88 protein-coding genes, 1 tRNA gene, 2 pseudogenes and 1 CRISPR repeat array (2 of these 92 cut by a window edge) are annotated in these 115343 nt (G+C 63.6%); of the genes and pseudogenes, 32 read left to right on the top strand and 59 right to left on the bottom strand.

The genetic code is table 11. The features are described 5' to 3' along the window. The 6 genes in view from casB to cas2e are tightly spaced (at most 45 nt apart) and all read left to right on the top strand, a layout consistent with a single transcriptional unit that may run on beyond the window. A protein-coding gene (gene casB / locus EL249_RS01230) for a type I-E CRISPR-associated protein Cse2/CasB (RefSeq protein ID WP_005674865.1) crosses the window boundary here: on the top strand, window positions 1–401 show its 3' portion. The gene continues 220 nt to the left of window position 1, outside the view; only the last 401 of its 621 coding nucleotides appear in the window; its start codon lies off the left edge, out of view; its stop codon occupies window positions 399–401. After that, window positions 398–1432 carry a type I-E CRISPR-associated protein Cas7/Cse4/CasC gene (gene cas7e, locus EL249_RS01225; RefSeq protein WP_005674867.1) on the top strand — a complete coding sequence of 345 codons (1035 nt, stop codon included), beginning with the start codon at window positions 398–400 and terminating at the stop codon, window positions 1430–1432. The genes casB and cas7e overlap by 4 nt, the downstream gene beginning before the upstream one ends. Window positions 1433–1438: 6 nt before the next feature. Continuing rightward, window positions 1439–2203 carry a type I-E CRISPR-associated protein Cas5/CasD gene (gene cas5e, locus EL249_RS01220; protein WP_005674869.1) on the top strand — a complete coding sequence of 255 codons (765 nt, stop codon included), beginning with the start codon at window positions 1439–1441 and terminating at the stop codon, window positions 2201–2203. After that, window positions 2200–2889: a type I-E CRISPR-associated protein Cas6/Cse3/CasE gene (cas6e, locus tag EL249_RS01215; protein WP_005674870.1), complete on the top strand. Its 690-nt coding sequence runs from the start codon at window positions 2200–2202 to the stop codon at window positions 2887–2889. Before cas5e ends, cas6e begins: the two co-directional genes overlap by 4 nt. A 45-nt stretch (window positions 2890–2934) precedes the next feature. Next, window positions 2935–3822: a type I-E CRISPR-associated endonuclease Cas1e gene (cas1e, locus tag EL249_RS01210; protein WP_005674871.1), complete on the top strand. Its 888-nt coding sequence runs from the start codon at window positions 2935–2937 to the stop codon at window positions 3820–3822. A 31-nt stretch (window positions 3823–3853) separates the two neighbouring features. Next, entirely contained in the window at window positions 3854–4156 is a 303-nt protein-coding gene (gene cas2e / locus EL249_RS01205; protein ID WP_040530215.1) for a type I-E CRISPR-associated endoribonuclease Cas2e, read from the top strand. 68 nt (window positions 4157–4224) lie between these two features. Next, window positions 4225–6146: a CRISPR direct-repeat array (repeat unit 29 nt; unit sequence GCGTTCCCCGCACATGCGGGGATGAACCG). Window positions 6147–6254: 108 nt separating this feature from the next. Here cas2e and EL249_RS01200 read toward each other — a convergent pair. From EL249_RS01200 to ppk1, 8 genes are all read right to left on the bottom strand, one after another. Then, window positions 6255–7934: a helix-hairpin-helix domain-containing protein gene (locus EL249_RS01200; RefSeq protein ID WP_005674876.1), complete on the bottom strand. Its 1680-nt coding sequence runs from the start codon at window positions 7932–7934 to the stop codon at window positions 6255–6257. Window positions 7935–8056: 122 nt separating this feature from the next. Further along, complete coding sequence (locus EL249_RS01195) at window positions 8057–8905, bottom strand: PP2C family serine/threonine-protein phosphatase (RefSeq protein ID WP_040532107.1); 849 nt, start codon at window positions 8903–8905, stop codon at window positions 8057–8059. A gap of 42 nt (window positions 8906–8947) precedes the next feature. Further along, window positions 8948–9622, bottom strand: coding sequence for a vWA domain-containing protein (locus EL249_RS01190; protein WP_005674879.1), 675 nt, complete (start codon window positions 9620–9622; stop codon window positions 8948–8950). A gap of 121 nt (window positions 9623–9743) precedes the next feature. Further along, complete coding sequence (locus tag EL249_RS01185) at window positions 9744–11384, bottom strand: tannase/feruloyl esterase family alpha/beta hydrolase (RefSeq protein WP_005674882.1); 1641 nt, start codon at window positions 11382–11384, stop codon at window positions 9744–9746. Window positions 11385–11583: 199 nt separating this feature from the next. Then, on the bottom strand, window positions 11584–12528 hold the full coding sequence (lhpI, locus tag EL249_RS01180) for a bifunctional Delta(1)-pyrroline-2-carboxylate/Delta(1)-piperideine-2-carboxylate reductase (protein WP_005674883.1): 945 nt from the start codon (window positions 12526–12528) through the stop codon (window positions 11584–11586). Between the two features lie 104 nt (window positions 12529–12632). Further along, window positions 12633–13910, bottom strand: coding sequence for an FAD-binding oxidoreductase (locus tag EL249_RS01175; RefSeq protein ID WP_005674884.1), 1278 nt, complete (start codon window positions 13908–13910; stop codon window positions 12633–12635). Window positions 13911–14079: 169 nt separating this feature from the next. Next, window positions 14080–15537, bottom strand: a complete 1458-nt coding sequence (locus tag EL249_RS01170) for an NAD-dependent succinate-semialdehyde dehydrogenase (RefSeq protein ID WP_005674886.1) — start codon at window positions 15535–15537, stop codon at window positions 14080–14082. A 245-nt stretch (window positions 15538–15782) separates the two neighbouring features. Next, on the bottom strand, window positions 15783–17846 hold the full coding sequence (ppk1, locus tag EL249_RS01165; protein ID WP_005674887.1) for a polyphosphate kinase 1: 2064 nt from the start codon (window positions 17844–17846) through the stop codon (window positions 15783–15785). 198 nt (window positions 17847–18044) lie between these two features. Between ppk1 and EL249_RS01160 the strand changes: the two genes are divergently transcribed. Further along, window positions 18045–19688 carry a Ppx/GppA phosphatase family protein gene (locus EL249_RS01160; protein ID WP_005674888.1) on the top strand — a complete coding sequence of 548 codons (1644 nt, stop codon included), beginning with the start codon at window positions 18045–18047 and terminating at the stop codon, window positions 19686–19688. 5 nt (window positions 19689–19693) lie between these two features. Further along, window positions 19694–20134, top strand: a complete 441-nt coding sequence (locus EL249_RS01155) for a hypothetical protein (protein ID WP_126348028.1) — start codon at window positions 19694–19696, stop codon at window positions 20132–20134. Window positions 20135–20401: 267 nt separating this feature from the next. Here EL249_RS01155 and EL249_RS01150 read toward each other — a convergent pair whose 3' ends face one another. Both EL249_RS01150 and EL249_RS01145 read right to left on the bottom strand, forming a co-directional pair. Further along, window positions 20402–21802 (bottom strand): SLC13 family permease, encoded by a 1401-nt coding sequence (locus EL249_RS01150; RefSeq protein WP_005674890.1) that lies wholly within the window; start codon window positions 21800–21802, stop codon window positions 20402–20404. A gap of 159 nt (window positions 21803–21961) precedes the next feature. Further along, complete coding sequence (locus tag EL249_RS01145; protein WP_005674891.1) at window positions 21962–22552, bottom strand: hypothetical protein; 591 nt, start codon at window positions 22550–22552, stop codon at window positions 21962–21964. Window positions 22553–22709: 157 nt separating this feature from the next. Between EL249_RS01145 and EL249_RS01140 the strand changes: the two genes are divergently transcribed. The 4 genes from EL249_RS01140 to EL249_RS01125 all read left to right on the top strand — a co-directional run bounded on the left by EL249_RS01140 (window position 22710) and on the right by EL249_RS01125 (window position 27178). Further along, a complete protein-coding gene (locus EL249_RS01140; RefSeq protein WP_005674892.1) occupies window positions 22710–23318 on the top strand; it encodes an IMPACT family protein in 609 nt (202 codons plus the stop codon). Window positions 23319–23424: 106 nt separating this feature from the next. Beyond that, window positions 23425–24642, top strand: coding sequence for an aldose 1-epimerase family protein (locus tag EL249_RS01135; RefSeq protein WP_005674893.1), 1218 nt, complete (start codon window positions 23425–23427; stop codon window positions 24640–24642). Between the two features lie 329 nt (window positions 24643–24971). Continuing rightward, window positions 24972–26288, top strand: a complete 1317-nt coding sequence (locus EL249_RS01130) for an NCS2 family permease (protein WP_005674894.1) — start codon at window positions 24972–24974, stop codon at window positions 26286–26288. 59 nt (window positions 26289–26347) lie between these two features. Continuing rightward, window positions 26348–27178: a dioxygenase family protein gene (locus tag EL249_RS01125; protein WP_232002025.1), complete on the top strand. Its 831-nt coding sequence runs from the start codon at window positions 26348–26350 to the stop codon at window positions 27176–27178. Window positions 27179–27292: 114 nt separating this feature from the next. Here EL249_RS01125 and EL249_RS01120 read toward each other — a convergent pair whose 3' ends face one another. Beyond that, window positions 27293–28231 (bottom strand): LysR family transcriptional regulator, encoded by a 939-nt coding sequence (locus EL249_RS01120; protein WP_005674897.1) that lies wholly within the window; start codon window positions 28229–28231, stop codon window positions 27293–27295. Between the two features lie 150 nt (window positions 28232–28381). Between EL249_RS01120 and EL249_RS01115 the strand changes: the two genes are divergently transcribed. Then, window positions 28382–29176, top strand: coding sequence for a MetQ/NlpA family ABC transporter substrate-binding protein (locus EL249_RS01115; RefSeq protein ID WP_005674898.1), 795 nt, complete (start codon window positions 28382–28384; stop codon window positions 29174–29176). An 80-nt stretch (window positions 29177–29256) separates the two neighbouring features. Here the strand turns inward: EL249_RS01115 and EL249_RS01110 are convergent, their stop codons facing one another. After that, window positions 29257–30228 (bottom strand): magnesium and cobalt transport protein CorA, encoded by a 972-nt coding sequence (locus EL249_RS01110; protein ID WP_005674899.1) that lies wholly within the window; start codon window positions 30226–30228, stop codon window positions 29257–29259. Between the two features lie 350 nt (window positions 30229–30578). Between EL249_RS01110 and EL249_RS01105 the strand changes: the two genes are divergently transcribed. The 8 genes from EL249_RS01105 (at window position 30579) to EL249_RS01070 (ending at window position 39275) form a co-directional block, all read left to right on the top strand. Beyond that, the gene (locus tag EL249_RS01105; protein ID WP_005674901.1) at window positions 30579–31709 is read left to right on the top strand and encodes a ubiquinol oxidase subunit II; all 1131 of its coding nucleotides are present in this window, start codon (window positions 30579–30581) and stop codon (window positions 31707–31709) included. 100 nt (window positions 31710–31809) lie between these two features. Beyond that, window positions 31810–33813, top strand: a complete 2004-nt coding sequence (locus EL249_RS01100) for a cbb3-type cytochrome c oxidase subunit I (RefSeq protein ID WP_005674902.1) — start codon at window positions 31810–31812, stop codon at window positions 33811–33813. A gap of 41 nt (window positions 33814–33854) precedes the next feature. Further along, a complete protein-coding gene (locus EL249_RS01095; protein WP_005674903.1) occupies window positions 33855–34487 on the top strand; it encodes a cytochrome (ubi)quinol oxidase subunit III in 633 nt (210 codons plus the stop codon). Between the two features lie 62 nt (window positions 34488–34549). Then, on the top strand, window positions 34550–34867 hold the full coding sequence (gene cyoD / locus EL249_RS01090) for a cytochrome o ubiquinol oxidase subunit IV (protein WP_005674906.1): 318 nt from the start codon (window positions 34550–34552) through the stop codon (window positions 34865–34867). Window positions 34868–35192: 325 nt separating this feature from the next. After that, complete coding sequence (locus tag EL249_RS01085) at window positions 35193–36542, top strand: alanine/glycine:cation symporter family protein (RefSeq protein ID WP_005674908.1); 1350 nt, start codon at window positions 35193–35195, stop codon at window positions 36540–36542. Window positions 36543–36874: 332 nt separating this feature from the next. Then, window positions 36875–37192: a FeoA family protein gene (locus EL249_RS01080; protein ID WP_005674909.1), complete on the top strand. Its 318-nt coding sequence runs from the start codon at window positions 36875–36877 to the stop codon at window positions 37190–37192. Between the two features lie 2 nt (window positions 37193–37194). Continuing rightward, entirely contained in the window at window positions 37195–39126 is a 1932-nt protein-coding gene (gene feoB, locus EL249_RS01075) for a ferrous iron transporter B (RefSeq protein ID WP_005674910.1), read from the top strand. Further along, complete coding sequence (locus EL249_RS01070) at window positions 39126–39275, top strand: FeoB-associated Cys-rich membrane protein (RefSeq protein WP_005674911.1); 150 nt, start codon at window positions 39126–39128, stop codon at window positions 39273–39275. Before feoB ends, EL249_RS01070 begins: the two co-directional genes overlap by 1 nt. A gap of 258 nt (window positions 39276–39533) precedes the next feature. Here EL249_RS01070 and ubiM read toward each other — a convergent pair whose 3' ends face one another. From ubiM to EL249_RS01050, 5 genes are all read right to left on the bottom strand, one after another. Further along, window positions 39534–40751 carry a 5-demethoxyubiquinol-8 5-hydroxylase UbiM gene (ubiM, locus tag EL249_RS01065; RefSeq protein WP_005674913.1) on the bottom strand — a complete coding sequence of 406 codons (1218 nt, stop codon included), beginning with the start codon at window positions 40749–40751 and terminating at the stop codon, window positions 39534–39536. 316 nt (window positions 40752–41067) lie between these two features. Continuing rightward, complete coding sequence (locus EL249_RS01060) at window positions 41068–42180, bottom strand: helix-turn-helix transcriptional regulator (RefSeq protein ID WP_126348026.1); 1113 nt, start codon at window positions 42178–42180, stop codon at window positions 41068–41070. Window positions 42181–42443: 263 nt separating this feature from the next. Next, window positions 42444–43424, bottom strand: a complete 981-nt coding sequence (locus tag EL249_RS13295; RefSeq protein ID WP_005674916.1) for a molybdopterin dinucleotide binding domain-containing protein — start codon at window positions 43422–43424, stop codon at window positions 42444–42446. Window positions 43425–43436: 12 nt separating this feature from the next. Further along, a complete protein-coding gene (locus EL249_RS13290; protein WP_005674917.1) occupies window positions 43437–45179 on the bottom strand; it encodes a molybdopterin-dependent oxidoreductase in 1743 nt (580 codons plus the stop codon). Window positions 45180–45552: 373 nt separating this feature from the next. Next, entirely contained in the window at window positions 45553–46458 is a 906-nt protein-coding gene (locus EL249_RS01050) for an RpnC/YadD family protein (protein WP_005674918.1), read from the bottom strand. Window positions 46459–46946: 488 nt separating this feature from the next. On the opposite strand from EL249_RS01050, the gene EL249_RS01045 reads away from it, so the two are divergent. Both EL249_RS01045 and EL249_RS01040 read left to right on the top strand, forming a co-directional pair. After that, window positions 46947–47462 carry a pilin gene (locus tag EL249_RS01045; protein WP_005674919.1) on the top strand — a complete coding sequence of 172 codons (516 nt, stop codon included), beginning with the start codon at window positions 46947–46949 and terminating at the stop codon, window positions 47460–47462. A 333-nt stretch (window positions 47463–47795) separates the two neighbouring features. Then, window positions 47796–48491, top strand: a complete 696-nt coding sequence (locus tag EL249_RS01040) for a ComF family protein (protein ID WP_126348025.1) — start codon at window positions 47796–47798, stop codon at window positions 48489–48491. 88 nt (window positions 48492–48579) lie between these two features. Here the strand turns inward: EL249_RS01040 and EL249_RS01035 are convergent, their stop codons facing one another. The 3 genes from EL249_RS01035 to EL249_RS01025 form a co-directional block, all read right to left on the bottom strand. Further along, window positions 48580–49845 (bottom strand): DNA-processing protein DprA, encoded by a 1266-nt coding sequence (locus tag EL249_RS01035; RefSeq protein ID WP_083799583.1) that lies wholly within the window; start codon window positions 49843–49845, stop codon window positions 48580–48582. A 753-nt stretch (window positions 49846–50598) separates the two neighbouring features. Then, a complete protein-coding gene (locus EL249_RS01030; RefSeq protein ID WP_040530219.1) occupies window positions 50599–52302 on the bottom strand; it encodes a DUF262 domain-containing protein in 1704 nt (567 codons plus the stop codon). Between the two features lie 457 nt (window positions 52303–52759). Next, the gene (locus tag EL249_RS01025) at window positions 52760–53494 is read right to left on the bottom strand and encodes a hypothetical protein (RefSeq protein ID WP_005674923.1); all 735 of its coding nucleotides are present in this window, start codon (window positions 53492–53494) and stop codon (window positions 52760–52762) included. A gap of 302 nt (window positions 53495–53796) precedes the next feature. On the opposite strand from EL249_RS01025, the gene EL249_RS01020 reads away from it, so the two are divergent. Then, window positions 53797–54588 (top strand): hypothetical protein, encoded by a 792-nt coding sequence (locus tag EL249_RS01020; protein WP_005674924.1) that lies wholly within the window; start codon window positions 53797–53799, stop codon window positions 54586–54588. 215 nt (window positions 54589–54803) lie between these two features. Beyond that, window positions 54804–55745, top strand: a complete 942-nt coding sequence (locus EL249_RS01015; protein WP_005674926.1) for an RpnC/YadD family protein — start codon at window positions 54804–54806, stop codon at window positions 55743–55745. Window positions 55746–55929: 184 nt separating this feature from the next. Here the strand turns inward: EL249_RS01015 and EL249_RS01010 are convergent, their stop codons facing one another. From EL249_RS01010 to EL249_RS00990, 5 genes are all read right to left on the bottom strand, one after another. Beyond that, a complete protein-coding gene (locus EL249_RS01010) occupies window positions 55930–56265 on the bottom strand; it encodes a BrnA antitoxin family protein (protein ID WP_005674927.1) in 336 nt (111 codons plus the stop codon). Then, complete coding sequence (locus tag EL249_RS01005) at window positions 56249–56518, bottom strand: BrnT family toxin (RefSeq protein ID WP_040530224.1); 270 nt, start codon at window positions 56516–56518, stop codon at window positions 56249–56251. Before EL249_RS01005 ends, EL249_RS01010 begins: the two co-directional genes overlap by 17 nt. A gap of 228 nt (window positions 56519–56746) precedes the next feature. Then, window positions 56747–57436, bottom strand: a complete 690-nt coding sequence (locus EL249_RS01000) for a hypothetical protein (protein ID WP_040530225.1) — start codon at window positions 57434–57436, stop codon at window positions 56747–56749. A 323-nt stretch (window positions 57437–57759) separates the two neighbouring features. After that, window positions 57760–58200 carry a type VII toxin-antitoxin system MntA family adenylyltransferase antitoxin gene (mntA, locus tag EL249_RS00995; RefSeq protein ID WP_005674929.1) on the bottom strand — a complete coding sequence of 147 codons (441 nt, stop codon included), beginning with the start codon at window positions 58198–58200 and terminating at the stop codon, window positions 57760–57762. A gap of 143 nt (window positions 58201–58343) precedes the next feature. Continuing rightward, complete coding sequence (locus tag EL249_RS00990; protein ID WP_005674930.1) at window positions 58344–58886, bottom strand: cupin domain-containing protein; 543 nt, start codon at window positions 58884–58886, stop codon at window positions 58344–58346. 339 nt (window positions 58887–59225) lie between these two features. Here EL249_RS00990 and EL249_RS00985 point away from each other — a divergent pair, with 339 nt between their 5' ends. From EL249_RS00985 to EL249_RS00965, 5 genes are all read left to right on the top strand, one after another. Continuing rightward, entirely contained in the window at window positions 59226–60764 is a 1539-nt protein-coding gene (locus EL249_RS00985) for an ABC transporter substrate-binding protein (protein WP_005674932.1), read from the top strand. 18 nt (window positions 60765–60782) lie between these two features. Further along, window positions 60783–61733, top strand: a complete 951-nt coding sequence (locus EL249_RS00980) for an ABC transporter permease (RefSeq protein WP_005674933.1) — start codon at window positions 60783–60785, stop codon at window positions 61731–61733. A 135-nt stretch (window positions 61734–61868) separates the two neighbouring features. Then, a complete protein-coding gene (locus EL249_RS00975) occupies window positions 61869–62738 on the top strand; it encodes an ABC transporter permease (RefSeq protein WP_040532121.1) in 870 nt (289 codons plus the stop codon). Between the two features lie 10 nt (window positions 62739–62748). Continuing rightward, the gene (locus tag EL249_RS00970) at window positions 62749–63615 is read left to right on the top strand and encodes a sugar phosphate isomerase/epimerase family protein (protein ID WP_005674935.1); all 867 of its coding nucleotides are present in this window, start codon (window positions 62749–62751) and stop codon (window positions 63613–63615) included. Between the two features lie 443 nt (window positions 63616–64058). Beyond that, complete coding sequence (locus EL249_RS00965; RefSeq protein WP_005674936.1) at window positions 64059–64730, top strand: manganese efflux pump MntP; 672 nt, start codon at window positions 64059–64061, stop codon at window positions 64728–64730. 99 nt (window positions 64731–64829) lie between these two features. Here the strand turns inward: EL249_RS00965 and EL249_RS00960 are convergent, their stop codons facing one another. From EL249_RS00960 to EL249_RS00835, 26 genes and pseudogenes are all read right to left on the bottom strand, one after another. Next, window positions 64830–65765, bottom strand: a complete 936-nt coding sequence (locus EL249_RS00960) for a phosphatidate cytidylyltransferase (protein WP_005674937.1) — start codon at window positions 65763–65765, stop codon at window positions 64830–64832. Between the two features lie 149 nt (window positions 65766–65914). Then, window positions 65915–66685, bottom strand: a complete 771-nt coding sequence (locus EL249_RS00955; RefSeq protein WP_005674938.1) for a lysophospholipid acyltransferase family protein — start codon at window positions 66683–66685, stop codon at window positions 65915–65917. Between the two features lie 120 nt (window positions 66686–66805). Further along, on the bottom strand, window positions 66806–67270 hold the full coding sequence (locus tag EL249_RS00950) for a DUF1016 N-terminal domain-containing protein (protein WP_197721594.1): 465 nt from the start codon (window positions 67268–67270) through the stop codon (window positions 66806–66808). Further along, a complete protein-coding gene (locus EL249_RS00945; RefSeq protein ID WP_005674940.1) occupies window positions 67267–68418 on the bottom strand; it encodes a DUF7281 domain-containing protein in 1152 nt (383 codons plus the stop codon). The genes EL249_RS00950 and EL249_RS00945 overlap by 4 nt, the downstream gene beginning before the upstream one ends. Further along, window positions 68415–71162 carry an Mks condensin complex protein MksF gene (locus EL249_RS00940; protein ID WP_005674942.1) on the bottom strand — a complete coding sequence of 916 codons (2748 nt, stop codon included), beginning with the start codon at window positions 71160–71162 and terminating at the stop codon, window positions 68415–68417. Before EL249_RS00940 ends, EL249_RS00945 begins: the two co-directional genes overlap by 4 nt. After that, window positions 71162–72004: a condensin complex protein MksE gene (locus tag EL249_RS13285; RefSeq protein WP_005674943.1), complete on the bottom strand. Its 843-nt coding sequence runs from the start codon at window positions 72002–72004 to the stop codon at window positions 71162–71164. The genes EL249_RS00940 and EL249_RS13285 overlap by 1 nt, the downstream gene beginning before the upstream one ends. Next, window positions 72001–73281: an MksB family condensin complex protein gene (locus EL249_RS00930; RefSeq protein WP_005674944.1), complete on the bottom strand. Its 1281-nt coding sequence runs from the start codon at window positions 73279–73281 to the stop codon at window positions 72001–72003. The genes EL249_RS13285 and EL249_RS00930 overlap by 4 nt, the downstream gene beginning before the upstream one ends. 643 nt (window positions 73282–73924) lie before the next feature. Then, window positions 73925–74197 (bottom strand): annotated as a pseudogene (locus EL249_RS13435) (Rdx family protein); the annotation flags it as partial. 207 nt (window positions 74198–74404) lie between these two features. Beyond that, window positions 74405–74986 (bottom strand): DUF4276 family protein, encoded by a 582-nt coding sequence (locus tag EL249_RS00920; protein WP_005674946.1) that lies wholly within the window; start codon window positions 74984–74986, stop codon window positions 74405–74407. Between the two features lie 18 nt (window positions 74987–75004). Next, window positions 75005–76207 carry an AAA family ATPase gene (locus EL249_RS00915; protein ID WP_005674947.1) on the bottom strand — a complete coding sequence of 401 codons (1203 nt, stop codon included), beginning with the start codon at window positions 76205–76207 and terminating at the stop codon, window positions 75005–75007. Window positions 76208–76339: 132 nt separating this feature from the next. Then, window positions 76340–79771, bottom strand: a complete 3432-nt coding sequence (locus EL249_RS00910) for a DEAD/DEAH box helicase (RefSeq protein WP_005674948.1) — start codon at window positions 79769–79771, stop codon at window positions 76340–76342. A gap of 347 nt (window positions 79772–80118) precedes the next feature. Beyond that, on the bottom strand, window positions 80119–80874 hold the full coding sequence (locus tag EL249_RS00905; RefSeq protein WP_005674951.1) for an ATP-binding protein: 756 nt from the start codon (window positions 80872–80874) through the stop codon (window positions 80119–80121). Window positions 80875–80982: 108 nt separating this feature from the next. Next, window positions 80983–81132 (bottom strand): hypothetical protein, encoded by a 150-nt coding sequence (locus EL249_RS13085; protein WP_005674952.1) that lies wholly within the window; start codon window positions 81130–81132, stop codon window positions 80983–80985. A gap of 213 nt (window positions 81133–81345) precedes the next feature. Beyond that, entirely contained in the window at window positions 81346–82437 is a 1092-nt protein-coding gene (locus EL249_RS00900; RefSeq protein ID WP_005674953.1) for an Abi family protein, read from the bottom strand. 18 nt (window positions 82438–82455) lie between these two features. Beyond that, window positions 82456–83280: an HNH endonuclease gene (locus tag EL249_RS00895; protein ID WP_005674954.1), complete on the bottom strand. Its 825-nt coding sequence runs from the start codon at window positions 83278–83280 to the stop codon at window positions 82456–82458. A 13-nt stretch (window positions 83281–83293) separates the two neighbouring features. Further along, on the bottom strand, window positions 83294–87787 hold the full coding sequence (locus EL249_RS00885) for an Eco57I restriction-modification methylase domain-containing protein (protein ID WP_005674955.1): 4494 nt from the start codon (window positions 87785–87787) through the stop codon (window positions 83294–83296). 102 nt (window positions 87788–87889) lie between these two features. After that, on the bottom strand, window positions 87890–90727 hold the full coding sequence (locus EL249_RS00880; protein ID WP_005674956.1) for a DUF8741 domain-containing protein: 2838 nt from the start codon (window positions 90725–90727) through the stop codon (window positions 87890–87892). Between the two features lie 5 nt (window positions 90728–90732). Beyond that, on the bottom strand, window positions 90733–96129 hold the full coding sequence (locus EL249_RS00875; RefSeq protein WP_005674957.1) for a DEAD/DEAH box helicase: 5397 nt from the start codon (window positions 96127–96129) through the stop codon (window positions 90733–90735). Between the two features lie 400 nt (window positions 96130–96529). Further along, window positions 96530–97621, bottom strand: a complete 1092-nt coding sequence (gene ychF / locus EL249_RS00870) for a redox-regulated ATPase YchF (protein WP_005674958.1) — start codon at window positions 97619–97621, stop codon at window positions 96530–96532. Between the two features lie 117 nt (window positions 97622–97738). After that, on the bottom strand, window positions 97739–98389 hold the full coding sequence (pth, locus tag EL249_RS00865; protein ID WP_005674959.1) for an aminoacyl-tRNA hydrolase: 651 nt from the start codon (window positions 98387–98389) through the stop codon (window positions 97739–97741). A gap of 220 nt (window positions 98390–98609) precedes the next feature. Continuing rightward, a complete protein-coding gene (locus EL249_RS00860; protein WP_005674961.1) occupies window positions 98610–99257 on the bottom strand; it encodes a 50S ribosomal protein L25/general stress protein Ctc in 648 nt (215 codons plus the stop codon). Window positions 99258–99529: 272 nt separating this feature from the next. After that, a complete protein-coding gene (locus EL249_RS00855; protein WP_005674962.1) occupies window positions 99530–100489 on the bottom strand; it encodes a ribose-phosphate pyrophosphokinase in 960 nt (319 codons plus the stop codon). 124 nt (window positions 100490–100613) lie between these two features. Beyond that, a tRNA-Gln gene (locus tag EL249_RS00850) sits at window positions 100614–100690 on the bottom strand. Beyond that, window positions 100668–101627 (bottom strand): 4-(cytidine 5'-diphospho)-2-C-methyl-D-erythritol kinase, encoded by a 960-nt coding sequence (ispE, locus tag EL249_RS00845; RefSeq protein WP_083799585.1) that lies wholly within the window; start codon window positions 101625–101627, stop codon window positions 100668–100670. The genes EL249_RS00850 and ispE overlap by 23 nt, the downstream gene beginning before the upstream one ends. Then, window positions 101624–102283 (bottom strand): outer membrane lipoprotein LolB, encoded by a 660-nt coding sequence (locus tag EL249_RS00840; protein WP_083799586.1) that lies wholly within the window; start codon window positions 102281–102283, stop codon window positions 101624–101626. The genes ispE and EL249_RS00840 overlap by 4 nt, the downstream gene beginning before the upstream one ends. 58 nt (window positions 102284–102341) lie before the next feature. Continuing rightward, window positions 102342–104354, bottom strand: coding sequence for a tetratricopeptide repeat protein (locus EL249_RS00835; RefSeq protein ID WP_126348024.1), 2013 nt, complete (start codon window positions 104352–104354; stop codon window positions 102342–102344). A 499-nt stretch (window positions 104355–104853) separates the two neighbouring features. On the opposite strand from EL249_RS00835, the gene EL249_RS00830 reads away from it, so the two are divergent. Both EL249_RS00830 and mutY read left to right on the top strand, forming a co-directional pair. Then, window positions 104854–106974, top strand: coding sequence for a dynamin family protein (locus EL249_RS00830; RefSeq protein WP_169311705.1), 2121 nt, complete (start codon window positions 104854–104856; stop codon window positions 106972–106974). A gap of 10 nt (window positions 106975–106984) precedes the next feature. Next, complete coding sequence (mutY, locus tag EL249_RS00825) at window positions 106985–108157, top strand: A/G-specific adenine glycosylase (protein WP_040532138.1); 1173 nt, start codon at window positions 106985–106987, stop codon at window positions 108155–108157. Here mutY and rapZ read toward each other — a convergent pair. From rapZ to lptC, 8 genes and pseudogenes are all read right to left on the bottom strand, one after another. Beyond that, complete coding sequence (rapZ, locus tag EL249_RS00820) at window positions 108141–109061, bottom strand: RNase adapter RapZ (RefSeq protein WP_005674971.1); 921 nt, start codon at window positions 109059–109061, stop codon at window positions 108141–108143. The genes mutY and rapZ overlap by 17 nt on opposite strands. 317 nt (window positions 109062–109378) lie before the next feature. Further along, a pseudogene (gene hprK / locus EL249_RS00815) lies at window positions 109379–110302 on the bottom strand (HPr(Ser) kinase/phosphatase); the annotation flags it as partial. Between the two features lie 51 nt (window positions 110303–110353). After that, window positions 110354–110824, bottom strand: a complete 471-nt coding sequence (locus EL249_RS00810) for a PTS sugar transporter subunit IIA (protein ID WP_005674973.1) — start codon at window positions 110822–110824, stop codon at window positions 110354–110356. Between the two features lie 351 nt (window positions 110825–111175). After that, on the bottom strand, window positions 111176–111499 hold the full coding sequence (hpf, locus tag EL249_RS00805) for a ribosome hibernation-promoting factor, HPF/YfiA family (RefSeq protein ID WP_005674974.1): 324 nt from the start codon (window positions 111497–111499) through the stop codon (window positions 111176–111178). 46 nt (window positions 111500–111545) lie between these two features. Then, entirely contained in the window at window positions 111546–113339 is a 1794-nt protein-coding gene (gene rpoN, locus EL249_RS00800) for an RNA polymerase factor sigma-54 (RefSeq protein WP_005674975.1), read from the bottom strand. 203 nt (window positions 113340–113542) lie between these two features. Further along, a complete protein-coding gene (lptB, locus tag EL249_RS00795; protein ID WP_005674976.1) occupies window positions 113543–114316 on the bottom strand; it encodes an LPS export ABC transporter ATP-binding protein in 774 nt (257 codons plus the stop codon). Between the two features lie 15 nt (window positions 114317–114331). Next, the gene (lptA, locus tag EL249_RS00790; RefSeq protein WP_005674977.1) at window positions 114332–114991 is read right to left on the bottom strand and encodes a lipopolysaccharide transport periplasmic protein LptA; all 660 of its coding nucleotides are present in this window, start codon (window positions 114989–114991) and stop codon (window positions 114332–114334) included. Between the two features lie 136 nt (window positions 114992–115127). Next, window positions 115128–115343 carry the 3' portion of an LPS export ABC transporter periplasmic protein LptC gene (gene lptC, locus EL249_RS00785; protein ID WP_005674978.1) on the bottom strand. The gene runs 393 nt beyond the window's last position, so only the last 216 of its 609 coding nucleotides appear in the window; its start codon lies beyond the right edge, outside the window — the gene reads right to left on this strand; the stop codon is at window positions 115128–115130.

Here is a 115343-nt window from a genome sequence, read left to right as displayed (position 1 = left end):
CTGACGAGTCAAGGATTTACGAACAGCTTGCTTGGGTTGCAGGGGCGTTGGCTCATGTCAAAGAAGATCTTGTCGACGGCAAGACATTGGCATCACGTCTCGGGAAAGGCTCTGACGGGGAGCGTCCTGCGATGAGCGAGCTTAGATTCAGGTCCTTGCAAGCCGCTTCCATACCTGAGGACTTTTTTCTGAAGATACGCCGTGCCATTCAATTGGCAGGGAAGAAAACCGACGTTGCACAGCTTGCCGATGATCTGTTTGCTTGGCAGCTGGAACAAGGTAATTTGGCATCACGTGCCGGCAGTGGCGTCAAGTTTCACTGGGCTTATGACTACTACCTGAGCGCTGGCCAACAGGCCGATGCCGATGAACCGGAATCGATAAAGGAGAATCTGAAATGACTCAATTCATCCAACTGCACTTCCTCACCTCCTACCCGCCCGCCAATCTGAACAGGGATGATCTGGGTAACCCCAAGACAGCGCGTCTGGGGGGGGTGGAGCGTCTTCGAGTATCCTCGCAGAGTCTCAAGCGTGCGTGGCGAACCTCAGAGACCTTCCAGCAGGAATTGGCCGGCAGCATCGGAACCCGCACGAAGAGGCTGGGGGTCGAGGTGTTCGAGGCACTGAAGGCAATGGGTGTGTCAGAGGGGGAGTCTAAGGAATGGGCAAGAGCCATTGCGGGTGTTTATGGTGAGTTGAAAGATAAAAAGTCACTTGAGATTCAGCAGTTGGTTCATGTTGCACCTGAAGAGCTCAAGACGCTTGACGAGCTGATCAGTAAGCTGGTCGAGGAGAAGCGTGCCCCCTCCAAGGAAGAGCTTGACTCGCTGCTGCATGATCATACGGCGGTGGACATCGCCATGTTTGGCAGGATGCTGGCATCCAAGACGGAGTTCAACGGGGAGGCTGCCGTCCAGGTAGCGCATGCCATTGGTGTCCATGCCTCGGCTGTGGAAGATGACTACTTCACTGCCGTGGACGATCTGAACCGGAATGAGCCGGGGGCAGCGCACATTGGTGAGGCCGGCTTTGCGGCTGCGGTGTTCTATCAGTACGTCTGTATCGATAGGGATTTGCTCAAGAAGAATCTTGGCAATGATGAAGCGTTGACCGAGAAAGCCATCAAGGCATTGGTCAAGACCGCACTGACGGTCGGACCTACGGGCAAGCAGAACAGCTTTGCCAGCCGTGCCTATGCTCATTACGCCTTGGTCGAGAGAGGCACGCAGCAGCCGCGCTCTCTGTCGCTGGCTTTCGTCAGGCCGGTCAATGGTGAAGACTATGCACAGGAAGCCATTACGGCACTGTCCACGGTACGCAAGAACATGGATACGGTGTATGGCGCGTGCTCGGATGCGCATGAGGAATTCAATGTTCTGACGGGCCAGGGCTCGCTTGAGGTGCTTCTGCAGTTTGCTGCCAAGGAGTAAGCCGTCATGGCTGAATACTTGATGATGAGGCTCTACGGCCCCATGGCCAGCTGGGGGGAGATTGCCGTGGGTAAGACAAGACGATCTTCCGTACAGCCCTCTCGCTCGGCATTGCTTGGTTTACTGGGTGCCGCCTTGGGGGTCGACCGTAATGATGAGAGCAAACAGCAGAGCTTGTCGGGTGCCTATCGTTTTGGTGTGAAGCTTGAGGCGGCGGGAACGCCGCTGCGTGACTTTCACACTACAGAGATTTGTAGACCTTCTCGCAAGATCACGTTTCGGTCCAGGCGTCAGGAGCTGATGTCAGACAAGGATGACCCCATACTTTCATCGCGTGACTATCGGTGCGACAGCTTGGCTATCGTTGCCGTGGAGAGAGTTGATCAGTCAGGCGAAGAGCTGAAGCGTCTGGCTGAAGCGCTGCGTCGACCGGTCTATCCTCTCTACCTGGGAAGGAAGTCCTGCCCGCTGGCCTTGCCCGTCGATCCCAAAGTGGTTCAGGCCAATGGACTTCTGAATGCGTTTCAGAGCGTCCAGTTTCCCTCTTTGGCCGAGATGAGCCGCAGGCATGAGTTCGACAAGCCATGGCCTTCCAAGGGCGACCAATGGATGTTCAGGCTTGGTCAGGTTCGCTACTACTGGGAAGAAGGCATGGAGCCTGGCATGGCGGCCAGCTTTGAAGCAATGCGGACAGACCAGCCGGTGTCCAGGAGCAGGTGGCAGTTCGAGCGTAGAAAGGAGTGGGTGGCACTTGAGGAGAGGCAGGGATGAGCCATTATTTTTCAAAAGTGCGCCTGAGGGCCATGCGAAGCCGGGATCCCTGGCTTATCAGGAATGAGTCGCAGGGGGATGCGTATCGGGATCATCAGATCATCTGGAGATTGTTTGCCTCCGATGGCGGTAAGCGTGATTTCATCTTCAGGCGTCTGGATGACATGCGAACCTACTATGTTGTCTCCGAGCGACCTCCGCATGATGAAGATGGCCGGTTCGACATTCAGAGTAAGGCTTACGATCCGTCCTTCGACGTGGGGAATACCCTACGTTTTGACTTGAGGGCCAATCCCGTGGTCAGCCGCCGTGCTGCTGAAGGAGGAAAGTCCCGGCGACATGACATGCTGATGAATGCCAAGAAAGAGGCGCGTCAGCTGGGGCATGATGCAGCCGTTGCCATGGATGAGGCAGGGCTCAAGTGGATACTGGAGCGCGCTGCTCACTGGGGGCTTCGGGTCGATGAGCGCAGTGTCCTTCAGAAAGGGTACTGCCAACATGCGCTCAGGCCTGGGAGATGGAGAGAGACTGGCGAGAAGCACAAGGCCATTCAGTTCTCCAGTCTTGATTATCAAGGTGTAGCAGAGGTGGTAGACCCAGAAGCCTTGAGGAAAGCACTGTTTGAGGGAGTGGGTCACGCCAAAAGCTTTGGCTGCGGCCTCTTGCTGGTTCGTCCGCTTTGCTGATTCATGGGTACGTCAACGCTGCTTCCGCCCATCAGGCCGCTTCCCATGAAAGATCGTGTATCGATGATCTTTGTCCAGTACGGACAGATCGATGTGCAGGACGGAGCGTTCGTCGTCATTGATCAGAATGGCGTCCGCATGCATATTCCTGTGGGCTCCATCGCGTGCATCATGCTGGAGCCTGGTACCCGGATATCTCATGCGGCCGTACACTTGGCGTCTACTGCGGGAACCCTGCTGGTGTGGGTCGGTGAATCTGGTGTTCGCTTGTACGCCAGTGGTCAACCCGGTGGCGCTCGTGCCGATCGACTGCTCTATCAGGCCAAGCTTGCGTTGGATGATGATCTCCGTCTCAAGGTGGTCCGGAAGATGTACGAGGTCCGCTTTGGAGAGCCTTCCCCAAAGCGGCGTAGCGTCGAGCAGCTGAGAGGCATCGAAGGCGCCAGGGTCAGGGAAACCTACAAGCTTCTGGCACAGCAGTACGGCGTTGACTGGAAATCCAGGAACTACGATCAGAAAACCTGGGATGCGGCCGACATACCCAACAGATGCCTATCAGCGGCCACCTCCTGCCTGTACGGCATCACCGAGGCAGCAGTGCTGGCAGCTGGCTATGCGCCCGCAGTCGGATTCATCCACACAGGAAAACCACTGTCCTTTGTCTATGACATTGCGGACCTGTTCAAGTTCGATACAGTCGTTCCCATAGCTTTCAGAATTGCAGCGCAGTCTCCCGGAAATCCTGAAAGGCAGGTCCGGCTGGCGTGTCGTGACCTTTTTCGTAGCGACAAGCTTCTTGGCAAGATCATTCCCACCATCGAAGAGGTTCTGGCCGCCGGCGAGATCTCTCCACCTGAAGCGCCGCCGGAATCCATCCCGCCCGCAATTCCCAATCCGGTATCCATAGGGGATGCAGGACATCGTTCGTCCTGAAGACTGTAGTGATGAACGCGAGGAATGACCAGTGAGCTTTGTCGTTGTTGTCACCGAAGATGTTCCTCCCAGACTGCGGGGAAGAATGGCCATCTGGCTGCTTGAGGTGCGTGCCGGCGTCTATATCGGAGACGTGTCCAAGAGAACCCGAGAGATGATATGGGAGCATCTTCAGGCGGGGTACGAGCAGGGTAGCGTCGTCATGGCGTGGGCCAGCAGTCATGAATCCGGGTACGAGTTTCAGACCCTTGGCGCCAACCGACGCTTACCCGTAGAGTTTGATGGGCTGCATCTTGTGGCGTTTCATCCCACCGAGCAGTCCCCCGTTCTTTAACAAGCAGAATGTTTGGTAGAATCTGAGGGCTCACTTTTCCTTCGGTAGATCAATAACTTATTGGAAGCGCGTTCCCCGCGCATGCGGGGATGAACCGTATGGGGGGATGGGCGTACGGAGTACCTGGGCGGCGTTCCCCGCGCATGCGGGGATGAACCGCTTCCCTGGCTATCTACGCGATGCAATCGATGGCGTTCCCCGCGCATGCGGGGATGAACCGTTTCATGAAGAGGTTGATAAACTCGATGAGCAGCGTTCCCCGCGCATGCGGGGATGAACCGTGTATCGAGGCATGGTCCATGCGAGATCAACAGCGTTCCCCGCGCATGCGGGGATGAACCGTCTACGTATTCAACGTTTAGGTATGTATTTCCGCGTTCCCCGCGCATGCGGGGATGAACCGACGCTGCGGATCGGAAACGAGCACACGGCCGTGCGTTCCCCGCGCATGCGGGGATGAACCGGCACGAGAGCTGCGGCAGGGGCAAGGGGCGGCGCGTTCCCCGCGCATGCGGGGATGAACCGACGGCCGCGACGCCAGAGAATGCCGCCACCTCGCGTTCCCCGCGCATGCGGGGATGAACCGAATTGATCCGGCTTGTCTATTGGCTGCGAGAGGCGTTCCCCGCACATGCGGGGATGAACCGACTTTGACAGGTTCTGTGTCAGCAAGTTCTACGCGTTCCCCGCACATGCGGGGATGAACCGATGTGCCTGAAGGGGAACACTGCACCCAAGCCGCGTTCCCCGCACATGCGGGGATGAACCGCACCGGATGGGGGCGCGGCTGGCGCTTAAGCAGCGTTCCCCGCACATGCGGGGATGAACCGGATAACATGTCGTGGTTCCCGCCAGGCACCACGCGTTCCCCGCACATGCGGGGATGAACCGCGTGCGATTGCCCCAGAGCCGGTAGCCGTCCTGCGTTCCCCGCACATGCGGGGATGAACCGCATAGGATGGGGGCGCGGCTGGCGCTTAAGCAGCGTTCCCCGCACATGCGGGGATGAACCGAAAAAGAAGGGTAGTGACTTCGATATCCAGAGGCGTTCCCCGCACATGCGGGGATGAACCGCAGAGAATTCGGCGCCGACCACGATGGCCATGGGCGTTCCCCGCACATGCGGGGATGAACCGGTATTAAGGGCGCTCAATTCACGCGCGCAGAAGCGTTCCCCGCACATGCGGGGATGAACCGCCTGTGGCCAAGCCCGCCCACAAGCCCGTCTGGCGTTCCCCGCACATGCGGGGATGAACCGACCCTCATCGGTTTCTTCTGGCAGTCTGCTGAGCGTTCCCCGCACATGCGGGGATGAACCGTTCCGGGCAGCCATCAAGCTCACCCCATACGTGCGTTCCCCGCACATGCGGGGATGAACCGGGGATACGGGCCAGTTTGTTCGGTCCATTGACGCGTTCCCCGCACATGCGGGGATGAACCGACCGGGGACATGATGCCCTCGGCAAACCCTTTGCGTTCCCCGCGCATGCGGGGATGAACCGTTTGTCTGGGTGAACTGCTCCGTCAATAGGCAGCGTTCCCCGCGCATGCGGGGATGAACCGCTGCTGGGGCTGGAATAGGGTAAGAATGGGGTACGTCCCCCGCGCATGCGGGGATGAACCGTAGATGGAGTCCATGGACTGGGGCGTGCCCAGGCGTTCCCCGCATATGCGGGGATGAACCGCCCGACTTTTCTGCGCTGATGCGCCAGTAACCGCGTTCCCCGCGTATGCGAGGATGAACCGAACTTGTCCAGCTTGTTCCGGCCGTTGGCGATGCGTTCCCCGTGCATGCGGGGATGCCCCGATACTCGGCCAGCGAATTGCCCAGGTACAAGAGCGTTCCCCGCGCATGTGGGGATGAACCGTACGGGGCGGATCGGATCATCACCGCCACGGTGCGTTCCCCGCGCATGCGGGGATGAACCGGCGTCGGGCTCACCGTTGGCCGGGTGTTGGCTGCGTTCCCCGCATATGCGGGGATGACCCGTGGTGAAGGTAGGGGAGTCGGTGCGCTGGGGCTCCCACCATGGCTCAAGAGTCCCCAACCTTGCTACGCATCCCTTCCAGAACCCAATAGCGCACGCACGAGAGCGACCTACCTCCCCCCCTCAAACCTCAAATAAAACTCCCGCACGCTCAGGTTCTCCGGCGTGGGCTCGCCGCTGATGCTGGTCAGGTAGTCGGCGGCGTAGCGTCGGGTGGCGGCGTCGAAGCTGCCATTCAGGGGTACGGGGTAGCCCTGGCGGCGCAGTACGCGCTGCATTTCCATGACCTTGTCGGTGATGGTCAGTGCGGGGCCCCGGTTGTGGGCAGGGGCGGTGTCATCGGTTTTGTCTTGCTGCTTGCGTGTTGCGCGTGCTGGGGGCTGGCTGTCGTCCGGGGTCTCTGACTGCCAGAGTCCCTTGATCCACTTGCCGGTTGTGGACAGGTCCGGCAGGGCTTCCTTGGCGCTGTCGACCCAGTGCTGGCCTTGCTGGCGCGCGGCGTCCAGGGTGGGTTGCAGTTTCTGGTGGGTGCCGGTCACCCAGGCGGGGAGGTGCTGTTTGGCCTGGTTGGCCAGTATCTGGGTGGGTGACAGGCTGGCCAGGTAGCTGGCGACAAGGTGGTAGACGCCCAGCGCCACGGCGGCGGTGATCGCCAGTCCCATGATGAGGCGCCGGGGGCGTTTGCTCCGGAAGCGCCGCTGGGCCAGGTTGACCGGTACAGGGGCGGTGTGGGTGGTGGGGCTGGCTTGGCCCGGACGCGGAAACAGTTGGTTGCCCAGTCGTTCTTCCATCTGGCACCAGGGGCAGGAGGTGGATTCGCGGGGGTAGTGATGGCGACGATCTGCGCGGCAGCGACGCAGGTTTTTCTCGAAGTGTTCCAGCGCCGTCACCCATTGCAGGGCGTCGGGGCGTGGGGTGTTGTCCTGGGCGGTGAAGGCGCGGGCAAACAGGTCGGCCAGTGTGCCTGAAAATTCCGTCAGGGCGGGCAGGCCAGGCGGGGGCTGCATGCCGGTGGGGCGTTCCGGAATGTGCGGGTAGAGGCGTCTCTGGATGCGCTCGCCCATGGGCGGGGCTTCGCCGGTGTCGGGGACGCCGTCAAAGGGGTGGCGCCCCATCATCAGCACCTGGAAGAGGATGACGGCCAGGCCAAAGGCGTCGTGCTGCTGGGTGCGCACCACGCCGTGAAAGGAGTGGCCCTGCAGTTCGGGTGGGGTGTAGTCCGGTACACCCACGGCGCACAGGAACTGCTGTCCGCCATGGCTGAACTGGAAGCTGTCGGCATCCACCAGGGCGACGGTGGCGTCGTCTGCCACCAGCATGCCGGAGGGGTTGATGTCACCGATGACGCAGCCGGTGTGGTGGATGGAGGCGACAGCACGCGCAATGTTGGTGGCGGTGCGCGCCAGAAAGCGATAGTCGATGTCCGGAAAATGCTGCTTGCGCGCGCCGGGGGCGTACAGGTCATGCAGGGGGCGACGGTCGCGCACGGCTTTCATCAGAAAGCCGGCAAAAGCGCCGTCTTCGCCGCGCACCACGTCCACGGGAAAGGCTGCAAAGGGCGACTGCCTGGCCAGGCCGGCATCCACCATGGCAGCAATCTTGCTGGCCAGTTGGGGCTTGTCAGGTGCCTTGTAGAGTTTTACCGCATGGTTGCGCCGGTTGGCGGCAGCGTACACGCTGCCTTCGCCGCCGCGGCCCAGCCGTTCACCCAGCTTCAGTCGACGCCCACTGCCCAGACGCAGTTTCAGGCCGTAGGCAGGGTCTTTCTCGCGATCGGCACGGGAGGTCATGGGCGGTGGGGTGTCTCTGGGAGGGGTGGTGTTCTGTGCCGGGAAAGAGCATCTGGCAAGGCTTCAGGACCGGGTGCTGTCGGCAAGGCGGTTTCCTGGTGGCGTCAGTCTGATTCGTTGGCTTATGTTCTGGATGGGGTAGATGGGGGTGAATGCAGTACGGCCATGACTAGCGTCTTGTCATCGTCCGTGCGGCTGTTGACGGCCTCGCTGTCCAGGTAGGCTTTCAGCTGGCCAGACAGGGTGTGCGCCTTGCCGGGTTCTTTGGGCAGCGGGGCGGCCATGGTGGAGAAGAACCGTGCAAACGGGGTCTGCGTGGCCATGTCCAGCACCATGCGTTCTATGCCATCGGAAAAAAGCGCCAGCGCGTCGATGGGCTGTCGGGTGATGTTCGTGCGCAGGGGCGTGGGTGGTTCGTCGGTTATAAAGCGCGTGGTGGACGCGTATTCACCGTGGTCCGGCCAGGAAAGCGCCTGCCAGGTTCCACCGTCGGCCAGGCGTGCCACGATGCCGCCATCACCAATATGGGCCACCAGCGTTTCCTGTCCGTTGGACAGGGCCAGAACCAGCGTGCAGGCAAAGTCGCGTGCAGAAAGCCCGCGTCTTTCTGCGGCCGCACGAATGCGCTGGCGTGCTTCGTCGACCCATGTCCGCACGGTTTCTGCCGAGGGCAGGGCGGATGCGGTCAGCCGGGGTTGTTGCAGGGATGATGCGGTGGGTGTTGATGCCGCCGCCAGGTGGCGGCGCGCGGCCTGGCGAATCGTGCGGCAGGTGATGAGGGCCCCCTGCCGTCCGTGGCTGGCACTGCCGGCGCCATCACATGTAACGGCCACGAACCATTCTGCGTCGCAGGTCTGGCTGTCGCTGTTGACGGGAACAACGGCGCAGGCCTGGGCGTCCTGCAGTGGCAGGTTATGCTTCAGGTGTGAAGTACCTGTGCTGGAGGCCGCTATCCAGGACCAGTGTTTCATGGTCATCGGGCTGGCGTGCGGGAGGCTGGGCAATCGGGTGGGTCAGGCGATGCTGCCCCAGCCTTTTGGGCCGGTGGGGTTTTCCAGCGGCACGGCGTCGCCGGGGTTGGAGCGCGAGACGGAACTCAGCGAGCTGGACAGCCAGGCAAACAGCTCGCGGAAGGCCAGGCCTTTCAGTTTCAGGGGATCACGCACGGCCAGCTGGCGCAGCTGGTCCATGTCGGCGTCGTCTACGCCCACGGCGTAGAAGGCGAATTCCTTGCGTGCTTCGCCGCTGGCAATGGCCTGCGCAGCCTGCCGCCAGCTGTCGGTGGGGGCACCGTCGGTGATGAGGAAGATCCACGGACGGTAGTAGGTGATGCCGCTCTGGCGGTACAGCGCCTTGCGCTGGCGCAGTAGCTCGATGCCTTCCTCGATGGCCTGACCCATGGGAGTGAGGCCCTGTGCCTGCAGCTGGGGGGCCTGGAACTGGCTGGCGCTGGTGAAGTCCTGCGCGACCAGCACGGGTCCGAAGGTGACGATGGCCACTTCCACGCGCTTGGCGCTGAGACTGTCGGACTTCAGCTCTTCCTCGAAGGCCTGCAGGCCGGCGTTGAGTTCCTCGATCTTGCCGCCCGCCATGGAGCCGGAGACATCCAGCAGCAGCAGGCAGGGGCAGCGCGGCTCGGGGTTGTCAGCGAACTCGGCGGCGGCAAAGGGATTGGCGTCGGCGTGCATGGGCGAGGTCCTCGTGGATAAGGATCAATGGATTCTAGCGGCCGTCTCGCCGCAGCAGCAGCCGTGCGACATGGCTGCGAGGGGCGGAGGCGGAACTATTTCCGCCCGGCCGCCATTCTGATCACTGGCAGCTGAAGCTCTCGGCGCTGTTCTCGTCGCCTTCACCGCGATAGGTGGCCACTTGCGGGTACGGGCATAGCGGCTGGGTCTTGCCGGGGAAGGCGCGACCCTGCGCGATGATGCTGGCCGGGGCCTCGCCCTTCTCGGCCCAGTTCTCCAGGGCGGTGAGGGGGTCGAAGTCGTCCAGGGCATTGCCCTCGCCGCAGTGGGTCATGCCGGGCACCATGAAGAGGCGGGCGAAGTCCTGGGTGCCCGGGGTGTCGTGCTGCAGCTGCCGGTACCAGTCACGCAGGTCGTTGGCCGAGAAGACGGGGTCGGAGACACCCTCGAAGATGATCATCTTGCCGCCGCGCGCCTTGAAGGTGGTCAGGTCGGTGGCCACGGCGTCGTTGAGGGCGCCGGTCTGCAGGGTGAGCGGCAGGATGGTGTCGAAGTTCACCTTGAAGGTGTCGAACTCGGCCTGGTAGGGCGTCATGAAGTAGTGCGGCAGCGACATGGCGCCCAGCACGATGTTGCGGGCGTTGGGGGTGGCGGTCTGGGAGTCACCCAGTTTCCAGCCGCGCCAGTTGCCGCTGTTGATGCCGGCATCCCACGGCCAGCTGGCATAGAGGGGCTCACCCTTGCTGGTGCGTGCACCGCCAAAGACGGCTTCCAGCAGGGCCACCTTCTCCTTGCCGATGTCCTTTTCCACCATCCGGGGCTTGAAGTCGCAGCGTTCCCAGGCGTTGACCAGGCCGTCCTTCAGGCCGTCCAGGGCGTCGCAGCGTTCCAGCACGCCGGCCACTACGGCATCCATGTCCTTCTGGGTGAGGGCATTGGCAAAGATCCGCTCGCCCTGTTCGTTGACGGGGGCGGCCTTCAGGAACTGCTGGTTGTCCCATGACTGGGCGATGGCAGCGCGCGAGAGCCGGAAGCCCGGGTTGCCGGCCACCACGCCGTCGAACTGCAGCGGGTAGCGCATGGCGGCCATCATGGCCTCGCGTCCGCCGTTGGAGCAGCCCATGAAGTAGCTGCGCTTCGGGGTGCTGTGGTACATGGCCTGGATGAGCTGGCGGGCGGCCGTGGCTACCTTGCCGGTGGAGGCGTAGGCCAGATCCAGCCGGGCCTGCTGGTCCTTGCCGAAGAGGGTGTCACGGCCCTGGTGGCCGCCGTCCATGCTCACCACGGCATAGCCGCGCAGCAGCGCCGGCTGGGCCGAGCTGCCGCGGGTGGGGATGCGGCCCAGGGCGTCGGCCACGAAGCCATTGGTGCCGCCACCGCCCTGGAACAGGAACTTGTGGTTCCAGCGGGCAGGCAGGCGCAGCTCGAACTGGGTGCCGTAGTGGCGACCATCGGCGCCGGTGCGGGGTTCGATTTCGCCGCGCACCACGCAGTGTTCCTCGGCCTGCAGCGTCTGGCCCGAGGCGCCGGTGAAGGCCGAGTTGGGATCCTGTGCCAGACCGCCGCGCTGCACCCACTTCACGCGCTGGATGACCACATCGGGCAGTTCCACTTCCTTCAGGTCGCTGCAGCGGCTCTGGGCGTCGGCGGCATCGTCGGCGGGCTCGGTGGCAGCCTGGGCGCTGGCGGCCCAGAGCAGGCTGCCGGCAGAAAGACTGCTGGCCAGCAGCGGCAGCAGGGCAGGAAGGCGGTGCAGTTTCATGGCATGGGTTCCGAAAGGGGCCCGAAAGGCAGCATCGGGGAGGCAGCCATCCGGCATGGGCGTTCCGGCCAGACCTTCCCGGGGAATGTCAGAGACAGCAAACCATTTTAACGAATTGGCCCGCAGGGAGGCCGGGCGGGCAAAGGCCACCCGGGAGAGACATCCGACCAGGGACCTCCGGCAGACCCCTGGATCGGATTCAGCCGGCCTTGTAGACCAGCACGGCGGCGGTCAGGTCTTCCAGGGCGCTGCCCACGGCCTTGAAGACGGTGATGGCCTGGTCGCTGCTGCGCCCCGGGTGCTGGCCGCGGCACAGGGCCTGCAGGTCGGCGCGGATGTCGCTGGCGCTGAAGCGGCCGGTGTCGAAGGCCTTGAGCAGGTCGCCGGACTTGGTGGGGGCTTCGTCGGTATCCACGAAGACCTCATTGCCGATGAAGCAGTCGGCAGCGGCCTCGACCATGTTGGGCTTGAAGCTGCCCACCAGGTCCAGGTGGGTGCCGGGGCGCAGCCAGCTGCCCTGGATGAGAGGCTCTTCCGAGAGTGTGGCGCAGCTGATGATGTCGGCCTGGCGGGCGGCCGCTTCCAGCGATGCCGGGGTGCCGTCCAGCGGATGGACGTTGGGCACGCCCTGCTTGCGCAGGGTCTCGGCCAGCACGGCAGCGCGCACCGGACGGGGGTTCCAGATGTCGATGTGCTCGATGTCGCGTACGGCGCGCATGGCCGCAGGCAGCAGTGCCGCGATGCGGCCTGCGCCCACCACGAGCAGTCGCCTGGCATCCTTGCGTGCCAGGAAGTCGGCGCCCAGGGCAGCGGCGCCGGCGGTGCGGCGTGCGGTGATGGCGTCACCGTCGATGAGGGCCAGCGGCACGCCGGTGGTGGCGCTGTACAGCACGTAGGTGGCGTGCAGGCCGGGCAGTCCCTGGGCACCGTTCCCGGGGAAGATGTTGATGGTCTTCACACCGAAGAAGCCCTGTTCGTTCCAGGCGGGCATGATGAGCGTGGTGCCCTGCACGCCCTGGCTTTCGATGGCGTGGGTGTGGCGCAGCGGCACGGTGGCGCCCTGGGCAAAGGCCTCGCGCAGTGCGGGGATCAGCGTGCGAAAAGGCAGGGCAGCCCGGCATTGTTCGGCGTCGAACTGTTTCATGGTGGTGGTAATGGGATGTGGATCGGATCAGCCGGGGCATCGTGCCCGACCCTGGTGCACGGAGGCGGTCGCGGCCCAGGGTCCCCGGCGGGCGCAGGAAGGATTCAGAGGAAGCGCTGCACCGAATAGGGCGACGGATCGGTGAACGGTTGCTGGCCGGTCATCAGCTCGGCCAGCAGGCGGCCGCTGACGGGCCCCAGCGTGAGGCCGTGGTGGGCATGGCCCACATCGAACCACAGGCCGCGGTGGTGCGGTGCCGGGCCGATGATGGGGCGCATGTCGGGCGTGCAGGGGCGCCGTCCCATCCAGGGCTGGCTTTCCACTTCCTCGCCCAGGGGCCAGAACTGGCGGGCGATGCGGGTGGCCTGACGGGCCTGGCTGTCGTTGGGCGGCGCGTCGGGCAGGGCCAGTTCCACACCGGTGGTCAGGCGCACGCCGTCGTTCATCTCGGCCAGCACGAAGCCCGAGTCCCGGTCGCAGACGGGGAAGGACGGGGCCGGGTGCGCGTCGTCGATGCGGAAATGCAGGTGGTAGCCGCGCTTGGGGCGCAGCGGCAGCCGGTAGCCGAAGCGTTCGGCCAGGGTGCCCGTGTCGGCGCCCAGCGCCAGCACGACGTCGCTGGCATGCAGTTCGGTGCTGTCGGGCAGCGGCAGCCGCCAGCCCTGCTCGGTCTGCTGCAGCGCCATGGCATCGGCGTGGATGAACTGGCCGCCGCGCGAGCGGAAGAGCCCCGCGTAGCCTTCCACCAGCCGCACGGGCGACTGCACGGTCCAGGGATCCTGCCAGTGGATGCCGCCGGTGATGCCGCCTTCCGGACGCAGGCCGGGCAGGCAGGCGCGCAGGGCGTTGTCGGGCAGCACTTCGATGTTCAGGCCCCAGCGGTGGGCGTCGTCCTGCGCCTGGCGCGACAGTTCGGCAAAGGCTTTCTGGCCGCGCACCAGCTCGATCCAGCCGCCGTCGCGGACGATGTCGTGCAGGTTGGCGGCGCTGATGAGCGGCTGGTGCTCGGCCACGCACAGTTCGATGAGCGGGCGCATGTCCTCGGTGGCCTGCGCCAGCCGGGCGGGGGAGGATTCCCGCCAGTAGCGCCACAGCCAGCTGGCGTACCAGGGCAGTGCCCCCCATTGCAGGCGCAGCGCGCTGTGACGGTTGCTGGCGTGGCGCAGCAGTTCGCCGGGCTGGCGCGGGAAGGCGTAGGGCACCAGGCTGGCGCGCTCGATGAGCCCGGCGTTGCCGAAGCTAGTGCCATGGCCGGGTTCCTGTCGGTCCACCAGGCAGACCCGCTTGCCCTGTGCCTGAAGGGCCAGAGCCGCGCTGACGCCGACGATGCCGGCACCCAGGACGATGACATCGACGTTGTGGTGGGATGAAGGGGTGATCATGATGGGGTTGGGATGAGTTCGGGGCAGGCGATGCCGCCCGGGCTCATGCAGTCTAGCCCGACTTTCATTCCGCCGCCTCGGTCACGTGCCTGGACCGAGGCGGATAGGGGATATCCCTGATGCTTCAGGCTTCGGCCAGGGGGCCTGCCCTCCGGAAGCGGCCGGGGCGTCAGCCGTCGATGCCGCCCAGCAGCACGTATTTCACTTCCACATAGTCCTCGATGCCGTACTTGGAACCCTCACGGCCCAGGCCGGACTGCTTGACGCCGCCGAAGGGGGCGGCCTCGTTGGACAGGATGCCGGAGTTGACGGCCACCATGCCGTAGTCCAGCGCCTCGGCCACGCGGATGCTGCGGCCCAGGTCGCGGGTGTAGAAGTAGGCGGCCAGACCGAATTCGGTGTCATTGGCCCAGCGCACCACTTCTTCTTCGGTCTCGAAGCGGAAGACGGGCGCCAGCGGACCGAAGGTCTCTTCGCGGGCCACGCGGGCCTGCTGGGTGACGTGGCTGACGATGGTGGGCTCGAAGAACAGACCGCCCAGGGCATGGGGCTTGCCGCCAGTCACCACCTTGCCGCCTTTTTCCACGGCGTCGGCGATGTGTTCCTGCACCTTGGCGATGGCGTTCTCGTCGATCAGTGGCCCGAAGGTGACGCCGGCATCCAGGCCGTTGCCCACCTTCAGTTCGGCCAGGGCGGCGGTGAACTTCTCGACGAAGCGGTCATGGATGCCGGCCTGCACGTACAGCCGGTTGGCGCAGACGCAGGTCTGGCCGGCGTTGCGGAACTTGGAGATGAGGGCGCCGGTGACGGCCGCATCCAGGTCGGCGTCGTCGAAGACGATGAAGGGCGCGTTGCCGCCCAGTTCCATGGACACCTTCTTGACGGTGCCGGCGCACTGGGCCAGCAGCAGGCGGCCCACTTCGGTGGAGCCGGTGAAGGAGAATTTCTTCACCGTGTCGTTGCCGGTGAGTTCGCCGCCGATGGCGCGCGAGCTGCCGGTGAGCACGTTGAAGACGCCGGGCGGAACGCCGGCGCGCTGGGCCAGCTCACCAATGGCCAGTGCCGACAGCGGGGTCTGTGAGGCCGGACGGATGACGAAGGTGCAGCCGGCGGCCAGGGCGGGCGCGGCCTTGCGGGTGATCATCGCGTTCGGGAAGTTCCAGGGCGTGATGGCGGCACACACGCCGATGGGCTGTTTCATCACCAGCACACGCTGGCTGTTGTTGTTGGAGGGAATGATGTCGCCGTAGATGCGCTTGGCCTCTTCGGCATACCACTCGAAATAGCTGGCGCCGTAGGCGATCTCGCCGCGGGCCTCGGCCAGCGGCTTGCCCTGTTCGGTACTGAGGATGACGGCCAGGTCGTCGGTGTGCTCGGTGATCAGCTCGAACCAGCGGCGCAGGATGGCGGCACGCTGCTTGGCGGTCTTCTTCTGCCAGGCGGCGCGGGCGGCCTCGGCGGCGTCGATGGCGCGGTGCGTCTCGGCGGCGCCCATGTCGGGCACGTGGGCGATGGTCTCGCCAGTGGCCGGGTTGGTGACGGCGATGGTCTTGCCGCTGTCGGCATCCAGCCACTGACCATCGATCAGGCAGCGGGTCTGCAGCAGGCTCGGGTCCTTGAGCTTCATGGTGTCTCCTGGGGTGTTCGTCCGTTCAGCGAACGATGGGGCAGCCTTCTATGCTATCCAATATCCGGGACGCCCCCTTCACTGGGGAAGACCCGGAGGAGGGCGCCGGCTGCCGCTGGTCATGGGGCTGGGAGACAGCAGGGCGCCGTCTGCCGCGGGTCGTTGGGGTGGGAGACACCTGCCGGGATGCCCTGCGCCCGTCGGGACTGTGCCCGACGGGATGGGCGCTTTCCGATCGGAGGCCTTCAGCTTCCCTGGGCGGTGAGCTTTCGCAGCAGCCGCTGCTGGGCGTCGTGCTCGGGCGAGAGCAGCTCGCCCCCCACGTGGTAGTCGCCGTTGCTGTCCATCTTCCAGGCGGCCGTGTCGGGCTGCAGGTAGTTCAGCAGTCCTTCCTCGATGACGCGGCGCTTGAGGGTGGCGTCCTTCAGCGGGAAGGCCACTTCGACGCGGCGGAAGAAGTTGCGTTCCATCCAGTCGGCCGAGGCTAGCCAGAGTTTCTCCTTGCCGTCTGCCCAGAAGTAGTAGATGCGGCTGTGCTCCAGGAAGCGCCCCACCACCGAAGTGACGCGGATGTTCTCGGACAGCCCGGGGATGCCGGGGCGCAATGCGCAGACGCCGCGCACGATCAGGTCGATCTGCACGCCGGCGCAGCTGGCTTCATACAGGGCCTCGATGATGCGCTCTTCCAGCAGCGCATTCAGCTTGGCGATGATGCGTGCCTTGCGGCCGGCCTGGGCGGCTTCGGTCTCGCGCTGGATGGCCTGCAGCAGGGTGCCGTGCAGCCGGAAGGGCGCCTGCAGCAGCGCCTTCAGGCCGCCGGCGGTACCCAGGCCGGTCAGGCGGCGAAAGACCTCGTGAACGTCGGCGCAGATCTCCTCGTCGGCGGTGAAGAGTCCGAAGTCCTCATACAGGCGCGCCGTGCGCGGGTGGTAGTTGCCGGTGCCCAGGTGGGCATAGCGTCGCAGCCCTTCGGCCTCGCGTCGCAGCACCAGGGCCAGCTTGGCGTGGGTCTTGTGACCCACCACGCCATAGACCACGTGCACGCCCACTTCTTCCAGCTTGGCGGCCCAGTTGATGTTGGTCTCTTCGTCGAAGCGGGCCATCAGTTCCAGCACGACGGTGACTTCCTTGCCGGCGCGGGCGGCTTCCATCAGCGATTCCATCAGCACCGAATCGGCGCCGGTGCGGTAGATGGTCTGCTTGATGGACACCACCTGCGGATCGCGTGCGGCGCTGCGCAGGAAGTCCTTCACCGGATTGAAGGATTCGTAGGGGTGGTGCAGCAGCACGTCGCCGGCGGCGATGACGCTGAACAGGTCGTCCTTCTGCAGGGCGGCGGGCTGGCTGGGCGTGAACGGCGGGAAGAGCAGGTCAGGGCGCTCGACCAGCTCGATGATCTTGGCATAGCGCCCCAGGTTGACCGAGCCGTGGACCCGGTAGCAGTCCTCTTCGTTCAGGTCGAATTCCTTGCGCAGGCGCTCGGCCACTTCGGGGCTGATGTCGGCGGTCATTTCCAGCCGCACGCCATGGCCCCAGGGGCGCTGACCCAGCTCGTCGCTGAGGGCGCTGCGCAGGTTGGTCATTTCTTCCTCGTCCACGAACAGGTCGCTGTTGCGGGTGAGGCGGAACGAGCACTGCGTGCAGACGGTGAGCCCGGGGAACAGCTCGCTCATGAAGCCCTTGATGATGGACGACAGCAGCACGATGCCGTGCGGCACGCCCGCCACTTCGGGAGGCACCTTGAAGGCGATGGGCAGCACGCGCGGCGCCTGCACGATGGCCAGGCCCGGGCGGCGGCCGAAGGCGTCGCGGCCGTCCAGCTCCACGGCGAAGTTGAGCGTCTTGCTGGAGATGCGCGGGAACGGATGGGCCGGGTCCAGGGCGATGGGGGTGAGCAGCGGCTCGATCTCGCTCATGAAGACCTGGTAGGCCCAGTTGCGCAGGGCGTCGTCCCACTGGGCGGGAAAGAAGACCTTCACGCCTTCGGCTTCCAGCGCAGGCAGGATGTCGCCGCGCAGCACCTGGTACTGGCGCTCGACCAGCTCGCGGGCGCTGACGGCCAGCGTGGCGATGCTGGCGCGTGCCGTGGCCGCCAGCGGGGTGTTGCTTCGGGCGATTTCCTTCAGCTCGGCCACGCGGATCTCGAACAGCTCGTCGAGGTTGCTGGAAACGATGGTGATGTAGCGCAGCCGCTCCAGCAGGGGGGCGTTGGGGGATTCGGCCAGCGCCAGCACGCGGCGGTTGAAGGCGATGATGCCCTGCTCGCGGTCCAGCGGCGGGGGCAGGGGGGGAGTGGCGGTGTCGTTCACGCGGGATCCTCGGGATTGCCGCCAGTTTAGCCCAGCCGCCTGCCGGCTTGGCGGAGGCTGACTTCGGGCTGTGGTCTGGAGGCCGCCTTTTCAGTCTGTTGCGTCGGGCAGGGAAACATCAGGATGATGTCGGGCTTGGGTGTCCTGTGTAGCCGTTTTGTTGCAGAATGCCGATCGATCCAATCAAGAGATGATTCGATGAGCGATTCCCTGCCGCGACGGCCCCTGGCTGCCGTTGACCTGGGTTCCAACAGTTTCCGGCTGCTGCTGGCCGAAATCGACCAGTCCTCGGCCGGTCCCCAGCTGCGCATCCTCGACCAGATCAAGGAAGCGGTCCGGCTGGGCGCCGGCCTGGACCGGCAGTTCGAGCTGTCCGAAGAGGCGCGCCAGCGGGCACTGCAGGCGCTGGGACGCTTTGCCGAGCGGCTGGAGGGCCTGGAGCTGGAAGCCTTCCGGGCGGTGGCCACCAACACCTTCCGGGTGGCGCACAACATCGGCGCCTTCCTGAAGGAAGCCAGCGCGGTGCTGGGGCGCCCCATCGAGGTGGTGGCCGGGCGCGAGGAAGCACGCCTCATCTACCTGGGGGCCGCCCACAGCCTGCCGCTCGACCATCAGCTGCGGCTGGTGGTGGACATCGGCGGCGGTTCCACCGAGTGCATCATCGGGGTGGACGAGCAGCCCCGGCGGCGCGAGTCGCTGCAGATTGGCTGCGTGGCCCTCACGCAGCAGTTCTTCAGCAGTGGCAAGCTCACCCGGGCGGCCATGCGCAAGGCACGGCTGCACTGCGGCGAGCAGCTGGCGGCGCATGTGCACGGCTTCAAGCGGCTGGGCTGGCAGTACGCGGTGGGCACGTCCGGCACGGCCAAGGCGCTGCTGGCGCTGGTCAGCGCCAATTTCGGCCATACGGCCATCACCCGCGAAGGGCTCTCGCTGCTGGAGGACCTGTGCGTGGCAGCCGGCCATGTGGATGCACTGGCCGATCTGCCGGGTCTGCGCGTCGACCGGCAGCCGGTCATCGCCGGCGGCCTGGCCGCCATGCAGTCGGTGTTCGACGAGTTCGGCATTGAGGCGATGGGCTACTGCGACTCGGCCCTGCGTGAGGGCATCCTCTACGACCTGCTGGGCCGCGAGCTGGGCGCCGACCAGCGCGAGATCACCATCAGCCATCTGGTGGAACGCTACCGGATGGACGATCAGCACGGCCGCCAGGTGGCCGACGTGGCCTGCCAGCTGCTGCGCGAGCTGAAGGCTTCGCGGCAGGACGGGGCGGCCCCGGATGCGGGGCAGACCGTCGCGGCGCAGGCCGGGTCGGACGCGGCCTCTTCCGGACAGGAGGCTGGCGTGCCGGGCTACGGACGACCCACCCCGTCGGGATGCAAGCCCGAGAGCCTGATCTGGGCGGCCCGCATCCGCGAGATCGGTTCCTTCATCGCCCACGACAACGCGCATCGGCACGGGGCCTACATCCTGGCCAATGCGGACCTGCCGGGTTTCTCGGCCATGGAGCAGCAGGAGCTGTCGCTGTTCGTGCTGGCCCAGAGCGGCGGGCTCAAGAAGGTGCGTGCGCTGGAGCCCACCATGACGCAATGGCAGCAGATCCTGTGTCTGCGGCTGGCCGTCATCCTGCAGCGCCGGCGCGACGGTCGGGAAACGCCCATCACCATTCGTGCGCTGCCAGGCGGGCCCGAGGCGGGCTGGGTGATCGCGTTGCCGGCCGCCTGGGCCGAGCAGCATCCGCTTACCGACCAGTCGCTGCGTCAGGAGATCGAGGAATGGGGGCGCGTGGGCGTCTTCCGTGATGTGAGCTATGTGCTGCTGGATGGTGAACAACCCGGGGAATGACGAAGATGAGCGACATGAACGACGCAGCACCGGCCGATGACGACGCACACGAAGCCGATCAGGCCACGGGGGCCGAGACCGGCACCGGGAAGGGACGCAGCCGGGCCGCACGGTCGGCCGGTGGCATGGATGCCCGCTACCTGAAGGAGCTTCAGGCCTTTCTGGAGGCCGAGGCCGAGATGGAGCGGCAGGGCGTGGACCTGCTGGCCGACCCCGAATACCGGTCGCTGCGTGAGCTGTACATCGATGGGGACATCGACCAGCAGGAATTCGTGGCGCGGGTGGAGGCGCTGGCCGAGTCGCGTCCGGAAGAGGGCACGGTGAGCTTCACGGCACTGGATGAAGCCGAGGCAGCGCTGGCCGGCATCGACGACGATGAAGAGGCCGATGACGAGGACGACGATGATGAGGTCGTGGACGTGGTGCCGCGGCCGCGTCATCACTGAGCGTTTCAGGCAAGAGGGCTGACGGCCCCCTTGGGCGCGCAGGGCATGCACAACCTGGCGGCGGACATCCGGGGCGGTTCAGACGGATACGGTGAGGGCTCGGCCCTGAGTGTCGGCCCTGAACCGCTGACCCCATGAAAAAGGGCTGTTGCAATTTCGGTTGCAACAGCCCTTTGGCTTTTCTGGACGGTGTCCGTCGTGGCCGGCGGCGTGTGCAGCTGCCGCCGGTTCGGGCGCCGGCCGGACGACCGGGCGCCCTTCAGGACCTCAGACCAGGAAGAAGTACGCCCACAGCGTGACCAGGATGATGCACAGCACGTTGAGCAGCATGCCCACCTGCATCATCTCGCGCTGCTTGATGAGGCCCGTGCCGAACACGATGGCGTTGGGCGGCGTGGCCACCGGCAGCATGAAGGCGCAGGAGGCGCCGATGCCGATCACCATGACCAGCGCTTCCTTGGGCAGGTTGAGCTGGGTGGCAATGCTGGCGAACACGGGCACCAGCAGGGCGGCCGAGGCCGTGTTGCTGGTGAACTCGGTCAGCATGATGATGAACGCGGCCACCGCCAGGATGACGATGAACGGGTGCGTGGTGACGAACTGCGAGGCCAGCGCCTGACCCAGGGCCAGCGAGGCGCCGGACTTGTCGAGCAGGCTGCTGAGCGCGATGCCGCCGCCGAACAGCAGCAGCACACCCCAGTCGGTGTTGGCGGCCACATCACGCCAGGTGACCAGACCCAGCACCACCACGGTGACGGCAGCGGCCAGTGCCACCACGGTGTCGGGGCTGTCGATGCCGAAGGTGGTCTTGATCTGGGCGCCCAGGATCCAGGCAATGGCCGTGACGATGAACACCAGCAGCGTGAGCAGACGCGGCAGGTTCCAGGGAATCGGTTCGCTGTCACCGATATCCACCTTGCGGCTGAAGTCGGGGCGCAGCACCACGTACATCGAGAAGAGCACGAGCGGCATCAGGGCCAGCATCATGGGCAGGCCGTAGTTCATCCAGCCGCGGAAATCCAGGCCGAGAGCCTTGGCGGCGATGGCGTTGGGAGGCGAGCCCACCAGCGAACCCAGGCCGCCCACGCTGGACGCGTAGGCAATGCCCAGCAGCACGAAGACGAAGGTCTTGCGGTCCTTTTCGGGGTCCAGGTGCGACATCATGCCCATGGCCAGCGGCAGCATCATGGCCGTGGTGGCGGTGTTGCTGATCCACATCGACAGGAAGGCGGTGACGGCAAAGAGTGCCAGCACAGACACCAGCATGTTGCCGCGTGACAGCGAGATCAGCCACAGGGCGATCTTGCGGTCGAGCTTCTGGACGTGCAGTGCGGTGGCCAGGGCGAAGCCGCCGAAGAAGATGTAGATGATCGGGTCGGCGAAGCCGGCCAGGGCCTGTTTGGTTCCCATGCCCGGCACGCCGCTGACGGCGGCCAGCACCGGCACGATGAGTGCGGTGACCGTGATGTGCAGGGCCTCGGTGAACCACAGGATGGCCACGAACAGCAGGATGGCCAGACCCTTGTTGGCGGGGATGTCGTAGGGAAGCACCGAGTACACCACCCACGAGATGACGGCAGCCGCGACCACGGTGAGCAGCGACTTGTGGGTGCCCTGCGGGAACAGGGACGGGTTGTTCAGCGGGGCTTCAGCAGCCGAGTTGGGCATGATGTCTCCATGAATGCGGGGGCGGGCGCCAGGCACGGAGCGTACCGGACGCCGCCGGAAGTATAGAGCGTGTCGGGTGCTTCCGGATCACGTGCACGACATGCGCCGATGCACGGCAGGGCGTGTCCTCTGCCGTGCAGGCCCAGCTCGGGAAAGGGGTCAGCGGTGCGGGTCGGTGCCCAGCATGCAGATGGCCCTCACCACGAAGGTGCTGGGCACCCGGGCGTCGATGGGAATGCGCTGGGTGGAGAACTGCGACAGCGAGCTGATGGGGTCCTTGGCGCGCTTGATGCGGTAGCTGCCGTCACTGTTCTCGCTGCCCTCGCCACGCAGCGAGGTGGCGGGGGCGATGGGGGCGCCTTCGCACAGCACGGCCAGCTCCTGGATGCGGGCGCCGCTGAAGGCAGGCCGCACCTCGCGGGTGGTGGCCGTGAAGTAGGTGAGCTTGTCCAGCTTGTGCTCGCGCAGGCTGCGGCGATCCACATAGATCAGCTGCTGCTCGCGGTAGCGGGTGCCGGGAGGCGTCTCGTAGACGGCAGCCCAGTCAGGCTTGCCGTCACCACGCACGGTTTCCGACTTGCCGGGGGCGGCGTCCATCTCCGTGCTGCTCGTTGCGCCGGACATCTGGGCGGGACTGCGGCCCTCGTGCATCGGTGCGTGGGGGTCGTCGGAGTCGATGCCGGTGCTGGCACAGCCGGCCAGCAGGCCGGCCATCGACAGGGCAAGAGCAAGCGGGGTCAGAAGGCGCATGGGTATGTCCAGTGTAGGATGACGGATCCGGCAATCGTAGCGTGTCCTGACCGATCAATGACGGCAAAGCATGGATGTTCTTTTGCGAATGGGGCGTGTTGGTTGCTATTTGTATGAATGCGTAAACTTGTCGGACAGGGTTCCGGGGGAAGGGACGATGGAGTGGGCAACGCTGGCCGGGCCGGTGGAATCGGAACTGCTGATCAAGAAAAGCCGTTTCCTGGGGCGGGTGATGCCGGTGAGCGGGCGGGCCGAGGCCTATGCGGAAGTGGCACGCCTGAAGGCGCTGCATCCCGGGGCCGTCCATGTCTGCTGGGCCCTGCTGGCGGGCGGGCAGTCGGCGGCGGTCGATGACGGCGAGCCCAGCGGCACCGCCGGCCGCCCCATGCTGGACGTGCTGCGTCACCAGCAGCTGGAAGGCGTGCTGGCCACCGTGGTGCGCTACTTTGGCGGCATCAAGCTGGGAGCTGGAGGGTTGGTGCGGGCCTACACCGACACGGTGGCCACGGCGCTTCAGCAGGCCGAGCGGGTGCCCATCATTCGTCAGGTGGTGCTGGGCTGCCGGGTGGGCTATGAACTGGAAGGGGCCCTGCGGCGCGAACTTGCCGCCCGCGAGGGCGTGCTGCTGGACGTGGCGCACGCGGCCGATGTCAGCGTGCAGCTGCAGCTGCCCGAACCGCAGGTCGAGGCGTTCCGCACCTGGCTGGACGATGCCGGCCATGGCCGCGTGCAGTGGTTCGAGCCGGAGAAGGCAGACGAGGCGTAGGGTCGGCTTTCCGCGGCACCAGGACGGAAATTAAACTAAAGTAACAGTTTCTGTCCGGCTTGGCGTGTTCGGGCCGGTTCCTGTGTCGATCGAGGAGTCATGCTCTATGAAGATCTCTGCCATCGCTCTGGGTGCGGGCGCCATGCTGGCCGCAAGCCCTGCTCTTGCCCGGGATCATGTCCTGCTGGATGCCGGCAAGGCGCCTGCCAATCAGACCATCACCAGCAAGTCGCTGGGGGTGAAGAGCGCCACGCCCTTCACCGTCACCACGAAGACGCTGCATGGCGGACGGCAGGAAGGTGTCATGCTGGTCGAGATCGACACCGGCGCCATGAAGATCACCGTCGTGCCCACCCGCGGCATGAACGTGCTGCAGGCCGTGGCCGGTGACGTGCGGCTGGGCTGGCATTCTCCGGTGAAGGAAGTGGTCAACCCGTCCTTCATCGAGCTGACGGGCCGCAATGGCCTGGGCTGGCTGGAGGGCTTCAACGAGCTGGTCACCCGCTGCGGTTATGAATGGGTGGGTCACCCGGGCAAGGACACCGACGGCACGCTGCTGACGCTGCATGGCCTGGCCGCCAACATCCCGGCCTCGAAGGTGGTGCTGAGCGTCGACGAGAAGCCGCCCTACACCATCCGCCTGAAGGGTCTGCTGCGCGAGCAGGCCTTCAAGAAGGTCGATTACGTGATCGAGACCGAGCTGAACACCGTGCCGGGCGCCACCGCCTTCACCGTGCATGACAAGCTCACCAACCAGGGCGACTATCCGAAGGAATACCAGGCGCTCTATCACAGCAACTTCGGTGCGCCGCTGCTGGAAAAGGATGCGAAGTTTGCCGCGCCGGTGCGCGAGGTCTCGCCCTTCAACGACTATGCCAAGCAGGATCTGGCCACCTGGCAGACCTATCGCGGCCCCACCAGCGGCTATGACGAGACCGTCTACAACGTCTTCCCGTATGGCGATGCCGACGGCAACACGCTGGCCGTGCTGCACAACGCCGCCGGCCAGCTGGGCGTGAGCCTGGCCTTCAACGTCAACCAGCTGCCCGCGTTCTCGCTCTGGAAGAACACCGATACCGAGAAGCAGGGCTATGTGACGGGGCTGGAACCGGGAACCAGTTTCTCGTACAACCGCAAGTACCAGCGTGACCTGAAGCTGGTGCCCACCATCGGGCCGAAGGAAAGCCGCGAGTTCCAGATCACCTACACGCTGCTCGACAGCAAGGCCAAGGTGGACGCAGCGCTCAAGCGCGTCGAGACCATCCAGGACGGTCGCAAGACCACGGTGCGCGAAACGCCGCTGGCCGTGCCGAAGCCGGAGTGATCGACAGCTGACCGTTGCTGCCGCCCCTGCTGGCTTTCCGCTTCGGGGCGGCTGCCGGTAGGGCGCGGCGTGCGCGCAGCGCGAGCGCGCCAGACCAGGCCGGCTTTGTGCCGGCCTGCGTGCGTCCGGGGACTGCCGCCACGAACGTGGTTTTTTCGGCTATCTTTCCGGCTGCTGCGGGCTGCGCTGCGTGGCCTGCGCCTTCCTCCTTCCCGTCCTTTACCTTCTGCCTGCCGGCAAGCGCCAGGGACCGCTGTCGGGTCATCGATCCGCAGCGTTCGGGCCAGCCGGCATGCGCCGTTCAGGCCATCGTCCGCGATGGAGCCCCCATGCCCACTCTTCTAGACAGAACCTTCAAGCTGAACGAACACGGCACCTCGGTCAAGACCGAGATCCTGGCCGGCGTCACCACCTTCCTGACGATGGCCTACATCCTGTTCGTCAACCCGACCATCCTGAGCAGCACTGGCATGCCCAAGGATGCGGTGTTCGTGGCCACCTGTGTGGTGTCGGCGCTGGGCACGATCGTCATGGCGCTCTACGCCAACTATCCCATCGCGGTCGCCCCGGGCATGGGCCTCAACGCCTACTTCGCCTACACCGTGGTGGGCTCCATGGGCTACAGCTGGCAGGCGGCGCTGGGCGCCGTGTTCCTGTCGGGCTGCCTGTTCCTGCTCATCTCCGCGCTGGGGCTGCGCTCGCTGCTCATCACCGGCATTCCGCAGACCTTGCGGGCTGGCACCTCGGCGGGCATCGGGCTCTTTTTGGCCATCATCGGCCTGAGCAACGCCGGCATCGTGGTGGCTTCGCCCAAGACCCTGGTCACGCTGGGCGACATGCACTCCATTCCCGTGCTGCTGGCCTGGTTGGGCTTCTTCCTCATCGTGGCGCTTGATTACCTGAAAGTGACGGGCTCGGTGCTCATCGGCATTCTCGTGGTCAGCGCGCTGTCCTTCCTGGTGGGCGGCAACCACTTCGAGGGTGTCGTGTCCATTCCCAGCTCCATCGCGCCCACGTTCCTGGCGCTCGACATCAAGGGCGCGCTGGCCGGTGGTCTCGTCAACGTGGTGCTGGTGCTGTTCCTGGTCGAGCTGTTCGACGCCACCGGCACGCTGATGGGCGTGGCCCGTCGCGCCGGCCTGTATGTGGGTACCCCCACGCCGGACCAGGACCGTCGCCTGCGCCGTGCGCTGATGGCCGACAGTACGGCCATCGTGGCCGGCTCGGTGCTGGGTACCTCCAGTGCCACCGCCTACGTGGAAAGCGCTGCCGGCGTGCAGGCCGGCGGCCGCACGGGCCTGACCGCGCTCACCGTGGCCGCACTATTCCTGCTCGCGCTCTTCTTCTCGCCGCTGGCTGCCGTGGTGCCGCCCTATGCCACAGCCCCCGCGCTGATGTTCGTGGCCTGCCTGATGGTGCGCGACCTGGCCGATCTGGACTGGCGTGACAGCACCGAAACGGTGCCGGCCGTCATCACCACGCTCGCCATGCCGTTCACCTACTCGGTGGCCAACGGTCTGGCCTTCGGCTTCATCTCCTATGTGGCGCTCAAGACCCTCACGGGCCGCTGGCGCGACGTTCACCCGCTGACCTGGATCATCGCGCTGCTGTTCCTCGTGCGCTTTGCCTGGCTGACCGGCCACTGACAACCATGGACGCTTCTTCCCATACCGCAGAGGCACACCGGACGTCGGAAGTGCCCCCCGTGCCCAAAACGCCACTGCCCGGCCTGTTCGTTTCGCACGGATCCCCGATGTTTGCCGTGCGCCCCAGCAAGGCAGGTCCGCTGCTGACCGAGCTGGGACGCCGTCTGCCGCCGCTGCTGGCCGTGCTCGTGCTATCGCCCCACTGGTCGACGGATTTCGAGGTCGAGATCACGGCTGGCCCGCAACCCGAGACCATTCATGACTTCGGCGGGTTCCCCGACGAGCTTTACCGCCTGCGTTATCCGGCGCCTGGCGCACCGGAAGTGGCGCGCCTGGCCGCCGAGATCCTGGCGAGTGCCGGGGTGCCCGTGCGCCTGAACACGGAACAGGGGCTGGACCACGGCGCCTGGGTGCCCCTCATGCACCTGCTGCCCGAGGCCAAGGTGCCCGTGGTGCAGATCTCCATGCCGTCCTGGGCCAACCCGGCCGGCGCTTTCGCGCTGGGCCAGACCCTGGCGCCGCTGGCGGCCGAAGGGGTACTGCTGGTGGGCTCCGGCAGCCTCACCCACAACCTGCGCGATGTCTTCGGCAGCATGAGGGGACACGCCGGGGTGGGGGATGCCGGTTATGTCGACACGTTCAGAGGCTGGATCCGCCAGCAGCTGCAGGCGGGCGATGTCGAGGCCATCCTGGACTATCGCCGCCGGGCACCCGATGCAGCCCGGGCCCATCCCACCGAGGAGCACTTTGTGGGTCTGCCCTTTGCGCTGGGCGCCGGCCGCCTGGAAGAAGGGCTGGAGATCCTGGACGGCGGGGTGGACGACGACTTCCTGTCGATGGACGCCTACGTGCTGGGCAAGCTGCCAACCGGGGCCGGGGCCCAGTCATGAATCAGGCACATCCTGTTGTGCAGGGCTGACAGCCCGGCAGCCCGACAGCCCGGCCGTCGAGCCATCGTGCGGAACGGGAGGGCAGGCAGGCGCGGGATGTCGGAGGGCTGAGGGTCAGGGGGCGGTCGCTGGCCGTGTCGGCTCGTCGCCACCGGACTGCTGCCACACCGGCCGCTCCAGCGCGCGGGCCAGGAAGTCCACCAGCCGGCGCACCTTGATGGGCAGCAGCTTGCGGGTGGGGTAGAGCGCATAGATGTTGCGCTCGCCCGTGTTGTATTGCGGCAGGAGCTGCACCAGCTCGCCCCGCCGCAGGTGCTCGTGGATCATGAATTCCGGCTGCAGTGCGATGCCCTGATGATCCAGCGCCACACGCAGGCAGGTGTCGCCGTTGTTGGCGAACAATCGGGTTTCGCTCTGAACGGTCTCGCGCCCGTCGGGCCCCTCGAAGCTCCATTCCCCGGCACGGGCCGAATAGCTGTAGACAATGGCCTGATGGTGGGCCAGATCCTTCAGCACCTTCGGGGTGCCGTGCCGTTCCAGATAGGTAGGGGTGGCGCACAGGATGAGCCGGGTGGTGGCCAGCCGCCGGCTGATGAGCGCGGAATCGGTCAGGACGCCGATCCGCACCGCCATGTCGTAGCCTTCCTCCACCAGATCCACCATCCGGTCCGACAGCACGATGTCCAGCTGCACCTGCGGGTTCTCGGACAGGAAGGTGGACCACAGCGGCGCCAGATGCAGGATGCCGAACGAGTACGGCACGCAGATCCGCAGCCGGCCATAGGCCTCGCCGCTGCGCGAGCGGATCTCGGACTCGGCCTCCTGCACCGCCGCCAGCACTTCCTTGCAGCGCTCGAAGTAGCGCTGGCCCTCGGCCGTGAGTGAAAGGCGCCGCGTGGTGCGCTGCAGCAGACGCGTTTCCAGGTGCTGCTCCAGCTCGGCCACATGCCGCGAGACCGCCGCCTTCGAGATGCCCAGCACCGACATCGCCTTCACGAAGCTGCCGGCTTCCACCACGGCCACGAAAGTGGACATCGCCTGAATCTTGTCCATCCGCCCTGAATCATTTGTACACGTGATGCATGATCATATGCGAAATGTGACGTAACAAACCGTCATCAGGATGGAAGAGACTTGCACAAAACCGCACAACGATGCCAGTATGGGGCCCGTCCATATCTCCAATCTACCTACTGGAACCCGATGATCAAGAAACTTGCCCGCCGCTTGACCGCAGTTGCCGTGCTTTCCCTGGCCGTTGCCGGCGTCCAGGCCGAGACCCTCAGTGTGGCCGCCACCCCGGTTCCGCACGCCGAGCTGCTGGAATTCGTCAAACCCAAGCTGAAGGCCGAAGGCGTGGAGCTTCGGGTTCGCGTCTTCAACGACTACGTGCAGCCCATCCAGGCCACGGTCGACAAGGCGGTTGACGCCAACTTCTTCCTGCATCGCCCGTACCTGGATTCCTTCAACAAGGAACACAAGACCAACATCGTGCCCGTGCCCGAAGCCGCCGTGCACGTCGAGCCCTTCGGTCTGTACTCGCGCAAGATCAAGAGCCTGAACGATCTGCAGGACAGCGCCACCGTCGTGCTGCCCAACGATCCGTCCAACGGCGGCCGTGCGCTGCTGCTGCTGCAGAAGGCCGGCATCATCAAGCTGAAGGATCCGACCAACATCCTGTCCACCTCGCGTGACCTGGCCGAGAACCCCCACAAGCTGAAGTTCCGCGAACTGGACGCTGCCTTCCTGCCGCGCGCACTGGATGACGCCGACCTGGCGCTGATCAACACCAACTACGCGCTGGCCGCTGGCCTGCAGCCCACCCGTGACGCCCTGCTGCTGGAAGGGGCCGATTCCCCCTACGCCAACATCGTCACGGCACGTCCGGACAACGCCGAGTCGCCGGCCATCGCCAAGCTGATGAAAGCGCTGCGCTCGCCCGAGACCAAGAAGTTCATCGAAGAGAAGTACAAGGGCGCCATCATCCCGGCGTTCTGATCCGCCAGGATCTTGCCCCGTCGGCCCGTCAGGGCCGCGGGGCGGCGCTGGCCCAGGCCAGTGCACAGGACGGCTGGCACCTACAGCCAGCCGACCTTGCGGAAGCGGCGATACAGGATCAGCCCGATGGCCGCCATCAGCAGCAGCGCCACCGGATAGCCCATCTTCCACTTCAGCTCGGGCATGAACTCGAAGTTCATGCCCCAGATGCCGGCCAGCGTGGTCATCATCGCGAAGATGGCTGCCCAGGCCGCCAGCTTCTTGCTCACCTCGCTCTGCTCCAGGCCGATCAGCGACATGTTCACCTGCATGGCCATCAGGATGCCGTCGCGCACCCCGTCCAGCGACAGCGTGATGCGCTGCAGGTGGTCGTGCACGTCGCGGAAGTAGTCCTGAAGCCCCCCGCCGTTCGCCGGGGTGTCGCGGCTGGTGCACAGCCGCAGGAACAGCTCGTCGCGCACGGCCGGCACCGCGTGCCGAAGCTCCGTCACGTCCTGCTTCATCGAATGCAGCCGCAGCATCATCTCGCGCGTGGGCTGCTCGCGGAAGATCTCGGTCTCGACCGATTCCAGCTGTTCTTCCAGGTCGTCCACGATGGGGATGAAGCGGTCCACCACGGCGTCAGTCAGCGCATACAGCACGAAGATCGGCCCCTGCTGCAGCAGCTCCACCTCGCGTTCGGCCCGGGCCCGCACATCCGAGAAACCGCGCCGGACGTTGTTGCGGATGGAGAGCACGAAGCGCGAATTGACGAAGATGTAAAGATCGCCGTAATGGATCTCGCCGTCGTACTGCTCGGCCACCTTCATCGTGACGAACAGCATCCGGTCGTATTCCTCGACCTTGGAGCGCTGGCCGCCGTGCAGCGTGTCCTCCACCGCCAGCTCGGGCAGGTCCAGGATCTCCTGCAGCATCAGGATCTCGGTCGGTACCGGGTCCTTCAGCGCAATCCAGGCGAATCCCTCGCTGTTGGCCAGCACGTGGGGCAGTTCGTCGATGGCGATGTCGGCCTGGCGCTTGCCGTCGGCGTAGACGGCACAGTTGATCATCATGGCGGGCGTGTCCTCGGTATCCCGGAGAGGGGCGGCGTCTGTTTGAGCGATGTCGGCGGAATCGCTATCATTGCGCCATGGTATCCGGTTCACGCCGGAGCATGGGGAAGGCCTGATACATTCCCGCGCCGCCGTCATCGGCGGCGGTCTTTTCGCCGGCATTTTACGTAGTCGCCTCTTGCTGCCGGGCTGCATGTTCGTGACGTTGCCGGCGTTGTCGCCGGGCAGGAAGCCCGTGCTGTCGCATGCGGTGTCGTTTCATCCGTTCGCCGCCCCTGCGGGGGAGGGGCCAGAGTCGCGTCGATGAAGGGCTCTGGCCTTCTGCTGGCGCTTCAGAAACCATTCCCGGCATGAAAACTGCTCACCGCCTGCCCACGTTGCTGCCCCTGCTGGCCATTGCAGGCCTGGCCGCCGGCTGCAACTTGCTCGCGCCTGATGCGTCCGGCCGCGTGGCCCAGCCCGGCAAGGACCTCTTGCTGCCCGTCACGGGGCTGATGCTGCTGGTCATCGTGCCCGTCATCGGCTTGGTGCTGTTCTTTGCCTGGCGCTATCGGGCAGGCAACGTCTCGGCCACTGGTGCACCCGACGCCCGCCGTGCCCCCTGGCCGCAGATCGCCCTGTGGGCCGTTCCGCTGATCATCGTCGTTGCGCTGGCCACCGTCGCTGTCCGCAGCATGCCCACGCCCGATCCTGTCCGCCCGCTCGTGAAGACCCACGCGCACCATGCCGCTCACGCCGGCGTCGAGCCGCTGGAGGTGCAGGTGGTGGCACTCGACTGGAAGTGGCTCTTCATCTATCCCGGGGAAGGCATTGCCACGGTCAACGAGATGGCCGTGCCGGTTGGCCGCCCCATCCACTTCAGGCTGACGGCCTCGTCGGTGATGAACACCTTCCACGTTCCCGTGCTGGCCAGCAGGGTCCGCGTCCTGCCGGGTGCGGAGAGTCAGCTTGATGCCGTCATCAACAGGCCCGGTGTCTACGTCGGCCGCTCGGGCCACTATTCCGGCGCCGGCTTTGCGGGCATGCAGTTCCGGCTTCTGGGGCTGGACGACCAGGCCTACACCGCCTGGGTCGAGAACGTGCGTCGCAGCGGTACCGGTCCGCTCACCCGCGCCGACTACCTCAAGCTGGCCCGGCCCAGCGTCAACGAGAACGTGCGTGAATACGCCAGCGTCGCACCCGACCTGTACCAGCGCATCCGTCTGCGCTGCGTCGAGGAAGACCGGATGTGTTCCGACATGATCCTGGCCATCGACGCGCAGGGCGGTCTGGGTCGCCTGGGCGTCGATGGTGTGGTCCGCGAGGCCATCAACCAGCCCGCCCACCGGGGCGAGATCACGGTCTTTCGCTCCTACGTGTCCGAGGCACTGTGCACGCCCATGATGCACGCCACCGACATGCAGGCCCACAGTCCGCTGCCTCTGCCGAAGCCCGCCATGCCGGCTGTACCCGCAGTCCCTGCTTCCCCTGCCGCCCCGTAACTGCGGTACTCTGCCTGGCCGCCGGCGGTTTCGGCGGTCACCGTGCTTTCTGGACCTCCCAGGCGTCGCCGGGCGCCCGGGCCACCTGGTAAAGATCGAGATGTTCGAGCAAGCCGACACCGTCAAACTCTTGCTGGGCCGCCTGTCTTGGGAGGCCATTCCCTTCCACGAGCCTGTTCTGCTCGCCCTCTTCGTCGCCGTCGCCCTGGGCGGTCTGGTGTGGGTGGGCAGCATGAGCTATTTCGGGATGTGGGGACGCTTCTGGCGCCACTGGGTCACCAGCGTCGATCACAAGCGCGTCGGCCTCATGTACATCGTGCTGGGCCTGGTCATGCTGCTGCCCGGCTTTGCCGGGGCGCTGATGCTGCTCCTGCAGCATGCCCGGTCCGCCGGCGGCGGCCCGGGCTACCTGTCACCGCATCATTACGACCAGATCCTTACGGCCCACGGCGTGATCATGGTCTTCTTCGTGGCCATGCCGCTCATCACGGGCTTCATGAACTACCTCGTGCCGCTGCAGATCGGCGCCCGGGGCACAGCCTTTCCGTTTCTGGGCAACCTGGGCTTCTGGATGAGCGCCTTCGGCGCCGTGCTGGTGGTGCTCTCGCTGTTTGTCGGCGGGTTCTCCCAGGTTGGATGGCTCGCGTATCCGCCGCTCTCGGGTATCGAGTTCAGCCCGGACGTGGGGATGGACTATTACTTATGGGCACTGCTGATCGCCGGAGGCGGGGCCACGCTGTCGGCCATCAACCTCATCGTCACTCTCGTGAAGATGCGCTGCCCCGGCATGGGCCTCATGAAGATGCCGCTCTTCACCTGGAGCGCCCTGTGCGCCAACGTGCTGATCATCGCCATCTTCCCGGTGTTCATGGCCGCGCTGTTCCTGCTGGCGCTGGATCGTTTCGCCGGCACCCACTTCTTCACGAACGATCTGGGCGGAAACGCCATGATCTACGTGAACCTCATCCGGGCCTGGGTCCTTCCCGAGGTCTGCGTGCTGATGCTGCCCGCGTTCGGCATCTTCTCCGAGATCACGACCACCTTCAGCGGCAAGCGCCTCTTCGGCTACACCGCCATGGTGGGGGCCACCTGCAGCGTCACCCTCCTGGCTGTCCTGGTGGGGCTGCTCCACCTTCTGCCCCTGGGTGCCGGAACCCGCACCGATACCTTCCTTGGCCTCTCGACGCTGATCTTCGCCATCCCCGTCGGGGCCATGGTCCTCAACTGGGTCTTCACCCTGTACCGGGGGGCCATCCGCTTCGAGGTGCCCATGATGTGGGTGCTCGGCTTTCTGATCATGGTTGCCATCGGGGCCGTGGCGGGGGTACAGCTGGCCGTGCTGCCGGCCGATTCCGTACTGCACGACAGCCTCTTCGTCACGGCCTTCTTTCACCACGTCATTCTGGGGTGCGTGGTCCATGCCCTGATGGCCGGCATCGCCTACTGGTTCCCGAAGGCCTTCGGCTATCAGCTCATCCCGTTCTGGGGCAGGCTCTCGTTCTGGTGCGAGTTCCTCGGCATCGGGCTCGCCATCACGCCGCTCTACATGCTTGGCCTCATGGGCGTTCCCCCCCGCATGAGCCACGTCGACGATCCGTCGCTGCAGGTCGGGTTCCTCATCGCTGCCAGCGGTGCCGGCCTTATCCTGGTGGGCATCCTGTCCCTCATCGCCCAGCTGGTACACAGCTTCATCCGGCGCCCTGCGCTGCGCGACGAGACGGGCGACCCCTGGGATGCCCGCACGCTGGAATGGTCCACCGCATCGCCGCCGCCGGACTACAACTTCGCGTTCACCCCGGTGGTGCACGAGATCGACGCCTGGTGGGACATGAAGCGCAACGGCTATGTGCGGCCCACACGCGGGTTCATTCCCATCCCCATGCCGAAGAACACGGCGGCCGGCTTCACCATCGCCGCACTCGGCGCGGTCTTCGGCTTCTGCATGATCTGGCAGATATGGCTGTTGGCCGGTGCAAGCTTCATCGTGCTGCTGGGGGCCATCATTGCCCATGCATTCAGCCATGGGCGAGGCTTTCCCATCACGGCAGCCCAGGTCGAGCGCACCGAGGCGGGCCGGACCCGGCTTCTGGCTCGTCACGTCTGAGCATCCGTTCCCGTCCATGATCCGCATTCGCCCCCTCTGACATGAGCGCAACCCTGTCCCGCCAGGGACCGGCCGAAACCGGTACCCGCCAGTTCCACCTGACGGAAGCGCATCCCCCCGAGAACGGGACGATGCTTGGCTTCTGGCTCTTCCTGATCGGTGATTTGCTCCTCTTCGCCTGCCTCTTTGCCGCCTACGCCGTCCTGGGGCGGAGCTACGCAACCGGCTTCTCCGGGGCGGACATCTTCGACCTGAAGCTTGTGGCGCTGAGCACCGCCCTGCTGCTGTGCGCGTCCTTCTCCGGCGGTCATGGCGTCGTGGCCATGCAGGACAGCGAGAAGCACGCCACGCTCGGCTGGCTGGCCCTGACCGGCCTGTTCGGTCTGACCTTCCTGGGCATCGAGATCCACGCGTTCAACCACATGATCGGGATGGGGGCCACGCCCCAGCGCAGCGCCTTCCTGTCCGCGTTCTTCGCGCTGGTGGGCATCCATGGGCTGCACGTCGCTTTCGGCCTGGTCTGGTTGATCACCCTGCTGGTGCAGGTCGGTCAGCACGGCCTCATCCCTGCCAACCGGCGCCGCATCCGGTGTCTGACCCTGTTCTGGCACTTCCTGGACGTGGTCTGGGTTGCCGTGTTCTCCCTCGTCTACCTCATCGGATCCCTGTCATGAGCGCCCCCCGGCATTCCGGCCCGCCAGTTGCGGCAGGTCGGCATCAATCTGGTCCTGACGCCATGGGGCAGCCTCCGCACGTCAGCGGGACGGACTGCAACATCGGCTTCCTCCTGGCCGTCATTCTCACCCTCATCCCCTTCGGGCTGGTGATGACCGGCGCTTTCGAGGACACGGGCACCGCCGCCCTGATCATCATGGGCCTGGGCGTCGTGCAGATCATCGTGCACATGGTCTACTTCCTGCAGCTGAACTGCCGGGCCGAGGGAAGCTGGACCCTCCCGGCGCTCATTGTCACCGTGCTCCTGGTTGCCATCCTGCTGGTGGGAACGCTGTGGGGCATGCCCCCACTTGACGGCAACGTCGTGCCGGGTTCCTAGGGATCCTCTGAACAACTCCCCGCGGCCGTCACATCCCCGTAACGGGCGCATGACTGCGTTGCCATTTGCTGTCAATAGCGGCGCTATTGACAGCAAATGTCGCCTTGTCCTGCATCCCGTTCCGTGGCGCGCCGGTTCGCGGGACTTATTCAGAGGATCCCTAGGGCAATCACCAATCCGGGCAGTCACCGTACTGCAGCAAGCGCCCGGCAAAATTGTCTAAACTCTTGCCCTGGTGCGAATTTGCATCATTCCTCAGGGCAGGGCGTTTCCCGAGCAGGGCAGGAGGCACCCTCACAGAACACATCACACAGGAGCGCAACCCGTGGAGGCACTGCAGAATTTCCTTGAATGGCTGGGCGGCTACGTCTGGGGGGCACCCCTGCTCATCCTGCTGGGCGGCACCGCCATCTACCTGTCGTTTCGCCTGCTCTTCCTGCAGGTCCACATGCTGCCCATGGCGCTGAAGCAGGCCTTCTCGCCTCCCAAGGACCACGAGAAGGACCACGAGGGCGACATCAGCCACTTCGGGGCGCTGATGACGGCGCTCTCGGCCACCATCGGTACCGGCAACATCGCCGGCGTGGCCACGGCCATCGTCTCCGGTGGCCCTGGCGCCGTCTTCTGGATGTGGATCACCGCCTTCTTCGGCATGGCCACCAAGTACGGCGAGGCCGTGCTGGCCGTCAAGTACCGCATCACCAACGACAAGGGGGAGATGAGCGGCGGCCCCATGTACTACATCGAGCGCGGCCTGGGCATCAAGTGGCTGGCCGTGCTGTTTGCCCTGTTCGGCGTGCTGGCTTCCTTCGGCATCGGCAGCTCGGTGCAGGCCAACTCGGTGGCCCAGGCCATCCAGGCCAGCTTCCACGTCGATCCCTGGATCACCGGTGCGGCGCTGACGGTCCTGACTGCCGTCGTGGTTCTGGGCGGCATCCAGAGCATCTCCAAGGCCACCTCGTTCATCGTGCCGTTCATGGCCATCGTCTACGTGCTGGGCGGGCTCGCCATCATCTTCCTCCATTACGACAGGGTCATTCCGGCTGTCGAACTCATCTGCCGTTCGGCCTTCGGGCTGGACGCCGTGGTGGGGGGCGCCATCGGTACCGCCATTCGCTACGGTGTGGCGCGCGGCGTCTTCTCCAACGAGTCCGGCATGGGTTCGGCACCCATTGCGGCTGCCGCGGCCAAGACCGATCACCCCTGCCGGCAGGCGCTGGTCTCCATGACGGGCACCTTCCTCGACACCCTGGTCGTCTGCAGCATCACCGGCATCGTGCTGGTCATCGGGGGCCTCTATGCCACCAGTGGCGACACGGGGGCGGCGCTCACCTCCCACACCTTCAATGACCTGCTCCCGGGGCCCGGTGGCTGGCTCGTCACCTTCGGTCTGGTCTTCTTCGCCTATTCCACCATCCTGGGCTGGTGCTACTACGGCGAGAAGTGCGCCGCGTACCTGGGGGGCGAGAAAGTGGTGCCCATCTACCGCGTCATCTACGTCGTGACGGTGCTGCTGGGGGCCGGTGTCAATCTGGGCCTGGTCTGGGCGGCGGCTGACGTGTTCAACGGCCTGATGGCGGTGCCCAACCTCATCGCGCTGCTGCTGCTGTCCAATGTCATCGTGTCCGAGACCCGGGACTTCATCCAGAAGCGCCGCAGCGGCGAGCTGCACTGACTCGGCAGCGTCTGCCGTCGCTGCCCCTCAAGCCCCGCCTGGCGGGGCTTTTTTGTGCCCTGGTCCGTGATTTACATGTTAATAAGCCATGAAAAATCGACGGCTTCCCGTTTTTTGATCCATGTCAATGCAAAACGGTGCGTGATTATCTCCATGATAATATCTGATAGGCATTATCAGTCTTGCTTGAAAGGTCGGCTTTCGTGGGGTAAAGTGAGGCCGATTTCGAACTGAACGGCTTTCGATCCTGTTTGCATTAGTGTGTTTTCCCAGAAGAGGAAACGAGAAGCCTTCTGCGCCAGTTAACAAGAACGGCTCAACGGATCCAGATCATGACGACCACGCTCCCTCTATCCAAGCTTCACAAAGGGGCGCATGCGCATATCGAGCGCATCGCGCCCAACCCGGTTTTTGGCGATCTGGACCCCATGGTGGGCCGCCGCCTGGCTGACCTCGGATTTTCCGATGGCGTCCCGCTGATGGTCGTTGCCACCGGGCTGCTGGGGCGCGGCCCCTTTGCCGTGCGCCTGGGCAACCAGTCGCAGTTTGCCCTGCGCGAACCCGAGGCCGCCAAGATCCTCTGCCGGGTCGTGCCGCATGGGCATGGCCACACTCTTTCTTCTTCAACCCATGCCGGGGAGGTCCGCTGATCATGGCCGAAGTATCCTCCGCCAGCCTGGCGCAGCCCGTCCATCTGGACACGGCTGCTCAGCCCAGCCGCGGCAAGGCCGCCACCTTTGCACTGCTGGGGGCGCCCAACTGTGGCAAGACCGTCCTCTTCAATGGCCTGACCGGCGCCCATGCCAAGGTGGCCAACTATGCCGGCGTCACCGTGGACCGGCGCGAAGGCCGTTTCATCAGCGACCGTGAGGTGCGCCTCATCGACCTGCCGGGCACCTACAGCCTGCGCACCACCAGCCCCGACGAGGCAGTGGCTCGTGACGTGCTGCTGGGCAAGTACGGGGTCTGTCCGGACGGCATCATCGCCGTGGCCGACGCCACCAACCTGCGCATGACGCTGCGCATGATGCTGGAGCTGAAAACCCTCGGCCTGCCGATGGTCATCTCGCTCAACCTCAGCGACGTGGCCCGCTCCCGTGGCCTGAAGATCGACGCGAAAAAACTCGGCGAACTGCTGGGCGCTACCGTGCTCGAAACCGTGGCCATCAGCAAAAGCGGCGTCATGGCCGTCGAAACCGCGGCGCTGGCGCTGCCCCGCGGTCATGCAGCCAAACTGGACCCGGTCGAGGCCGAACGCAAACTGGAGGCGCTCGACAGCAATGCCCTGTACGAACAGGTCGAGGACATCCTTGCGCAGGTGGTGCAGACCGAACTGAAGCTGCCGCCCTGGCACCGTACGCTCGACAACATCGTCATGCATCCGTTCTGGGGCATGCTGATCCTGCTCACCATCCTGCTGCTGGTCTTTCAGGCCGTCTACACCTGGGCGCAGCCGGTCATGGACAGCATCCAGGGGCTCTTCGATTCGCTGGGCGAATGGGTGGGGGCCACGCTGCCACAGGGGCTGCTGTCTGACCTGCTGGTCAACGGCGTGATTGCCGGTACCGGCAGTGTGCTGGTGTTCCTGCCGCAGATCACCATTCTCTTTGCCTTCATCCTGCTGCTCGAAGACTCGGGCTACCTGCCGCGAGCGGCCTTTCTGCTCGACAACCTGCTGTCGCGCACCGGCCTTTCGGGAAGGGCCTTCATCCCGCTGCTCTCCAGCTTTGCCTGCGCCGTGCCGGCCGTCATGTCCGCCCGCACCATCCAGGATCCGCGCGAGCGGCTGGTCACCATTGCCATTGCGCCGATGCTCACCTGCTCGGCCCGTCTGCCCATCTATGCACTGATCATCGCGGCCGTCATCCCCAACCAGACGGTGTGGGGCGTGTTCAACCTGCAGGGGCTCACGCTGTTTGCGCTGTATCTGGCCGGCATCCTGTCGGCGGCGATCACCGCCTGGGTGCTCAAATGGATGGCACGCAGCAAGGGCAACGTGCAGCAGTTCCCGCTGCTGATGGAGCTGCCCACCTTCCGCATGCCCAATTTCAAACACATCATCACCAGCCTGTGGGACCGTGTGAAGGCATTTCTGGTGCGGGCCGGTACGGTGATCTTCTCGGTAAGCGTGGTGCTGTGGGCGCTGACCAGCTTCCCGTCCGCCCCCGAGGGCGCCACCGGTGCGGCCATCGACTACAGTCTGGCCGGCATGCTGGGCCACCTGATCCAGCCGATCTTTGCCCCGCTGGGCTTTACCTGGCAGATGTGCATAGCCATGGTGCCGGGCATTGCCGCCCGTGAGGTGGTGGTGGCCGCGCTGGGTACTGTGTATGCGGTGGGCGCCGGTTCGGAAGACGCCGTGCACAACGCGCTCATTCCCATCGTGCACGACAGCTGGGGTCTGCCCACGGCCTTTGCCTTCCTGGCCTGGTACGTGTACGCGCCGATGTGTGCCTCCACGCTCGCCGTGATCCGGCGTGAAACCAAATCGGCAAAAACCACCTTCCTGATCACCTTCGGCCTGCTGGCACTTGCCTATGTCATGGCCATGATCGTCTACCAGATCACGTCGAGGATATTCTGATGATCGAGAATCTCATCGTGGCCGTCATCGTCATCGCGGCCTTTGCCTACGTCCTGCGCAAATTCATCTTCAAAAAGAAATCCGCCGCTGGCGGTGACTGCGGCACCTGTGACAAGTGCAGCGGTGGCTCGGGGGGCGGGTGTCACTGATCGTGCAGGACAGCGCCCGGGCACATACGGACGCGTTCGTGTATGCGGACGGGTTTGTGTGTCAGGGCGTACGTCCGCAGTGCCTGTTACCTGAGCATACCGGCCGTTTGATGGTGGTGTCGTGCCCCTCCTGACGTGCCGCTTCTGCATCGGGCCATGGACAACAAAAAACCCGCCTTTGTAAGGGCGGGTTTTTTGTTGAAGGGGGCACTGGTGCGCCGCGGCTGGCGGCGTGCCGCCGGTGCTGCGGTATTCCTGTCAGAGCGACCCCGTCAGCGAAGCCGCCACCAGCTTGCGGAACGGCGTGAAGCGCTGACCCAGGTGCAGCGCGGCATTGCGCAGCAGCTTGGCGGGCGCCGCCTCGGTGGTGTAGAGCGTGGCAATGAGCTTCGTGACCTCATACAGCGGCCGCGTGGCCAGCATGTGCCGCCGCTCGTAGCGGGCAAGCAGGTCGGGGCTGCCGATGTCCTTGCCGGAGGCGTGAGCCGTGCGCAGCTCTTCGGCCAGCGTGTCGATGCTGAGCAGGCCGAAGTTGAAGCCATGCGCCGTGACGGGGTGCATGCCCACCGCCGCATCGCCCACGCAGGCGAAGCGACGCGACACCAGCCGGTGCGGCATCACGCCCACCAGCGGATAGCTGTGGCGCGTGCTGGTGAGCTTCATGCGGCCCAGCCGGCCATGGTAGCGACGTGACATCTCCTCGCCGAAGGCAGCCTCGTCCATGGTCAGCAGCGGCTCGATGCGCTGGTGCGGCAGCGTGAGCACCGTGGAGGCGCGGTGCTCGCCCGTCACCGGGTCGTCGTTCATGGGCAGCAGTGCCAGCGTCTGGCCATAGTCGAACCATTCCCAGGCCACGTGGTTGTGCGGCACCTCGTGTGTCATCTGGCATACCAGCATGGTGCGGCCGAAGTCGTGCATGCTGGCCCCCACGCCCATGGCGCGGCGCGTGGGCGAGAAGCGGCTGTCGGCTGCCACCAGCAGGCGCGCGCGGTGCGTGGTGCCATCAGCCAGCAGCACCTCGGTCATCTCGCCTTCGCCCTGTGCCAGCACGCGCGTGATGGGCTGGCCCGTCATCAGCGTGATGCGGCCGTGCTCCTCGGCGGCGGCCTTCACTTCGGCATAGGCCGCGCGGCGGATGTGATGGTTGGACACCAGCCAGCCCAGCTCGCTGCGGTTGGTCAGCGTGTGGCCAATGAGCATGGCAAAGGGGGAGGAACCGTTGAACACCCGCGCATCGCGCAGCGGCGAGAAGGCCGCGCCGTCCACGTCCTGGATGCGTTTCCATAAGCCCAGCTCGCGCATGAGGGAGGCCGAGCGCTGCGTGAGTGCGATCTCGCGGCCATCGAAGGCTGCCTCGCGCAGCGCCTCTTCCGGCTGCTGCTCCACCAGACCGATGGTGAGGCTCGTATCCGCCAGGGCCCGTGCCAGACAAAGACCGGCCGGACCGGCACCGCTGATGAGGAGATCGAATTCCATGGACAGGCTCCTGAAAAAACGGGACAGGCCAGTTTAATCGACCCGCGCGATTCCTGTCTTGATGGTCATCATCAGGCGCATGGGGATGCGTCCGCCATGCCTGGGTTGCTCAGGGAGCCGCCTGAGCGGGGCATTTTCTGGTCAGCGTGTTTCCTGGATATGGCTTCTTGAGCAGTGAGTGTCCTGCTCGGGGCGTGATGGCGTTACGGCAAGCGCTGATTTTTTATTTATATATTAGTAAATCGCATGACGCTGGCAGCCTCTCCGGGGATGCGACGGCCGCGGGGACTTGTTCAGAGGATCCCTAGGGCCAGCCTCACGACCGGTTCCGCCCGCGCACCTGCGAGGGCAGATGGCCATGCACCGCCCGGAAAGCCTGCGAGAAATGCCCCAGGCTTCTGTAGCCCACGTAATGGGCAATCTCCTTCACCGAATGGCGGCCTTCCTCCAGCAAGGCCAGCGCCACCTTCATTCGCTGAAGGCGCACAAAGGTGGCCACACCCATGCCCAGACGCTCCCGGAAACCCTGCTTCAGATAGCATTCGTTGGTGCCTACCCGCCAGGCCAGTTTGCTGATGGACAGTTCGGTACCGTATTCCGCCTGGATGATGTCGATGGCGTCATCCACCGCGCGTCGCCATTGTCCCTGCCGGCGCTTCAAGGGCTGGGGCGGCAGACCCAGCCATTGGCCCAGCAGCATCAGCACCAGCCCCTCCACCTGAAGCTGCTGCGCCAGCGGCACGGCCATCAGCATGCCGGGCGTGGACAGCAGCGCGTGCAGCTGCTGCATCGGCTGCAGCATGGCGTCGGGCAGACTGCTGATGCGGATGGCCCCCGTGCCCCGGGGGCGTGGCTGCAGACATTGCTCCAGCAGCCGGCGGGCATCGTCGGCCAGGACATCATCGGCCAGCCAGCGCTCCAGCACCGGCGCCTGCATCGACACATGGCAATACGACCACGGCCCGGCGTGGATCGTGCTGTGCTGCCATTCCATCATGCCGGTCTGGAACCACAGCTCCTGAACCCCCGGGTGATGATGCTCATGCCCGCGCAGGTCCGTCCAGCTCATGCCACCACTCATCTTCAGCGTGAGGGCCACATGCGGGGCGTAGTGATGTTCCTCATAGCGTGACCGGTAGGGCAGGGCCAGCGATCCCGTGGCATCGGCGGCCAGAATGCCGCTCTCGAATACCTGAACCCCGATGTGCCCCTGCAGCCAGGGCGTCTGCGTGCCCACGCTGGCACGCCCCGCATGGCCCTCCACCGCCATCACCGGCTCCACCCCCTCGCGGAACCACCACAATAGGTGCTGCAGATAGTGCGTCAGCAGTGGGCCGCTGGAAAACGCCTCATCCTGGGGGATGAGGCCTTCCGGGCCGGGCGGGGCGCCCATGCCATCGTGCCCCATGCCGGTTACTTGTGATGACATGATGCGGTCTCTTTGTCCGATACGCCGGGATTCTGCCAGCCGATCCGGTTACGGGTGTGTGCCATTGTCGCGCAGACCGTAAGTTCGCCGGGTTGTTCTCGTTGGCAAGCTACTGTTATTGTCAGGTGGGTCATGCTCTTTGGGGCCTTCAGACGCACAAAGGCCGCCGGGGACATTCATCCCAGGCGGCCTGTTTCCTGACGGATCAGCAGGAAGGATCACGAAGCGCCGACCCCTGGAGGAGGGGCCGGGACTTCATGGCGTCACTCCGGCTTGGCGTTCTGCATCAGGAACTCACGCACGAGTTTCTTCTCTTCCTCGTTCAGCCCCGCGCGGGGGAACATGCTCTGCGTGATGCCTTGCCACTGGCGCGGCGTGAACTGTGCCGGATCGCGCGGGCCGTGGCAGACCGTGCAGCGCTGGTAGAAGATTTTCTCGCCTGGCGACATCGATGCCAAGGCTTTCTCGCGCAGTGCCGCTGCACGTTCCAGGCCGAACACGTCTTCGTCGATCTTCAGGTCGGTCTTCTGGATGATCTGCGGTGCCTGGTAGGCCTTGCTGCCACCCGGATCGGCGTCGGTGCACTTGCGCAGGCTGGCCAGGCAGGTGTTTGCCGTGGTGGCCTGCGTGAGCCCGCTGGCTGGCCGGCTGGACGTGATGAAGTTCACCAGACCGTTGTTGCAGCGGCCCTTGCTGTCCAGTTGCGGCCAGGCGCCCTCATAGATGCTGACAACCCCGGGCATGATGCGGTCGGACACCCGGGCGCCTACCACCAGCGCGCCCCGCTCGTTGTACAGCTCCACCAGATCGCCATCGCGGATGCCGCGCTTTTTGGCGTCCTGCGTGTTGATGAGCAACGGCTCGCGGGTCTGCACCGCATAGGTCTTGCGCAGCGGCTCGGCGTTGGCCATCTGCGAGTGCAGTCGCATGTACGGGTGCGGGCTGACCACGTGCACCTGCCCCTCCTTCGCGTTGCCCAGGTACTCGCCCGGCTCCAGCCACTTGGGCATCGGCGGGCAGTCCGGCAGATTCATCTTCTCGATGGTGGCCGAATACATCTCGATGCGGCCCGAGGGCGTGTGCAGCGGATTCTTCACCGGATCGGCGCGGAAGTCCCCGTGCCGCACCCAGCTGTGGGCCGCTTCCGGCGTGGGAAGCGTGACCACGCCTTTCTCCCAGAATTCCTCGAAAGGCATGAGCTTCGCGGCCGAACTGTTCTCATAGGCAGCCTGGACATAATCCATCGGCTCCAGCCCTTAGGTGAAGCCCAGCTCCACACCGCACAGCTCGGCCAGCCGCCGGAAGATCTCGAAATCGTCCAGTGCATCACCCTGCGGAGCGATGACCTGCTTCATCGCGTAGAACTTGTTGATGTTGTAGGTGCCGCCCGAGGAAATGTCGTTGCGCTCCACCGTCGTGGTGGCAGGCAGCACGATGTCGGCCCAGCGCGTGGAAGCCGTCCACCAGCAGTCCTGCACCACCACCGTGTCCACCTTCTGCAGCGCACGGATCAGCTCGTTCAGGTCCTGCTGGTGCGACATGAAGTTGTTGCCGGCGTTGTAGATCAGCTTCACCAGCGGATAGGTGTAGCGGCTGCCGTTGTGGGTGAACTCCTTGCCGGGGTTGTTCAGCATCTCGGAAATGCGCGAGGCCGGGCAGATCTTCTTGACCGCATTGCGGCCCTGCGAAAGCCCCGTGGGCGGTGTGGCGCCCGACTGCGGCGTGCCGCCGCCACCATAGTGCCAGGAAAAGCCCACACCCTGGCCCGGCAGGCCAATGTTGCCCAGCATGCAGGCAAAGTTCACGATGGCCCAATACGGCATCTCGCCATGGTGCGCGCGCTGGATGGCCCAGGAGCCCGCAAGCTGCGTACGCTTCGAGGCAAAGAGATCCGCCAGCTGCCGGATGCGCGCGGCCGGAATGCCCGTGATGCGGCTGGCCCATTCCGGCGTCTTGGCCGGCGTGCCGTCTGCGTCCTTGCCTTCCAGATAGGCGCGGAAACGGTCGAAGCCCACCGTGTACTGCTGCACGAAATCACGGTTCCAGCGATTCGTCACCAGCAGATGATGGCTCATGGCCAGGAAGAGTGCCGTGTCCGTGTTCGGAATGATCGGCACCCATTCCGCGTCCATCACCTCATCGGTCGTGGTGCGTTGCGGATTGATGGAAATGCACTTCACGCCGGCCTTGCGGATGGCCTCCCAGTTCGGGAACATCTCGTGATCGGCCACCGTGTATTCGATGCGGTTGTTCTTGTTCGGATCGCTGCCGATGAACACCAGCACCTCGGTGTGCTTGGCCACCTGTTCCCAGCTGGTCTGGGCCGAATACACCTCCAGGTCACCCAGCACCAGCGGCATGATGATTTGGCCTGCACCTGCCGAGTAGTCACCCGACGTCATGGATGAGCCGCCCAGCAGGTTGAAGAAACGCCCCTGCAGCACGTTGGGCCGGAAAATGCCCGCGTGCGACCAGCCGCCATACGAAGAGCTGAAGCAGCCCTCGTTGCCGTGCTTCTCGATCGTGTCCAGAATGGCCTTGGCCGTGAGGCCCAGTGCCACATCCCAGCTCACCTGCACGAACGGTTCCTTGCCTCGCAGCTCCGGCTTCGTCTTGCCCGTGCGAAAACCTTCCAGATACGACTTGCGCACCATGGGGCCCGCAACGCGCGTCTTGTCATACGTGCGGGCAATGACCCCTTCCGTCAGCATCGGGGTAGGGCGCTTGTCCGAGACCTGCGGCACCACCTTTTCCAGCCGGCCGTTCTTCACCGTGCCAATGAACGGGCCATAGTGCGTGGCGTGCGCCACCTCCCCGGTGAAAGTGGCCGAGCCAGGTGCACTTGATGCTGCCTTGGCAGCCGCTTCTGCGCCGGCGGCTCCTTCGGCGGCTTCGGCCGCCATGACATCCTTCAGCGCGCCCGGCAGCAGGCTGCCTGCAGCCAGCCCCGCAGCGCCCGTTGCGCCCGTCTTCAACCATTGCCGTCTTGTGGTGCTCATGGTGCTTGTCCTAATTGTTATGAAAGAGGGAGAGCAGTGCTCACCATAACAAAAGAGCAGGACCGGCAGGAGGTCGTAAAGCAGTGAATCATCTGCAAAAACGCATGGCTCTTGACAAGAATCAACGAAATCAAGGAGGGCGTTGTATAATCGAAAGCTCCGTCTGCAGACGGATTTAAAGGCGCGATTCGTTATTTATTTTGGGTATAGCGCCAGCGGTTGCAGGATGATTCCTGTTCGGGGTTGATAATTAATTTTTGGCTTGGCTTGGCTTGGCTTGGCTTGGCTTGGCTTGGCTTGCGGCAGGGGCAGGGGCAGGGGCAGGGGCTTGAGGGGCTACCCTGATACGGCCGGATTGCTGGCCGATGTTCTCTTACTGAATCCGGAAGACTTCTTCCAGCGTCTGGGCGGTGAGCACGTTCCGTGTCCAGCGCTTCAGGGTTTCGTCGTCGGCGGCGTGCATGAGGGCCTGGGTGGTCGCGTCCATGGGCCCGAAGCGCATCGATACCAGGTCGGCCAATGTTTCCAGGCGCCCTTCCAGCCTGCCTTCCAGCAGGCCTTCCTGCCGACCTTCGTTCTTGACCCGCTCTGTCCATTGCATCATCTGGGCGTCCTCCGCTTTGTAAAGTTCTCTATACCGCTGTTTCTCAGTATCGTCAAGTGTGCAGTAGTTGTCGATAAAGTTCATGTATTTCAAGTGCTTAGATGGATTGCTTTCCAGTGTCATCAACCCGCGGATGGAGTGGCCGTAGGCGTGTATGCGTTGGCTGGGGCTGTACTGCATGTTCACGAGATTCAGCCGAGCCACCAGGTTGTCGCTGTCCAGGTGTTCGTGTAGCGGGATCTCGGGCAGAACGCAGGCGATGTATCGGAAGTCCAGGTAGCTGCCCTGTTCACTGCCCAGATGCAGGTCGCGCGGAATGTCTGTGCTGCCGCGCAGGAAGATGACCACCGGAACCACGCGCTCCGTCTTTGAGAATTCAGCCAGCGTGAGACAGTAGATGGCCAGTCGATGGATGGAGAAGAGGCCGGGTTTCGTTTCCTCTTCGACGATGAAGAGCAGGGCCTCACGCTGGCCGTTGGGCCATTCCACCAGAAGCGGAACATCCATCTCGAAGAAACGATCGCCCAGTCGGTCCTTGGGTAGCTCTTGCCGGATGTAGGTGATCTTCACGTCGGGCGGCAGGCTGGCAGCCTCGGTGGGGGCGAAGAAAGCCAGCGCCTGACGGGGGTAATCGATGATCAGATTCTTGAAGTTCTGATCGTGGGATGTGGACATGAGATGAGCTCTGAAGCAGGTGCTTTCATGCAAAGCCGCAGGGAAGAAGGGCTGTGAGCTGATGCCCCATGGCATCAAGCCGTGGCTTAAGGGCACAATCGCAGAATACTGATTTTTTATACAGTTATCAAGAGGGAACAGTAGCTATCTTGGAATGTGTCCAATGCAGCGACATGCTGTGGACGTTCAGATCTGCCCACCTCTAACCTGCCCCTCTGCGTCACCCCCTGACGCAATACGTCACCCCACGGCACCTGTGGCTGCCCAACAACGACCGACCACGACAGGCCGGACGGCAAGCTGCGTCCGCTGACCGTGGACTCCGTCACGGGCCGGAACAGGGTCCGCCACTTGTCGGGCCAGAGATGCCGTTGCCATGCGCTGGCACGGCACTCGCTACAGGGTGGGTGTCGAAGTGAAAAGCGACCGGGCCAGCCACCAGGCGAAACCCGAACACATCCTCACCTCATTGGACAAGGAGTCCAAACATGATGCTGAAACAGGTTCAAAAAGGTTTCACCCTGATCGAGCTGATGATCGTCGTGGCGATCATCGGTATTCTGGCCGCCGTGGCCATCCCGGCTTACCAGGACTACACGATCCGCGCTCGCGTGTCGGAAGGCCTGTCGCTGGCTGCTGCTGCCAAGCTGAACGTGGCAGAGCTTGCTGCTGGTGGTCAGAATGATGCCGTGACGACCGGGTATGGCACGGGCTATAACCCGCCCAGCAAGTCCACCAACGTTGATCAGGTGACGATTACGCCGGCTACCGGCGAAATCTCGATCACGTATCGTACTCGTGTCGCCGCCAAGACCGAGAACCTTCTGGTTCTGACTCCGTTTGCTGGTGCGAATGGTCTGCCGGACGGTACTAAAGCATTCAGCCCGGTTCAGGATGCCATCCAATGGCGTTGCCGTGCTAACGGTGTAGCGTCTCCTGTTACGATTACCGGAGCCCTGTCTCCGACGCTGCCGACGCGCTTTGCCCCTGCCGAGTGCCGCTAATCAGACAGTAGTCTGATTGAGATCCGGGTTGTGGTATGACTCGGATGGGCTGAAAAAGAACGAACACCCGCTGGCGTGAGTTGGCGGGTGTTTCTACAAGCAGGGTCAGAAGTTGCAGAATATCCCGATGTCTGCCTTTGAATACAGGGCTGACCGGGAAAAACAGGAATGCCAAGATGTACTTCGAAAAAGGGGCAGCTTCCTGTAGATGAATCTGAATCTTGTGTGATGACGTGGTGGCATAAGCGCCAGTCATCATGTTGCCGACCAGGGAGACGGTGGCTCATCCATGCAATGAGCTTTGAAAGGCAATCATCACAAGGGAAGGTCATCATGAAGACCGAAGTCAGAAAGATTGTTGGTGGGCAATGGGATGATGGTTACGCCATGGATCAATATAGCCAGGTGCTCTGGAGACCAGGCGTCAATAGCGCAAAGAAGTTCTGGGGGAAAACGCGCACACAGGCTGGTGATCTCATCTATCGACTGAAGTACAGTCACGAAAGAGAGGCAGCTATGCCCATTGCGGAGCAGTTGGCAGGTTCAATTCTGTCCAGGTTTGGTGGCAGTACGCCTTACGTTGTGCCAATGCCTCCCTCCATGGCGCGAGACTGGCAGCCAGTAACGGAGATCTCTCGCCATCTGGCCAAGGTAAAGGGCTTCAAGTTGCTGCAGGGATTTCTGGGGAAGAGATGTGATGGCAATCAAATAAAGAACATCGACACCAAGAAGGCGAAACTTGACTTCCTTCGTGACTCATTCTGGGTCGACGAGTCACGTATTCCGCGAGGCAGGCATGACGTGATCCTTGTCGACGACGTGTGCCGTAGCCGTGCCACGCTGGAGGTGGCATGCGAATGGCTGCGCAGCAGTCGATATGTCGGACGGATCTTCGTTGCCGTGGTGGCTACATGTGGATTTGTCGATGATCGTCCGGATTGGAGTTCCATTCCCGAGAGTTTCGATCTGGTCAGATCAGACCGACATGCTGCCGACCTTGAGTTTTCTCTGAGATCGCAGGGCGCGTGAACGTGCCGACAACGTAGAATCGGAAAACCTCGTCATGGGGTCCTTCAGGGGCTGCGAAGGACTCCATGGCTAAATAGAATAGACTTAATTACTTGAGAACGTAGGCGGTCGGGTTTTTTCGCTTCTCTATCAAACCTTCGTCCGAGAGACGTTGTAGCCAAGATCTAGCCTGGGCTTTTGAAACATTTAGTGCGGAGGCAACCTCTGTATCCTTCATCGGTGATTTCAGTATTGACTGAAGCACTCCCCGGACCGTAGTGAACAATGTGTCTGCTGGTGTCGGGGGATTTGTTGCGATCTGGTGGCTTGCGTCAGATTCTGCCTCCGTGTGGGAGAGCTGAGTCGACGCAGCCTCTGCCATTTCTTCAGAAAAAAGCGGAAGACTTGCTTGTTGAGAAACTCGCAGACAGGACGGAGCTGTCGCGAGAATGGCGTTAAACGCGTCAGTGTCTTGCGGATTTGGCCATGGGAGCGCTCCCTTGTTTCGCAATGTATCAAGCCCAGTTGAAGTGCTCCCTGTGGATCGAACGTATATGGGAACAAACTTGAGTTTCTCCAGTTGTTCGATGGCGCCAGCCCAGGTTCCGCCTTTCTTTAGATCGGAGCTGACAACCAGGGCTGCGTCTGATAGTGCATAGATCAGCTTGTTACGCTGCATGGCGTTGCCGATATTGAACCCCGCATTGGGATCGTAGGGGGAGATCAGAACTAGATTCCCTTCACGAAGCATGTTGTGGCTATCGCAATCTACTACCTTTCTTTCCAGGCTGTCCGCGAGTACTCCAATGACCTTTCCCCCTGCATTGATTGCACCAAGCATGGCTGATTTGTCAATACCCCTGGCTCCGCCTGATACGAGCGTCTTTCTCGCGTTAGCTGCCAAGCGGCCAACCTTGGTCGCGTACTCTGTCAATTCGTCGTCCGCATGACGAGAGCCAACTACTGCGAGCCCCCCGGAGTCCAGTAAGGGTATGTCTCCACAGCCATAGATGATTGCTGGTGCGTCCTCTCGCAGTCGCTTCTTCAGTCGACGGGGATACGCTCCGTCTGCGCGACTGATTACCCAGATGTCGTGAGCTTGCCACCGTTCGATAGCCTGATTCAGAAGAGAGGTGCGTCCCAGAAGGCTTTTCAATCGTGCTTCCTCGATGACAGATCCGCAGGCCTGTATGAGATTGTCCGCAATGGGCGCCATTAGATCCGCTGGCTCGTGTTGGATCTCTATCAGACGGCGGGCAAGGCGTTTGTACTCACGAGGAGCCAGTAGATCCGGGGATGTCGTACTACGCCCGACGATGAGCGGGGCTGTCAATAGCAGAATTGCTCGGGTGTTGGCAGAGAGGGAGTGGAGCATTCGTCAGGTCCTGTTCAGGAGAGCGTCATGGAGGAGTCCTAAGCACTTCTACCCTTGCTAAGCGGTCATACGGCTTCGATCAGTGTACAGCGTTAACCTTATTATCGACCGGGTTAGTTGGGGCGCATGTGGTGTTGGGGCGTGAGAACTGGCAATTTGCTGGTGCTATGCGCCTGAAGAGTACCGTTTCCCATTGCTCTATGCTCTGATCTTTTCTAGGTGTCATGATGACATCCTGGACGGAATGATCATAGTGGCAGATAAGCTATTCGCTGAGTATGAAGTAGACATGAGTGACGTGGTCTAGGCCAAGGGTCATGAAGTGGGTGATACGGAGACATCCATCCCAGCATCATCATGGAGAAGTCCTAAACCAGATCGTCAGAAAAGCTGATGTCTTTGTTCCTTGATTGAAGGGATAGCCTTCCGGTAATAGTCTACTTCTGATAAGGTCATGGCGTATATTTATTTACTTTATCATCCGGGCTTGTGGAGTGTCTAATTAGATAGAGTCTTTCCTGGTCCGTGTTGAATGAGGGTTTGTCGATTCTAGATGTTTTTGGGTCAACGTGGTTTGCGATTTGTGTTTGCTGCTTGCGCAATGACCTAGTTTAGGGTGGCATTTTATGAACTGGATCTTGGCTCTATTGTATTCGTTGGTTGTTCTGTGCTGGCACTGATCTGGTTGACGACAACCCCTTACGTGAGGGGTTGTCATTAATGAGATTTGTGCTTTCCAGGTTGGGTTTTTAATCAGAGAATTGTCAATTCCCAGTGGGCCTTGAATGCATCAAGTAGGCGTTTCTGTCGCCTTTCAAGAACTTTTGGTGTCCAGATTCGGGAGCGTCCGACTTCTTGGGTCAGTACAAACGGGGTTGCGCCGCCCTTGCCTTGGAGGTAGATCTTTTTCTTCTTTGAGAAATCGAAGTTTCCTGCTGCAGGGTTCTTTCTTGTGTGAAGCGGGACGAGATTGGCCAGTCGATGCGTCCAGTACTCGCGCTCACTTTCGCTTGGGAAGTACTTGTCCCAGTCACTCCCTTTTCCGGGGTTTTGGGGCAAGACATGTTCCAGAGTAAGGTGGTTAAAGACGAGTTTCTTGCTGCCGTCGCTGACCAGTGATTCTAGCCGTAGCATGATGCTCATTCTATCTGGAGCTAATTTTCGATAGATGTCTCCGTTCAGATGGTCAATGAAGTCCCGCTTTTGTGCGTTATCCAGACTAAGTGTGGATAGCTTGTCGGGGTCTCCATCAAAGCCTTTTGCTTCGATCTCCTTGCTGAGGGCGGCGAAGCTTTCTATGCGTTCATAGATGTTGACTCGGGTGACAATCATGAAATAGGTGAGTCGCTCCACAAGAAGAAGGAATCTTTCAAGAAACTCAGCGTTTTGTTCAAAGGTCTTGAAGTACAGCAAGGTTGGTGGAACCCAGTCCTTGAAGTTTGCGCGATTTAGGTAGCTCAGGTACTCGTTGATCTTGTCGGCATTTCTTTTTGATTCAAATTCTGAGCTGCGAACAAATTCCCATATCCTTGCATAAGGTATGATGACGTTGTCTATAAGCTCCTGTGGGTTATTGCTTTCCGTGACGTGTTCTAGGAATTCCTTGATCAGGGTTTGCTTTTGCTTTCTTTTTGCGTAGATGCTTCGGATGTGACTGAAGAGTTCTCCGAATGCCTCTCGTCCAAGTGCCAGTTCTATTCCGCTCCATTTCTTGGCGTACTCTCTTCTCAGTGCCTCATTCTTTGTCTTTCGAATTTGGCCAAGAATGTTGGCTTTCAGGATGTCAATGGGTGCAAGGTCAAGGCCTCGATTGTTTAGTACCGAGAAGATTCGATAAGCGGAGTCAAGATCTGGCGTGGAAATAACAACCAATGAGCAATGGTTTGCGATGAATCGCCATAGTTCATTGCGCTCTTGGTCGGGCAGGGCGAAGATCTTTTCTCGCAGAAGAGCGGCATTTTCTCGGTAGCGAAGTCGGCTGTCTCGGAGGATGTCACTGGTTTGTATGAGTTTTGTTATGCCGCCAGGCTCCTGAATGTAGGTTCTGAAGAAGTCGGCGTCTTCCTCGCGTGCAGTGAGGCGATATTGGTTCTTCTCTCCAAGGCTTATTTTCCCTTTTTTGTACAGAAATTCGGTTATATCGTCCGTTGCGTCCGGCATGGCATCACGGAGAACGGCAAGCATGATGGTCAATGTGGATAGTCGCTGTTGGCCGTCCACAACAGATGATTTTGGATCTCTGTCGTTCTTGATTAGAACAATGCTGCCAAGGAAGTACTGTATTGCTGCGTTTGATGAACGGGAATCCACCATCGCGGCGTAGAGATCATCGAAGAGCTCTGTGGTTTGGTCGGTGGTCCATGCATATGGACGTTGATACTCCGGGATCTCAAACTGGTAGTTCCCTTCAAATATTTCCCGAATTAATTTGTCTTGGGCTTCAAGAGTCTTTGGCATTTTATATCCTTTGAGATGGGAGTGTCGGGACTTGACGAACCATGTTGGGCAGGGCGCCTGGGTCTTGGGCCAAACGCTGTTAGAGCTCATGTTGACGTTGTTTAACCTATCACGCATAGACCGTGTATAGCATCTTTGATGACAGACGGTCGAACTGTGGTTATGAAAGGCATGCTAGGCCGCCGCGATAGCTCACTGGCCTTTCCAGGTAGTAGAGCTTTTCATGAGGCTTAGATCTTGGGGCTCGTGCATGTATGAAGACAAAACGTCAGGTCACCCGGGGGGGGATCATCAAGCTTTTTGTAATAGCAAAGTGGTAATAACAAGAGTCTTCTTGGTCTTTGATTTCGGTGTATATATTTTGCTTTTTGGAGGGTAAGAATCTTATGTCTCCGAGTGTCTCGCGCTCATGGTGTATCCATGCACTCATCGTCGGTGGCGAAGTTAACCGAACTAATCACAACCAAGGATCATAAGGCCTGTTGAAAAAGATCCGCAGCACCGTCTCGACCAGGACGCTGAGTGCTGCTAAGGGCAACATGATGATGGCGATCAGGTAGAGTAGCGGCTGAATGCATAGCGCGATAAAGAACATGCCCCCGATGCCGATCAGGGACAGGCCGGCGGTCAGGATCATTTCTGTTGTGCCTATATCGCGGATATGGCTTATTGCATGAAGCGTGTATCCCCATATGCCCAGGGCAAGAAGGGCGACCCATAGCTGGGTGTGATCCCCGATCCGTTCATCAAAGAACCGTCCGGGACTCATGCCAAGCCGTTTTTCAACCGGGGACTGGAGGGGCTGATGGCTGTGGCTTTCCTGCGGGGTCCGGCGGATCTGCGCACTGGGGGGATGGATGCGGACCAGCACGAAGTTCAGTGTGGTCTTCAGTGCTGTGGCGAGGTTCTGGTTACGAGATCCGCCCAGAGTGCAGATGTAGAGGAGCAGGATGAAGCGACCCAGGACGTTCATGGACGGGTTCAATTCATCGTTCTTGATGGGTAGAGCGGTGGTGGCGCCAATGAGGAAAATGCCCAAGGCAGCGACAGCGCCCAGGATGATGCCGATGAGGTGGGTGTGAAGGGCGGGTTCGTCTGCGTCTGCTCTTCGGTTGACGATGATGTTCCACACGCAGACCCATGCCACCAGGGTGTAGAGCAGTACCAGGATGGAAGCTACGGGCAGGTTCATGGCAGCGTGATTGCCGGGGCGGCGGATTAGCCCCTTGGGAAGAGGCTTGGGAAGAGGCTTTGGTGCTGGACGGATCGGGCCTTGGGGGCGATGCTGTCATGCCGCTGGTTGCGGGTGTGCAGGCATGCGGCTAGCCGGGCGAGCTCTGCCGATCACCGGCTGCTCTACACACGCCGGGTAGGGCGCTGTTCTTGTCGCAGGTCCGGGTCCATGTTCCTTCTGTCGGCAGTCATGCACAACCTGGACCCATTGTTTCAGAATGCTTCGCCATAGAGGCTGGCCTGACATGGAGGAGCGATCTCATGGCTGTTGCACTCGAATGCATCAATTTCATTGTTCCGTTCAGCGTGATCCGAAAGAAGTATCCGGGCGGGCTGGTGCAGTGCCTGCTGGATCACCGGGGCGCCGTGGGCAGTGGCCCCATCTGGTTTGACGAACATCTGTTTCGGGATGGGGCGATGAATGATCTGGACATCATGCTCATCCTGTCACGGTGGGAGCGGTATGGTGTTCAGCCCGTGGTGAAACGCCGGGGGAAGAAGGTCTGGAAGGACTGTTGTATCCCGTCGTTGGGAGGATCATCCACGCCGTGTGACTGGATTGAGTACTCTGATCAGAAAGGGATTGTGTGGCTGAAGGGCACGGAGCCGGGCGAGACCATGTACTGTCAGAACTGCACGAAAGAGTACATGTTCAAGCTGATAGAGAGGGAAGAGGAAAGGCTTCGATCGATTGAGGAGCAGAAGGCACATGACAGGCGGGAGGGCGTCTTGCATGTGCCCGATTTCCTTCTGTTCACGGATAGGGATCCTTGTCCAGGAAGTGTTGGCGTCGTGCTGGAGTTCATGGATCGTCCCGGAAACTCACGACGCCGGTACATGAATGAGCAGCTGCTTAAGCAGATGGAACATGCGGTGTACAGCAATAACCTACACTTCATGTCCTTTCGTGGCCGGCTCATGCGGGTTGTGGACATTGCTCTGGCGTATGGTGAGCCGCAAGCGGTCATCCGGCTTCGGGGCGTGACGGCTGAAGATGAGCGACCGAACAAGTGGCGAGGGGTGGAGCCTGAGTGGATTCCCTGGCTTGGTTGATGCGCTTTTGATGGCTGGGGTGCTTTACCGGCTCCGTGTGGCGTTGAACGAGGCATGGGGCCGCCGGTGTTCTTGACAGCTTCTTGGAAAGTTTGGCGCGATGGTTGAGTGCTGTATGTAATGACAGTATTATGGCGTGGCCGTAGCGCTTGCGCATGCCTTCGCTGAAGGGGCGTGGGTCGGCGGTACGGGGACAATCTCTCGGGGTTTCCATCATGCCCATGAGCCATGACCAGAACTTCAAGAACCTGATTCTTGACTATCCCTTGCAGGCGTTGGCCTTTTCTGCGCCGGAAGAGGCAAAGGCCTTGCCGCCTGATGTTGTCATCCGCTCGGTGCGGGAAGAGTTGCCCAAGGACAGACTAGGAGATCGCTTCTTCGAGCTGGATGTGCCACTGCTGGCCGAATGGCCAGATGGCAGGCGAGAGGCGCTGCTGTTCGTGGTGGAAGAGCAGACGGATCCGGCACGTTTTTCCATCCGCAAGCTGGCGTCCTACTGTCTGGCCATTGGCGAGTTCTATGACACCGACCGGGTGGTACCGGTGGTCATCTTCCTGCGTAGTGGGGCTTCGATTGCTCGCCAGCTGCGCATGGGCAGTGATCAGCAGTGCTATCTGGATTTTCACTACATTGCCTGTGTGCTGCCGGAGATCCCGGTGGAAGACCATCTGAACAGCCAGAACATTGTGGCTCGCCTTAACCTGGTGAACATGCGCTTGGGGAAGGGCCAGCGAATACACGCCTATGGCCATGCCGTGCGCGGGCTCATGACGCTGGAGTCCAGCTGGGAAAGGCAGCGGAAGTACATCGACTTCGTGGAAGCTTATGGTGCGCTTGACGAGGATGAGAGGCGGCGGTATAGAGAACTTTACGTAACGGAGGATGCGCAGATGATGCAGTGGAGCGAGCGACTGCTGGATCAGGGTGAGCAGCGGGGCGTGCAGAAGGGGTTGCAGCAGGGCTTGCAGCAAGGGCTGCAGAAGGGGCTTCGGCAAGGACAGCTCGGGCTTCTGGCCGATCTGCTGGCCGAGCGCTTCGGTGCTCTGGATGAGGCCGTGCAGGCGCGCCTGGAGCAGGCCGATGAGGAGACGCTGAAGCGCTGGGGCCGCAACCTGCTGTCGGCCCGGAGTATGGATGAGGTGTTTCGGACGCAGTAACGGAAAAGGGGCATCCCGTCACGAACCCCTGATGGCTTCGTGGGGGCTACCCCTTTCCTTTGATGGCAGCTTCCGCCCAAGCTACCTGGCTTTTAAGTAGCCCTTTCATGGTCGCAGAAGCTACCTTCCTGAACTCATCGGCTCAAGGTTTTCCAGCGTCATCAGCGTGGGCTGAGGCATGGCGTCAATGCGTTGCCAGCCACTCGCGCAGTATGTGCTCAATGCGGTTCCGCCAGTCGGGGCCGGCGGCACGGAATCCGTCAATGACATCCGATGAAAGCTGGATGGACTCCATGAATGGTCCATGCGCACCTGTCGGGGGGGTGTTCTCTGGTGTGGGAGCTTTGCCATTCAGCCATGAGACCATGTCGCTTCCAAGGATGTCCTTGGCAGGAACAGCCCGCTGGAAGAACGATTCTTCCAGTTCCGGACTCTCTTCATCAAGGGCGGCGCTTATCTGGGCGTCTTCTTCAAGGCTGGGTAGCTGAAGGGTCAGTCCTGATTTAGTGGTGATCTGCATAGTGCTTGGCCTCCCGACGGTTTGCTTTTCTCAAGCTGATGATCCGTACAGAGGTTTCACGGAGAGTGAAAACCATGACGTGTAGACGGCTGCCTATGGGGGCAATGGCAACGAAACGCGATTCTCCATAGGCGCGGCGGTTGTCTGGATGCAGTAGAGCCTTTTCCCAGTCGAATGCTATGGCCTCAGAGAAGAAAATTCCATGCTTGGCAACGTTGATGGCTTGCTTGGCGGGGTCAAAGGAATAGTTCATCTCTCATGAACGGCTGCCGTCGCTGGGGTGTTATGGACGGGCGCACGATAGAACGTCCTGACTGACTTTAGATACAGGTTATTGAAAAGTCAAGGGAAATCGAGAGAAGCAAGAAGGGGCATCCCGTCACGAACCCCTGATGGCTTCGCGGGGGCTACCCCTTGGGTGGCGGCTACCGTCCGGGCCACCCGGTTATCCAGGCAGCCCTGTCATGAGATCTGAAGCGGCTTACTGATTGCGCGCCGCGCCCACCACGGTGCTGCCACTCAGACGGATCGTGGTGTCGCTGGGGTTGCCGCCGGGCACACCTTTGTCAAAGGTGCTGGAGGCCGGGTCGATCTTGTAGTCGGCCGTCGCGCCGGCGGGCAGGCTGATGTTGGTGGCGACGTGTCGGCCACTGACGCTGATGAGCGAGATGGGCAGCTGCTGGACCCGGATTCTGGCTGTGGCGACGCCGGCTGCTCTCAGCTCCAGGCTGTCGGCGCGGCCCTGGAAGGTGATGCCCATGTGTTCGGCGTGGGTGCTGATCTTGCCGAAGTTGCCCTTGGCATCAATCGACGGTGTGCGCTGGGTGAATCTCACCGAGCTCTTTTCAGTAAGGTTGACAACGACGACGGCCTTGCAAGGCTGGGTGTTGTCGGCACGCTTGATGGTGAGGGTGTCGTTCCCGTTCTCGTTGGCGGTGGTGAGGCCGATGGGGCACGGCGCCTCTTCATTCTGTTCGACGTGTACGCCTGGCAGCAGCGACACGTTGGTCGTGAGGTTGACCGTCACGTCGTCACCCTGCACGGTGAGCGACATGGGGTTGTTGGTGGCGAAGGCGATGGCTTCGTCCTGGAAGGTGGCGGCGTGGGCGCCGTGGCTGGCTGCCAGAGCCAGGGTGAGCAGGGCGGCTTTCAGCGGGATGTTCTTGGGCAAGTGCACGTGCGTGTTCTCCGGGTGAGTGAATCCACGGCAGCGTAGCACTGCGACATGACAGGCCGTCCATCACTATTCATGGGCCTGACGTGTTACGGACATGTGTCGGGCGTAAGTTGGATTGCTGTTGTTGGAACGTTGTACGGATGTATTGAAATGGGCGCTCATTCGGTATCGTCATCGCCCCATGCGCTTCCTGTCCACGCTCCCAGTGCAAGCGCCAGGAGGATGTCCGTGCTGTGGTCCGGATGGTTTTCCCATCTTGACGGGGTGTGATGGATGCCGGTTACGGGCGAGGCCGGCTGTCGTGCTGAAGCAGGGCCTTACTGCTTCTCCGTGGGTGGGGGCGGGGTGGCTCGGCCTTCTCTGTAGATACGGCCTTGTTGCTGGATATCCTGAAGCAGGCCGGCACGGTATCTGTCGAGATCCCATTTTTCCTTGCAGACATAGATCTCGAACAGGTCGGCCTGGTGGTCCTTGGCCCACCAGCGCACGCCGGTCTGGATGATCTGGTGCTGCATGACGGTGGAGGCGGCACGGAGGTCCACCAGATCCACGTCGCAGCCTGCCAGATCTGCCAGGTCGCTGGAGAGATTGAACAGGGTGATGATGTCGGCATGGCCCGCGACCAGCACGGCCAGGTCGAGATCGCTGTCCGGGGTGGTGTTTCCGGTGATGCGACTGCCAAAGGCGTAGATGGCCAGCAGGCCGGGCAGGTGGCTGCGCAGGTGCTGGACGATGGGATCGCGGGCCGTGGAGTGCATCTTGGCATGGTACCAGCGGCCTGCGCAGCTGAGCCGGAAGCGGCTGATGCCTGCCGACTGTCGGTGATCAGGTGGTGGTCTGATGAAGAGGTGGGCCAGCGCTCTGGCACGCCGGCCCCGGTGACTACGCGAGGGTACGGTCTTTATTTGCCCGACTTCTCGTGCTGATGCCCCTTGGCATGGTCGTGTTTCTTGCCGTGATGGTGGTGGTCATGCTTCTTGGCGCTGTGGGGGTTGATGGCGGTGATCTGCAGGACGACGGGTTCGTTGCCGGTCTTGGCAAAGTGCTGCTGGCCCGCGGGGTGGGTGAAGATGCTGCCGGGGGGCAGGGTCTGCAGCTTGCTGGCGTCGTAGGTGTTGCCGAAGCCCAGTTGCAGGGTGCCGCTGATGACGTTGACGAAGAAGTAGCCTTCCTTGGGGCCGTGAGGTTGCAGTTCCTTGTTGGCGGGGATCTGGATGCGCAGGATGCGGACGTTGTAGTGGTCGTTGGCGTCCAGGATGGCCTTGCCGGAGGAAAGGTCGATCTGGTCGGGGGTGAGGACCTTGTCGACGCCCTGGGGCACCTGCGCATGTGCGTCGGTGCCGTGGTCGTGCTTGGCGTTGTCTTCGTGGGCGCTGGCCGCCAGGGGCAGGGTGGCCAGGGCGGCGGTGGCCAGCAGGGTGGCGAGGGGGCGGATGGCGTTCATGGTGTTCTCCTTGGGAGGGTGTTCTGGTTGATGCCGATGGTGGTGGCCATGCTGTCTTTCGCAGGCCATGTGTCTCTCTAGCCAGATGTAATGAATGCTAGTTCTATTGATACTTATTATTGTTGAGAGTTGTCAATGGGCTTTGGGCACGATGGGGCCGGGGTGATGGGACCGGGACGTTGTGGAAGGGATCAGGGAGGATCCGCCGAAGGGAGGGGCAGACGAGAGGGCACTACTGACCCTGAGGGTGGTGCCCGGGTATTCCCCCGCATGGTGCGCTGCCGGGGGCGTGGTAGGGTAGGATTTGCGGTTTCGATGTGCTGACGGGGAGGTTTTTTCATGAAGCGCCGTGCGTTTACGGGGGCTGCGCTGGGGCTGGCCGGCGGGATGGTGGTGTCTGGTCGGGCCGGTGTGTCGGGCTGGATGACAGAGGCGGTGGCGCAGGAGCCTGCGGCCGGTGCGCTGGTGCGCAAGCCGCTGGTGCTGGGCATGGTGCTGGAGCCGCCGGCGCTGGATCCGACGGCGGGTGCCGCTGCTGCCATTGCCGAGGTGGTGCTGTACAACGTGTTCGAGACGCTGGTGCATGTGGGGCCAAAGGGGGCGCTGTCGCCGCTGCTGGCCGAGCGCTGGTCGGGGTCGGAGGATGGGCTGACGTGGACGTTTCATCTGCGGCCGGGGGTGAAATTCCAGAACGGAAAGCCCTGTGATGCGGCGGCGGTGAAGTTCAGTTTCGAGCGGGCCGGCCGTGCGGACAGTGTGAACAAGGACCGGGCGTTCTTTGCGGCGATGTCGTCGGTGGACGCGAAGGATGCGCAGACGGTGGTGATCCGGCTGGCGCGTCCGGATGCGGATTTCCTGTTCATGCTGGGGCAGGCCACTGCGGTGATCGTGGAGCCTTCGAGTGCGGCGGGCAACGGGGCGCAGCCGGTGGGAACGGGGCCGTATCGTCTGGGAAGCTGGCGGCGGGGTACGTCGCTGACGCTGCAGGCGTGGCCGGAGTTCCGGGATGCGGCTTCGGTGTCATTCCCGCAGGTGACGTTCCGTTTCATCAGTGAGCCGGCGGCGCAGATGGCGGCGCTGATGGCCAATGAGGTGGATGTGTTTCCGCGGGTGACGGAGCGGGCCGTGGCGCGGCTGAAGGCGAATCCGGCCTGGCAGGTGGTGGTGTCGGGTTCGCGGGCGAAGACGCTGGTGGCTATCAACCATCGGCGCAAGGTGCTGGCGGATGTGCGGGTGCGGCGGGCGATCGCGGCGGCGATCGATCGGCAGGCGGTGCTGAAGGCGGGGCAGCTGGGGCATGGCACGCCGATCGGCAGCCATTACACGCCGGATGCGCCGGGTTACGTGGATATGACGGCGGTGAATGCGCATGATCCGGAGCGGGCCCGGGCGTTGCTGAAGGAGGCCGGGGTGACGCTGCCGCTGTCGTTGTCGCTGACGGTGCCGCCGCCGCCCTATGCGCGGCAGGCCGCGCAGGTGGTGATGGCGCAGCTGGCGAAGGTGGGCATCCAGTGCCGTGTGCAGCAGGTGGAGTGGGCGCAGTGGCTGGAAGGCACGTACCGCAACCACGACTACGATCTGAGCATCATTTCTCATGTGGAGCCGCTGGATCTGGGCAATTTCACGAAGCCGGACTATTACTGGGGCTATCGGTCGCCGCGCTTCGATGCGCTCTATCGGCAGCTGGTGACGGCGGTGAACGAGAAGGAGCGGCTGGATCTGCTGGCGCAGGTGCAGAAGCTGCTGGCCGAGGACTGTGTGCTGGCGTGGCTGTATCAGCCGCACTGGGTGTCGGTGGCCCGCAAGTCGCTGGTGGGGTTGTGGGATGACATGCCGATGCTGGTGAACGATCTGCGGTCGATGCGCTGGGTGAGCTGAGATGAAGGCTGTCGTCTCATGACGCGTTTCCTGCTGGGCCGGTGCCTGGGACTGGTGCTGACGCTGCTGGCGGCCAGTGCCGTGGTGTTCCTGGTGCTGGATGTGCTGCCGGGAGATGTGGCGCAGGTGATGCTGGGTCCGGATGCGGATCCGCAAGCGGTGCAGGCGCTGGCGGTGCAGCTGGGGCTGGATCGGCCGGCCTGGGTGCGCTATGGGCAGTGGCTCTTGGGGCTGTTGCAGGGCGAGCTGGGCATGAGTCAGGCCTACGGGGTGCCAGTGGCGGGGCTGCTGGCCGAGCGGCTGGTGCTGACGGTGCCGCTGACGCTGCTGGCGATGGGGCTGGCCGGCGGCATGGCGCTGCTGGCCGGGGTGTATGCGGCGCTGCATCATCGTCGCTGGGGCGATGTGGGGCTGATGGCGCTGGCGCAGCTGGGCATGGCCACGCCCGGGTTCTGGCTGGGGATGCTGCTGATCGTGGTGTTCTCGGTGCAGCTGGGCTGGCTGCCGTCGGGAGGCTTTGAGGGCTGGGAAGTCGGGCTGTGGCAGGGGCTGCGCTTCCTGTGGCTGCCGGCACTGGCGCTGGCCTGTGTGCAGGGTGCCATTCTGGCGCGCTTCGTGCGCACGTCGATGCTGGAGGTGCAGGGTGAGCCCTTCGTGCGGACGGCGCGTGCCAAGGGGCTGTCGATGCGTCAGGTGCTGTGGGGGCACGTGTTTCGCAATGCCTCCATTCCGGTGCTGACGGTGGCGGGGATGCAGTTTGCGGAGCTGCTGGGGGGCGCGGTGGTGATCGAGAACGTGTTTTCGCTGCCGGGGCTGGGGCGATTGCTGTTCCAGAGCATTGCCAACCGTGACCTGCCGGTGGTGCGCAATGGGGTGCTGCTGCTGGTGGCGATGGTGGTGGTGATCAATTTCCTGGTCGATGTGCTGGCGGCGTGGATCGATCCGCGTCTGCGGGCGCGTGTGCGCTGAGCGGGCGGGCGGATGGTGCCGGTGAACGAGGATCTTCAGACCAGTGCGCCCCGCCGGGATGGCGGGGCAGGGCATGTGGCGGAGTCTGCGGCAGGGCGCCTGTCGGAGGACCGTGGTGCGCGGCAAGGGGAAGACATGCCGCAGCAGGGGCACGTTGTCGCGGAGGCGAGGGCGACCGGTTTCTGGCGGCGGGCGCTGCGGCACCCGGGCTTTGTGGTCGGTGCGCTGCTAGTGCTGGCGCTGGTGCTGATGGCGGGGGTGTCGGCGTTCTGGACACCTTACGGGCCGGAAGATCTGGACATGGAGGCGGTGCTGGAGCCGTCTTCGGCGGCGCACTGGCTGGGCACGGATGCCTTTGGGCGCGATGTGGCTTCGCTGCTGCTCTTGGGCGCGCAGGCGTCGCTGCTGGCCGGGGTGATTGCGGTGGGTATCGGGCTGGGGGCAGGGCTGCTGCTGGGGCTTCTGGCCGCGGCCAGGCCGGGGCACGTGCAGGGGCTGATCATGCGCACGGCGGATTTCATGCTGGCCTTTCCGGCGATCCTGACGGCGATCATGCTGACGGCGGTGTTCGGGGCCGGACTGGGCAATGCCATCGTGGCGGTGGGCATCTACAACATTCCGTCTTTCGTGCGCATCACGCGCGCGGCCGCCGCCGGGGTGTGGTCGCGTGAGTATGCGATGGCGGCGCGGGCCTGCGGGCTGGGGCCATGGCAGATCACGTGGCGGCATGTGCTGCCCAACATCCTGCCGCTCTTGCTGGTGCAGGCAACGGTGCGCTTTGCGGTGGCGATCCTGGCGGAGGCGGCGCTGTCGTTCCTGGGATTTGGGGTGCAGCCGCCGCAACCTTCCTGGGGGCGGATGCTGGCCGATGCGCAGTCGGTGCTGTTCGAGGCGCCGCTGCAGGCGTTGTGGCCGGGGCTGGCCATCATGCTGGCGGTGCTGGGGCTGAACCTGCTGGGGGACGGGCTGCGGGATCTGCTGGATCCGAAGCTGCGCCGACGTTGAGGAGCAAGGGATGAGGCTGGGACTGACCAATCTGGCGTGGGATCCGTCTCGGGACGAGGCGGTGGCCGGGCTGCTGGCGCGGCTTGGGGTGGATGCCATCGACGTGGCGCCCACCAAGTATTTTGCGGATGTGGCGGCGGTGCGTGAGGCCGAGGTGCGCCGGGTGCGCGACTGGTGGGCGGATCGGGGCATCGAGATCACGGGCATGCAGTCGCTGCTGTATGGCACGCAGGGGCTGAACCTGTTCGGTCCGCCGGACGTTCAACAGCGGATGCTGGCGTATCTGGCAGCGGTGTGTCGGGTGGGGGCCTGGCTGGGTGCGACGCGGCTGGTGTTCGGGTCGCCGGCCAATCGCAACCGGACGGGGCTGACCGATGCCGAGGCATGGACGCGGGCGCTGGAGTTCTTCGGGCGGCTGGTGGAGGTGGCGGCCGACGCAGGCGTGACGATCTGCCTGGAGGGCGTGCATCCGCACTATGGCGCGAACTTCATGACGGACACGGCGTCCAGCCTGCGCATGGCCCGGACGCTGAGCCATCCGTCCGTGGGTATCGTGCTGGACACGGCGGTGGTGCAGCTCAATGGCGAGGACATCGAGGCGCTGCTGGCCGAGGGCGCGGCCTGGGTGCGGCATATCCATGCCAGCGAGAAGGACCTGGTGCCGCTGGGGCAGCCTGCCGGCGTGCGGCAGCCGGGAGTGCAGTCAGGAGTGCCGCCGGGGCATCTTCCAGAGGCGGTCGATCATGCCACCATGGCGGCGGCGATCCGTCGCTGGGTGCCGGACCGGGTGGTGTGCGTGGAGATTCTTGCAAGAGAGAATGATTTGCATTTTGCAAATATCGAGCAGTCGCTGGCATTTGCGCGGCGACATTACTGATCGGCAGCACTAGTTAATAAGATTGATTATTGTTATTTAATGCGATATGGGTATTTGGAAGCCGCCAAGTCATTGATTTCTGACGCTTCTCTGAAAGAATGGTGAAACGGACGTGCTTATGGGTTAATATGCCCCCGTTCCTCTTTGGGGAGTAGCCTGCTTCCGCAATGGAAGTGCTTCCGTCAACAGACTCGGCTGTCGGTATATAGGACGTGTTTTACAGGGCGCGTCCTTGCTTCGACGCTGTGGCGGAAGCGGCCCGGGATGTTTCTGGACAGGGGCGCTGACGCCATGCGTGGCGTTTTGGTAGCCCGTTCCGCACTTCCCGGCAGCCGGTCCACCTGGACCGGGCCTGGCGAGACCGACGAGCGACACGCCGCGCAGGCATCGGTCGGATGCGTGGTGTGTTGTGTCGTGCCGGCCGCAGGTAATCCCTTTTCCCCATGAGTGCCCTTTCCATTGTTGCGCTTGGCATGGCCATGTCCACCGACGCTTTTGCGGCGGCGCTGGCCAGAGGCGCCTGCATGTCACGACCCCGCCTGTCTCAGGCGCTGGGCATCGGCATCCTTTTTGGCGTTGTCGAGGCCACCACGCCGCTGATTGGCTGGCTGCTGGGATCGGCAGCCTCGCGCTTCGTGGCCAGCATCGACCACTGGGTGGCTTTTGTGCTGCTGGCGGGGCTGGGCATTCACATGGTCTGGAAGTCGTTCCAGCCTCTGGAGCCCGACTGTGATGATCAGACGGATGCACCGTACGACACGGGGGTACAGCTGGGTGCAGATGGCAGTGCCCTGCGGACGGGACGTCTGTTGCCGGCCGGCCTGCTGTCGATGCTGCTGACCAGCGTGGCCACCAGCATCGACGCGATGGCGGTGGGCGTGACGCTGGCCTTCGTGGACGTGCCCATCGGCCAGGTGGCGTTGGTGATCGGCCTGTGCACCACGATGATGGTGACACTTGGCGTGATGCTGGGCCGGCTGCTGGGCACGCTGGTGGGCCGGCGCGCCGAGATGCTGGGCGGCATCGTGCTGATCGTGATCGGGACGGTGATCCTGTACGAGCACCTGGCCGAAGGGCCCGCGCTGGCGTTGCTGCGCAGCGGGGCCCTGGGCTGAGGGAGCAGGGGCGTCACCACTTCAGGTCGAGGCGTACCCAGGCGGTGCGGCCGGGCTCGTTGATGCGGGTGCTGGAGCCGGCGTTGGGGTTGACCCGCCTCACACCCAGAAATAGCGCACCACGTGGAAGAAGATGGGTGCGGAGAAGCACAGCGAATCCAGGCGGTCGAGCATGCCGCCATGGCCTTCGATCATGGCGCCCCAGTCCTTGACGCCGCGGTCACGCTTGATGGCGGACATCACCAGGCCACCCGCAAAGCCCATGAGGTTGACGAGGATGGCGATGAGCGCGGCCTGCCACCAGGCAAAGGGTGTGATCCAGCAGAGAGCCATGCCCAGGCACGAGGCCAACAGCACCCCGCCCACAAAACCTTCCACGGTCTTGGAGGGGGAGAGTACCGGTGCAATCCGGTGTCTGCCGGCCAGCTTGCCGCACACGTACTGCAGCACGTCCGAACTCTGCACCACCAGAATCAGCCAGTTGATCAGCAGCAGGTTGCTGTCGCGATAATCCGGAATGTCCAACACCATCAGCGCCGGCACGCAGGAAATGCAGTAGACCGCAACCATCAGCCCCCATTGCACGGTGGATGCGCGCGTCAGGAACTGCTGCGTGTCGTTGCCCAGCGTGGCCAGAATGGGCAGCAGCAGAAAACCATAGACCGGGATGAACACCGAGAAGAGCCCATACCAGCCAATGGCAATCAGGTAATACTGCAGAGGCAGCACCAGATAGAACGCGGCGATCAGCGCCAGATGGTCTCCCCGCCGGGTGGGGGCGATGGTGAGAAACTCGCGCAGTGCAAAGAAGGAAATGCCGGCGAACAGCAGGATCACCGCCCAGTGACCGATGGCCAGCGTGCCACTCATCACCACGGCCATCACCCACCACGCCTTGATGCGTGCGTTGAGGTTGTCGATGACGGCGTGCGGCGTGTCGAAACCCACGCGCCATTTGAGCAGGGCACCGATGAGCGAGGCCACCACCAGCATGCCGAGGATGAGGCCGTTGAGGAGCAGGGTGTGATGCGTCATGGTTCAGGGGCGGCCTGCGGCGGAGCAGGCATATGCCGTGACAGGGTGGGGGAGAAGGGCAGAACCGGCAGAAGCCGGTGGAGGCAGGCCGGGGACATGGCAGCAGGGGGCTGTGCCGGGATCGGTGGTTTCGGCATGCCTGCTCCCGGTCAGTCCCGCTGGGGCCTGAGTGCCAGCAGGGCGGCACGGGCGCGGGCGAGGTAGTCGTCCTTGGGGGAGTGCGGCATGTTCTGCGCCGCCTCTGGTTTTGCCCCGTCGTTCAGGGGAACCGGTGCACCGAAGGTCACGGTGCACAGCAGCGGCAGCGGAATGACCTGCCCCTTGGGCATGACCCGGTTCAGGTTCTCCAGCCAGACCGGCACGAACTCGACCTGCGGCCAGGCCCGGGCCAGGTGGTAGATGCCGGATTTGAAGGGCAGCAGTCCGTCTCCCAGGTTGCGGGTGCCTTCGGGAAAAATAATCAGTGAATGCCCCCTGGCCAGCGCATCGTGCAGAGGCTGCATGGCGCGCGCGGCGGCCTCGGCGCGGGCGGTGTCGGTTGGGGTGCCGGCATCGGCCGGCGCTGTGCTGCTGCTGCGTTCGACCAGTACGCCATGGAACACGTCATGGATGATGAAGCGCTTCAGCGTGGAGCCGTTCCAGTAATCGGCGCCGGCCACGGGCCGGGTCACGGCACGCAGCGCGGGTGGCAGCGAGGCCCAGAGCAGCAGGAAGTCGGTGTGGCTGCTGTGGTTGGCAAAGTAGACGCGCTGACGCGGTTCCGGCGCACAGCCGCTCCAGAAACTGCGCACCCCCGTCAGGGCACGTGCCAGCGTCATCAGGCCAAGGCCGGCCATGCGGGCCAGCGGGCGCGTGGGCAGGCGGACGGTCTCCGGCGGGTGGGCGGTGGACGGGGAATCGGGCTGCGGCGTGGTGCCCATGGCGGAGTCTCCGGGGCGGTGCAGACAGAAGTGTTGACGGGCCGGCGCCATGGTGCGTCACCGGGCCGGGGATGTCGTGCCGAAGGGGCGGGGCGGTTGGCGGGAGGGGGTGGGCGGGGGTCATGCCCCGGTGTCGCCCTCCCCGGACGTGCCCAGTTCCCGTTCGAGCTGTTCGATGGCTTTCGAGGCGTACCATCGGCGGGAACGTGGGGTATCGAGCTTGTCCAGCATGACCTGGTTGTGTCCCCAGGGCAATTGTGCAGCAAGCTGCTGCACAAATTCGGGTTCCGGCCACGACTCGGCAAATGCACGCATGTACTTGAGATTGCGCGGCGAAAACCCCTTCATCTCCGGGAAGGCCGTGCGCAGATCCCGTGACAGCCGGTCGATCACTTTCGTTCCCCACCCCTGCTCGGCCTGGCGTTGCAGGATGTCCCGGCTGATCTGCCAGTACAGGCCGATCAGTTCCTGGTTGACGGCCAGTGCGGCGCGCTGCCGGGCGTGGTGGATGCGGCGCTTCAGGCTGGCCAGCCAGTCGGCATAGCCGGCGAGTGAGGTTGGGGTGGGAGTGTCTTTCATGCTCATGCCGTCAGCCACACGGCCTCCTGTTCGAGGGCCAGACCATTCAGCTCCATCTGCGTGAGCAGGGGGGCCAGATGGCTGGGCAGGTCGGGCCGGACACGCAGAAACGGGTCCAGCGTTCTGAGCCACAGTGCATGGCTGCCATAGCGCTGCAGGCTGTCTGCCCAGCCGGGCATCAGCCAGAAGTGGCAGGCATCGCCCAGCTGCGCGTGCAGGCGGGCAAAGTTGGCCAGCCCGATGCCATCGTAGTCGGGGAAATGGATCAGCCGGCTGCCCCGTGGGCGTGCTGCCAGCCAGCGGACCAGCAGGTCGGAGAGCTGGCCGTTGTAGTAGAGCAGCGTGACGGCAGGCCCCGGGGGCAGCCAGTCGGTGCGGTCGAAGAGCGCCTGGTTCTCGATGAGCCAGAGGGGGGCGTCGGTATGCCAGTCGTCGTCCGGGGTGATGCGCAGGCAGGCTGCCCCGAAGTCGCGGGTGTGTGCTGCCAGGGGCAGGTGCAGGTTTCTGGTGGGGGCATGCCAGTCGAGGGGGGCGCTCGATGTGCCCTGTCCGGCTGGGACGCTGTCCGGCACCGTCATGGCGATGTGGCTGGCACCCCAGGGTGAGTCAGAACCACTTTCCGGTTGCCCCGAAGAAGGAGGCATGACGCTGTTCCGACGGGGGAAGGCTGCCTTCAGCAGGACATAGCCAGCGTCGTGTGCATGCCGGCCGGCCTTGCTGTCACGGCGGTGGCCGATGTTGTGGGCGCGGATGGGAGGCGCGCCTGCAGCGGCTGATGTGCCCGTGGTGAGGGGCGTGTCTGTATCAGGTGGCGCGCAGGGCGTGCCTGTCGAATCTGCAACGGGCGGTGCACCTTTGGCGGGAGACGGTACCCAGGAACGGGGGTGAGGTGCCGGTGCTGCCTCGGGAGAGGCAGGCACTGGCGGGATGGGGGCCAGCGGCGACAGGGTGCGCAGATGCAGCGCGAAGACGGCGGGGTTGCTGATGCGGTAACTGCCGCCGCTGCCCCGGGCCAGAAACTGTACGGCGCCCGTCTGCTGGCCGAACCGTTCCAGTGCCCGGCGCTGGGCAGGGGTGAATGCGCTGACGGGCAGTGGGTTCTGGCCGTTGAGTCTGAGCAGGGCGGCTCGCAATGCGTTTTCGTGTTTGCTCATGCTTCTTCCAGCGGCTCGATGATCTGCCAGCTCAGGCGGCTGATCTGGTTGTGCCCGTCGTGATGCTGGATGGGCACGATGTAGCGGGCGGTGACGAGTGGCGCCGGTGAGGCAAAGATCAGCGAAAAGCCGAAATCGGCGGCCGTGTCGATCAGGCTGCGCTGGTTGCGGGCATCCAGTGCCAGTGCCTCGTCCAGATAGCAGATGCCCTGAATGGGACGGCGCTGGTCCTGCATCAGATGCAGCATGGCCAGGCCGGTGATGAGCTTGGCCATCAGCACGGTGCCGTTGGAGGCGGCGCTGTCCAGATCATTGAAGGCTTCGGCCGTCTGCCCCTCCTTGCCCACCCAGAAACGCAGCTCGAACAGGTCGGCCACGCGCAGCCCCTGGCGGGCGTTGCCTTCCTCGATCAGCAGGGTCTTGGCGCGGTCGAGCTGGTCGTCATCCAGCACGCTCTGCTGGTTGAACAGATCGAAGGTTTCGCCGCTGTCCACCGTGGCTGCGGTGCTGATCAGCAGTTCGATGGCCTCGACCAGCGGGGTGTTGTCTTCGGGCTCGATTTTGAACACGCTCAGGTCGGACAGGCGGCGGCCACCGATCTTGCGGTTGAATTCGCGCATCCGGCCTTTGAAGGCATTGAGCCCATCGCGCAGTTCGCGCAGGCTGGCTGCCACATTGACCACGGCCGAGCGGGATTTCTTTTCCAGGGCCTCGAATTCCTGCGGCAGGTGATGCGCAAAAGTGATGAGGCGGCTCACCTCCGTTTCCGGATTTTCGCTCAGGTGGTACTTGGTCAGACCGCCGGTGTTCAGGTCGATGAGCAGCCGGCGAATCTGCTCGTCCAGTTCCGGTAGCTGCCGGCAGTCGGCCAGATAGTGCTGCAGGTGGTCGGCCAGCTTGTCCATGGCCAGGTCCGGCTGGGCCAGCCAGGGGTGATGGGGCAGTTCGGGCAGCCAGGTGAAGGGTGGCTGGTGATCCTGCCGTTGGTTGCGGCGCTGCTCGATGCGCCGGTGCTGCTCCTGCAGCGTGTGCAGATCCTGCTGCAGCTGCTGGCGCTGCCGGTCCAGGGCCTGCTGTCTTTCAGCGGCCTTTGCCAGCGTTTCGGTGAGTGTGGCCAGCATCTGCTGCAGTTCCGTCAGCCGCTGCTGGCGTGCCGGTTCGGCGGTTTGCAGGGTCTGCATCTCGGCCCAGGCGCGGATGTCCTCGTCGAGCTGCTTCAGCTGCGCATCCAGTGCCTGACGCTGGGCCCTGACCGTTTCCAGCGTGCGGGCCGTGTCGAGCTGTTCATGCAGCTGTTTCAGCTGTGCCTGCAACTCCTGCTGCAGGGTGGTGAGTTCGGCCAGGCTGCGCTGTTCGTGCTGGGCCGTCAGTGCGTCCAGATTGAGTTTCAGCCCCGGCAGGCCGGAGGGCTGCGAGGTCAGGATTGACGCAAGCGCCGCTGCATCCAGCGTGAAATCATCTGCGCCCAGGGTGAGCACGGAGCGGGCCAGTGTCCTGTTGAGGACGGTCAGCTGTTCCGGCGCGAGCTGGCTGGCCAGCTGCTGGTAGAGGTTGTTGCCCTGCGTGCGGATTTCCTGTTCCAGCTGGGCCAGTTCCCGTTGCAGGCGCTGGATTTCGCGCTCGATGGCGGCCGGCTCGCGGCTTTGCGCCTGACCGATGCGCACGACGATGGCATCGATGTCCTGCTGCAGCGCGGCGCGCTGCTGGTCCAGCAGCTGCCGTTCCGGAATGAGGGCAAAGCGGCGCTGCAGCGCCTGCAGCTGGTCGGTCTGCTGGCGCAGCTGTTTTTCTTCCTGTTCGGCCAGGCTCTGCTGGCGGGCCAGCTGGATGTCCTCGTCCCGCAGGCGTTTCATCTCGGTGTCGTGCTGGCCCAGCTCCCGCGTCAGTGCCTGGTGGCGTGTGTCGTAATGCTGCTGCCAGTGGGCGAGGGCGTCGTCGATCAGCGGCTTCATGCACAGCAGCCGGCCGCGCAATTCCAGTCGCGCCTCGTGTTTCTGTTCCAGTGTTTCCAGCAACACTTTCTGGGCAACGGCCGCACGATACTGGCTCCATTCCCCATTCAGATCGGCAAAGGCACGGTCCCATTCGGCCTTGAAATCGATGCCCGCATCGGGCAGATCGCGCCGGAATATCTGCAGCAGGTTTTTCTTGACGTCGGCCGAGGTGAGACGGTCGAGCTTCAGTGTGTGCGTCAGCACCCGCTGGAAGCTGGCCGCATCACTGGCATGTTCCAGCCGGAACACACACAGGTCCAGCTCGCTGGTGGCCTTGCGGTTGCGACCGCCGTAGATCATGTCGGCAAATTCGCTGCCCGAATAGCTGAATACCCGCCGCTCGTGCGTAGCCAGATGGGCCGCCAGCTGCGGCTGGGCCACCAGTTCGCCACCAGGCAGCCGGTATTCGTCCACATTCAGTGGCCCCGCATAGGCAAAATACTCGTAATCGAAACTCACGCCCTTGCCCACGCAACCGAGCACCACGGTGCCGGTTTCGGGCAGCGTGACCTCCAGCAGGATGTAGGCGCTGTTGTGCGGAAAATAGAAACGCCGGCTCTTGTCGGCATCGTGTGCGCCGAAATTCATCACCCGCCGGTCGATGATCAGCAGATACTGCAGCGCGTTGATGAGACTGGTCTTGCCCGTGTTGTTGGGTGCCACCAGCGACACCGAACCATCGAGCGGCAGCTCGGCGCGGGAATAGCCGGCACTGTTGAGCAGCACCAGACGCTGGAAACCGTATTGCATCAGGGAGCCTCTCCGGTGTCGGTATCAGGGGCGTCGCTGGACGGGGCGTCCTCACTGGCTGGGTTGTCGTCAATGGACAGGTCGTCTTCACCGGTCATGACTTCGTTGCCGTTGCCTATCGCATCGCCGGATGGGCAGGGGGCATCCCCGCCGGCATTGTCATCATCGATGGGGGAGGGCCTTCTCCGGGGGCTGATCCTGCCGGAAAGACCGTCCGCTTCGCTGGAGGCCGCGCCCCCTGCGCCTGCCTGCATACCATCTGCATCGTCGGACGGACCGAACCCGGCGTCTGTGGTGTCGCGTTCGTCGGCGGCCAGCGCCTGAAAATGGTCCAGGTAGCGATACACCGCCGGCAGCAGCCGCCAGCCGGCGCCATCACGCTGCGCAAAACCCAGACCAGCGGCCCGGTCGAAGAGTTCCCGCAGCCCTTCGGTGTCCAGCCCCTCGGCCTCCAGCATGTCCTGATGCTGCTTGTGCGTCTCGGCCAGCAGCTCGCGCGTGACCAGCCAGTCGGCAAACCGCTGCAGTGTCTGCCCTGCATTGGCCTGCGTATCGAAAATGACCATGAACAGCAGGGCCAGCTGCCGGCTGATCCGGTTGATGGGGGCACTGGCCGACGGCGTGTGGAACCACGCAAATCCCCGGTGATCCACGCGCAGCGTGTAGCCCAGCGACGAGAACAGCAGCGTGTAATCGGCCTCGTGCCTTTCCAGCTCGGCCCACAGCGCCGGATCGGCCACGCGGTTCAGGTGCCGGCCCGCCAGAAAGAGCCGGAACAGCGCGTCCAGCGAGGCGAGTGGCCCCAGCGCGGAGGCCAGGGGAGAAGATGCGGATCCGTTCATGGTTTCGATGATGGCGCAATGGCCACGGCTTCATGGGGGTGATGCAGCACACGGATGGCATGCAGGTCGAGCTGCCGGGTGGTGCTGGCTGGCGTGGTCTGCCAGGGCACGTCACCATGCTGCAGGTCATGAAACAGCCGCATCAGCGTGGCATCCTGCAGGTGGCCGTAGCTGGCCTTCAGCCAGGCCAGCAGGTCCGTCACGGGCAGGCTGGCGGCCAGATGGCTGCGCAGCGCGGCCTCGTCCACCACGTCGGGCAGGGGTACCGTTTCGGAAGCAGGCAGGTCCTGCGGAAAGGCAACCGCCTGCGGCCGGTAGTGCCGGGCTGCCGCCATGATGTCGCGCACTTCGTCTCCGGCCTGGATTTTCAGGCCGCGGCCATTGCGCCAGACCGGCAAGCGGCTGTCTCTGGCCGGACGGGAAAGCACCCGGTGCAGCCCCTTCTTGCGTACCGATTGCAGCAGGGAGGCGATGGCACTGGTGAGTGCGTTGTGCTGCAGCGCCTCCTCGCGCAGCGGCAGCAGGATGTCTGCGCACTGCTGTGCCACGATCCGCCCGAACCGGCGCAGCTCCTTGGCCTGATAGGACACCTGCCGCAACTGCAGCCGGTGCGAATACAGGCTGCCCTGGATGGTGAACTGCTCCAGCGCCTGGTCCAGCGTGCGCTCGGCGGCCTCCAGATGCTGGTAGAAACTGCCTTCCGGCCCCGTGTCCATCATGCTGTTCATGGGTTCGACATACTGGTCGTACGCCTGCAGGACGCGCTGGTAGCGCTGGCTGGCCGGCATGTGGGCGTCGGCACTGCGGGCATTTTCGGCCAGCTCCTGAATGGCATGCCGGTCCTGCTCCAGCTGCAGGCCGATCTGCCGGAACAGCTCGGCCAGCTGGCTGGCGGGCCAGCGCACGCGGTCGATGTCGTGCCGGACGATGCCCTCGGCCAGTGCTTCCGTGGCATCGCGGATGGCGGCGACACGGGCCTGCAGGACGGCGGTCAGGCCCAGCTCGTGCTCGCGGGTCAGGCCACGCACGAAGGTGAGGACATGCGGATCGAGCTGCAGATCATCGCTGCGCGGCACGGTTTGCAGCAACATACTGTTGACCATCTGGCGCAGAAGGGCACCCTGCTGTTCGGCGTTCAGCCCGGGGTTGCTCCGTGCGATGCAGGCACGCACCTGTTCGGTCGTGAAGATGGGAAACTCACGTGACAGGCGTGCCAGCACCTCGATGGTGTCCCAGTGGGTGTGGAGGGCATGGACCAGGGCGCGGGGGGTGATCATGGGGGGATTCTAGAATGTGCCATGGGGCCGGAGCGTGTCGGGGGGCCGTTCATTCCTGTGCTGGCCCTGGTCGTGTGTGGCCCTGGCCGTGTGCCGGCAAGACGCCATCTGCAGGGGTGGTCTCCGTGCCAGGCAGGGTAACGCCGGCCGTGCACGGATTCGGGGTTTGCCCTCATCGGGGGGCGTCCGGCGAGGGCCTCTGTCGAAGCTCCTTCTCGAGCAGCTCCTGCAGGGCTCTCATCACGTCTCCGGCGTCCTGCCGGGCAGAAGTTACCGGCGGTGAGGGCGGGTTGTTCCGGCTGCCATTGAGGGAGCTGCCGGCATAGGTATGGTCGGCATCGGTGTGGCTGGTATGGGCGTGGCTGGTGTCGCTCCAGTTGACAGGTGCCTGGCTGGCATGGGAGCTGCCGGCCGGTGAAGCGCCGTTGCAAGAGGCGTTGATGTGTGAGGTGCCGTTGCGGGAGGTGCCGTTGTGGGTGGCGTTGATGTGGGTGTTGCCGGCATGGGCGGAACCTGCCGGGTGACCGTCCCTGGTCAGGGCTTCGATGGCACGGTCGGCGAAGGCCGGTGCACCGGGCTGGCCGTTCGGGGGCAGCGGACTTGCCGGGTGTGACCGGCCTGGCGGATGCGAGGCGGCGTGCCGGTCGATGTGGCCCAGGTTTCGGGTTGGGTCTATCTGGTCACGGACCCGCTGTTTCAGCACCTTGGCATCGGGAAAGCCGCCGTCGGTCTTGCAGTCCCAGATGGGCACGCCGTTGCAATGGATCTGGAAGACGCCTCCGGTGTCGGGGATCAGCGTGATGCCACCGGCCAGATCGGTGCCAAAGGTGGAGAGCAGTTCCTGCGCCATCCAGCCGGCGCGGAGCATCCAGTTGCAGAGGGTGCAGTAGCGGATGGTTATGGTGTGGGCGGCCATGATGTCTCCTTGGGGGCGCGCATGCGGGCTGCCCCCGTCAGGGCGTCTTCCCTGGAGATGTCCATGCCAGACTCCCTGATGATAGTCTGCCTCACCTGGGTGGCGGATGGCCAGAAGGGTTACATGTCCGTGGGGGGAGCAGGGGGCGTGTCATGTCCTGCGGTGCCCGGTCGTGTTTCATGGATGACCGGGTTGCCGGGCGGCACATCAGTGTCCCATCCTGTCCCACTCGCTGCACAGTTTGCGGAACGAGCGGCTGCGGTCGTGGGCCAGCTGCAGATCGAAACGTGCAGAGAATGCAGGCTGGTCGGTTGTTTCACCGTATCCCCTGGGCATTCTGCTTCCCATCCAGTCTTTGGCACTGCGCGGCGACTCGGGGTCGGCATCATGGTCGGATGGCCGCAGCGCAAATCCCCTTTCGCCATCGAGGGATGCGGCGGCGGCGATGAACCAGGCTTCGTATTCCCGGTTGGCCAGCACGACGGAGACATGCCGGTGCGGAATATAGTCCTGCGCCCGATGCAGGATGGTGGTGCCGAGTTGGGCAGGGCAGTCATCGTCTGCGTCCAGCAGGATGAGTACGCATCCCTCATCTCCCGCCTTGCCGGCAGCCAGCTGCAGGTAGCGGTGGAACTCCTGTTCCCTGTTGAGGAACTGGTTGCGCTTGACGAGAATGGGGCGCAGCACCTCGGAATATCGCGCGGGTGTGCGCCATTGGGCGATCCGGCGCAGCAGGATGGGCAGTGAGGCGACTTCGCCATGGCCTTCGACAATGGCAGCGATTTTCATGAATGAGACTCCCCGCCGTCATGAAGGAAGTTCATTGAACAAGGAGGCCTGATGCCTTGTCTGATGTTCCAGTTCATTCGGGTCGGGCTGCAGCTGGTCGAGCCGCAGCAGTTCTCCGGCAGAAAACAGGTGTTTCTGCATGCTGTCCCGGGAGGCTTCATCCAGCGAGGCAATGTGTGTGTTGCCCTGGTCGGCCACCACGGCAAGAACGGTGTCGGCCGGTATGCTGGTGTCGTCCAGTAGGTCGGGGCTGTGGCTGGTCACAATGATCTGGGTTTGCTTGGAGGCACGGGTCAGCGCCTCACGCAGTGCCGCGCTGGCAGCTGGGTGCAGTGCGGTCTCGGGCTCTTCAATACCTACCAGAGAGGGGGCGAAGTCCCGGTTGCCCTGGAAGAGGGCGGTCAGCACGCCGAGCGCGCGCAGTGTGCCATCGGACATGTTCTGGGCTTCGAAACGCCACGGCGTGCTGTCTCCTACGTCCTGCCGGAATTCCAGGGTCTCCTTGCTGCTGATCTGCTTGCGCTGAACACCGTGAATCATCGGCACCACAATGCGCAGATACTCCTGGATGGCATCCAGTTGTCCATCACCGACACGCTGCAGGTGACCTATGACACTGGCAATGTTCTCGCCCTCTTCCTTGAGGAGCTTTCCGTCCTGTGGGGTTTGCAGGTCACGCATCAACCGGGGGTTGAGGTTGTAGAAGCGCATGGAGGCCAGTGCGTCGAACACCGGACGAAATGCGGCCGTACCGGAAACAGCGACCAGGGCCAGACGGTCTGAGGTGATGGCGGGGAAGGTGGGCTCGCTGCTGTGCTTCAGGGTTCCCCGTTCGACCTGGTAGGCCGGCCCCCGGCCGATGCCCCCGATGATGCATTCCTCGTTCTGTACTTCGTATCCGCCGTTTTTCAGGGCGCCGATCCGGAATGCGAAGTGTCCCTCCCTGCCATCCGGCAGGTGGAATTCCAGCCGGATGCCGAAGTGGGTGGGGTGGCCGCGGGAGCGGCGCCGGACTTCGTTGATCCCGCCGCGCTCGTTCAGTGCATTGTCCAGTGAGCCGTTGAGGGCATCGCTGACCAGCTGGAGCGCGTCCAGAAAGTTGCTCTTGCCGGCACCATTGCCGCCGACCAGCCAGGTCAGGGGATGGAGGCGGACATCGCAGTGGCCGATGCTTTTGTAGTTTTGCAGGATGACCCGCTGCAGAAAGACGGGGATGCTCATGGCATGGGCTCCGGGCTGGAGGCTGGGCTGGTGGTGGGGGTATTGTGCCTGATTGCGCGGGTCTGCTGTGCTTGCAGGTATGGGCAGATCCGCGCCCAGTTTCCCGCAAAGTGAGGTGAACGAAGCGTTATTTCATGCCTTTCTTGCCGCAGTTCGGCGCGTGCGTTCCTCGTCGCGCAGGGCACGCAGGCCATCCAGGACTTCGTCGGCAGAACGGTACCGTCCAGTGGCACGTGCCCGGTCCCGCGAGGCCAGCGCCTTCTGATGGAGTGCTCCGCCGATATCTTCGGCGTGGAGATCCAGTGCCGGCAGAAGGTCCATGACATCGCAGAAGAGCGCACGGCGCTGCCAGTCGTTGCGATCGCCAATCACATAGAAACGCCGTTTGGCGCGGGTGGCGGCTACGTTCAGCAGGTTGGGTTCCGACACAGCCCAGTCGCGGGCGCCTGGAGAGGCGGTGTTGCCGCCCAGTACCATGATCACCACGGGAGCCTCCTTGCCTTGCATGGTATGGATTGTGCCGCAGTTGATTTTTCCTGTTTTGCCCTTGCCCCGATAGGGGCGGACGAGGGCGGGAATTTTCTTGAGGACGCCGCGGAACGGGGTGACGATGGCGATATCGCCGGGTGCGACACCGTCGCTGCGCAGTGCCGCCAGCAGGGCCTGCAGCATTCTGCCCTCTTCCGCTACCCAGTTGCCCTGCGATGTTCCCGTGGCATGCAACCACCCGGTGGGAAGGTGGGCCGGCGTTTCACGATCCGGTCTGGGGGCAATGGTGCCGTAGACCATGTTGCCGTCGTAGGCAATGCGGTTGGCCAGCTCAAACATTGGCCTGTCGCAGCGACGGTGTACCACCAGCGGCAGACCCACCCAGGACTGGTGGTCATCGGGGCCGGTTGTGCGTCCCCATGGCGTGGCCTGGTCTGCCAGTGTCTGGGCTGAGTGGCGGTTGGGCAACCAATGATTGTCGACCCCAAAGTGGGTACGCATGTGCTCCAGTGCCGCATCTGATACGGTCATGATGGGTTTGAGCTGCAGTGGGTCGCCCACGAACACGGCACGGCGGGCGCGCCAGAGGGCACCCACGGCCGCCTGTGGAGTGGCCTGTCCGGCTTCGTCGACCAATAGCCAGCCGATTTCCTCGCAACCAAGCGATCCAAAGGAGCGGTCGAAGGAGGCAAAGGTGCTGCTGAGTACCGGTACCACCATGAACAGGGATGCCCAGGCGGAGCGGATGGCGTCTCGGGAATAGCCGCTGAAGGACTGGCCCTGGATCAGGGCATTGGCCAGATCCAGGTTGGCACGGATACGTGTGGCTTCGAGCGCCAGGAAGGTCTGGTGCAGCCGCAGCGCCTCCAGGAAGACACGAGCACGGGCCTGTCGCCAGTGGGGTAGGGGCCAGGGCTCGTGCAGTTCATTCTGCCGGTCTCCGGTGGTATGTCCCGTCTGCAGCCACGAAACGATATGCTGGGCCTGCAGCCTGGTGGCATCCTGGATGGCGTTCTGCACATCGGTGGCTGTCTGGTTCTGATGGTGCTGAAGGAGCTGCCATTGTGCCACGGCCTGTTCGGCCCTGAGCTGGGTGGCCTGCAGAGATGCCTGGTTGGCTTGCCACGCGCGGCTGGCGCTCCAGAGTGTGGCGAGGTTCTGCCAGAGGCCGGGCTTGCGTGTCTGGTGCTGCAGTACCTCCGCCGCACATGCTTTTTGCCGGCTTTGAGCAGCAAGCAGACCGGAGTCGGCATCCCTCTCCAATACGGCAATGGGGTCAGGGAGGCTGTTTTCCAGTGTCTGCAGCGTCGAGAGCAGCACAGGAAGCTGGTTGCGCTGTGACTGGATATGCTGGATTTTCGTGAGAAATGCATCCACACTGTGGCGGATGGACGATTCGGCTGCCTTGGCTTCGTTGTAGGATTCCACTGCCTGCTGCCAGCGCTGTTGCCGATTTGCCGACGCATTGGACATGGATTTGTACTGGTTTGCGTGCCCACTCAGCCAGCCTTGCAGCCCATGCGGATATTGCAGTTTCCCGGTGATCGCTACCAGCTCTTCCCTGGTGCGGTTGCCAAAGAAATAGTGATCGATGAACTTGCTTCGTCGTGACTTGCTGCCCAGCGCGGCAGAGATCAAGGCCCATGAGGGGGCGCCGGAGGTCAGTGTTCCCAGTTCGCCGAAATAATCGGCTTCTGGCAGCCAGCTGCCATCGATCTTGCTGCGTTGTGGAAGCTCCCGGGTGATGTTCTCGACAGCGCCATTGTTGGAGGAGGCAACGATGATCTCGTAACCGAACAGGTCAGGCTGCAGGGGGTGGGCGTTTTGTTTCTTGCCACTGGCATTGCCGGTTTCTTTCGCGTTTTTCTGGAATGCATCCGAGGCGCGCGGGAGTTGCGCCAGGGCATCGGCTCGCTGCGTGACGATGGCGGCCACCAGATCCCTCAGTAGGGTAGTCTTGCCGGTTCCTGGGGGGCCATTGATACCCAGAATACCGGCTCCTTCCCCCAGCTGCTCCAGAATGAAATTGATGGCCAGTTGCTGCGCGTGCACCAGTCCGCGATGCTCCTCGGCAGGCCAGCAGCCGGTGGGGTGCTTGTGGGGAAGGAGATGGTCGACAATGGCGCTTTCCAGTTCCGCGCTGCCGATGGTGTGGCGGGTGATGCTCGCGTTCGGATCCAGATATTGTGACAGGGCCTTGCTGGTATTGCCGGTGGCAACTGCTTCTGCAACCTGGATCAGATCGTCCAGCAGAAAGCTGTTGAGGGGGAGATCGCTTTGGCGGGGTTGGGGGCGTGTTATAGATTCTCCCGTCGCCGTGCCTCCCCCTTTGGACGTGTCTGCAACAACGTGGGCAGAGGGCCTGGATGTGGGGGCTGCCTTTGCAGGGATGACCCCGACTGCTGTGTCGCTGATTGTGTCGTGCTGTTGTCCCTTGACTTCAACGGGCCGGCTACAGGAGCGCAGCACGGCTTTTTCCGGGTTGGACAACACAGTCTGCAGCCCACACTGCTGGATGACGAATGTCGTGAGTTCGTCCAGGGCTTGCCGGTTGACCGACCCAGTCAGGCGGGCTTCGGCCTGCTGCCTGATGGAAGTCTGGTCCTGGTTGAAATCCTTCGACCAGTCACTGCCACTGGTCAGTCGTCCGAGGAACCAGGCTTCGCTGGACAGGGTGAAGCTGCCCGGGACGAGCTGGCCGTCATGGGTGAATTCGGCGGCATACAGCGCTGAATATTCCCGTTCTGCGGGGTCGCGATAGCCTTGGTCGGCGCCGAATGCCCTGTCCAGTGCATCGGTGATGGTCTTTGTCGGGAAGATCTGAACGTAGAGCGTGTGGAACCATGTGTAGACTTTGGGCTTTCCGGTACGTTTGTCTATCTCATCAAGGGGCAAAGGCTGCCGGCTGGCCTCGCTGCCCGGTTCCCAGGGGAATGGCTCGTTACTGGATTGAATATCATGGACGAATTCGTCCTTTGGTGAACGGCCGGCACTGTCCTCGGGCTTCTTGAGCTGGGACGGTTGCAGCAGCTCGACGGCATGCCAGTAACGGATGATGCGTTCCTGTGCGTTCACGTGGTTCTCCCCTCCAGCGGTATGAATGGAGGAGATTTTACGAAAAGTGACAGGCTGCCGATGATGCTGAAGATGACCTATAATCCCTTCAACACGGCCCCTCCCGTCCGCCTGCTCGTGAAGCGGACGCTGAGGGGTTCTTTTTGGCTGTTCCAGATGTGCCCTGGCCATGGCACGTCGGTGCTGTCTGGCGTCTCCCGCAAGGGGGCGCGGAGGCGCTCCGTGGGGGGCTTTACTGAAGCCTGACTGGATTCAGGGTAAAGAAAACATATAAATCAACAAGTTGGCCGTAATCCCTTTACTAGCCTCTGCTTCCATGAGACACCGTAGTAAAGGGCAGGCCAAGGCTACTCGTCGCCAGATTTGTCCGTGACTTCCCAGTAGCCGCCTTTGGCAGGGCCATGGCGAACCAGCTTGCCGGTGCGTTTGAGCTGGTTGATGTTGTACTTGATGCCATCCTGGCTCAATCCGGTCATCTGGGCCAGCTCGCTTGTACTCAGGTGTGGCTGTTGCCGAAGTATCTGAAGCAGGGTTTCTCCCGTCTTCTGGCGCCGCCGGACCTGCTGTTCTGGTGCAGTTTTCGGGGTAGTTTTCGAGGGGGCGCTTTCTGCCCCGGCATGCCGGGCCGACGGCCGTGCAAAGCTGGCGATGAAAAGCCCGGCCACCTCCCGGAAAGTGACATCGGGAGCGTTTGCAAGGATCAGCGGCACGCCACGGCCCCAGGCTTCCACCAGATGGATACGGCGCAGCAGGTCGGCAATCAGCGGGTTGCGCCGGCGTGATACGCCGCCCCGACGGAGTTCTTCCAGCGTCAGGTTCTCGTACAGTTCGCCGGGGTTGCGGATCTCGACCCGGTCACGATAAACGGCGACCTGTACATAGTCCGGGTCGCGCCAGTCGCGGTGGCAGAAGGCGTTGATGATGGCTTCCCGCAGTGCCGGGACGGCAATTTCGGGGACATCGACCCGGCGCATGCCATCCAGTCGCATGCCGATGTGGATGTTCTTCAGGACGAACTTCTGGGCCTCATTGATCAGTTCCAGCAGCGTGCCGTGGAAGTCGTGGCGGTCGAGAATGGTTGCGCTGGTCTGGGTGGCGAACACGGCACAGCGAAGCTCGATGGGTTCATCGGCAAAGAACAGCCGGGCGGCGTTGACGGGACGGCCGTCGCGCAGCAGGCCCAGTTTGTCCAGCGTGTTGGTGATGTTGTCCTAGGAAAGCCCCGCCGTCTGCACGAACTGGCGAATGCGTGCCTCGTTCAGCGTACTCAGGGGCTGATCGATGGGTTCGTTGTCCCAGCGCAGGGCTGCACGGTTCTGGCGCAGGATCAGGGTTTCCAGCTCGCGGGTGCTCATCTTCATAAGGTGATGTGGTCAAGGAGGGGCCGGTGGGCAGAAGAGAAGCATCGGGGCCGAGTTCATAAGGGCAGGGACTATGGATTCAGGGGGCGTTGCGTACCCGATACCCCTGCGGGGAATGCAGGGATGGGCAAGGAACGTTAGCATTGACTTGGGGGGCAAAGTAGGCTAACCTTACTCTCAACACGGCCCCTCTCGTGAACTAGGTTGTACTGTTCACGCTGAGGGGTTCTTTTTTGGCCCATCCCAAATGGCCTGCCAGTCGTCCGGTGCACCCATGCCTCTTAGGTTCAGCCCGACGTGATCCAGTGGAGGGAAGGCGTCCAGATGCGCTTTCATGCGGTCTGGCCAGCTGGAGTTGGGACAGATCGTTGCCAACAAGTGCTTGACAATAATTAACAAAACATAGCAACGTGCCCTGGCGTGTGTGTCCGATTCGAAGTGCTTGACCCACGGAGGATTGCCGAGGTGCTGCTTGGTGTGGCCTTCTCCACCGGTTGACGTTGACAGGTGAGCTTTTGGTCCAGCAGAGCCCCTTTTATTGGGAAGCCTGGGCTGGTCACTGATATTGCGATTCCACAGGCGCCCATGGTGGGCACAGATGTTGCGCAAATGGTTGAGGCTCCTGAGCCAGCTTGCGAATACTCGCCCATTGCCGATGCCGTATTTTTGTGCAATGGCGTCCTGGTCACGTTCACGCATGCCGCCAAAAAGCTTGGACAGCGTACCGAAGTCCCATACTTCGCAGGCAACCCATATGGCGATCGGCAGGCCATACCTTTCTTTGTTGTGGTCGATGAAATGTTCTTTTGAGCGGCTAATCAGTTGGGCATGCTTGCCCAGCCAGGTATGGTGCTCGGTAACTCCTCGGGTACTGTCGAGCTTGATGCTGAAGTCTTCGTGAAGCAGCTCTGGCTTCAGGTACGCAAACGGATCAAGCTTGCCGAGCGTATGGGAAATATCGACACGCAGTGCAATCTCAATGCGCTCCATCGCGTCCATCACCAGCATTCGGAGCTTCTTGTCAAAGATGTACAGGGCAACCGCATCATGAAAGGATGCCCCAGGGATGAAGCTGTCCAGGGTAATACGTGTTTCAGTGACCTTACTGGGTTTCCTGAGGTTGTTGTCGAGTGGGCACGCCACAGCACTTCTTTCACGGAATGCATACCAGTACCCACTCAGCCGGTAATAACCAATTCTCTCCAGATGCTGCAAGGCAAGGTTGGGGTCAGTCACAAGCAAACCTCTGGATACGAGTAGGTCAAGCTGTTCCTGATAGCTTTTCCAGGCCTTGGTGTAAATCATATCGAGTGTGTTGGCGAATTATGGCGCCACATCGTGATTACTTGTTGCCAGTATAAACTGATTGCGATGCCAGTGAAGGTATGGAAGGTGTTGTTTTTCTACCCAGCGCAGCTTCATGCCCTGGGTCAGTCCAAGTTTTTGCATTTCTACGGCAGACAATCGTGGACTGACCATCAGCTTGCCTTGATCATCAAAGCTGACCAGAAAACGGTCGAACAGGGCATCGAGATTGGCCACCAGCAGAAAACCATTGAATACATCCAGTCGCTCCGCGTCGCGGGTGCATTCCGCCCAAGGCTTGGCATGACTGGCGCGCAGTACCTCGGGCAGCGTGATTCCAGTGACAGCGCAGGCGCCTCGCCAGTATTCCATGAGTGCTTTGCGATAGATGTTCTGGCCAATTCGTTCCCGACGGATGCGCTCGATCTCCGTTTCTGCGGAAAGCGTGGGTGATTGGCTGTTAATGTCTGGGGGCGCTTCTGGTTGGGGGGCCGGGATGGCATCGGAAGTTGAAGAATGGCCAATGTGCATGGCCGCTCCCTGCTGTTTACGGAATGCCATTGAGAGCTGGGTCGTTCTTCGTAAAAATGCCGCCAGTTGCTCCAGATCTGCCAGATGGAACTGGTCGTTTCTGGATGGCCAGGGAGGTACGCTGCGGGCAAGTTCTGCCACCAGGTTGGGGTATGGCGACTGAATGATGACCCCTATCCCCGTAAGCCACGGGCTTATGACGGCCCGGGTTTCATGTCGTGCCGTGGTCAGCGTGATGCTACCGTTTCCTGCCGGGGTGGCCATGTCGAACCCGTTGTTCGTGGCTACGTGGGCAATCAGGGTTTCGTTCATGGTGATGCGTCTGTCAGGTATGCTGTCTGTCCCAGGCCTCCAGCACCAGCCTTTGGGTGCGGTATTCCCCATACTCCCGGATTTCCCTGTCTTTCAGCACGCGGAAGGTTTCGCTGGGGTAGTCGTTGCCCATCACGTCTTCCGGGTCCAGGATGTAGCGCAGCTCGTTGCGGTCCAGGCCATAGAGGCGGGCGTAGTATGCATCGAGTTCTGCACGCAAGATGGCGCGTCGTGCAGGGTCGAAAGGGAAGGGAGCCAAGGGTGATCGACGGATGGGCTCCGGGGTGCCTGGCTTCCAGTTGCCATTGTCCAGCTTCCATCCGCTGATAAGGGCCGTGGCCCAAGGAGCCATGTCCTTGGTGGTATAGGTCAGCTCAAGAATGCGGGGCGTGATGAAATCAAGATCGGGTTCAGTGTAGCGTTCGGGTGGGATGACCGGAAACTGCTTCAGATAGCTGTAGGTAAGGTGTGTGCCGCCGATCTTCACTCGCGCGCAGAAATCCAGTACAAGGGAGCACAGGTTGCCAAGAAGCGCGGATGTTTGGCGGGCATCCCAAACCGTTGTTAGCAGAGGCATGGTGTGACCCACACCCACCGCCGGCAAAACCGAAGCAATCACCGTCCGTTCATCCGTTGCCCGGCAGATATCCCGCCACCCCATCAACCATTTCGGGCAGCTTTCCTCCAGCCAGCGCTCCGCCAGTCGTTGTGCGCTTTCTTCGCTGCTCAGCCCTGCGGGTGGCATGGGAAGGTTACTGGCTTCATCGGCCAGGCGCAGCAGTTGCTGTTCGGCCAGGGGTAGACCTTCGTCCAGCAGGCCGCCTGCGTTTTTCTTGAGCGGTTTGACTCCCAGCTCTTCGGGGTCGATATCCTTGGCATAAGCGTGCAGGTCAACAAAGCTTTCCCAGGCGGCCAGTGCTGCTGTGCCCGGAGCCTCCTCGTGCAGAGCGGTCAGGTGGCGCCCAAACAGCACTTTGGTGACGGCAAGTACGGTGGCGTGCCCATCGTCTGCCTTGAGGGCGCGCATCAGTTCGTCCGGCAGATCTGCCGGTCGCAGCCAGACTTCACGGGCAGGCACCCAGTACCGGGGCGTGATGCTGAAGGACGTATCCTGTTTTTCCTGCAGGGTCACATCCCGGCTGGCTACGGTGCCAGTATTTGGGTCGGTTGTGTAAGTGGCCCAGCGGTGATCGAAATGATGAATCAGTTTTGCCTCGTACAGGGGCAGGCGCTTCGTGTCTGTTGCGCTGCTGCCCGGTTCCGGGTTGTTCTGGTATTCGAACAGATGGCTGTCGTTTGCCATATCCAGCATTCGCTGGAACGTAATGCCCCATGGATTCTGCGCTGGAACCTCCCTGGCATGCTTGCCCTTACCTTCGACGTAGGCATCACGTATCAGGACCGGTGCTGCCCGGTAGAGCTTTTTGGTCAGTTCGGCATCGCGTTTGCTGCGAAACACCGGGCAGGTCAGCGTGTTGGGGTTGATCAGCCGGAAGTCTTCCGGTGTCAGCGTGAACCGCCGGCGCTCGTCCGCCAGCTGGCTGACCTGGGTGGCAAAGCAGACAAATTCGGCCTGTTCGGAAGCACCCAGCGTGAGCAGGCAGAATTTGTAGCTGCGGTGCACAGAAGGGAATACCGCTTCGCGGTTTTCGATGTCGTACAGGCTGACCAGCCGCTTCGACTGCGTGATGTGGCCAAAGTAGGCCTTGGTACTGTCGTCGGTGGCAATGCCTGTGGGCACGATGAAGCCGGCCCGGCCGTCCCGGGCGTGAATTTGCAGGATGGTTTCGGCAAACAGGGCATAGGTGTTTACATCGCCCACGCCGGTGAGCGGGTAGCGTCCCCCCTCGCTTCCGCTTACATGGGCGAAAAGGCTCGTGGCCTCAGCTGTGCGGCGGGCAGTGACAAACTCCCGGTACAGGCGCCTCTCGGCCTCGTCAGGGCCATTTGCGTGTTGCAGCTGTGGTGCGCCGTCTGGTGCAGGTGTGCGGCCGAAGTGCAGGTTCTGCGCCAGCCGGCCTTCGCTGAGCCACTGGATACGCTGGCTGCGCTCTGCCTTGTTGCGTGCCGCTGCCACGTCGGCGTTGCGGGTGGCAAAGAACTCTTCTTCCTGCAGTTTGATGCGCTCCCACGGTGGGTTGCCCAGCACACAGTCAAAGCCCCGGTGGCCCTCGGTGCCGCGGGGAGTAAACACTTGCGGAAACGCCAGGGGCCAGTGGAGTACGCGTGCCTCGGCACAGGCGGCGCGGGCTGCTGCCACCGCATCGGCGGCAGGACCCGTGATGTCGTTGGGGGTGGTCAGCAGGGTATGCAGCGTGGCGCTGGTCGGTACGGTTGCGCCCCTGTCCGTGGTCTTGGGCAGCAGGAAGGCGCCCACCAGCACATCTGCGGCTTGTGCCAGCGGACTTTGTGCGGCAGTCTGCATGAATTCCAGCCAGCGGGTCTCCTTGATACTGACCTGCTCCGGCGTGTTGGTGGGCATGTCTTCGATGGCGCGCATGGCCTGCAGGCCGGACGTGTTGTCCATACCCAGCAGCATCTGCTGGCTCTGCAAGTCTCTGGTCAGCTGTTTGAGGGCGACAGCATTGGTTTTGGTCAGTGCCTTGCACACTTCCCGGTCATCACCGCTCAGGGGCTTGAAAGCGTCTTTGGAAATACCTCGGGTCAGGGCATCCAGATTGGTCAGGCCCAGCAGGGCGTCGCCCACCTGCAGGTGGTGGTCCAGAAAGTCCAGCGGGCGCCCTTCTTCAAACCCTTCCAGCCACAGTGCCATGCGGGCCAGCTCGACGGCCATGGGGTTGCGGTCCACGCCATAGATGCAGTGTGCCACGACCTCACGCAGGGCGTGACGGTAGTCCTTCGGCCGGATGGCCCCCTCGTACCCGCTGGCCACACTGCGCAGCAGCGCCAGCCTTTCCGCCAGACGCCGGGCAGCGGCCAGCAGAAAGTGCCCACTGCCACAGGCCGGGTCGATGACGCGGATGGCCAGCAGGGCTGCTTCCGGTGCTGCGGGGCTGGAAGCAAGCCGCTGCTCGATGACGGGTTCGAGTGCACTGCGGATCAGTTCCTGCACCAGACTGTCGGGGGTGTAGTAGCTGCCGGTCAGTTTGCGGGCATTACCTGCCGTACTGGCTGCGTCGGTTCTGCCCACGAAGTCGAATGAGCGGGCATGGACATCCACCGTGGGGACCAGCTCCAGCAGGCTTTCATATACACTGCCCAGCTCTTCTGGCCCCATGTTGCGGTAGTCTACGGGCACCAGGCTGTCTGAGCCAGGGGGGCGTGCCCAGCGTAAATCTTTCAGGGCTTCGAGCAGGTGAGCATTGTCCAGACTGGCGGCGTCCAGGTCCTTGCACTGGCTGGCGGCAAACAGGCCGCCCAGTGCGGGCAGGGCCAGCCGGGGCTCGCCCTGGTCCAGCCCCCGGAAGACGATGCGAATGGCCTGCCACTGGTCATCGTGCCGGTTGCGGGGGCGACGTTTGAGGCTGAAGTTGCGGAGTCGGGCCAGTGCGTAGCCTTCGGCGTAGGCGCGGCGGGCAGCCTTCGTCTCGGGGTCATTCCACTGCGGGTGCAGAACCCCGCGTTCTTCCACGGTGAACACGAAAATCAGCCGGTACACCAGCCGCAGCAGTTGCTGGAAGTAGGCGTCGCGACCCAGTTGACCACTGTCCAGCGCAGCACGCAGGTTGTCGTTGGATGGATGCTGCAGAAAACCCTCACCCAGCGTGAGCAATGCCTTTTCGACGCCGTTGCGCAGGCCATCCCGTACCCGGGTACCTTCCTGTTGACCCTCGTGGCGCCATCGTTCCCAGATGCAGGACGTATTCTGGGTATCTGTAAGTGCCCGGCTGGCATGCAGCAGCCGCCATGCATTGGCAAACTCGGCGTAGTGTTTGCTGCCCAGCAGGTCGACCAGGTCGATTTCCAGAAAACTCGGGCGGGTAAGCGACGCGGCATCACGCAGCAGCCGCAGCTGCCTGCCGTTGCTGACGATGCCCCACAGCAGCGATTCGCTGGCATTGAGCAGTTCCTGCATGGCCTGGAAAGGGGTCTTGCGGCGGCTGCCGCTGCCTTCGATGGCCATGCTGGCGTCGGCGTCGTCCAGCCCCAGTGTGTGGGGCGCCACCAGAATGGGCAGATTACCTGCCAGGAAGCTGACCGGGTAACGCCGTCCATCCACTTCCAGTGGCCGTGCCGGACGCAGGTTGTAGCCAAAGGCGTCGCGCAGCAGCTCCTGCACAAAGCGGGTGGTGAGTTGGGTAGCGTCGATGTCCCGCCGTTCCAGCTGCTGGGCAAAGTCCTGCCATTGGGCGCAGGCAATCTGGAAGGCGCGGCTGTATTCATCCTTGGCCTTGAGGCCCTTGGGCAGCCGGTAGTCAGCATCCTGCTGGGCGCTGGCAAGGCCCTGCGTGGCCTTTTGAACCTGATCGGGCAGGAAAAGTCCACCTTCCAGTGTCAGCGTGGCAGGAAGGGAGAGGGCAGCCTCGGTCTTGCGGGTGCGTTTCATGTCAGGGCTTGTCCTTGCCAGTGGTGTCTGTGGCTTTCCGGTAGCTGCCTTTGGTTGGGCCAGGGATACGGGTTTTCGCATTCATGGTGCGTCTGGTGGCCATCAGAGTGAATCCGGCAGCAGAACATACACACCCATGACATCCACGGGCAGACAGGGAGAAACCTTGTACTGCCCCACATCCCTGGCTGCCTCGCGGACGCGCTGGTGATCGGCCAGCAGGGTATTGGCGCGTTCGTGGGCCAGTTTTTCCAGCTGTTCCGGATGGTCTGTCAGGAACTGCAGGGCGGCGTGAATTTCCCGATGAATGGTTTCGACGGGCAGGTTGCCGCTGGGCTTGCATGCCAGCAGCTGGCTGGTGCTGTCGCCAGACTCCCATGTCGGGTTGACACGGCCGCGCACTGCCAGGGTGATGGTTTCTTCGGCCATCATCTGGAAGGGTTCACGACGTCGCACATAGCTGAGCTGATGACGCAGGCGCAGCAGGTAGAGGGTAGTTACCACCTCTACATTTTCGGTGAGTGTTACAGCACAGCGGGCTGCCACTGGGTTCTCGCTGTCGAGCGCGTTTTCCAGCAGGTACTGCGCCAGCAACCCTACCAAAGGGTGGCTGCGGTGCAGTTCGTTCAGGTTGAGGGACAGTGTTTGTGCCTGTTTGCTGTTGTCTTTCAGGATGCTTTCATCCTTCAGGCGAAGTGTCAGTGCTTCCGGCAGGTTGCTGGCGATGAAAACAGCGGATCCACTGTTGCGTCCCTTTTCCAGCGGGGAACCCAATCGCACACAGGCACTTTCCAGAAAGCGCTGCACATCCTGCTGGGTGCCCAGTGCCTGCTGCTGCTTTTGCCATTCAGGCAATACTTCCTCGGGGCGGATGGTGCGCTGGGCAAAGATGGTACGGTTGGTCCTGGCTCTGTCCAGGGCGTCCCGCCATTTGACCTGCAGGGGGGCAAGCTCTTCTTCGGTATCGCCAAAGTCCAGGCTGGCCTGGGGGGAGTGCATGTGCTCCCGCCGCTTCATCAGGGCTGCACGGATCATGGCCTGTTTGATGGACGTATCATCCTCGGGCATGGGGACCAGCACGCCCAGCTCCCTGCGGATGGCCTCGGCCTTGCGCAGAATGACGTTGAGCACAAAGCCGTCCACCGGGTTGTCTTCGCCGTACAGCATGGTGCAGCGTACTTCTTCTGCCTGCTGCCCGAAGCGGTCAATCCGGCCTTCGCGTTGTTCGTGGCGGGTGGGGTTCCAGGTCAGGTCATAGTGCACGACCGCCGTGAACAGATGCTGCAGGTTGATGCCTTCGGACAGGCAGTCGGTGGTAACCAGAATGCGGGACTCGGCCTCTTCCAGGCTCCCGACGCGCTCGCGGCGTTCTTCGGGTGTGAGTTCACCTGTGACCGCTTCAACGCCCACCCTGGGGAAAGCTTTTTTCAGGTGCTCAGCCACATAATGGGCTGTGGCTACGTAACGGCAGAATATCACCGGCCGAAAACCGTCCTTCAGCAACTGCCCGATATGCTGGATGAGCGTGGCCAGTTTGGGGTCGCCAGCTTTGCCGGACAGGCGTTCGGCGTCACGGATCAGGGCCTGTAGCCGTGGCTTGGCCTCCTGTAGCAAGGCAGGTGGCTCCTGGTCGTCGGCGGACAGGTCATCAGCCTGGCCGTCGTCGAGGCGGGCATCCTGCAGCAGATCCTCCGGTAACAGCTCATCCGTTGTCATATGGCCGTCCAGACGCCGGCTCAGTGCCCGGATGGCCGCGGCAGGAGATGATGCCACGCAGCGCAGCAGTGCCAGAGTTACATACCAGACCAGACGGGGGCCGCCGGGGTTGCCGTTCTGGCTTTCCTGTTGTTCCGCGGCCTCTGCCAGGTCGCGGCAATAGTCCTGCACGGCATCGAAAAATTCTCCCCAGCCGCCGCTGAGGCGGTAGGTCAGCTCGGTGGTCATGCGGCGGGGGAGGCCTTTGCCATCATGGGTTTCGGACTGCCATTCGGCGATGTCCTTGCGGCGGCGCTGTACGAAGTGTCGTGCCAGTTCCTGGCGCAGTGGATCTTCGGCCCGGTTATGCCCCTGCAGCTCCACAAAACGGGGGTTGAGCAGTGACAGCAGGTTGTAGAAGGCAGATTCGTCGCCTGAATGTGGGGTGGCGGAGAGCAGGATCAGGTGGCGGTGCTCATCCTTTGCCAGTCGTTTGAGCAGCTCGAAACGCAGCTGCTTGCCAGCGCCATTGCTGGCGCAGGTATGTGCCTCATCGACGATGATGCATTCGGGGGCTGCTGCCAGAAACTGTTCACGGTGCCGCTCGCTCTTGATGTAGTCCAGGCTGACCACAACCACTGGGTGATGGTCGAACAGCCGGACACCATGAGGCAGATTGCGTTCGATGCGTGCTGCCGTGGCTGAGGTCAGGGCGATGGCCTGCAGGTTGAAGCGGGTTTCCAGTTCGGACTGCCACTGTTCGACCAGATGTGGCGGGCAGAGAATGGCCTGCCGGGCAATTTCGCCGCGGTCCAGCAGTTCACGGACGATCAGGCCGGCCTCAATGGTTTTGCCCACCCCCACGTCATCGGCAATCAGAAGACGTACGGTGGACAGGCGCAGGGCCATCAGCAGCGGGACCAGCTGGTAGCTGCGGGGTTCCACGGCAATGTTGCCGAATGACCGGAAAGGCCCTGCTCCGGCACGCAGGGTCAGGCGCAGAGCGTCGCGCAGCAGCAGCGCACCTGCGTGGTTGCCGGCCAGGGCAGGCCTGGGCCAGGCGAAGGTGGCGGGTTCGACGGGCTGCAGCTCAAGTTCCGGAATCAGTGCAATGCTTTCATCATCGGCGCCGCTGAGTGGACGCAAGCGAAGCCAGTCCGGGCGAGATTCGGATTGCACCACCCATTCGCGACCGCGGGCACGGACGAGGCTGCCGGGCTGAAAACTGTGTTCGAGCGCGTTCATGGTGCTTATTCCTTGATAGGGGTGCCAAACACCTCGGGGTGGGTTGCAAACTGTTCATGCCATCGTGCCGGGTCAGTAAACAGCAGTATCTGCCAGCCGCGGTCGAGCAGGCTGTTTCGCACCTCTTCATCCATGGCTGCCAGGAATACCAGTGTGCGGGCTGCCTTGTACTGGGCTGCTGCCATGGCCTTGCCATCGCTGACAGGCACATTGCAGGCATCGGGTTGCCGGTATCCGCCATGCTGGAGTGCCGTCAGCCAGGCTTCCGTCAGGTTATCCGTTGGTGGGGTACCGTTTGGCGCCGTACCCGTGAGCGGGCTGCTGACTGGTTCGGGTATTGTGGCCGGGGCTGGTGCGACTCGGGCGTTGGCCAGGGCCACGAGCAGGGCCAGTGCCTGCTGGTTGCGGCGGTTGATGTGCTGATGCTCGGGCTGGTTGTAGTACGACAGCAGGCACTGGTAACAGCCGGCTTCGCAGGGGCGCTGGCCGTCAACTGTGGTTTTTTCCAGTTGGGCCAGTCCTTCCAGCGTCCAGATGCCGCTGGCGGGTTCATGGTAGTGAATGACCTTCAGCGCAGCACGGGCCACGGTGGCCAGATCTGCCGGATTGCTGGCCAACCGGGTCAGTACGCCGGCGCCCCCTTCGGCTGCCTCGTAGAATAGAATGGCACGACGCGCATCGGCCTTGGGTAGAGGTTCGGCCACGAGTTCGGATTCTTCAATCTGGAAAACCATCTCGATGCCGCGTTTGAGCGCAGCCTGCACTGTCGCCATGGCCTCCGGGTCCAGTTCCTGCGCTGGTGTGAAGATCAGCAGGTTGCGGAAGTCCTCGACGTAGGGAACGATGCGCTGGGGAGGGATTTTGTCTTCCTTGCCATCTTTCTCGTCGTCGGCATTGTCAGTGTCATCACCGTCGGGGGATTCCTCCGGGCTCCATCTGCCTGTGAGGGGGTTGATCAGGAAGCCGAGCTGCTGCTTGAAGCGGCGGCGACGCCAGCCACGGTTGATCCGCCAGATCTGTGCGGCGGGGGCGTAGGTCAATGTGCCAAGCTCCTCGGTCTGTTCGTCCGGGCTCTCGATCTGGATGCTGGCTTCCCTTTTTTGGATACGGCCATCCGGGCCAGGCAGAAAGCGGTAGGTGGTTTGAAGCTCGAATCCCTGATGCTGTCGCTCTTCATCATCGGTGGAAATGCGCTGGGTGGCCCTGGTTTCCACTGTTTCGATACGGTAGAGTTCGCGTACCCAGTTGTCTTCACTCAGTGGTGTGCCACAGCTTTCGCAGATATCGACAGGCGCCTGCTGCGAAGCAGGATCGCTGGCATGGCCGTAACCGCAGCGACCGCACACAAGGGAGGCCAGTGTGGTGAGTGTGACGGAGCCGGAAATGTGGCTGCGGTTGCTTGCGCTGAGCTTGGCACGTACCACGCGGAACATCCTGCCCTGGTGGTAGATGAGGCTGCGTGGTCCGAACTCTGACAGGCCCAGGAAGCGCGGGCGGCTGACCATGGCACCGTGGTCGTTGGCACTCGTGGCCGATTTGCGGCCGCCACCGGGAACCCAGGCCATCAGTGGAAGGCGTGGAAAATTGTAGCCGGGAAGAAAGCCCTGGCTGGCCAGATAGCGGTAGGTGTAGAAGTCGCTGTTCTGGCTGTTGCCGGGTTTCAGAAGCAGGTTGAATTGCTGCTGGGCATCAGATGCGCGTCGTTCGGCACTCTTGCGTTCCTGTTCGGTGACGGCGTGGCTGCTCGAGATGCTTTGGGCCATCTTGAGCTGCTCCTGTGTTGCCTCGAACAGGGTGCGCCAGCGCTCGAGTGCCCGGGAAAACGCCTGGGGAGCATCTGCGATGACATTCTGTACGTAGTCAGGTGTGAACCACGTGCTGTCATCCAGCTCTCCAGCCAGCTGTTCAATGACCCGTGCGGCTCCGAGCTGCGCGCGTGCCTGTGCGTCAGGCGCCCGCAGTGCTGCCATGAGCTCAGGTTTGGGTGGTTTTCCTGGCGCGTTCATGTCGAGCAGCTCGGCAATGCTGTCGTCCAGTGAGTGTCTTGTACACGCCAGCCAGACTGCCTGCAGGTGGCTCTGTACCAGATCGCGGTTGGCCAGATCCAGGGTGGGAGCCCTTACCACGCCATGCACCATGTCCTGTGCCCGGTGGAAGAACCATTGATCGTGTGGGCTCAGGGCCGCGCAATAGGTGACAACCAGCGCCTGCTGGCCGGAGCGCCCGGCACGGCCACTGCGCTGTGCGTAGTTTGCCGGCGTTGGGGGGACGTTGCGCAGGTATACCGTGTTGAGCGCAGAAATGTCCACACCCAGCTCCATGGTGGGAGAGCAGAACATCAGGGGCAGCCGTTCAAGTGGCGCCCTGTTGTGAGACTTCCATTCGTCCTGGTCTTTCTGGCTGTATCGAAAGCGCTGCTCGAGAACCTGTCTGGTCTGGGCGTCGACTTGCGCCGTGTGCTCCTGTGCCTCGAATTCGAACAGCGGGTGCGAGATGGTTCCCAGCAGTTTGGCCGTGCTCTCGTAGAGTGCACGGAAGTAGGCATTTGGCTGACCTGGCTGCTCTTCGGGCAGGGCAGGTGCCAGGCACCAGTCTATGAGCGATGCGTTGAGGCGCCAGCCGAACAGGCTCTTGTCGATGGGCTGCCGTTGTACATACCCGTAGTTCTCGGCAGCACGCAACATGTCTCGCACCAGCGCAGCCCATTTTTCACCTCGCCATTTGCTGCTCCGGTCTCTGAGGTGGTCAGGGCCGCTCGAGAGCTTTCGCTTGATGGAGCGGACAAGACCGGACCGTTCCGATCCGGATATGAGGTCATATCGCCGCTTGCGTTTGCTGGCCAGGTAATTCTCCAGAACCAGATAGCGTCCGGTTTCAAGACGCTCGTCCTGAGCGATGGCCCAGCGATCATTCAGGCTTGCGTAACTTCTGGTTATGATCTTGTCCTGTTCGATATCGTCCAGGTAGCGGCTTTCGATGCACAGTTCCGTACGCATCCGGTTGAACAGAACCTCATACAGCTCGACCCGCTGTGCCGGGGGAAGATCCCGTAGTTCGTTGAAGTCAGCAAAGCAGCTTTCGTCCTCACAGAACGCCTGCAGGTCACGGTAACGAATGTCCAGCAGCTTCAGCTGTTCCAGATTCGGGTTGTTGAAGCGCCAGCCACGACGCAAGTCCCGGATAAGTCGATAGCCGAGTATGAAGCGGAGGTCGGCCTGTGCGGTTCTGAGATTGGGGCCACGAAGTCCGGGGTCGCGCAAATACTCGGCCCGCACCGAGTCTTCCGGACGGTCAAAGCCAAGTGCGTTGAAAACCTCGGCCGTCAGGGTGTCTTCAGTGAGTATGCCATTGTTGTGTTTCAGGGCACCGATGAGACCGCCGCGCAGTGTGAGCAGAAAAATGAAATCGTTGAAATGACCTGCCTGGAGGGCGGCGTCCTGGCGGTTGTCGGTAAAGGCCAGCAGCTTGCGTGGATCTGGCTGTCCCGGTTGAGGGTCAGGCAGTTTGAACAGGTACTCCAGTGCGGCCAGTGTGATCATGGTCGTGGCGGAGGAGCGGCCTTCGCCAGACAGGCTGGACAGACGGTTGGCGTCCTTGCCGACCGCAGGGTAATTTCGTCCGCAGCTCAGGCAGAAGCGCAGCTTTCCGGGAATGAACCAGAATGCCTGGCCTTTTTGTCCCTGGGGTTCCTCTGACTCGGGCTGTGCCTGGGAGAACGCCGTCAGTTTCCCCGCGCACAATGTTCCTTCTCCCTGCGGCGTCACGGCAACAAGATCAGGAACGGCATTTCTATAGTTTGGGCGGATTTTCGGAGTGTCTCCGCTGACATCGATCCAGTCTTCGGGGAGATCTTCCGGCCTGGTGTAGTTCAGCCCGGGTGTTCGTATGCACAGGAGACCACGCTGTGCGGTCTCATCGTCGATGGTGGAGCCATCGAGCTCCCGGGGAAAAAACCGGCCCTTGTCTGGCAGATGCCAGACCGGCATGTATTCATGGCCGCAGTCCCGGCAGAAATGAACAGGGTACAGCTGGACGTTTTCTTCCTGTCTGCCCGGTGCGAAGCGTTGAGCATCCAGGGTGATGTGCCGTACATCGCGTGGCTCCAGCGTGGTCAGCACCATGCCGGGGCCGCTGATGAACTGGTGAAGCTTGAAGGCAAAGGGTGGGCGCCCCTGTGGGGTGCGGACGTCGTTGGCGGCCAGCAGAAAGCGCGCCAGGGCGCTCTGGGCCTCGTCAGGGCTGCAGCCGGCATCGCTGGCAAGTCGCTGGCCTGCTTCTTTCAGGGCTATGGGGCGGGCGCGGCGAATGGGGCTGGTGTCGTCCGGAATGGTGACGCCCAGCGTCAGTTCCACCCAGATGGCGAGCGGGTCGTTCTGAAATGCCTGGTAATCGGGCCATGCGTACTGTTCGCACCGGACAGCCGCGAGCAGGTGATGGCGTATGGCGTCGATATCCCGGTTTGCGTCTGTGACCCTTTCCAGCGTTTCTCCGATGACCTCGTGTTCGGTGATGCGTGTGCCAAACAGCTTGCTGGCGACTTCTGCCACGACCCGGTTGCGCTCCGATTCACTGGCTGCGCTGGACATGGTGGCTGAGGTACCGATGCACACCAGTCTGTCGGCATTCAGCCGTTCGCGCAGACGGCGCACCAGCAGGGCGACATCGGCGCCCTGACGGCCCCGGTAGGTATGCAGTTCATCCAGCACCAGAAACTCCAGCCCAGCGCAATGCTCGATGACTTGCCGGTCAGTCTCCGTATAGCGCGTCAGGATGTATTCCAGCATCATGAAGTTGGTGAGCAGGATGTCCGGGGCACATTTGGCGATGCGCTCCCGTTCTGCTGTGCTCTCCTGGCCGGTGTAGCGGGCCACGGTGATGGGGCGGTCCAGATCGTCGTAGCCGTGAAGGAACTTGTCCAGCTCTTCAAGCTGGCTGTTGGCCAGGGCATTCATCGGGTAGATGACGATGGCCCGGGTGCGCGCCGTACTGTCCGATTCCCGCGCCTTGAGGATGCGGTCGATGATGGGTATGAAGAACGAAAGCGACTTGCCCGATCCTGTGCCTGTGGTGACGACGTAGCTTTTGCGTTGCTGGGCAATGTGTAACGCGACCTTCTGGTGCGTGTACAGCGAGAGGGGGGTAGGGGTGCCCTCTGTCTTGCCTGTCTGGAAAATGCCCAGACAGCCTGGATGGAGCGTCCCGGCGTCCACCAGTTCCCGGATCGTGCCGCTGCGCTGGTAGTGTGGGTTGATCTGGACGAGCGGTTCGGGCCAGTAACGGCCGTTGGCGTACTCTTCCTCTACCTTGTTCCTGATGTCGGGGGCTGCGATCTGGACGAAGCTGCGGGAGAAACGTGCATACTCCTGAATGAGTTTGTCTCGAAACTGGAAGACGTCGTCCATGGCCGGTATGTCTCTGGTGGTTCGGTGTCGGGTTTTTGTGCAGGGGACTCGGGCCGACTGATGTCCAGAGGCCTGTCTCCCTGGTGATGGTGACAGCCCCTATAATAGGCAGGCTGCCTTGTGTCTGCACCTCTTCCGGATGGGACGCTGATGATGGCGTCAGGTATGAACCACAGGCGCTTTCCGCCACCTTCGCCATTCTCTGAGTGTGGCGGAGAGGCTCTGCTCTGTGGGCGTCGGGGAGGCGATCTCGTGGGCGTCAGCGAGGCGACCGCTTTCCGATATGGGCAGCGCGTTCAGCAGGGGCACAGGGGTGTCCAGCAGCCCAGCCATTGTCTGGCCGGGCTGCGCCGTTGCAGCCCTTCTTCAGTGCACTCAGATTCGGCTTTGGCTTGCCTGTTCACACATTGAACAAAAAGTTCAGCACATCCCCGTCCTGGACGACGTAGTCCTTGCCTTCGGCGCGCATCTTGCCGGCTTCCTTGGCGCCCTGTTCGCCCTTGTACTGGATGAAGTCGTCGAAGGCGATGGTCTGGGCGCGGATGAAGCCGCGTTCGAAGTCGGTGTGGATGACGCCGGCGGCTTTGGGGGCGGTGTCGCCTTTGTGGATGGTCCAGGCGCGGACTTCCTTGACGCCAGCGGTGAAGTAGGTCTGCAGGCCCAGGAGGTCGTAGCCGGCGCGGATGAGGCGGTTGAGGCCGGGTTCTTCGAGGCCGAGGTCGGCGAGGAAGGCGAGTTTGTCTTCGTCGTCGAGGTCGGCCAGTTCGGCTTCGATCTGGGCGCAGAGGGCGACGACGGGGGCGCCTTCCTTGGCGGCGTGTTCACGCAGTCTGTCGAGGTACGGGTTGTTCTGGAAGCCGTCCTCGGAGACGTTGGCGACGTACATGGCGGGCTTGAGGGTCATGAGGCCGTAGGGCTTGAGGAGGGCCTTGTCTTCGGCGCTCAGGTCCAGCGAGCGGGCGGGTTTGCCTTCGTTGAGGTGGGGCTGGAGTTTTTCGAGCAGGGTGGTGAGGCGCAGGGCTTCCTTGTCACCGGCGCGGGCTTTCTTGATTTCGCGGGCGTGGACGCGCTCGATGGTGGCGAGGTCGGCCAGGGCGAGTTCGGTGACGATGGTCTCGATGTCGGCGATGGGGTCGACGCGGCCATTGACGTGGACGACGTTGGGGTCGTCGAAGCAGCGGACGACGTTGACGATGGCGTCGGTTTCGCGGATGTTGGCGAGAAACTGGTTGCCGAGGCCTTCGCCTTTGCTGGCGCCAGCGACGAGGCCGGCGATGTCGACGAATTCGACGATGGCGGGCTGGATCTTCTGGGGCTGGACGATTTCAGCGAGCTTGGCGAGGCGGGGGTCAGGGACTTCGACGATGCCGACGTTGGGCTCGATGGTGCAGAAGGGGTAGTTGGCAGCTTCGATGCCGGCTTTGGTCAGCGCGTTGAAGAGGGTGGATTTGCCGACGTTGGGCAGGCCGACGATGCCGCATTGGAGTGCCATGGGGTGTCCTTCTTGCTGGGCGGTGTAGGGGGGGGTGTTCCGGCAGGGCAGGGGTGTCAGCTCAGGGGGATCTGTGCCGTGGATGCCCTGGGTATGCCGGATCGGGATGCCGGGATTCTAGAGCGAGTCGGTGGGTTTGGCTTCGGGGCTGCCTTTGCGGGCGGCCTTGGCTTGCTGCATGGCGGGGTCGGCGCCGTGCAGTTGCTGGGTGGCGATTTCCCAGCCGTCACGCATGAGGATGGGCAGGTGGTCGACGCTGCGGTCGGTGGCCTGGTCGATGAGCTGCTGGTCGCTCTGGCTGGGTTTGCCTAGGACGAAGTCGACGACGGATTTGTTGAGGTTGAGGCTGCGGGGATGGCCGATGCCCAGGCGCAGGCGCCAGTAGCGAGGGGTGCCAAGGTGGGCGGTGATGTCGCGCAGGCCGTTGTGGGTGCTGGAGCCGCCCAGTTTGAGGCGTGCGGAGCCGGGCATGAGGTCGAGCTCGTCGTAGGCGACAAGGATGTCGGCAGGTTCCAGGCGGTAGAAGCGCGCCAGCGCACCGACGGACTGGCCGGAGCGGTTCATGTAGGTCATGGGCTTGAGCAGCCGCACGACCTGGGTGCCGATGCGGACTTCGCCGACATCGCCCAGGAACTTGGCGTCGGGGCGCATCTGGCCGGGGTAGTGGCGCAGCAGGGCGTCGATGAACCAGAAGCCGGCGTTGTGCCGGTCGTGGGCGTGCTGGTCGGTGGGGTTGCCCAGGCCGACGATGAGGCGGGGGGCGTTCATGCGGGCGTGGCTTGTATGTGCGGGATGTCAGGCAGCTGATGCGCCGAAGGAGGGGCTGGTGCTGCCGTGAGGGCCTTCGGGACATGCCCGATGGCCGTGACCCGATCCTTATGAAAAACGGGCCGACTGGCGGCCCGTTGGGGTGGACATCCTGTCGCTGCCGGGGCCCGCATCGGGGGAGGTCCGGCAGCGACGGATGTCCGTCTTGGCCGCGAGGGCCTTATTTCTTGTCGGCGTCGCCAGCAGCCGGAGCAGCTGCCGGGGCGGCATCGGCCACGGCGCTTTCGGCTTCGGCATCGATGTCGGAGCCGCCAACCAGCGAGGCGGAGGCCAGGACAGGATCGGTGCCCGGGGCAACGACGGCGGTAACACCCTTGGGCAGCTTGATGCTGCTGAGGTGGATGGAGTGCTCCATGGCCAGTTCGGCCAGGTCGACTTCGATGAACTCGGGCAGGTCCTTGGGCAGAACCTGGACTTCGATCTCGGTCATGACATGGTTGACGACAGCCTTGGTCTGCTTGACGGCCGGCGAGTTCTCACCGTTGATGAAGTGCAGCGGCACTTTGACGGTGATCTTCTGGTTGGCGGCCACGCGCTGGAAGTCGACGTGCAGGACCTGTTGCTTGTACGGGTGCCATTGCACGTTGCGCAGCAGCACGCGCTGCTTCTTGCCGTCGATGTCCATGTCCAGGATGGACGAGTGGAAGGCTTCGACGCGCAGGGCGTGATAGAGCGTGTTGTGGTCCAGGGCGACCTGGATGGGGGCGGCTTCGCCACCGTAGACGATACCGGGTACCTGATTGGCGCGACGGAGGCGGCGGCTCGCACTCGTCCCCACGTCCTTGCGTTCTTGGGCACTGATCTGCATTGGGCAGTTCCTTGGATATGTCTGCCGGTCCGCGACCAGATCCGGCAGGGGTTGAGAAAGCGGAAGATGATAACCGATGTCGGCGCCGACGGGCCAAGGAGGCGGGCATCCGGCATTCGGTGCAGGCCGGTGGCCGATTCGGTGTCGGCTCATGGCTGCAGAAGCCGCTGAGGGGAGGGGGCTGAGGCCGTCGGCCCCTCAGGGGCTGTATGGCCAGCGGTGGTGCGCTGGCCGGGGAGGATACGTGGGAAGCGCGTCTGACTGAGCCGCACTCACTCCATGAACAGCATGGAGACGGAGTCGGAGCGGTTGATGCGCAGGATGGTTTCACCGATGAGCTGGCCGCAACCCAGGACACGGATCTTGCCGCAGGCGCGGCCTTCGTCCGTGAGCGGGATGGTGTCGGTGACGACGAGTTCGTCCAGCGGGGATTCGGTGATGCGCTCGATGGCCTTGCCGGAGAGCACGGGGTGGGTGCAGTAGGCGGAGACGCGCACGGCACCGTGTTTCTTCAGGGCTTCGGCAGCACGGCACAGGGTGCCGGCGGTGTCGACCATGTCGTCCATCAGCAGGCAGCTGCGGCCGGAAACCTCACCGATGATGTTCATCACCTCGGAGACGTTGGCCTTCTGGCGGCGCTTGTCGATGATGGCCAGTTCGCAGTCCAGCCGTTTGGCCAGGGCGCGGGCACGGACGACACCACCAACGTCCGGGGACACCACCATGGTGTTTTCCAGCTTGCGCTTGGTGATGTCGGACAGCAGGATGGGGGCAGCGTAGATGTTGTCGACGGGGATGTCGAAGAAGCCCTGGATCTGGTCGGCGTGCAGGTCCATGGTGAGGACGCGGTCGACACCGGCGACCTGCAGCATGTTGGCCACGACCTTGGCGCTGATGGCCACGCGCGAGGAGCGCACGCGGCGGTCCTGGCGGGCATAGCCGAAATAGGGAACGACGGCGGTGATGCGGCCTGCCGAGGCGCGACGCAGGGCGTCGACGAGGATCAGCAGCTCCATCAGGTGGTCGTTGGTGGGCGCACAGGTGGACTGGATGACGAAGGCATCCTTGCCACGGACGTTTTCCAGGATCTCGACGTTGACTTCGCCGTCGGAGAAACGACCGACGATGGCCTTGCCCAGGGGGATACCCAGGTGGGCGGCGACGTCTGAAGCGAGAGCGGGGTTGGCATTGCCCGTGAAGAGTACCGGTCCTTCGGACCAGAGGGCGGGCATGGTGACAGGGCTGGGGCGGTAGGAGCTGCGATGCACGAGAGTCTGACCTGTCTGGGCGCTGGTCCGGAAACCGTATGGCTGCTGCCGAAAGAATCAGGCCGGCGATGCCGACCTGATGAAAGAGTGGCTGGGGAGGAAGGATTCGAACCCTCGAATGCCGGAATCAAAATCCGGTGCCTTAACCAACTTGGCGACTCCCCAACGGGTGACTGGCAAGCCCTCTGATCAGGTAGAGGGTGCCGGCTTCGGTACGCATTGTAATACGTTCAGAACCCGACGTTTGCCTGGCGACAACAATTTTTTTGCTGACCCGCTGAACTTCCTGGAGCAGAGCCAGGGCAGTGGCATGACTTTGTGTGGCAGCAAACACACATGCACCGGAGCCCGTCATGCGGACGGTGATGGTGTTTTCTGCCTCACGGCCATTGCCTGACACAACCTGATCTGCTGCCTGCTGAAGAAGTTGAACGGCCTGCCTGACGGCGGGCTGTCTGGCTTCCACAACCGGTTGCAGGTCGTTGCGTCCTGCCATTGCTGTGAAGCCATGAATTCTGATGGGTTTCGTGTTGCGTGTCAATTCGGGTGCGGAAAAAATTCCAGCGGTGGCCACATGAACGTTGGGCATGAACAACACGAACCAGCGATCGGGCAGGGAAATGGGCTCAAAGATGTCGCCGATGCCAGTGGCGTAGGCGTTCTGGCCGTAGACGAAGATGGGGACATCGGCGCCCAGCGGACGGGCGATGTCGATGAGGCGTTCACGCGACAGGCCAAGCTGCCAGAGCTGGTTGAGACCCAGCAGGACGGTGGCGGCGTCGGAGCTTCCGCCGCCCAGGCCGGCGCCCATGGGGATCTGCTTGTCGAGGGTGACACGCACGCCCAGCGGGCAGCCGGTGGCTTCCTTCAGGGCGCGGGCTGCGCGCAGGGTGAGGTCGTCGTCGGCAGAGAAGCCTTCGGGGTCATGCGTGCGGCCGATGTGGCCGGAAGGATCCAGCTCCAGGGTGACGTGGTCTTCCAGGTCGATGAACTGGAAGACGGTTTCCAGCAGGTGCAGGCCGTCGGCGCGGCGGCCGGTGACGTGCAGGAAGAGGTTGAGCTTGGCAGGGGCCGGCAGGTGCAGGCGGGTGGGGCTGTTCATGGCTGTTCTGCGGGCTGGGCCGTCGGGTCGACGACGAGCCGGATCTCGATGCGCTGGGGGTTCTGGTGCCAGGTGAGGAACCAGCGGCTGTCGTTGCGTTCGATCTGCCAGCCGGCATCGCGGGCACGGATGCTGTGGCCGTCGGCCGAGCGTTCCTCGACGTTCTGGAAGCGGTCGGTGAGCCAGTCGGGCAGGCGGCTGACGGGCACGGGGATGCCGATGGCGTCCTGCAGGACGGCTTCCAGGGTGGGGCCGGTGTAGCGCTGGTGCTGGGCGGTTTCCAGCCAGGCAGCTTCACCCTGGCGCTGGGCAGCGCGCACGAGGGTCTGGCCGAAGGGCGAGGACAGTTCGATGGAGAGGTTTTCGCCTTCCCGGTTCAGCTGGAAGCGGCCGCTGCTGTGCTGAGGACGGCTTTGCGGCAGGTTGCTGGTGCTGGTGAACGAGAAGCGGCCGGTGAGGTGCAGGGGCTCGGCGGGGTTGTGGGCCGCAGGCGGCGGGCTGGGCGGGGTGGTGGCGCAGCCGGCCATGAATGCGGCACCCAGCAGGCCGGTCAGCAGCGGCGCGTGCAACAGGTGGCGCCGCCGGGGGCTGTGAGGGAAGGAGGTATGGCGCGGTGCGCCACTTTGCCGGGTGGTACGTCGCAGGATCAGGGGCATGGGCACGGCGGACAGGGCATGCCCTGTCCGCGATGGAGTTCGTGGTGGGATGAGCGCGTCAGGGCTGCAGCGTCACGCCCAGGCGCTTGAGGGTGTCGCGCAGCAGCTCGTTGTTGGGGTCTTGCTGCCGGCACTGGCGCCAGATGTCGCGGGCACCATCCTGCTGGCCGGCGTGCCAGAGGACTTCGCCGTAGTGGGTGCCGACCTCGGTATCCGGGGATTTCTGCCAGAGTGCGCGGAACACGTCGAGTGCGTCCTGGGTGCGCCCCAGGCGGAAGTAGACCCAGCCCAGGCTGTCCTGGATGTGCGGGTCGCCGGGGTTGAGCTGGTTGGCCTTCTCGATGAGGGTGAGGGCTTCGAGCAGGCGCTGGTTGTGATCGGCCAGGGTGTAGCCCAGGGCGTTGTAGGCGTTGCCGTCATCGGGGCGCAGCTTGATGAGGCGGCGAAGGTCCTTTTCCAGGACATCCAGGCGACCCACCTTCTCGGCGGCAATGGCGCGGTCGTAGAGCAGGTCGATGGTGTCCTTGTCATCCTTGCGCTGCCGGATGGCGCGATCGAGCACGTCGAAGGCGGCCTGGTAGCGGCCAGCTTCGCGCAGGATCTGGGCGCGGGTGACGGTCTGCAGCTGGGTTTCGCGCAGGTTGCGGGGCTTGAGCGAGGACAGGGCGGCCAGGCCGGCTTCGGGGCGGCTCTGGCGCGCCAGCAGGCTGGCCCGGGTCAGCTGGGCCTCGAAGTGGACGCGGCTGTTGGTGGGCACGCGCTCCAGCCACTGGATGGCGCCGGCCTGGTCGTTCTGCTTCTGGGCGATCTCGGACAGGAACAGGAAGGCGTTGCCGTTGTCGCGCTCGATGTCTTCCGGCAGGGCGACGTAGCGCTGCAGGGCTTCGGTGGCGCGGGCGTAGTCGTGTTTCTGGTGATGGAGCTGGGCCAGGGTGTAGAGGGTGGCGGGGTTGTCCGGCTCCAGCGACTGCACGCGCGAGAGCGTGGCGATGGCGGCGTCGTTCTGTTCGCTGGCGATCTGCAGCAGGCCCTGGGCCTTGAGGGCGCGCAGGTCGTCGGGGTGTTTCTGCAGGTAGTTGCCCAGCAGGACGGCGGCACGCTGGCGGCCGCCGGGCCGGGACTGCAGCAGCTGGACGCTGGCCAGCACGGCCTCGATGTTGTCGGGCGCCAGCTGCTGGGCGGCCAGGGCCTCGTCGGTGGCGGCCTGCTGCTGGCCGGCTTCATGGGCCAGGCGGGCGCGCATCAGGCGGGCCTGGATGTTGTCGAGGTCGGAGGCGCTGAGCCGCTGGGCCAGTGCCCAGGCGGCACGGCGGTCGGGCAGGTTCAGGAGCTTTTCCTGCAGCTGCGGGTAGGCGGTGTCGAGTGTGCCGGCCTGGCGGGCCTGGGTGAGCTGGCGGGTGAGGGCCGGTTCGACCTCGGTCACGCGGCCGTTGGCCAGCAGCAGGGTATCCAGCGCCTTGCGGGCATTGGGGTAGGTGGGGTCAAGGCGCACCCACAGGCGGGCGCTGTCCAGCGCGTCGGACAGTGAGCCGGTGACGATGGCGATCTCGGTGGCGCGACGGGCCAGGCGAGCGTCGCCGGTCTGGGCGGCCAGTGAATGGTAGGTGGCGTAGGCGGCACCGGGCTGTTCGCGCTGCAGGGCGATCTCGGCGGCCAGTATCTCGTAGATCAGCGGCGGGGTGAGGGCCAGTTCGGGCAGGTTGGCCGGGCGGTAGGTGCCGGAGAGCGCGCTGCCCGTGTCACTTTCAGCGTCAGGAGCGACGACGGTATTGGTGTCGTCGCTGGGCTGGGCCCCGCCGGTGGCCTGCTCCTGGGTTGCAAGGCTGCCGGGGGAGGGGCTGTTGCCTGTAGCCTGGTTGCCCGGCTCGGTGGGGCTGTGTGGCGCCTGGGAGTCCGGGGCGGCCTTGGCCGTGACGTGGGGGGGGGTGACGGCCGCGCTGGCCGATGGCTGGAAGGCGCTGCATCCGCCCAGTGCCAGCAGGCCCAGGGCCAGGGCAAGCCGGGTGCTGAGGGGGCGGCGTGCCAAAGTGGGCACGGCAGGGGTACGGGCGGACAGGCGGGATGAATTCATCGGGGCATGGTAGAACGAGCGGGACGCTTTGTCAGCAGCCGCGGCGATGGCCGGACGGTGGCGGGTGGTGGTGGGACTGATGGGCCTCCGGAGCGTGGGATCTTCGGGGGGCCGGATGGGGGGCGGATGGGGGTGGCAGAAGGGGGGCTCAAGGGGGGAGATCAAGGGACGCGGATGGGGGCCCGGTCGCTGCCGTGGAGGTGGGCGAGGTTCGTCCGTCAGGCGATGTCGGATGCAATTGCGGCAGGTGGTAGTTCTTTGAAGGATTTTGTAGACAGTACGGGGAAGGTGGTTACGGACCGTTTCAGCATCGGGCCTTCGGTCATGCGACCCTTCCCTGTTTTGTTTTGAGGGAATCCCATCGAACAGTTGCGGCAGCAGGGCAGGAGTTCCTTCTTCTGTCCACGGTGACAACCACTGATCGGGTAGCACTACCCGGTTGCTGGCTGGGCAAGGGGAAGCGGATGGCATGGGCAACGGGCTTGTGTACACTGCCGACATGGCAAAGAAAGGCATCAGCGAGCAAATCGAGGCGTATGGCCGGTGGCGGTCCGATCTCCAGTCGGCGATCGAGCGCTACCGTGACTGGTTGGCGCAGTCGGATGCGGCTGATGCCAGCCTGAACGTCAAGCTTTCGCAGATCATCGAACGGCTGCACGACACCCTGCTGAAGGTGGCATTCGTGGCCGAGTTCTCCCGTGGCAAGTCGGAGCTGATCAACGCGATCTTCTTCGCACAGTATGGCCAGCGGGTGGTTCCGTCGTCGGCCGGGCGCACCACGATGTGCCCGACCGAGCTGCTGTATGACGCGTCGATGCCGGTGGGCATCCGGCTGCTTCCCATCGACACGCGGCTGATGCCGGTGCCGCTGGCCGAGCTGCGCAATCAGGACGAGCACTGGCGCTTCATTCCGGTGGACATGACGGATGTGAAGTCGCTGCGCCAGGCCTTCGACTCGGTACGCGAGACGCTGCTGGTGCCGACCGAGCAGGCCCGCGAGATGGGCTTGTACGACGACGAGCAGCCGGTGGGCCGGTCGGTGACGCCGGGGCAGGTGGAAATTCCCGCCTGGCGGCACGCCATTGTCAACATTCCGCACCCGCTCCTGGAGCTGGGGCTGGTGATCATCGACACCCCGGGTCTGAACGCCATCGGCGCCGAGCCGGAGCTGACGCTGAACGTGATTCCGAATGCGCACGCGGTACTGTTCGTGCTGGCGGCCGATGCCGGGGTGACGCGCAGCGACATCGACGTGTGGCAGTCCAACATCAGCAAGGCGCACCGCACCGGGCGCTTCGTGGTGCTGAACAAGATCGACGGGCTGTGGGACGAGCTGCGGTCCGATGCCGAGAACGACCTGGAGATTGCACGCCAGGTGGTGTCGGTGAGCAATTTCCTGGATCTGCCCACGGCACGGGTCTATCCGGTGTCGGCGCAGAAGGGCCTGGTGGCCAAGATCCAGGGCAATCAGGCACTGCTGCGACGCAGCCGGCTCAAGGAGCTGGAGCATGCGCTGTCGGAAGAGATGATTCCGCAGCAGCAGGTGATCATCAGCGAGCAGGTGCGGCGTGAGTTCGAGGAAGCCTCGGCGGTGACGTTGAACCTGCTGACGGTGCGCCGGCGCAACCAGGTCGAGCAGGCCTTCGAGCTGAACGGGCTGCGTGGCAAGAACCAGGCAATGATCCGGCAGATGTCGCGCCGGGTGCGCGACGAGCGCACGGAGTTCGATGACAGCCTGCGGCACCTGGCGGCACTGCGCTCGGTGTTCACCAAGCATTCGCAGACGATGTTCACGCATCTGAGCCAGGACAGCCTGCGCCGGCACGTGGACCGTACCCGCCAGATGATGATGGCCAGCCAGCTGTCGTCGCAGCTCAAGGACGGCATGAACGCGCTGCTGACGGCGGTGCGACTGGACTTCGAGGAAGCCGACCGCCTGGTGGGCGAGATCTCGCAGATGATGACGGCGATGTATCAGCGCTTCTCGCGCGATTACGGGCTGTCGCTGGGCATGCCGCTGCGCTTTTCCACGAAGCGCTATTTCACCGAGATCGAGCAGGTGGCGCAGACGCACCAGCGTCAGTTCAGCCTGCTGAAGCTGCTGACGGTGAACAAGGCGGTGCTGACGCAGCGCTTCTTCGATTCGGCCGCGGTCAGCCTGAAGAAGATCTACACGGTGGCCATCCGCGAGCTGGAAGGCTGGCTGCGGTCACTGATGACGCCGCTGGAGAGTCAGGTGCGCGAGCATCAGGCGCAGCTGCGGCGGCGCATGGAGTCGGTGCAGCGGGTGATGGATGCCGGCGATTCGCTGGAAGAGCGCCTGCAGGAGATCGACGAGGCCCGTGCGCGCATCGAGCGCCAGCTGGCGCAGATGAAGACGCTGGTGGAAGGGGTTCAGGCAGCGATCGACCGGCGGCCGGTGCGCCCGGTGGTGGTCGAGGAGCTGGAGGCCGCGCCGGATCTGCGCGGCGAACCGGCAGCTGCGGGCGATGCTTCCGCGGGCACGGCTGCGCAGGGCAAGCCTGCCGCGCTGGAGAATGTGCCCGCCGGGACCGATGAACAGGCGCCTGCGGTGCAGCCGGCTGCGGCGAATCAGGCAGGGAGTGCGGATGCCGTATGATGCGGCATCCATGGCACACGACAACACCCTGAACCTTGCGCCAGCACTGATCCGCTGGCAGCGCCGGCATGGTCGGCACCATCTTCCCTGGCAGAAGACTCGCCTTGAGCTGGGCACACCGGCGGGCGGCGCAGCCGTGCTGCGTGATCCCTATCGCGTCTGGCTATCGGAAGTGATGCTGCAGCAGACGCAGGTGGCCACCGTCATTCCGTATTTCGAGGCCTTCCTGCGCGCTTTCCCCACGGTGAACGACCTGGCGGCAGCCGATGCCGAGCAGGTGATGGGCCTGTGGGCGGGGCTGGGTTACTACAGTCGGGCGCGCAATCTGCACGCGGCGGCGCGCCAGGTGGCAGAGGCGGGCGGCGCCTTTCCGCAGACGGCCCAGGGGCTGGAGGCCCTGCCCGGTGTGGGGCGCTCGACGGCAGCGGCTATTGCGGTGTTCGCCTTCGGCGAGCGGGCTGCCATTCTGGATGGCAACGTGAAGCGCGTGCTGAGCCGGGTGTTTGCCGTGGAGGGCGACCCGGCCGGCAGTGCAACGCTGGCACGGCTGTGGGCGCATGCCGAAGCCGAGCTGCCGCCCGAGGGCGCGCCGGCGGCGGACCTGATCGACTACACGCAGGGCCTGATGGACCTGGGGGCGATGGTCTGCACCCGAAGCAGGCCGGACTGTGGGCAGTGCCCGCTGGCGGCACTGTGCCAGGCCCGGCAGCAGGGAGAGCCCGAGCGTTATCCGCAGGCGCGCCGGAAAAAGACGGTTCCGGTGCGGGCCGTGAACCTGCTGTGGGTGGAGGATGCCCAGCGGCAGGTACTGCTGCAGGCTCGGCCCGACAGCGGGTTGTGGGGCGGGCTCTGGAGCCTGCCGGAATGGCCGGGCGAGGTACCCGAGGGCTGGCAGGCCGTGGGCAGCTTCAGCCATGTCTTCACACATTTCCGGATGGAGGCCACGGTGTGGGCGCCGCCGGTGGACGTGGTGCGCCGGGCCATGGCTGATCAGGCGCCGGCGAGCGGTGCGGAAGGGGGTATCAAGGCCGAGCCGGATGCACTGGCCAAGGCCCTGCCACTGCCCGAGCAGCAGCGCTGGCTGGTGCCGTCGGCGCTGGAGGGGGCGCCGTTGCCCAGCCCGATCCGACGCTGGCTGCAGGGGCAGGTCCTGCAGCCGGAGCTGATCAGCGCGTCTGCGTGACGGTGACGCCGGTGCCGCTGGGGCGGCTGTCCAGGGCGCGGTGGCGCACCAGCACGCGCTCGGTGCGGGCGAAGTGCTCGGCCAGTGTCTGGGCGACATAGACGGAGCGGTGCTGGCCGCCCGTACAGCCGATGGCGATGGTGAGATAGTGGCGGTTGTCCTGCACGTAGCTGGGCAGCCATTCGGTGATGAAGCGCGTGATGTCGCCGATCATCTTCTGCACCGGGGGCAGGTCGACCAGGAAGTCCTTGACCGGCTGGTCCAGCCCGGTGAGGGTGCGCAGCTCCACGTCGTAGTAGGGGTTGGGCAGGCAGCGCACGTCGAACACCAGGTCGGCATCCAGCGGCACGCCCTGCTTGAAGGCGAAGGACTCGAAGAGCAGCGTCATCGAGGCGCGGTCGGTGCGCACCAGGTCACGCACCCACTGGCGCAGGGTGTTGGGGTGCAGGTCGCTGGTGTCGATGGAGGTGCCGATGTCCTCGATCTCGGCCATCAGCTCGCGCTCGCGCTCGATGGATTCTTCCAGCGTGGGCGCCAGCTTGGGATCGGCGCCGTGGCTGGTGTTGTTGCTGCGTCCGGGCAGGGTGAGCGGGTGGCGGCGGCGGGTCTCGGAATAGCGCTGCACCAGGGAATCGGTGCGGGCGTTGAGGAACAGCACCTTCACGTCGTGGCCCTGGGCGCGCAGCTGGCGCACGGCGTCGCGCAGGCCGGTGAGGCGCGTGCCCACGCGCACGTCGATGGACATGGCGACCTTGGCGTGACCTTCCTGTTCCAGGGACAGGGCGACTTCGAGAACGTAGCGTACCGGCAGGTTGTCGATGCAGAAGTAGCCGGCGTCTTCCAGCACATGAATGGCCAGCGATTTGCCGGAGCCGGAGATGCCGGTGACGATGATCAGTTGCATGGTGGGGTAGAAGGCGGGATAGGCGAAAGGGAGGGCGTATCGGTCGTGTCGGGGCCGGCCGGAGCCTGTGGCGCCGTGGCCAGGCCGGTGACAGGGCGCGTGCACGACGGCGTCTCGACAGGGGACAGGGGGGATTCCTCGGCGGTGTCGTTGGGCATCATTGTGAGCGTGAAGCTCTCGGGGGCCCAGTCGGGATAGGCGGCATCGCCGGGGCTGGGGTCGGCCAGGTGGGTGTCCATCTGGCCGATGGGCAGCGAGGAGGCGTTCCCGGCGGGCCCCAAGGCGTCCGGTGCGTGGCTGGACGGGTGATGGGGCGTTTCGCTCTGGTCGAGGATCAGGGCCTGCTGGCGCCGGGCGAATTCGCGCGTGGTGTCGATGCCGCGCAGCAGCAGCACCGTGGTGCGCACGGCGGTCTCGGTGAGCACGGCGATGTTGCGGCCGGCCGCCACCGGGATGGCAACCTTGCGCACCGGGATGCCCAGGATGGTCTCGGTGAGCGCCTGCAGCGGCAGGCGCTCGTAGCTGTCTTCCATCGTGCGGCGGCCCACCAGGTGGACGATGAGCTTGATGGGCATGCGGCGGCGCACGGCGCTTTCGCCGAAGATGGTGCGGATGTCGATGAGACCCAGGCCGCGGACTTCCAGCAGGCCCTGCAGCAGCGCCGGGCAGCGACCGACGATGGCGTGCTGGCTGACGCGCTCGATGTCGACCACGTCATCGGCCACCAGACCATGCCCGCGGCTGATGAGTTCCAGGGCCAGCTCGCTCTTGCCCAGGCCCGAGTCGCCGGTGATGAGCACGCCCATGCCCAGCACGTCCATCAGCACGCCGTGCATGGAGGTGTGGTCCTTGTGGGCCAGCGCCTGTTCCAGGGTCTCGATGAGCGGGCCGGCGGCCAGTCGGCAGCCCAGCAGCGGCAGGTGGTTCCGGTTGCAGAAATCCACCAGGGCGCTGGGCGCTTCCTGACCGTCGGAGATGATCAGTGCCGGGGGACGGGCGGCAAGAAGGGTCTGGTGCAGCCTGTCGCGCCGATGACGATCCAGCTTGCGGTAGTAGTCCAGCTCGCGCAGACCGAGCACGGCGATGCGCTCGGCGTGCATCAGGTTCAGGTAGCCGATCTGGTCGACGGCGTGGACGCCGGTGCCGTGCAGGGGGCGGTCACCGCCGGACTGGCCGGCCAGCCATCGCAGGTTGGAGCGTGCCTGTTGCGAGGTGACCAGGTTCTGGACCGTCATGGCCATGGGCGGTGTCTCCGGAGGGAAGGGGCGCTGCCGGTGGCCGTGGGCAGGCCGTCAGGCAGCGGGGCGGACCGGCTCCCAGGTGGCCAGCGTGCGGTAGACCTGGGCGGGGTCGGTGGCGGTGAGCAGGGTTTCGCGCAGGGCGTCGTCCGACAGCAGCTCGGCCAGCTCGGAGAGGATTTCCAGGTGTTCCTCGGTGGCGTGCTCGGGGACCAGCAGCACGACCAGCAGCCGGACAGGTTCACCGTCGGGGGCGTCGAAGGGGATGCCGTTCTCGCAGCGCAGCACCGCCACCAGCGGTGTCTTGAGGTTGCGGATGCGGCCGTGCGGAATGGCCACGGCCTTGCCCAGGCCGGTGGAGCCCAGCCGCTCGCGGGCGAACAGTGAATCGAAGACCTTCTGCCGCTCCAGGCGATGCTCGTTCTCGAACAGCAGGGCGGCGTGCTCGAACAGCCGCTTCTTGCTGGTGGCAGGGACGTCGAGCAGGATGTCGCGTGCTGTGAGCAGCTTCGAGATGCGGTTCATCCGGAATTACCTGTATCTGGTGCAGCGGGACTGTGATAGAACTTTGCAGTGGTTGGCACAGGGGCGAACCGGCGGGAGTCGGTCCCGCGATGCCGTCATTATAGGCGGCTTCGCCGGGTGGGGGCAGCCTGGGCGAGTGCGGCCCTGGGGTGTGCGCCGGCCTCCATGGTGCGGAAAAGGATGGGCATGCAAGCGGTTTCCGTTTGGATTCAGCGGCTTGCGTTGTTTCCGGGAGGGGGCGGGTGATAGGTGCTGGAGAGGGCTTGGGGCCGTGCAGCCAGGGCGCGCCAGAGGCGCGCCGGGGTGAAAGCGGCATGCATCGACCGGAGCCGACCCATGCCGCAGCGCCTGTCAGGCGGGTTCAGGTATGCGCTTCAGCGCGCTTCCGCTGTAGTTCTGCCGCTTCTGCTTGTGCTTGATGACCTGCCGGTCGAGCTTGTCGATGAGGGTGTCGACGGCGGCATAGAGGTCGGTGTGGGTGGCTTCGGCAAAGATCTCGCGCCCGGCGACCAGCAGCTTCATTTCGGCGCGCTGCACCAGCTTCTCGACCGAGAGGATGACGTTGACGTCGATGACCTGATCGAAGTGGTGGCGGATCCGGCGCAGCTTGGTGGTGACGTACTCGCGCAGGGCGGGGGTGACTTCCACATGGTGTCCACTGATGGAGAGGTTCATGCCTGGTACTCCTTGGGAGAGGGTTCCACACACGGCCAGTGGGCGGTCATCGGCTTCGTCGTTGCGCGGCAGGAAGTATCTTGAGGGATTCCCGATATTTGGCAACGGTTCGGCGCGCGACCTGGATGCCTTTCTGGCCAAGCAGTTCAGTGAGTTGGCTGTCTGACAAGGGCTGGTTGGTATCCTCCTGCTCGATGAGCTTCTGGATGAGTGCGCAGACGGCGGTGCTGGATGCGGCGCCGCCGCTGTCGGTAGCCACCTGGCTGCCGAAGAAATACTTCAGCTCGAAGGTGCCGAACGGGGTCCGGATGTACTTCTGGCTGGTGGCGCGGGAAATGGTGGATTCGTGGCGGCCGACGACTTCGGCGATGTCGCGCAGGACCAGGGGGCGAAGCGCCTCGGGGCCGTGATTGAAGAACGCCTTCTGGCGATCGACGATGGCCTGGGCCACGAGCACGATGGTGTCGCCGCGCTGCTGGACGTTGCGTGCCAGCGTGCGGGCTTCCTGCAGCTGATGCAGCAGGTTGTGTTCGGGAGCGGAAGGTGACTCGGCATGGCTGTCTTCCGTGACCTGTTGCTCCCATTCTGCCCCAGATCTGCCGGTTTGTGCGGGCGATGGCGCGGCTTTTCGGTGGTTTTTCAACAGCGCCTCGTACTCGTCGTGCACGCGCAGTGAAAGTCGGGTTGAGGGGTTGGGTTCGGCGCGCCAGCCGTGCGCGGTCCGGCGCACGATGATGTCGGGAATGATGTAGCGGGAGGGCTCCGCGTCGAAGCGGTTGCCGGGGTGCGGATCCAGTGACTGGATGAGGGTCCGGGCGGCCCGAAGCTCGGCCGGTGAGCAGGACAGGCGCTTGCAGAGCAGGGCGTCCTCGTGTTTTGCCAGCAGCGGCAGGCAGTCGTCGCTCACCAGCTGCAGGGCCAGGGCGATGAGGTCGGCGGGTTCGGTGACGGGGCTTCCGGATGGGGCGCCGTGGGCTGAGGCCGTTCGGAGGGAGGCATCGGCGCGGTCCTGCTGCAGGTGCAGCAGCTGCAGGCGCAGGCATTCACCGGGCGTGCGCGCAGCCACGCCGGGCGGATCGAAACTCTGCAAGGTCTGCAGGGCGGCTTGCAGCTCGGCCGAGAGATCGGCGGGGGCAAGCCTTTCGGTGGTGTCGCCGCTGTCCTGGCTGCCGGGAGTGCCGGCCATGAATTCGTCGGCCAGGGCGTCCAGCGAGAATCCGGCAGGCAGGTAGCCGTCGTCGCCCACTTCCCAGATGAGCAGGTGGATGAGGGCGCGCTGGCGGGCATCACAGTGGATCTCGGCCAGCTGGTCCAGCAGGTGTTCGCGCAGTGAGGGCGATGCGGTCAGCGTGCTGCCGTAGGGTTCGTCGTCGTCTCCCTCGGGGGCCGGTCCGGCGCTGCGCGCGATGCCCCAGGTGTCGTCGCCATCCGGGCCGCTGTCGAGCAGGGTGACGTTGGGCTGGTCGTCAGACGAGGTGACGGCAGGTTCATGCTCGCCGAAGGCATCGGCGCCATGGCTGGCCAGGTCGCCGTCCTGCCGGGCGGTGCCTGCGTTGTAGGCATCCGCGCCGATGTCCTGTGTGGAGGCTGCCGAGCTGCCGACGGGCGGCCAGGCGTCGGTGCCAGATATCCGTTCATGGCGCAGGCTGCCGTCGGCGTGCAGGCTGACGGTGTCGTGGCGGGGAGGCTCGACCCGTTCCAGGAAAGGGTTCTGCTCGACGGCGCGCTCGATCTCCTGCTCCAGGTCGGCCGTGGACAGCTGCAGCAGGCGGATGGCCTGTTGCAGTTGTGGGGTCAGCAGCAGCTGCTGACTCTGGCGTGTCTGAAGCGAAGGCTTCATCGGGGCATCGGGTCCGGCAGAAAGGGCAGGGCAAGTGGGGTCCTGCCGCGTTTGTACCATCGGATGCCCGGCTTGCGCGCACCTGGCTGACCAGTGGTTTCCCGGATGCCGGCTGCGTCGGGCCGACGGCAGGCGCGTGGAGGCGGATGCGACAGCGCGTGGAAGGGGCACCATGCCCACCCATGCGGCAAGTGCGCCGCGGGTTACATCCGGAAGTCTTCGCCCAGGTAGGCCTTGCGCACGCGCTCGTCCTGGATGATCTGGTCGGGGCTGCCCGAGGCCAGCACGACGCCTTCGTTGATGATGTAGGCGCGGTCGCAGATGCCCAGCGTCTCGCGGACGTTGTGGTCGGTGATGAGCACGCCGATGCGCCGGTTCTTCAGCAGGTTGACGATGCGCTGGATCTCGATGACGGCGATGGGGTCGACGCCGGCGAAGGGCTCATCCAGCAGGATGAAGCGGGGTGAGCTGGCCAGCGCCCGCGCGATCTCCACCCGCCGGCGCTCGCCACCGGACAGCGAGATGGAGGTGTTGGAGCGGATGTGCTCGATCTGCAGCTCCTTCAGCAGCGATTCCAGCCGTGCCTTCTGCTCGGCACGGCTGATGCCGCGGCCACGCTTGTCCACCTGCAGCTCCAGCACGGCCAGGATGTTCTCCTCGACGCTGAGCTTGCGGAAGACCGAGGCTTCCTGCGGCAGGTAGGACAGTCCCAGTCGGGCGCGGCGGTGGATGGGCAGGTGGCTGATGGAGTGCTCGTCCAGGACGATGTTGCCGCCGTCGGTGGCCACCAGGCCGGCGATCATGTAGAAGCAGGTGGTCTTGCCGGCGCCGTTACGGCCCAAAAGCCCCACCACCTGGCCGCTGGAGACTTCCATGGACACGTCCTTGACCACCACGCGGCCGTTGTAGGCCTTCATCAGGTGCTCGGCCTTCAGGCGGCTGATGGGTTCGTGCTCGTGGTGCAGGATGTCGCTCATCGGTCGAAATGCGGATCAGGGTTTCCGGGAGGTCGGCTGGGCAGGGGTGGGCCTGGACAGGCTCTTCTCGGGCTGCAGGGGCAGGGGCGAGCCGGGCTTGCAGGGCTGGTTGGCGGCCTTTCCGCCTTCCTGGGTGCTCTGGGGCTGGATGACGATGCGCACGCGCCCCGGGCGTTCGCCGCGCTGCTGGCCGTCCACCGAGAAGGTCTCGGTGCTGGCGCTGTAGACGATGTGGCCGCCGGTGATCTCGTCAACCGGCTGGTTGCAGTTCTGGCGCTGCAGCCGTGCGCGGCCGGTGAGCGTGACCTGCTCGGTGCGGGTGTCGTAGAAGATCTGGTCGGCCACCCCGTGGATGTACTGCTCCATGCCGTCACGCTTCTGACGGAAGCTGGCCTGATTGCCGTTGACCCGGGCTGTCTGCGCGTTGCGGCCCACCTGGGTGAGCACCATCCGGTCGCCCGTGATGCGGATGGTGCCCTTGGTGAGCACGACGTTGCCGATGAAGGTGGAGACCTTGGTGGCGTCGTTGTATTCCAGCCGGTTGGATTCGATGTTGATCGGCTTGTCGCGGTCGGCTTTCTCGGCGTGGGCGGCGGGGGCAAGCAGCAGGGCCGACAGGGCCAGCGCCAGGGGCAGAAGGGACGGGTGGCCGGACAGCGGACGGGCGGGGATCATGCGGGTCTCGATCGGAATCCAGAAAGGGCGGGCAGTGGGGCGCAGGCCGGGCAGCGGCCGACGGCCTGTGCCGCCAGGGTCGGTTTGCAGCGTGCGGGTTTTCTACTGCCCAGGCTCCCAGGGTGATCCTGCAAGTTTAGCGGGTTTTGGTGTCATCGCCGCGTGTGGTGGCGGGGAAATGACCGCGTACCCGGCTCTTCAGCTCAAGCTGGTGATCCTGGTCGCGGATTTCCATGCCCACGCCCTCCAGCCGGTTGTCGCCGGCCTGCATCTGCACCGGGGCGGCGGTGGAGATGAGGTTGTGCACCATGTCCACGCGGGCGGTTTCGGTGGTCAGCTGCATGGGAGGCGC

The sequence above is a fragment of the Lautropia mirabilis genome (assembly GCF_900637555.1).
GTDB lineage: Bacteria > Pseudomonadota > Gammaproteobacteria > Burkholderiales > Burkholderiaceae_E > Lautropia > Lautropia mirabilis.
This window is presented reverse-complemented; position numbering and strand designations above follow the sequence as displayed.

Coding starts and splice junctions, on each gene's coding strand:
- cas7e (WP_005674867.1), top strand. CDS start 398: ATGACTCAATTCATCCAACTGCACTTCCTCACCTCCTACCCGCCCGCC.
- cas5e (WP_005674869.1), top strand. CDS start 1,439: ATGGCTGAATACTTGATGATGAGGCTCTACGGCCCCATGGCCAGCTGG.
- cas6e (WP_005674870.1), top strand. CDS start 2,200: ATGAGCCATTATTTTTCAAAAGTGCGCCTGAGGGCCATGCGAAGCCGG.
- cas1e (WP_005674871.1), top strand. CDS start 2,935: ATGAAAGATCGTGTATCGATGATCTTTGTCCAGTACGGACAGATCGAT.
- EL249_RS01200 (WP_005674876.1), bottom strand. CDS start 7,934: ATGACCTCCCGTGCCGATCGCGAGAAAGACCCTGCCTACGGCCTGAAA.
- EL249_RS01195 (WP_040532107.1), bottom strand. CDS start 8,905: ATGAAACACTGGTCCTGGATAGCGGCCTCCAGCACAGGTACTTCACAC.
- EL249_RS01190 (WP_005674879.1), bottom strand. CDS start 9,622: ATGCACGCCGACGCCAATCCCTTTGCCGCCGCCGAGTTCGCTGACAAC.
- EL249_RS01185 (WP_005674882.1), bottom strand. CDS start 11,384: ATGAAACTGCACCGCCTTCCTGCCCTGCTGCCGCTGCTGGCCAGCAGT.
- lhpI (WP_005674883.1), bottom strand. CDS start 12,528: ATGAAACAGTTCGACGCCGAACAATGCCGGGCTGCCCTGCCTTTTCGC.
- EL249_RS01175 (WP_005674884.1), bottom strand. CDS start 13,910: ATGATCACCCCTTCATCCCACCACAACGTCGATGTCATCGTCCTGGGT.
- EL249_RS01170 (WP_005674886.1), bottom strand. CDS start 15,537: ATGAAGCTCAAGGACCCGAGCCTGCTGCAGACCCGCTGCCTGATCGAT.
- EL249_RS01160 (WP_005674888.1), top strand. CDS start 18,045: ATGAGCGATTCCCTGCCGCGACGGCCCCTGGCTGCCGTTGACCTGGGT.
- EL249_RS01155 (WP_126348028.1), top strand. CDS start 19,694: ATGAGCGACATGAACGACGCAGCACCGGCCGATGACGACGCACACGAA.
- EL249_RS01150 (WP_005674890.1), bottom strand. CDS start 21,802: ATGCCCAACTCGGCTGCTGAAGCCCCGCTGAACAACCCGTCCCTGTTC.
- EL249_RS01145 (WP_005674891.1), bottom strand. CDS start 22,552: ATGCGCCTTCTGACCCCGCTTGCTCTTGCCCTGTCGATGGCCGGCCTG.
- EL249_RS01140 (WP_005674892.1), top strand. CDS start 22,710: ATGGAGTGGGCAACGCTGGCCGGGCCGGTGGAATCGGAACTGCTGATC.
- EL249_RS01135 (WP_005674893.1), top strand. CDS start 23,425: ATGAAGATCTCTGCCATCGCTCTGGGTGCGGGCGCCATGCTGGCCGCA.
- EL249_RS01130 (WP_005674894.1), top strand. CDS start 24,972: ATGCCCACTCTTCTAGACAGAACCTTCAAGCTGAACGAACACGGCACC.
- EL249_RS01120 (WP_005674897.1), bottom strand. CDS start 28,231: ATGGACAAGATTCAGGCGATGTCCACTTTCGTGGCCGTGGTGGAAGCC.
- EL249_RS01115 (WP_005674898.1), top strand. CDS start 28,382: ATGATCAAGAAACTTGCCCGCCGCTTGACCGCAGTTGCCGTGCTTTCC.
- EL249_RS01110 (WP_005674899.1), bottom strand. CDS start 30,228: ATGATGATCAACTGTGCCGTCTACGCCGACGGCAAGCGCCAGGCCGAC.
- EL249_RS01105 (WP_005674901.1), top strand. CDS start 30,579: ATGAAAACTGCTCACCGCCTGCCCACGTTGCTGCCCCTGCTGGCCATT.
- EL249_RS01100 (WP_005674902.1), top strand. CDS start 31,810: ATGTTCGAGCAAGCCGACACCGTCAAACTCTTGCTGGGCCGCCTGTCT.
- EL249_RS01095 (WP_005674903.1), top strand. CDS start 33,855: ATGAGCGCAACCCTGTCCCGCCAGGGACCGGCCGAAACCGGTACCCGC.
- cyoD (WP_005674906.1), top strand. CDS start 34,550: ATGGGGCAGCCTCCGCACGTCAGCGGGACGGACTGCAACATCGGCTTC.
- EL249_RS01080 (WP_005674909.1), top strand. CDS start 36,875: ATGACGACCACGCTCCCTCTATCCAAGCTTCACAAAGGGGCGCATGCG.
- feoB (WP_005674910.1), top strand. CDS start 37,195: ATGGCCGAAGTATCCTCCGCCAGCCTGGCGCAGCCCGTCCATCTGGAC.
- EL249_RS01070 (WP_005674911.1), top strand. CDS start 39,126: ATGATCGAGAATCTCATCGTGGCCGTCATCGTCATCGCGGCCTTTGCC.
- ubiM (WP_005674913.1), bottom strand. CDS start 40,751: ATGGAATTCGATCTCCTCATCAGCGGTGCCGGTCCGGCCGGTCTTTGT.
- EL249_RS01060 (WP_126348026.1), bottom strand. CDS start 42,180: ATGTCATCACAAGTAACCGGCATGGGGCACGATGGCATGGGCGCCCCG.
- EL249_RS13295 (WP_005674916.1), bottom strand. CDS start 43,424: ATGGATTATGTCCAGGCTGCCTATGAGAACAGTTCGGCCGCGAAGCTC.
- EL249_RS13290 (WP_005674917.1), bottom strand. CDS start 45,179: ATGAGCACCACAAGACGGCAATGGTTGAAGACGGGCGCAACGGGCGCT.
- EL249_RS01050 (WP_005674918.1), bottom strand. CDS start 46,458: ATGTCCACATCCCACGATCAGAACTTCAAGAATCTGATCATCGATTAC.
- EL249_RS01045 (WP_005674919.1), top strand. CDS start 46,947: ATGATGCTGAAACAGGTTCAAAAAGGTTTCACCCTGATCGAGCTGATG.
- EL249_RS01040 (WP_126348025.1), top strand. CDS start 47,796: ATGAAGACCGAAGTCAGAAAGATTGTTGGTGGGCAATGGGATGATGGT.
- EL249_RS01035 (WP_083799583.1), bottom strand. CDS start 49,845: ATGCTCCACTCCCTCTCTGCCAACACCCGAGCAATTCTGCTATTGACA.
- EL249_RS01030 (WP_040530219.1), bottom strand. CDS start 52,302: ATGCCAAAGACTCTTGAAGCCCAAGACAAATTAATTCGGGAAATATTT.
- EL249_RS01025 (WP_005674923.1), bottom strand. CDS start 53,494: ATGAACCTGCCCGTAGCTTCCATCCTGGTACTGCTCTACACCCTGGTG.
- EL249_RS01020 (WP_005674924.1), top strand. CDS start 53,797: ATGGCTGTTGCACTCGAATGCATCAATTTCATTGTTCCGTTCAGCGTG.
- EL249_RS01015 (WP_005674926.1), top strand. CDS start 54,804: ATGCCCATGAGCCATGACCAGAACTTCAAGAACCTGATTCTTGACTAT.
- EL249_RS01010 (WP_005674927.1), bottom strand. CDS start 56,265: ATGCAGATCACCACTAAATCAGGACTGACCCTTCAGCTACCCAGCCTT.
- EL249_RS01005 (WP_040530224.1), bottom strand. CDS start 56,518: ATGAACTATTCCTTTGACCCCGCCAAGCAAGCCATCAACGTTGCCAAG.
- mntA (WP_005674929.1), bottom strand. CDS start 58,200: ATGCACTCCACGGCCCGCGATCCCATCGTCCAGCACCTGCGCAGCCAC.
- EL249_RS00990 (WP_005674930.1), bottom strand. CDS start 58,886: ATGAACGCCATCCGCCCCCTCGCCACCCTGCTGGCCACCGCCGCCCTG.
- EL249_RS00985 (WP_005674932.1), top strand. CDS start 59,226: ATGAAGCGCCGTGCGTTTACGGGGGCTGCGCTGGGGCTGGCCGGCGGG.
- EL249_RS00980 (WP_005674933.1), top strand. CDS start 60,783: ATGACGCGTTTCCTGCTGGGCCGGTGCCTGGGACTGGTGCTGACGCTG.
- EL249_RS00975 (WP_040532121.1), top strand. CDS start 61,869: ATGCCGCAGCAGGGGCACGTTGTCGCGGAGGCGAGGGCGACCGGTTTC.
- EL249_RS00970 (WP_005674935.1), top strand. CDS start 62,749: ATGAGGCTGGGACTGACCAATCTGGCGTGGGATCCGTCTCGGGACGAG.
- EL249_RS00965 (WP_005674936.1), top strand. CDS start 64,059: ATGAGTGCCCTTTCCATTGTTGCGCTTGGCATGGCCATGTCCACCGAC.
- EL249_RS00960 (WP_005674937.1), bottom strand. CDS start 65,765: ATGACGCATCACACCCTGCTCCTCAACGGCCTCATCCTCGGCATGCTG.
- EL249_RS00955 (WP_005674938.1), bottom strand. CDS start 66,685: ATGGGCACCACGCCGCAGCCCGATTCCCCGTCCACCGCCCACCCGCCG.
- EL249_RS00950 (WP_197721594.1), bottom strand. CDS start 67,270: ATGAGCATGAAAGACACTCCCACCCCAACCTCACTCGCCGGCTATGCC.
- EL249_RS00945 (WP_005674940.1), bottom strand. CDS start 68,418: ATGAGCAAACACGAAAACGCATTGCGAGCCGCCCTGCTCAGACTCAAC.
- EL249_RS00940 (WP_005674942.1), bottom strand. CDS start 71,162: ATGCAATACGGTTTCCAGCGTCTGGTGCTGCTCAACAGTGCCGGCTAT.
- EL249_RS13285 (WP_005674943.1), bottom strand. CDS start 72,004: ATGAACGGATCCGCATCTTCTCCCCTGGCCTCCGCGCTGGGGCCACTC.
- EL249_RS00930 (WP_005674944.1), bottom strand. CDS start 73,281: ATGATCACCCCCCGCGCCCTGGTCCATGCCCTCCACACCCACTGGGAC.
- EL249_RS00920 (WP_005674946.1), bottom strand. CDS start 74,986: ATGAAAATCGCTGCCATTGTCGAAGGCCATGGCGAAGTCGCCTCACTG.
- EL249_RS00915 (WP_005674947.1), bottom strand. CDS start 76,207: ATGAGCATCCCCGTCTTTCTGCAGCGGGTCATCCTGCAAAACTACAAA.
- EL249_RS13085 (WP_005674952.1), bottom strand. CDS start 81,132: ATGAAGATGAGCACCCGCGAGCTGGAAACCCTGATCCTGCGCCAGAAC.
- EL249_RS00900 (WP_005674953.1), bottom strand. CDS start 82,437: ATGATTTACACCAAGGCCTGGAAAAGCTATCAGGAACAGCTTGACCTA.
- EL249_RS00895 (WP_005674954.1), bottom strand. CDS start 83,280: ATGAACGAAACCCTGATTGCCCACGTAGCCACGAACAACGGGTTCGAC.
- EL249_RS00885 (WP_005674955.1), bottom strand. CDS start 87,787: ATGAAACGCACCCGCAAGACCGAGGCTGCCCTCTCCCTTCCTGCCACG.
- EL249_RS00880 (WP_005674956.1), bottom strand. CDS start 90,727: ATGAACGCGCTCGAACACAGTTTTCAGCCCGGCAGCCTCGTCCGTGCC.
- EL249_RS00875 (WP_005674957.1), bottom strand. CDS start 96,129: ATGGACGACGTCTTCCAGTTTCGAGACAAACTCATTCAGGAGTATGCA.
- ychF (WP_005674958.1), bottom strand. CDS start 97,621: ATGGCACTCCAATGCGGCATCGTCGGCCTGCCCAACGTCGGCAAATCC.
- pth (WP_005674959.1), bottom strand. CDS start 98,389: ATGAACGCCCCCCGCCTCATCGTCGGCCTGGGCAACCCCACCGACCAG.
- EL249_RS00860 (WP_005674961.1), bottom strand. CDS start 99,257: ATGCAGATCAGTGCCCAAGAACGCAAGGACGTGGGGACGAGTGCGAGC.
- EL249_RS00855 (WP_005674962.1), bottom strand. CDS start 100,489: ATGCCCGCCCTCTGGTCCGAAGGACCGGTACTCTTCACGGGCAATGCC.
- ispE (WP_083799585.1), bottom strand. CDS start 101,627: ATGAACAGCCCCACCCGCCTGCACCTGCCGGCCCCTGCCAAGCTCAAC.
- EL249_RS00840 (WP_083799586.1), bottom strand. CDS start 102,283: ATGCCCCTGATCCTGCGACGTACCACCCGGCAAAGTGGCGCACCGCGC.
- EL249_RS00835 (WP_126348024.1), bottom strand. CDS start 104,354: ATGAATTCATCCCGCCTGTCCGCCCGTACCCCTGCCGTGCCCACTTTG.
- EL249_RS00830 (WP_169311705.1), top strand. CDS start 104,854: ATGGCAAAGAAAGGCATCAGCGAGCAAATCGAGGCGTATGGCCGGTGG.
- mutY (WP_040532138.1), top strand. CDS start 106,985: ATGGCACACGACAACACCCTGAACCTTGCGCCAGCACTGATCCGCTGG.
- rapZ (WP_005674971.1), bottom strand. CDS start 109,061: ATGCAACTGATCATCGTCACCGGCATCTCCGGCTCCGGCAAATCGCTG.
- EL249_RS00810 (WP_005674973.1), bottom strand. CDS start 110,824: ATGAACCGCATCTCGAAGCTGCTCACAGCACGCGACATCCTGCTCGAC.
- hpf (WP_005674974.1), bottom strand. CDS start 111,499: ATGAACCTCTCCATCAGTGGACACCATGTGGAAGTCACCCCCGCCCTG.
- rpoN (WP_005674975.1), bottom strand. CDS start 113,339: ATGAAGCCTTCGCTTCAGACACGCCAGAGTCAGCAGCTGCTGCTGACC.
- lptB (WP_005674976.1), bottom strand. CDS start 114,316: ATGAGCGACATCCTGCACCACGAGCACGAACCCATCAGCCGCCTGAAG.
- lptA (WP_005674977.1), bottom strand. CDS start 114,991: ATGATCCCCGCCCGTCCGCTGTCCGGCCACCCGTCCCTTCTGCCCCTG.